Annotated in this window: 111 protein-coding genes, 3 tRNA genes and 4 pseudogenes (2 of these 118 only partly in view); 51 read left to right on the forward strand and 67 right to left on the reverse strand. The window is 55.9% G+C overall.

The features are described from left to right. A protein-coding gene (locus E4T21_RS00280) for a ferredoxin--NADP reductase (RefSeq protein ID WP_149282467.1) crosses the window boundary here: on the reverse strand, nt 1–265 show its start. Its footprint begins 512 nt before the window's first position; the window shows 265 of its 777 coding nt (coding positions 1–265); the start codon lies at nt 263–265; the stop codon falls past the left edge of the window. 185 nt (nt 266–450) lie between these two features. Here E4T21_RS00280 and E4T21_RS00285 point away from each other — a divergent pair, with 185 nt between their 5' ends. Both E4T21_RS00285 and E4T21_RS00290 read left to right on the forward strand, forming a co-directional pair. Then, nucleotides 451–1377, forward strand: a complete 927-nt coding sequence (locus E4T21_RS00285; protein WP_149282469.1) for a LysR family transcriptional regulator — start codon at nt 451–453, stop codon at nt 1375–1377. 286 nt (nt 1378–1663) lie between these two features. Then, entirely contained in the window at nt 1664–2353 is a 690-nt protein-coding gene (locus E4T21_RS00290) for a hypothetical protein (RefSeq protein WP_187775066.1), read from the forward strand. Between the two features lie 163 nt (nt 2354–2516). On the opposite strand, the gene hisC is transcribed toward E4T21_RS00290, so the two are convergent. Beyond that, the gene (gene hisC / locus E4T21_RS00295; RefSeq protein WP_149282471.1) at nt 2517–3575 is read right to left on the reverse strand and encodes a histidinol-phosphate transaminase; all 1059 of its coding nucleotides are present in this window, start codon (nt 3573–3575) and stop codon (nt 2517–2519) included. Nucleotides 3576–3756: 181 nt separating this feature from the next. On the opposite strand from hisC, the gene E4T21_RS00300 reads away from it, so the two are divergent. The 5 genes and pseudogenes from E4T21_RS00300 to mnmH all read left to right on the forward strand — a co-directional run bounded on the left by E4T21_RS00300 (nt 3757) and on the right by mnmH (nt 8871). Further along, nucleotides 3757–4653 carry an AEC family transporter gene (locus tag E4T21_RS00300; RefSeq protein ID WP_149282473.1) on the forward strand — a complete coding sequence of 299 codons (897 nt, stop codon included), beginning with the start codon at nt 3757–3759 and terminating at the stop codon, nt 4651–4653. Between the two features lie 100 nt (nt 4654–4753). Beyond that, nucleotides 4754–5206, forward strand: coding sequence for a copper resistance protein NlpE N-terminal domain-containing protein (locus E4T21_RS00305; protein WP_149282475.1), 453 nt, complete (start codon nt 4754–4756; stop codon nt 5204–5206). A 111-nt stretch (nt 5207–5317) separates the two neighbouring features. Next, nucleotides 5318–6587: pseudogene (locus tag E4T21_RS00310) on the forward strand (DNA repair protein RadA). Nucleotides 6588–6745: 158 nt separating this feature from the next. Further along, nucleotides 6746–7783, forward strand: coding sequence for a selenide, water dikinase SelD (gene selD / locus E4T21_RS00315; protein ID WP_149282477.1), 1038 nt, complete (start codon nt 6746–6748; stop codon nt 7781–7783). Next, complete coding sequence (gene mnmH, locus E4T21_RS00320) at nt 7780–8871, forward strand: tRNA 2-selenouridine(34) synthase MnmH (RefSeq protein WP_149282479.1); 1092 nt, start codon at nt 7780–7782, stop codon at nt 8869–8871. Before selD ends, mnmH begins: the two co-directional genes overlap by 4 nt. A gap of 77 nt (nt 8872–8948) precedes the next feature. Here the strand turns inward: mnmH and E4T21_RS00325 are convergent, their stop codons facing one another. After that, nucleotides 8949–9632, reverse strand: a complete 684-nt coding sequence (locus E4T21_RS00325) for a type 1 glutamine amidotransferase (RefSeq protein WP_149282481.1) — start codon at nt 9630–9632, stop codon at nt 8949–8951. A 48-nt stretch (nt 9633–9680) separates the two neighbouring features. Between E4T21_RS00325 and E4T21_RS00330 the strand changes: the two genes are divergently transcribed. Together E4T21_RS00330 and E4T21_RS00335 are read left to right on the forward strand one after the other, a co-directional pair. Then, nucleotides 9681–9974 (forward strand): MGMT family protein, encoded by a 294-nt coding sequence (locus E4T21_RS00330; RefSeq protein ID WP_149282483.1) that lies wholly within the window; start codon nt 9681–9683, stop codon nt 9972–9974. A gap of 39 nt (nt 9975–10013) precedes the next feature. Further along, a pseudogene (locus tag E4T21_RS00335) lies at nt 10014–10554 on the forward strand (YjaG family protein). A 20-nt stretch (nt 10555–10574) separates the two neighbouring features. Here the strand turns inward: E4T21_RS00335 and E4T21_RS00340 are convergent. The 5 genes from E4T21_RS00340 to hisB form a co-directional block, all read right to left on the reverse strand. Then, complete coding sequence (locus tag E4T21_RS00340; RefSeq protein ID WP_149282485.1) at nt 10575–11084, reverse strand: hypothetical protein; 510 nt, start codon at nt 11082–11084, stop codon at nt 10575–10577. Nucleotides 11085–11165: 81 nt separating this feature from the next. After that, entirely contained in the window at nt 11166–11939 is a 774-nt protein-coding gene (gene hisF / locus E4T21_RS00345) for an imidazole glycerol phosphate synthase subunit HisF (protein ID WP_149282487.1), read from the reverse strand. A 23-nt stretch (nt 11940–11962) separates the two neighbouring features. Continuing rightward, a complete protein-coding gene (hisA, locus tag E4T21_RS00350) occupies nt 11963–12703 on the reverse strand; it encodes a 1-(5-phosphoribosyl)-5-[(5-phosphoribosylamino)methylideneamino]imidazole-4-carboxamide isomerase (protein ID WP_149282489.1) in 741 nt (246 codons plus the stop codon). A gap of 91 nt (nt 12704–12794) precedes the next feature. Next, nucleotides 12795–13436 carry an imidazole glycerol phosphate synthase subunit HisH gene (hisH, locus tag E4T21_RS00355; RefSeq protein ID WP_149282491.1) on the reverse strand — a complete coding sequence of 214 codons (642 nt, stop codon included), beginning with the start codon at nt 13434–13436 and terminating at the stop codon, nt 12795–12797. Between the two features lie 15 nt (nt 13437–13451). Beyond that, nucleotides 13452–14045, reverse strand: coding sequence for an imidazoleglycerol-phosphate dehydratase HisB (gene hisB, locus E4T21_RS00360; protein WP_149282493.1), 594 nt, complete (start codon nt 14043–14045; stop codon nt 13452–13454). Between the two features lie 151 nt (nt 14046–14196). Between hisB and E4T21_RS00365 the strand changes: the two genes are divergently transcribed. The 7 genes from E4T21_RS00365 to E4T21_RS00395 all read left to right on the forward strand — a co-directional run bounded on the left by E4T21_RS00365 (nt 14197) and on the right by E4T21_RS00395 (nt 19018). Continuing rightward, complete coding sequence (locus tag E4T21_RS00365) at nt 14197–14646, forward strand: acetyl-CoA sensor PanZ family protein (protein ID WP_149282495.1); 450 nt, start codon at nt 14197–14199, stop codon at nt 14644–14646. Then, on the forward strand, nt 14643–17027 hold the full coding sequence (locus tag E4T21_RS00370; protein WP_149282497.1) for an AsmA family protein: 2385 nt from the start codon (nt 14643–14645) through the stop codon (nt 17025–17027). Before E4T21_RS00365 ends, E4T21_RS00370 begins: the two co-directional genes overlap by 4 nt. 92 nt (nt 17028–17119) lie before the next feature. Then, nucleotides 17120–18238 (forward strand): A/G-specific adenine glycosylase, encoded by a 1119-nt coding sequence (mutY, locus tag E4T21_RS00375; protein WP_149282499.1) that lies wholly within the window; start codon nt 17120–17122, stop codon nt 18236–18238. Between the two features lie 117 nt (nt 18239–18355). Next, the gene (locus E4T21_RS00380; RefSeq protein ID WP_149282501.1) at nt 18356–18628 is read left to right on the forward strand and encodes an oxidative damage protection protein; all 273 of its coding nucleotides are present in this window, start codon (nt 18356–18358) and stop codon (nt 18626–18628) included. 93 nt (nt 18629–18721) lie between these two features. Beyond that, nucleotides 18722–18797: transfer RNA gene (locus tag E4T21_RS00385), tRNA-Phe, on the forward strand. Nucleotides 18798–18804: 7 nt separating this feature from the next. Beyond that, nucleotides 18805–18879, forward strand: a tRNA-Gln gene (locus E4T21_RS00390). Nucleotides 18880–18942: 63 nt separating this feature from the next. After that, nucleotides 18943–19018: transfer RNA gene (locus tag E4T21_RS00395), tRNA-Thr, on the forward strand. Between the two features lie 410 nt (nt 19019–19428). Here the strand turns inward: E4T21_RS00395 and E4T21_RS21390 are convergent. From E4T21_RS21390 to E4T21_RS00455, 12 genes are all read right to left on the reverse strand, one after another. Then, nucleotides 19429–20595: a site-specific integrase gene (locus E4T21_RS21390; RefSeq protein ID WP_149282503.1), complete on the reverse strand. Its 1167-nt coding sequence runs from the start codon at nt 20593–20595 to the stop codon at nt 19429–19431. Further along, nucleotides 20592–20807: a DUF4224 domain-containing protein gene (locus tag E4T21_RS00405; protein ID WP_149282505.1), complete on the reverse strand. Its 216-nt coding sequence runs from the start codon at nt 20805–20807 to the stop codon at nt 20592–20594. Before E4T21_RS00405 ends, E4T21_RS21390 begins: the two co-directional genes overlap by 4 nt. Then, nucleotides 20804–21040, reverse strand: coding sequence for a hypothetical protein (locus E4T21_RS00410; protein WP_149282507.1), 237 nt, complete (start codon nt 21038–21040; stop codon nt 20804–20806). Before E4T21_RS00410 ends, E4T21_RS00405 begins: the two co-directional genes overlap by 4 nt. Further along, the gene (locus E4T21_RS21520; protein WP_149282509.1) at nt 21033–21254 is read right to left on the reverse strand and encodes a TraR/DksA C4-type zinc finger protein; all 222 of its coding nucleotides are present in this window, start codon (nt 21252–21254) and stop codon (nt 21033–21035) included. Before E4T21_RS21520 ends, E4T21_RS00410 begins: the two co-directional genes overlap by 8 nt. After that, the gene (locus tag E4T21_RS00420; RefSeq protein ID WP_149282511.1) at nt 21247–21468 is read right to left on the reverse strand and encodes a hypothetical protein; all 222 of its coding nucleotides are present in this window, start codon (nt 21466–21468) and stop codon (nt 21247–21249) included. The genes E4T21_RS21520 and E4T21_RS00420 overlap by 8 nt, the downstream gene beginning before the upstream one ends. After that, nucleotides 21461–21676: a hypothetical protein gene (locus E4T21_RS00425; RefSeq protein WP_149282513.1), complete on the reverse strand. Its 216-nt coding sequence runs from the start codon at nt 21674–21676 to the stop codon at nt 21461–21463. The genes E4T21_RS00420 and E4T21_RS00425 overlap by 8 nt, the downstream gene beginning before the upstream one ends. 23 nt (nt 21677–21699) lie before the next feature. Continuing rightward, on the reverse strand, nt 21700–23934 hold the full coding sequence (locus E4T21_RS00430; protein WP_187775067.1) for a replication endonuclease: 2235 nt from the start codon (nt 23932–23934) through the stop codon (nt 21700–21702). An 83-nt stretch (nt 23935–24017) separates the two neighbouring features. Continuing rightward, the gene (locus E4T21_RS00435; protein WP_149282517.1) at nt 24018–24440 is read right to left on the reverse strand and encodes a hypothetical protein; all 423 of its coding nucleotides are present in this window, start codon (nt 24438–24440) and stop codon (nt 24018–24020) included. 49 nt (nt 24441–24489) lie between these two features. Next, the gene (locus E4T21_RS00440; protein ID WP_149282519.1) at nt 24490–24882 is read right to left on the reverse strand and encodes a hypothetical protein; all 393 of its coding nucleotides are present in this window, start codon (nt 24880–24882) and stop codon (nt 24490–24492) included. A 23-nt stretch (nt 24883–24905) separates the two neighbouring features. Beyond that, nucleotides 24906–25145, reverse strand: a complete 240-nt coding sequence (locus E4T21_RS00445; protein ID WP_149282521.1) for an ogr/Delta-like zinc finger family protein — start codon at nt 25143–25145, stop codon at nt 24906–24908. Then, nucleotides 25142–25336 (reverse strand): hypothetical protein, encoded by a 195-nt coding sequence (locus tag E4T21_RS00450; RefSeq protein ID WP_149282523.1) that lies wholly within the window; start codon nt 25334–25336, stop codon nt 25142–25144. Before E4T21_RS00450 ends, E4T21_RS00445 begins: the two co-directional genes overlap by 4 nt. Nucleotides 25337–25372: 36 nt before the next feature. Continuing rightward, nucleotides 25373–25576, reverse strand: a complete 204-nt coding sequence (locus E4T21_RS00455) for a hypothetical protein (RefSeq protein WP_149282525.1) — start codon at nt 25574–25576, stop codon at nt 25373–25375. Between the two features lie 285 nt (nt 25577–25861). Here E4T21_RS00455 and E4T21_RS00460 point away from each other — a divergent pair, with 285 nt between their 5' ends. From E4T21_RS00460 to E4T21_RS00475, 4 genes are all read left to right on the forward strand, one after another. Beyond that, nucleotides 25862–26461, forward strand: coding sequence for a helix-turn-helix domain-containing protein (locus E4T21_RS00460; protein ID WP_240349411.1), 600 nt, complete (start codon nt 25862–25864; stop codon nt 26459–26461). Between the two features lie 86 nt (nt 26462–26547). Then, nucleotides 26548–27387 carry a hypothetical protein gene (locus tag E4T21_RS00465; protein ID WP_149282529.1) on the forward strand — a complete coding sequence of 280 codons (840 nt, stop codon included), beginning with the start codon at nt 26548–26550 and terminating at the stop codon, nt 27385–27387. A gap of 30 nt (nt 27388–27417) precedes the next feature. Continuing rightward, nucleotides 27418–27795, forward strand: a complete 378-nt coding sequence (locus E4T21_RS00470; protein ID WP_149282531.1) for a S24/S26 family peptidase — start codon at nt 27418–27420, stop codon at nt 27793–27795. A 43-nt stretch (nt 27796–27838) separates the two neighbouring features. Beyond that, entirely contained in the window at nt 27839–28384 is a 546-nt protein-coding gene (locus E4T21_RS00475; RefSeq protein ID WP_149282533.1) for a hypothetical protein, read from the forward strand. A gap of 150 nt (nt 28385–28534) precedes the next feature. Here E4T21_RS00475 and E4T21_RS00480 read toward each other — a convergent pair whose 3' ends face one another. After that, nucleotides 28535–28855 (reverse strand): PAAR domain-containing protein, encoded by a 321-nt coding sequence (locus E4T21_RS00480; RefSeq protein WP_420827718.1) that lies wholly within the window; start codon nt 28853–28855, stop codon nt 28535–28537. Between the two features lie 167 nt (nt 28856–29022). On the opposite strand from E4T21_RS00480, the gene E4T21_RS00485 reads away from it, so the two are divergent. Further along, nucleotides 29023–30246: a PAAR domain-containing protein gene (locus tag E4T21_RS00485; RefSeq protein WP_149282537.1), complete on the forward strand. Its 1224-nt coding sequence runs from the start codon at nt 29023–29025 to the stop codon at nt 30244–30246. A 375-nt stretch (nt 30247–30621) separates the two neighbouring features. On the opposite strand, the gene E4T21_RS00490 is transcribed toward E4T21_RS00485, so the two are convergent. Further along, complete coding sequence (locus tag E4T21_RS00490) at nt 30622–31872, reverse strand: Y-family DNA polymerase (protein WP_149282539.1); 1251 nt, start codon at nt 31870–31872, stop codon at nt 30622–30624. Then, complete coding sequence (locus E4T21_RS00495; RefSeq protein WP_149282541.1) at nt 31856–32290, reverse strand: LexA family protein; 435 nt, start codon at nt 32288–32290, stop codon at nt 31856–31858. The genes E4T21_RS00490 and E4T21_RS00495 overlap by 17 nt, the downstream gene beginning before the upstream one ends. A 33-nt stretch (nt 32291–32323) precedes the next feature. Between E4T21_RS00495 and E4T21_RS00500 the strand changes: the two genes are divergently transcribed. After that, nucleotides 32324–32986 (forward strand): SOS response-associated peptidase, encoded by a 663-nt coding sequence (locus tag E4T21_RS00500; protein ID WP_149282543.1) that lies wholly within the window; start codon nt 32324–32326, stop codon nt 32984–32986. A gap of 5 nt (nt 32987–32991) precedes the next feature. On the opposite strand, the gene E4T21_RS00505 is transcribed toward E4T21_RS00500, so the two are convergent. From E4T21_RS00505 to E4T21_RS00630, 27 genes are all read right to left on the reverse strand, one after another. Continuing rightward, nucleotides 32992–34005: a phage late control D family protein gene (locus tag E4T21_RS00505; RefSeq protein WP_149282545.1), complete on the reverse strand. Its 1014-nt coding sequence runs from the start codon at nt 34003–34005 to the stop codon at nt 32992–32994. Further along, entirely contained in the window at nt 34002–34445 is a 444-nt protein-coding gene (locus E4T21_RS00510; RefSeq protein ID WP_149282547.1) for a phage tail protein, read from the reverse strand. Before E4T21_RS00510 ends, E4T21_RS00505 begins: the two co-directional genes overlap by 4 nt. A 15-nt stretch (nt 34446–34460) precedes the next feature. Continuing rightward, entirely contained in the window at nt 34461–37136 is a 2676-nt protein-coding gene (locus tag E4T21_RS00515; protein WP_149282549.1) for a phage tail tape measure protein, read from the reverse strand. Nucleotides 37137–37174: 38 nt separating this feature from the next. Next, complete coding sequence (locus tag E4T21_RS00520; RefSeq protein ID WP_275898214.1) at nt 37175–37333, reverse strand: GpE family phage tail protein; 159 nt, start codon at nt 37331–37333, stop codon at nt 37175–37177. A 2-nt stretch (nt 37334–37335) separates the two neighbouring features. Next, nucleotides 37336–37656, reverse strand: a complete 321-nt coding sequence (locus E4T21_RS00525; protein WP_240349243.1) for a phage tail assembly protein — start codon at nt 37654–37656, stop codon at nt 37336–37338. A gap of 56 nt (nt 37657–37712) precedes the next feature. After that, a complete protein-coding gene (locus E4T21_RS00530) occupies nt 37713–38222 on the reverse strand; it encodes a phage major tail tube protein (RefSeq protein WP_149282553.1) in 510 nt (169 codons plus the stop codon). A gap of 18 nt (nt 38223–38240) precedes the next feature. Further along, complete coding sequence (locus E4T21_RS00535; RefSeq protein WP_149282555.1) at nt 38241–39749, reverse strand: phage tail sheath protein; 1509 nt, start codon at nt 39747–39749, stop codon at nt 38241–38243. A 170-nt stretch (nt 39750–39919) separates the two neighbouring features. Beyond that, nucleotides 39920–41113, reverse strand: a complete 1194-nt coding sequence (locus tag E4T21_RS00540; RefSeq protein ID WP_187775069.1) for an acyltransferase family protein — start codon at nt 41111–41113, stop codon at nt 39920–39922. Between the two features lie 84 nt (nt 41114–41197). After that, the gene (locus E4T21_RS00545; protein WP_149282560.1) at nt 41198–41752 is read right to left on the reverse strand and encodes a DUF4376 domain-containing protein; all 555 of its coding nucleotides are present in this window, start codon (nt 41750–41752) and stop codon (nt 41198–41200) included. Then, the gene (locus tag E4T21_RS00550; RefSeq protein WP_149282562.1) at nt 41752–43299 is read right to left on the reverse strand and encodes a phage tail-collar fiber domain-containing protein; all 1548 of its coding nucleotides are present in this window, start codon (nt 43297–43299) and stop codon (nt 41752–41754) included. Before E4T21_RS00550 ends, E4T21_RS00545 begins: the two co-directional genes overlap by 1 nt. Nucleotide 43300: 1 nt before the next feature. After that, a complete protein-coding gene (locus E4T21_RS00555; RefSeq protein WP_149282564.1) occupies nt 43301–43837 on the reverse strand; it encodes a phage tail protein I in 537 nt (178 codons plus the stop codon). Beyond that, nucleotides 43830–44720, reverse strand: coding sequence for a baseplate assembly protein (locus E4T21_RS00560; RefSeq protein WP_149282565.1), 891 nt, complete (start codon nt 44718–44720; stop codon nt 43830–43832). Before E4T21_RS00560 ends, E4T21_RS00555 begins: the two co-directional genes overlap by 8 nt. Then, a complete protein-coding gene (locus E4T21_RS00565; RefSeq protein WP_149282567.1) occupies nt 44717–45052 on the reverse strand; it encodes a GPW/gp25 family protein in 336 nt (111 codons plus the stop codon). The genes E4T21_RS00560 and E4T21_RS00565 overlap by 4 nt, the downstream gene beginning before the upstream one ends. Nucleotides 45053–45055: 3 nt before the next feature. Next, on the reverse strand, nt 45056–45346 hold the full coding sequence (locus E4T21_RS00570) for a PAAR domain-containing protein (RefSeq protein WP_149282569.1): 291 nt from the start codon (nt 45344–45346) through the stop codon (nt 45056–45058). A gap of 8 nt (nt 45347–45354) precedes the next feature. Continuing rightward, on the reverse strand, nt 45355–45846 hold the full coding sequence (locus tag E4T21_RS00575; protein WP_187775070.1) for a phage baseplate assembly protein V: 492 nt from the start codon (nt 45844–45846) through the stop codon (nt 45355–45357). Between the two features lie 61 nt (nt 45847–45907). After that, complete coding sequence (locus E4T21_RS00580) at nt 45908–46354, reverse strand: phage virion morphogenesis protein (protein WP_149282573.1); 447 nt, start codon at nt 46352–46354, stop codon at nt 45908–45910. Further along, complete coding sequence (locus tag E4T21_RS00585) at nt 46347–46835, reverse strand: phage tail protein (RefSeq protein WP_149282575.1); 489 nt, start codon at nt 46833–46835, stop codon at nt 46347–46349. Before E4T21_RS00585 ends, E4T21_RS00580 begins: the two co-directional genes overlap by 8 nt. Continuing rightward, nucleotides 46832–46993 (reverse strand): hypothetical protein, encoded by a 162-nt coding sequence (locus tag E4T21_RS21615; RefSeq protein ID WP_420827749.1) that lies wholly within the window; start codon nt 46991–46993, stop codon nt 46832–46834. Before E4T21_RS21615 ends, E4T21_RS00585 begins: the two co-directional genes overlap by 4 nt. After that, complete coding sequence (locus E4T21_RS00590; protein WP_149282577.1) at nt 46941–47312, reverse strand: hypothetical protein; 372 nt, start codon at nt 47310–47312, stop codon at nt 46941–46943. Before E4T21_RS00590 ends, E4T21_RS21615 begins: the two co-directional genes overlap by 53 nt. Beyond that, entirely contained in the window at nt 47309–48121 is an 813-nt protein-coding gene (locus E4T21_RS00595; protein WP_149282579.1) for an N-acetylmuramidase domain-containing protein, read from the reverse strand. Before E4T21_RS00595 ends, E4T21_RS00590 begins: the two co-directional genes overlap by 4 nt. Beyond that, on the reverse strand, nt 48121–48399 hold the full coding sequence (locus tag E4T21_RS00600; RefSeq protein WP_149282581.1) for a phage holin family protein: 279 nt from the start codon (nt 48397–48399) through the stop codon (nt 48121–48123). Before E4T21_RS00600 ends, E4T21_RS00595 begins: the two co-directional genes overlap by 1 nt. A gap of 8 nt (nt 48400–48407) precedes the next feature. Next, nucleotides 48408–48755, reverse strand: coding sequence for a putative holin (locus tag E4T21_RS00605; protein WP_149282583.1), 348 nt, complete (start codon nt 48753–48755; stop codon nt 48408–48410). 37 nt (nt 48756–48792) lie between these two features. After that, the gene (locus E4T21_RS00610; RefSeq protein WP_149282585.1) at nt 48793–49002 is read right to left on the reverse strand and encodes a tail protein X; all 210 of its coding nucleotides are present in this window, start codon (nt 49000–49002) and stop codon (nt 48793–48795) included. Then, nucleotides 49002–49472 carry a head completion/stabilization protein gene (locus tag E4T21_RS00615; protein ID WP_149282587.1) on the reverse strand — a complete coding sequence of 157 codons (471 nt, stop codon included), beginning with the start codon at nt 49470–49472 and terminating at the stop codon, nt 49002–49004. Before E4T21_RS00615 ends, E4T21_RS00610 begins: the two co-directional genes overlap by 1 nt. 104 nt (nt 49473–49576) lie before the next feature. Continuing rightward, complete coding sequence (gpM, locus tag E4T21_RS00620; RefSeq protein ID WP_149282589.1) at nt 49577–50293, reverse strand: phage terminase small subunit; 717 nt, start codon at nt 50291–50293, stop codon at nt 49577–49579. Between the two features lie 10 nt (nt 50294–50303). Then, nucleotides 50304–51320 (reverse strand): phage major capsid protein, P2 family, encoded by a 1017-nt coding sequence (locus E4T21_RS00625; protein WP_149282590.1) that lies wholly within the window; start codon nt 51318–51320, stop codon nt 50304–50306. Nucleotides 51321–51333: 13 nt separating this feature from the next. Beyond that, nucleotides 51334–52146, reverse strand: a complete 813-nt coding sequence (locus E4T21_RS00630; protein WP_149282592.1) for a GPO family capsid scaffolding protein — start codon at nt 52144–52146, stop codon at nt 51334–51336. Nucleotides 52147–52290: 144 nt separating this feature from the next. On the opposite strand from E4T21_RS00630, the gene E4T21_RS00635 reads away from it, so the two are divergent. From E4T21_RS00635 to E4T21_RS21400, 5 genes and pseudogenes are all read left to right on the forward strand, one after another. Then, nucleotides 52291–54069, forward strand: coding sequence for a terminase large subunit domain-containing protein (locus E4T21_RS00635; protein ID WP_149282594.1), 1779 nt, complete (start codon nt 52291–52293; stop codon nt 54067–54069). Further along, complete coding sequence (locus tag E4T21_RS00640; protein ID WP_149282596.1) at nt 54066–55136, forward strand: phage portal protein; 1071 nt, start codon at nt 54066–54068, stop codon at nt 55134–55136. Before E4T21_RS00635 ends, E4T21_RS00640 begins: the two co-directional genes overlap by 4 nt. A gap of 777 nt (nt 55137–55913) precedes the next feature. Then, nucleotides 55914–57071: a hypothetical protein gene (locus E4T21_RS00645; protein WP_149282598.1), complete on the forward strand. Its 1158-nt coding sequence runs from the start codon at nt 55914–55916 to the stop codon at nt 57069–57071. A 1475-nt stretch (nt 57072–58546) separates the two neighbouring features. Next, a complete protein-coding gene (locus tag E4T21_RS00650; protein WP_149282600.1) occupies nt 58547–59497 on the forward strand; it encodes a cupin domain-containing protein in 951 nt (316 codons plus the stop codon). Nucleotides 59498–59930: 433 nt separating this feature from the next. Then, nucleotides 59931–60055 (forward strand): annotated as a pseudogene (locus E4T21_RS21400) (IS481 family transposase); the annotation flags it as partial. A 29-nt stretch (nt 60056–60084) separates the two neighbouring features. Here E4T21_RS21400 and E4T21_RS00655 read toward each other — a convergent pair. Next, nucleotides 60085–60960 (reverse strand): LysR substrate-binding domain-containing protein, encoded by an 876-nt coding sequence (locus E4T21_RS00655; RefSeq protein WP_205423431.1) that lies wholly within the window; start codon nt 60958–60960, stop codon nt 60085–60087. 115 nt (nt 60961–61075) lie between these two features. Here E4T21_RS00655 and E4T21_RS00660 point away from each other — a divergent pair, with 115 nt between their 5' ends. The 8 genes and pseudogenes from E4T21_RS00660 to E4T21_RS21620 all read left to right on the forward strand — a co-directional run. Continuing rightward, nucleotides 61076–62320: an MFS transporter gene (locus E4T21_RS00660; protein WP_149282604.1), complete on the forward strand. Its 1245-nt coding sequence runs from the start codon at nt 61076–61078 to the stop codon at nt 62318–62320. A 128-nt stretch (nt 62321–62448) separates the two neighbouring features. After that, the gene (locus E4T21_RS00665; protein WP_187775071.1) at nt 62449–63450 is read left to right on the forward strand and encodes a Fe(II)-2OG oxygenase family protein; all 1002 of its coding nucleotides are present in this window, start codon (nt 62449–62451) and stop codon (nt 63448–63450) included. Between the two features lie 66 nt (nt 63451–63516). Then, nucleotides 63517–64692 carry a pyridoxal phosphate-dependent aminotransferase gene (locus tag E4T21_RS00670; protein WP_149282606.1) on the forward strand — a complete coding sequence of 392 codons (1176 nt, stop codon included), beginning with the start codon at nt 63517–63519 and terminating at the stop codon, nt 64690–64692. Nucleotides 64693–64749: 57 nt separating this feature from the next. Further along, nucleotides 64750–66645: an FAD/NAD(P)-binding protein gene (locus E4T21_RS00675; protein ID WP_149282608.1), complete on the forward strand. Its 1896-nt coding sequence runs from the start codon at nt 64750–64752 to the stop codon at nt 66643–66645. 10 nt (nt 66646–66655) lie between these two features. Beyond that, complete coding sequence (locus tag E4T21_RS00680; RefSeq protein WP_149282610.1) at nt 66656–67249, forward strand: cysteine hydrolase family protein; 594 nt, start codon at nt 66656–66658, stop codon at nt 67247–67249. A gap of 13 nt (nt 67250–67262) precedes the next feature. Next, nucleotides 67263–67688: a cupin domain-containing protein gene (locus tag E4T21_RS00685; RefSeq protein WP_149282612.1), complete on the forward strand. Its 426-nt coding sequence runs from the start codon at nt 67263–67265 to the stop codon at nt 67686–67688. 34 nt (nt 67689–67722) lie between these two features. Further along, nucleotides 67723–69705 carry an aconitase family protein gene (locus tag E4T21_RS00690; RefSeq protein WP_149282614.1) on the forward strand — a complete coding sequence of 661 codons (1983 nt, stop codon included), beginning with the start codon at nt 67723–67725 and terminating at the stop codon, nt 69703–69705. A gap of 85 nt (nt 69706–69790) precedes the next feature. Then, nucleotides 69791–69979 (forward strand): annotated as a pseudogene (locus tag E4T21_RS21620) (hypothetical protein); the annotation flags it as partial. Here E4T21_RS21620 and E4T21_RS00695 read toward each other — a convergent pair. Next, nucleotides 69972–70589, reverse strand: a complete 618-nt coding sequence (locus tag E4T21_RS00695; protein ID WP_205423432.1) for a glutathione S-transferase family protein — start codon at nt 70587–70589, stop codon at nt 69972–69974. The pseudogene E4T21_RS21620 and the gene E4T21_RS00695 sit on opposite strands and share 8 nt — an antisense overlap. A 467-nt stretch (nt 70590–71056) precedes the next feature. Here E4T21_RS00695 and E4T21_RS00700 point away from each other — a divergent pair, with 467 nt between their 5' ends. From E4T21_RS00700 to E4T21_RS00715, 4 genes are all read left to right on the forward strand, one after another. After that, nucleotides 71057–72205 (forward strand): iron-containing alcohol dehydrogenase, encoded by a 1149-nt coding sequence (locus E4T21_RS00700; RefSeq protein ID WP_149282620.1) that lies wholly within the window; start codon nt 71057–71059, stop codon nt 72203–72205. 211 nt (nt 72206–72416) lie between these two features. After that, the gene (locus E4T21_RS00705; RefSeq protein WP_240349244.1) at nt 72417–73868 is read left to right on the forward strand and encodes a hypothetical protein; all 1452 of its coding nucleotides are present in this window, start codon (nt 72417–72419) and stop codon (nt 73866–73868) included. Nucleotides 73869–73927: 59 nt separating this feature from the next. Continuing rightward, on the forward strand, nt 73928–75538 hold the full coding sequence (locus E4T21_RS00710; RefSeq protein ID WP_149282622.1) for a sigma 54-interacting transcriptional regulator: 1611 nt from the start codon (nt 73928–73930) through the stop codon (nt 75536–75538). 149 nt (nt 75539–75687) lie between these two features. After that, nucleotides 75688–76368, forward strand: a complete 681-nt coding sequence (locus E4T21_RS00715; RefSeq protein WP_149282624.1) for a phosphoadenosine phosphosulfate reductase domain-containing protein — start codon at nt 75688–75690, stop codon at nt 76366–76368. A 153-nt stretch (nt 76369–76521) separates the two neighbouring features. On the opposite strand, the gene E4T21_RS00720 is transcribed toward E4T21_RS00715, so the two are convergent. Beyond that, nucleotides 76522–77454: a CysB family HTH-type transcriptional regulator gene (locus tag E4T21_RS00720; protein WP_149282626.1), complete on the reverse strand. Its 933-nt coding sequence runs from the start codon at nt 77452–77454 to the stop codon at nt 76522–76524. Nucleotides 77455–77701: 247 nt separating this feature from the next. Then, nucleotides 77702–78622 carry a LysR family transcriptional regulator gene (locus tag E4T21_RS00725; RefSeq protein ID WP_205423433.1) on the reverse strand — a complete coding sequence of 307 codons (921 nt, stop codon included), beginning with the start codon at nt 78620–78622 and terminating at the stop codon, nt 77702–77704. A 115-nt stretch (nt 78623–78737) separates the two neighbouring features. On the opposite strand from E4T21_RS00725, the gene E4T21_RS00730 reads away from it, so the two are divergent. Then, on the forward strand, nt 78738–80156 hold the full coding sequence (locus E4T21_RS00730) for an MFS transporter (RefSeq protein ID WP_149282628.1): 1419 nt from the start codon (nt 78738–78740) through the stop codon (nt 80154–80156). 147 nt (nt 80157–80303) lie between these two features. Here the strand turns inward: E4T21_RS00730 and E4T21_RS00735 are convergent, their stop codons facing one another. Together E4T21_RS00735 and E4T21_RS00740 are read right to left on the reverse strand one after the other, a co-directional pair. Continuing rightward, complete coding sequence (locus E4T21_RS00735) at nt 80304–81515, reverse strand: cyanate transporter (RefSeq protein ID WP_240349245.1); 1212 nt, start codon at nt 81513–81515, stop codon at nt 80304–80306. 420 nt (nt 81516–81935) lie between these two features. Beyond that, nucleotides 81936–82718 (reverse strand): DNA-binding transcriptional regulator, encoded by a 783-nt coding sequence (locus tag E4T21_RS00740; RefSeq protein ID WP_149282630.1) that lies wholly within the window; start codon nt 82716–82718, stop codon nt 81936–81938. A 390-nt stretch (nt 82719–83108) separates the two neighbouring features. Between E4T21_RS00740 and E4T21_RS00745 the strand changes: the two genes are divergently transcribed. From E4T21_RS00745 to E4T21_RS00780, 8 genes are all read left to right on the forward strand, one after another. Further along, the gene (locus E4T21_RS00745) at nt 83109–84785 is read left to right on the forward strand and encodes a bifunctional 3-(3-hydroxy-phenyl)propionate/3-hydroxycinnamic acid hydroxylase (protein WP_149282632.1); all 1677 of its coding nucleotides are present in this window, start codon (nt 83109–83111) and stop codon (nt 84783–84785) included. A gap of 1 nt (nt 84786) precedes the next feature. Then, entirely contained in the window at nt 84787–85728 is a 942-nt protein-coding gene (locus E4T21_RS00750) for a 3-carboxyethylcatechol 2,3-dioxygenase (RefSeq protein WP_149282634.1), read from the forward strand. Nucleotides 85729–85766: 38 nt separating this feature from the next. Next, entirely contained in the window at nt 85767–86630 is an 864-nt protein-coding gene (locus E4T21_RS00755) for an alpha/beta fold hydrolase (RefSeq protein WP_149282636.1), read from the forward strand. 26 nt (nt 86631–86656) lie between these two features. Then, nucleotides 86657–87451 (forward strand): 2-keto-4-pentenoate hydratase, encoded by a 795-nt coding sequence (mhpD, locus tag E4T21_RS00760; RefSeq protein WP_149282639.1) that lies wholly within the window; start codon nt 86657–86659, stop codon nt 87449–87451. Nucleotides 87452–87480: 29 nt separating this feature from the next. Further along, nucleotides 87481–88416 carry an acetaldehyde dehydrogenase (acetylating) gene (locus E4T21_RS00765; protein ID WP_149282641.1) on the forward strand — a complete coding sequence of 312 codons (936 nt, stop codon included), beginning with the start codon at nt 87481–87483 and terminating at the stop codon, nt 88414–88416. A 12-nt stretch (nt 88417–88428) separates the two neighbouring features. After that, the gene (gene dmpG / locus E4T21_RS00770; protein ID WP_149282643.1) at nt 88429–89451 is read left to right on the forward strand and encodes a 4-hydroxy-2-oxovalerate aldolase; all 1023 of its coding nucleotides are present in this window, start codon (nt 88429–88431) and stop codon (nt 89449–89451) included. Nucleotides 89452–89498: 47 nt separating this feature from the next. Then, entirely contained in the window at nt 89499–90788 is a 1290-nt protein-coding gene (gene mhpT / locus E4T21_RS00775) for a 3-(3-hydroxy-phenyl)propionate transporter MhpT (protein ID WP_149282645.1), read from the forward strand. A 74-nt stretch (nt 90789–90862) separates the two neighbouring features. Continuing rightward, nucleotides 90863–91852 (forward strand): MBL fold metallo-hydrolase, encoded by a 990-nt coding sequence (locus E4T21_RS00780; protein ID WP_149282647.1) that lies wholly within the window; start codon nt 90863–90865, stop codon nt 91850–91852. A 231-nt stretch (nt 91853–92083) separates the two neighbouring features. Here the strand turns inward: E4T21_RS00780 and E4T21_RS00785 are convergent, their stop codons facing one another. From E4T21_RS00785 to E4T21_RS00805, 5 genes are all read right to left on the reverse strand, one after another. After that, nucleotides 92084–93724, reverse strand: coding sequence for a BCCT family transporter (locus E4T21_RS00785; protein WP_149282649.1), 1641 nt, complete (start codon nt 93722–93724; stop codon nt 92084–92086). Between the two features lie 338 nt (nt 93725–94062). After that, nucleotides 94063–94245 (reverse strand): hypothetical protein, encoded by a 183-nt coding sequence (locus tag E4T21_RS00790; RefSeq protein WP_149282651.1) that lies wholly within the window; start codon nt 94243–94245, stop codon nt 94063–94065. 229 nt (nt 94246–94474) lie between these two features. Further along, nucleotides 94475–95062, reverse strand: coding sequence for an HD domain-containing protein (locus tag E4T21_RS00795; RefSeq protein ID WP_149282653.1), 588 nt, complete (start codon nt 95060–95062; stop codon nt 94475–94477). Next, the gene (locus E4T21_RS00800; protein WP_149282655.1) at nt 95063–96196 is read right to left on the reverse strand and encodes a TauD/TfdA family dioxygenase; all 1134 of its coding nucleotides are present in this window, start codon (nt 96194–96196) and stop codon (nt 95063–95065) included. Between the two features lie 160 nt (nt 96197–96356). Continuing rightward, entirely contained in the window at nt 96357–97256 is a 900-nt protein-coding gene (locus tag E4T21_RS00805) for a LysR substrate-binding domain-containing protein (RefSeq protein WP_149282657.1), read from the reverse strand. A 362-nt stretch (nt 97257–97618) separates the two neighbouring features. On the opposite strand from E4T21_RS00805, the gene E4T21_RS00810 reads away from it, so the two are divergent. Together E4T21_RS00810 and E4T21_RS00815 are read left to right on the forward strand one after the other, a co-directional pair. Continuing rightward, nucleotides 97619–98074 (forward strand): GFA family protein, encoded by a 456-nt coding sequence (locus E4T21_RS00810; RefSeq protein WP_149282659.1) that lies wholly within the window; start codon nt 97619–97621, stop codon nt 98072–98074. A 120-nt stretch (nt 98075–98194) separates the two neighbouring features. Beyond that, nucleotides 98195–98620 (forward strand): organic hydroperoxide resistance protein, encoded by a 426-nt coding sequence (locus tag E4T21_RS00815; protein ID WP_149282661.1) that lies wholly within the window; start codon nt 98195–98197, stop codon nt 98618–98620. 114 nt (nt 98621–98734) lie between these two features. Here the strand turns inward: E4T21_RS00815 and E4T21_RS00820 are convergent, their stop codons facing one another. From E4T21_RS00820 to E4T21_RS00840, 5 genes are all read right to left on the reverse strand, one after another. Next, nucleotides 98735–102121 carry a hypothetical protein gene (locus E4T21_RS00820; RefSeq protein WP_149282663.1) on the reverse strand — a complete coding sequence of 1129 codons (3387 nt, stop codon included), beginning with the start codon at nt 102119–102121 and terminating at the stop codon, nt 98735–98737. 263 nt (nt 102122–102384) lie between these two features. Beyond that, nucleotides 102385–102576 carry a hypothetical protein gene (locus E4T21_RS00825; RefSeq protein WP_149282665.1) on the reverse strand — a complete coding sequence of 64 codons (192 nt, stop codon included), beginning with the start codon at nt 102574–102576 and terminating at the stop codon, nt 102385–102387. 296 nt (nt 102577–102872) lie between these two features. Beyond that, a complete protein-coding gene (yccS, locus tag E4T21_RS00830) occupies nt 102873–105068 on the reverse strand; it encodes a YccS family putative transporter (protein ID WP_149282667.1) in 2196 nt (731 codons plus the stop codon). A gap of 284 nt (nt 105069–105352) precedes the next feature. After that, nucleotides 105353–109702: a cytochrome P450 gene (locus E4T21_RS00835; protein ID WP_187775072.1), complete on the reverse strand. Its 4350-nt coding sequence runs from the start codon at nt 109700–109702 to the stop codon at nt 105353–105355. Nucleotides 109703–110301: 599 nt separating this feature from the next. After that, entirely contained in the window at nt 110302–112029 is a 1728-nt protein-coding gene (locus tag E4T21_RS00840; protein ID WP_149282671.1) for a formate--tetrahydrofolate ligase, read from the reverse strand. 291 nt (nt 112030–112320) lie between these two features. Between E4T21_RS00840 and E4T21_RS00845 the strand changes: the two genes are divergently transcribed. Further along, nucleotides 112321–113376 (forward strand): GlxA family transcriptional regulator, encoded by a 1056-nt coding sequence (locus E4T21_RS00845; protein ID WP_149282674.1) that lies wholly within the window; start codon nt 112321–112323, stop codon nt 113374–113376. A gap of 32 nt (nt 113377–113408) precedes the next feature. Here the strand turns inward: E4T21_RS00845 and E4T21_RS00850 are convergent, their stop codons facing one another. Beyond that, nucleotides 113409–114172 carry the 3' end of a GcvT family protein gene (locus E4T21_RS00850; protein WP_149282676.1) on the reverse strand. The gene runs 1804 nt beyond the window's last position, so 764 of the gene's 2568 nt are visible here — the last part of the coding sequence; its start codon lies off the right edge, out of view; the stop codon is at nt 113409–113411.

Raw genomic sequence — 114172 nt, forward strand, 5'->3', positions numbered from 1 at the left:
TCTGGTCGCCTACCTTGAGGTGCTGCAGGCGAGATGTCAGGGGGCCGTCCGGGACCTTGATGCTGAAGAATTCAAGGTGGTCTTCGTAGTTCGGGCTGGCGATGGAATAAGCGCGCATCAGCGGCTTGCCTGCCACTTCGAGGCCGATCATGACGAACTGACCATTCTTGAATCGCAGGCTGCGATCGCGAGTGGTGCGGAAGGTAAACAGGCTGTCGTTCCAGTGATGCACACTGAGAACTTCTTCCAGGGCAAACTTGCTCATGCCAGCTCCTTGAGAATGGTGCTCTATATATTCCAGTGAGGAATATAAGGTTGTCTATAGGCTTGCTGGTGATTCTAAGGCGTGGGGCGTTATCTGTTAAATGGATTGTATGGATATCACTTATCTATAATATGGATGATAGGTTTCCTTTCTCGACTTCATGAGCGATCCCACAAGGTGTCCTTATGCGTTATACCCTGCGTCAGCTTGAAGTCTTCGTAGCTATCGCCCAGCACGAAAACGTGTCTCAGGCAGCACGAGCGCTATCTCTTTCGCAGTCTGCTGCCAGTACTGCCCTGGCTGAGCTGGAGCGGCAGTTCGACTGCCAGTTGCTAGATCGCATTGGCAAGCGACTCAAGCTCAATGCTTTGGGGTTCCAGCTGTTGCCCAAGGCCGTGGCTCTGCTTGACCGGGCCGAGGAAGTGGAAGAGCTGCTGCGAGGCCAGCAGGGCATCGGGAATCTTGAGGTTGGAGCGACGTTGACCATAGGCAACTACCTGGCGACGTTGCTGATCAGTGATTTCATGCAGCAGCATCCAGGTAGCCGAGTACGCCTGGAAGTGCGTAACACCAGAGCCATCATCGATCGCGTTCGTCATCACCAGTTGGACCTAGGGCTAATCGAAGGCCAGTGCGAAGAAGATGACGTGATTGCGCAACCATGGGTAGAGGACGACCTGGTGGTGTTCTGCGCTCCCAATCATCCGCTGGCTGGTCAAGGACCCATCGAGCTGGACCGACTGCTGCGAGAGGCGTGGATCATGCGCGAAGAAGGGTCTGGCACACGCATGACCCTTGAGCAGGCGGCTCGCCATCGTCGAGGCCGCTTCAATACTCTGCTGGAGCTGGAGCATACAGAGGGCATCAAGCGAGCAGTGGAGTCCGGATTAGGTATTGGCTGTGTTTCACGCCTGGCACTGCGTGATGCCTTTCGGCGCGGCAGCCTGGTGCCGATTCCCACGCCAGAGCTGGATTTGTGCCGACAGTTCACCTTTATCTGGCATCGCCATAAGTACCTCACTGCCGGTATGCGTGAATTTCTGCGCCAATGTCGGCAGATGACGGAAGGCGTACGCCGGAGCGATGAAATCGACCTACCTCAGATGCCATAGGCCATGTACTTGAAAGCATGTCATGAAAACATGTCGTTGACTGGGTAGTGTTTGAAAGCACAAGAGTGGCATTAATTGCTTGAAAACAAGAAGTTTTGTTGGACATTGATAGCAATTGGCGACACCAGCGTCGCCTTCGTGGCACAGTGACGACACCTACCTCCTTTGCGGTAGCATAGCCCTTCCGTAACCGAGGATCTTAGTCATGCGCCAGTTTTTCTTTCCGCGCGCACCCTTGCCCCGTAGGGTTTTGCTGTTTTGCCATTTTTTGCTGCAGCTCAGCACGATGGCTGCAGGCCTGTACTGGCTGCTGCCGCGCACTCCCTGGATGAGCGAGATGAGCTGGGCTGATGCCTGGCCTCCGTTGGCGATAGGTGCGGGGGTGATGTTTCTTGCCATGGTGGGTATCCGCCTGGTGGCGGAGTTGTGGATGTTGCCGTACTACCTGGCTGACTCCCGCCAGGGCTTCTCGCCTGCCGACGTTGTGACCCGCTCCTATGAGCGCCGTCCTGCGGTACACAACACCGAGCAGAGTTGGACCGCGCCATCGCGCATCATCGAAGATGATGGTGCCTGTGTCAGCGATGCCCGTGTCACTCGTCCGGCCGAGTCGCTAGTCAGCCGACGTGATAAGGAGCCTGAGCTCGACCTGAACAAGGCAGCAGAAACCATCGCCGAAGATGGTCCAGGCACGCCACGTGGCCCCGATACCAATGGTGGTCCGGGCGCTAAAGGCGACCTCAATGCCAGCGGCGGCCCAGGCGCTAAAGGCGGCCCCAATGCCAGTGGCGGCCCGAGTGCTAAAGGTGGCCCCAATGCCAGCGGTGGCCCGGGTGCTAAAGGTGGCCCCAATGCCAGCGGTGTTCCAGGCGCTAAAGGCCCTAATGCCAACGCTGGTCCAGGTGCCAAAGGTGGTCCTGGCGTCAAGAGTGGTCCAGGTGCCAGGCGTGGCCCGCGTCAGGAGCCTAGCTTGTAACCATGCATGCCCAGGATATGTTATCCAGGGCATGCATCAGCAGAGCGACACTCGCCGAACAGTACTTCGTCAGCATAGCCGCACCAGCATAACCACAGAGTCGCTTCGGCGGCTCTTTTCTATGCCTGTTTCTATGCCTGTTCCTATTCTTGGTTGACTGTTATCAGCGGCACAGTTCCGACAGCACTTCGATCAGGCTATCCATTTCATCGTCAGTACCGATGGTAATGCGTAGCCAGTCGCGTAGTGTCGCCGTGTTGAAGTGGCGCACCAGGACACCACGCTCCCGTAGACCGAGAAAGAGCTGGGCGGCATCCTGTTCAGGATGCGAGGCAAGCACGAAGTTGGTCTGGGAGGGTAGGACCTTGAAGCCGAGCTTGCTCAATTGCTGGGAAGTGCGCTCGCGGGTGGTGATGACGGCCTGCTGGGTGGCTTCGAAGTGGTCGACATCTTCCAGGGCAGCGATGCCGATGGCGCTGGCCAGGGCATCTACCGGATAGGAGTTGAAGGAATCCTTCACCCGGGTCAGGCCTTCGACCAGCTCTGGTGATCCCACGGCATAACCCAGGCGCATGCCGGCCAGGCTGCGCGACTTGGAGAAGGTACCGGTGACCAGCAGGTTGGGGTACTTGTCCACCAAGGGCACTGCGCTTTCGCCACCAAAGTCCACATACGCCTCATCGACCAGCACGACTCGGTCCTGAACTTTCTGCAACAGGGCCTCGATGGCAGCACGGCCATGGCCGTGGCCGGTCGGTGCATTGGGGTTGGCGAAGATGATGCCCCCATTGTCGGAAGCTGCGAGGGCATCCAAGTCCACGCGCCATTCATCGTCCAGCGGGAAGGACTGACTTTCGATCGCGTACATGCGGCAGTACACCGGATAAAAGCTGTACGAAATATCCGGCATGGCCAATGGCTTGTCCTGGCGGAAAAAGGCCTGGAACGCGAGGGCCAGCACTTCATCCGAACCATTGCCGACGAAGACATGGGCGACGTCTGTACCAAGTGCCTTGGCCAGTGCTGCACGTAGAGCATTGGACGTCGGGTCCGGGTAGCGGCGCAGATGGTCGGCAGAAAATTCACGCAGCACCTTCTCCACGCCAGGAGCGGGAGGGTAAGGATTTTCGTTGGTATTCAGCTTGATCAACCGCTCCCGGGGCTGCTCGCCGGGTATGTAAGGCGTCAGCTCCCGCACGGCGGGGCTCCACAATTGGCTCATGGGTACTCGCTTGGCAGGAAGTTAAAGAGGGGTAAGCACGGGCCTAGGGAAATGCTGAGTAATATGCAGTGTTTCCCTAACACTTTGGTCATGGTGACCCGAGAGCCCGCACCACGCAAGAGGTATGCATGATACGCTGAACGGCACTGTTTTGTTCGCAGACTAATATCCAAGGGACTACATGACTGCCAGCATTCTCGCGACTCTGCTTCCGGTATTTCTGATATCCGGAGCAGGAACTCTGTATGGACGCTTCCGTTCGCCTGATATTCGAGTACTGAACACGCTGAACATGGAACTATTCGTTCCGATGCTGGCTTTCGTGGTGCTGGCCGACCGCCAGGCCCCCTTGGCGGAGTATACCGGCCTGGCGATTTCCGGGGTGATCGTGGTGCTGGGGTCGGGGCTTGTGGTGTGGCCGGTGGTCAAGCTGCTCAAGCTGGAACCGAAGACCTTCATTCCGCCGATGATGTTCAACAATTCCGGCAACATGGGAATTCCACTGCTGATCCTGGCGTTTGGTGATAAGGCATTGCCGGCCGCTGTGGTGCTGTTCATTGTCGAGATGCTGCTGCATTTTTCTGTGGGTTTGTACATGCTTAGCCCCCATACCCCTCTGTGGCGCTTGCTGCGTATGCCCATCGTGCTGGCCAGTATCGCGGGGCTGGTGTGCAACTTGAGTGGCGTTGAGTTGCCCAGCTGGCTACTCGAGGCCCTGCACATGCTGGGTGGGGTATGTGTGCCGTTACTGCTGTTTGCCTTGGGGGTGCGCATGCTGGAGATTGATTTCAGTGACTGGCGCAGCGGGCTGCTGGGCGCGGTGTTATGCCCGCTATCGGGCTTGGTGCTGGCCTGGCCATTGATTGTGCTGTTCGAGCTCAGTGGCTTGCAGGCTGCATCGTTATGGGTGTTTGCAGCACTGCCTCCTGCCGTTCTCAACTACCTGGTTTCGGAGCAGTATCGCCAGGAGCCACACAAGGTGGCATCTCTGGTGCTGATTGGTAATCTAGGCAGCTTGGTGGTGATGCCTATCGTTCTGGGGCTGGTCTTTACTCATGTCATGCCTCCTGCAGGATAAGCAAAGGGGGTGGGCGAGGACGTCCTGGGAGGTTATGCTGTCGACCAGGAGACCGTCATCACGACACGGTTCCATATGCTCAAAGGTTAGGAGGACTCATATGCGACTCAGGACATTGCTGGTTGGATCGGCCATGCTTGCCCTTTTGGCCGGTTGTGCCAGCAGCGGTTCCGATGACACGGAATCCAAGGACGCCATGCAGGCGCAAACAGCGACTTACCAAGGTACTCTGCCGTGCCGTAACTGCGATGGCATCGACCTGACCGTCGACCTGAAGGGTACAGAGGCGAGCGCTCCGACAGAGCGTACCTTTGACCTGACTGCCTCCTATCGCAACCATCCCCAGAATCCTGCGGATGAGACTTACAACGGTAACTGGGAAGTGCTGAGTGGCACAGCCGACGACCCCAGCGCGACCGTCTATGAACTGACCCCGAATGGCGAAGGTCAGACTTACTATTTCATGCGTGTAGATCCGCGCACGCTGGAACTGATCGACCCCGACCGTCGTCGCTTCCAGAACAACAGCATGTTGCAACTGACCCGCAAGTGATCGCGAGTCCTGTTGCCATGAGGGGCGGCCTACAAGGCCGCCCCTTGCTGTTTCTGGCAGATGTTCTGCAACTGCGTATTTCTTTTGTGATGCCGAGTGAGCACAGGGATCATGGCCAAGTCCAAGAGCGCCTTCGTTTGCACTGAATGCGGTGCTGAATATCGAAAGTGGCAGGGGCAATGCTCCAGCTGCATGGAGTGGAATACCCTCAGTGAGGTGCGCCTGTCGCCTCCTGGGCGCGGTGGCTCCAGTGCCTCTGCGACGCGTAGCGGCTACAGTGGCAATCTATCCCGTGAAGTTGTGGATCTGGCCAATGTGGATCTCTCCGAGGTGCCTCGCCTGTCATCCACTTTCGCTGAGTTCGATCGTGTGCTGGGTGGCGGCTTGGTGCCTGGATCGGCGGTGCTGCTCGGTGGCCATCCTGGCGCAGGCAAGTCGACCTTGCTGTTGCAGACTGCCTGCAAGCTGGCCCAGCAATGCAATGTGTTGTACGTGACCGGTGAGGAATCGTTGTCTCAGGTGGCCATGCGCGCTCATCGGCTGCAACTGCCGACTCAGGGGCTCAAGATGCTGGCAGAGACCAGTGTCGAGACGATTCTGGCAGTGGCAGAGCGGGAGCGTCCGGAAATCCTGGTCATTGACTCGATCCAGACGATGCATCTGGAAGATATTTCTTCTGCACCGGGAGGCGTGGCCCAGGTGCGCGAATCGGCTGCGGTCCTGACCCGCTTCGCCAAGCAGAGCAATACTGTGTTGCTGCTGGTGGTGCTGGTCAATGCTTGAGCACATGATTGATGCATCACTGTTGCTGGATCTCGCCATGCTGGAACATGGTATGAAGGAAGTGAAGAACCCCAGCGCCATCTTCCTTTCCCGTCAGCAGGAGCAGGCACCTGGCAGCGTAGTGATGGTGGTCTGGGAAGGTACGCGCCCAATCCTGGTCGAGGTCCAGGCACTGCTGGATGAATCGGCCATGGGCAATCCGCGCCGAGTGGCGGTCGGCCTGGATGGTAACCGTCTGTCCATGCTGTTGGCGGTGCTCCATCGCCATGGCGGCCTGTTTACCGGCGATCAGGATGTCTTCCTCAATGTTGTCGGCGGGGTCAAGGTACTCGAAACCAGTGCTGATCTGGCGGTGCTGGTGGCCGTGGTTTCCAGTTTACAGACCCGAGCCCTGCCGCGTGAACTGGTGGTATTTGGCGAAGTGGGGCTGTCTGGAGAAATCCGTCCGGTACCCAGCGGCCAGGAGAGAATCGTCGAGGCCGCCAAGCACGGTTTCACCAAGGCCATCGTGCCGCGTGGCAATGTGCCCAAGACCATTCCTCCTGGAATGGAGGTCGTGGCGGTGGACAAGTTGTCCGAGGCCCTGGAAGTCCTGTAGCTCCCGATCGGTTGTAGCTCCTGATCGGTGTGCCAGATAGGCAGTACCTGATAGGAGGAAGAGGAAGGTTCCCGGGGAGTGACCGTGGCACGCCCGCTCTGGTGTAGAATGGCGGCAATATTCGCTTGTCTAGCGCTTTCAGTTTTCAGGAGATTGCAATGAGCGCCATCCGCTTGACCCAGTACAGTCACGGCGCCGGCTGTGGCTGCAAGATCGCCCCCGACGTGCTTGACGGTATCCTGGCCCAGGCTGGCCCCGGTGCGGGCCATGCGCAGATGATCGTGGGTAACCAGGGGCGAGAGGACGCCGCGGTGTTCGATCTTGGTGATGGGCGCGGAATGATTGCCACCACTGACTTCTTCATGCCCATCGTCGATGATCCCTTCGATTTTGGGCGTATCGCCGCTACCAATGCCATCAGTGATGTCTACGCAATGGGTGGGACACCGGTCATGGCATTGGGCATTCTTGGCTGGCCGCTGGACAAGCTAAGTGCAGAGATTGCCGGCGATGTGATGGCGGGCGCCCAGGCGGTGTGTCGTGAACTGGGCTTGGCCCTGGCAGGGGGGCACTCCATTGATTCTCCGGAACCTATCTTTGGCCTGTCAGTGAATGGTCTGGTCGATCTTCAGCATCTCAAGCTCAACAAAGGCGCTCAGATTGGCGACCTGCTGTATCTGACCAAGCCGCTGGGTGTCGGGCTGCTGACGACGGCAGAGAAGCGCGGTCTGCTGGAGAATGGCCATCAGAACCTGGCGCGGGAAACCATGCTGAAGTCCAATCGCATAGGGGCTGAGCTGGCCCGGATCAAGGGCGTGAATGCGATGACCGATGTCACGGGATTCGGTCTGGCTGGACATCTTTCCGAGGTGTGTGCTGCCAGCGGTGTCGCGGCGAGGATTGATTTCCGTCGCCTACCGCGCCTGGCTGAAGCGGAGAGCTATCGCCGCCAGGGAGCGGTACCTGGCGGCACTGGGCGTAATCGCACAGCCCTCGGCGCGGCCTTGCCTGATATGGATGAGGCCCATTGGCAGTGGCTGTGTGATCCACAGACTTCCGGTGGTCTGCTTATCACGGTGCATCCTTCCTGGCAGGACGATGTCGAGCGTGTTGGTCGTGATCATGGCATTGAGCTTGTGCCTTTCGGTGAGATCATCAAGGCCAAGGGTGAGGCGCTGATCGAGGTGCTCGGATGAAGCTGCCGCTGGTTCCAGCTGATCTGGACCTGCTGCGTGAAGGGCGCACCTTGATTGATGTGCGTGCGCCAGTGGAATTTGCCCAGGGCAGCCTGCCTGGCGCAGTCAACCTGCCACTGATGGACAATGAGGAACGGCGTCTTGTCGGTATTGCCTACAAGGAACATGGTCAGGATGCTGCTATTGCGCTGGGGAATCAGCTGGTCGCCGGGGCCATCAAGGAAGCGCGTGTCGAGGCCTGGCGAAGCCAGCTGGAGAAGACGCCGGACGCCATCATCTACTGCTTCCGTGGCGGTCTGCGCTCTCAGATTTCTCAGCAGTGGCTGCATGAGGCCGGCATCCTGCGCCCGCGTATCGAAGGGGGCTGGAAGGCCATGCGCCAAGGCCTGCTCGAGCGGGTCGATGCCGCGGCCGGACAGCCATTGCTGGTGGTAGGTGGCTTGACTGGCTGTGCCAAGACCGCTCTGGTACAGGCACTTGACGAAGGTCTGGACCTGGAAGGTTGCGCCCGCCACAAGGGCTCTGCTTTTGGCCGCCATCCGCTGATTGCACCCTCCCAGATCGACTTCGAGCATGCCATGGGGCTGCGGCTATTGTCGCTGTCTGGCCCGCTGGTTGTGGAGGATGAATCACGCCATATCGGGACAGCCAATATTCCGCTGGAGTTCTGGCATAGCATGGAAGCTGCACCGCGGGTGCGGGTGGAAATGCCGCTGGACTGGCGCCTGCGCCAGATCCACAAGGACTATATCGATGATCTGTGGGCTATCTATCGCCAGCAGTTCGGCGAGTGGCTGGGCTGGGCGCTGATGCGCAAGCAGCTATCATCCGCCCTGGGGCGCTTGAAGAAACGGCTTGGCAGTGCTCGGCTGGCGCGTTTCCAGCGGCTACAGCAACTGGCCTTCCGTGAGCATGAACGAGGCAATCGCCAGGCCCATGAAGCCTGGCTGGCGCCATTGCTGACGGAATATTACGATCCCATGTACCGTTACCAGCTGGAGAAACATGCTGAGCAGCATTTTCTCCACGTAGGGGACTGGGACAGCTGTCTTGACGCTGCTCGGCAGTGGTGTGAGGAAAACCGCTAGGCCAACCTCAAGGCATCAGGTGGATTTTTCTCGACTGCCCCGGGAGCAGATTGAGCTCGGGGCATGCTGTGTCTGGGTCAGTGGGCATTGTCCAGCCACTGGGTCAGTACTCTATCGAGAAGGGAGGCCTGATCGTTCAGGATCCTGGTTTCGGCGAGTATCGCGCCTGGTGACTGCACCGCGCTACTGGTGTCATGCCCTTCTGGCAGGGGCGTGTTATCCAGGTACTCGCTGAGACTGCTGCCATGCAGATGCAACAGGCAGCACAGACCAACCACCCGTCCCGCATCCCAGGAGTAGCCCAGCACTGGGCTGGATTCGCTACCTCCCAGTGGCAGTGCATCATCGGGCAGGCCGAAAACCTGGCGGTGCCAGAGCAGGGTAGTGAAGTCATCAGGCAGGTCGAAGGGACTGTCATCGGCCAGGTGAATCTTGTACCAGCCCGCTTCGGCTCGGCTACCGTTACCTACTGGCGCACCCAGTGCCGCGGCGATCCGCAGAGCACCGGTGCCGAGTCCCAGCAATGGCTTTTGTCCGTCGAGCATCTGGTCGATCAGCTTGTTTTCGGCGCGTGACCACGGCTGTTCCTGGCTGTTTTCATGGTCGTCGAGAATGATCAGCGCATCGCAGTCGGCTGGCCTTGGTGGCAGCTCGCCATCGTAAAGGTGGAAGATAGTGAAACTGTGGCCCATGCTTGTCAGCCAGTCGGCAATACGTGCGGGGCCCTGGTGTGGTTGATGCTGCAGCAGATGAAAATGCATATTGGCCTCGCGTGAATAAGCAAATCAGACATCAGTGTTAATGGTCACATGAATCCTTTGGTTCGAGAACAGATTCTCACTATCATCGCTTCGATTCCTGAAGGGCGAGTTACCAGTTATGGGCGCATTGCCAAGATGACCGATGGCGCCACTGCGCGTATGGTTGCCAGGGCGTTGCGTGATCTGCCTTCGGGGCACGAGTTGCCATGGTTTCGCGTGGTGACTTCCTCACGCAAGCTGGCTGACCATAGTGGTGCCGATGAACAGCGTCGTCGCTTGATCGATGAAGGTATCGCCTTCGATGTGCGCGGACGAATCTCCGTTGAGCGTTTCTGGCCATGAGCGCTGGGAACGTACAGGTAAAAAAGGAACTGAAACTGCATGGCTAAGCTTGGTTTCCACCAGCGTCTTGTGGGGCTTTCTCTACCCCAGCAGCAGGCTTTCATGGCTGCTTTGACCGAGCGTCTGTTACCCAACTATGCGCTCTATGCCGAGACTACAGGGCATGGGGATCTCTCCGGCATACGTGCGGTTCTCGATCTGGTGTGGGAACAGCTGGCGGTGAAGAACGCCAAGATCGATTTCGATAAGCAGGCGGAGAAGCTCGCCGAGCTGGAGCCTCCAGTACAGGATGACAGCTTTGGGCGATGCAGATCGGCCATCCTTGACACGAGTGGCGAGGCTTCTGGAGGTCAAGTCCAAGGCTGGAGTACGAGCATTCATCGAGCTGACCGAAGGCGAGGAAGATGCCCAGGTGCTTTCACAGTTGCTTAAGGAGCATCCGCTAATGGAAGACGAAAACGACTTCCAGGATGCCGTCCTGGAAGAGGTTGAAGGGGCGATCGACAAAGAGGCGCTCAAATCTCTGCGTAAGCTGGGGCGTAACAATGGTGTCAGCAACCTTGGGTTATCCCTCGATTGATTCTGACCGAAATTTCATGGTTAAAAGCTCATGCCGCCGGTGAGCATCAACCCTGCTGAGCCGAACAGGATCAAGTCCGACTCTACACGACCCCACTGCACACCGATGCTGGGCAGTATCGCTGGAGCGATGCCGGAGTGGTTGAAAGGAATTTTATCGCGATACTCATCCTTGTAGCCGCGTAACAGACCGCCAGTCAGCTTGCCTCGGACCAGAGTGTTGTTGCTAGGCTGCCAGAAGGGAAACTCGCGACCGGCATACCAGTACCAGGTGGGCTGATCATAGGAGTTCTTGAACCACCCGGCCCCCGCCAGCCAGTGCTGAGGATTGTGGAGCTCGATGCTGATCAGTCTCTGGTGATTGTTGTGATCTGGATCCGGATCATAATGTTGAGTATAGAGACTAGTCTGTACCAGTACGTGATCCAGTTCCATGCGTATTGGCTGGTCTTGCTTTTGAGCCATTGCCCCGGTTGGGGCAAGCAGCAATGCCGATAGCAGGATAGCGACGATCCTTGTCGATGTTGGCATGAAGGTTCCATATATCAGAAACCGGAGGGCCCCCTCCGGTTGGGTCGAACATGCCAATAAAGTGCGAGACATCTCTCGAGCTTACAGGCGCATGGTAATGCCTTTATCGGCCATGTAGCGCTTGGCTTCAGGGATCGTGTGTTCGGCGAAATGGAAGATGCTCGCGGCCAGCACGGCATCGGCATGGCCTTCGATAACGCCTTCCACCAGATGGTCGAGGTTGCCGACACCACCCGAGGCGATCACTGGCACCGGAACCGCATCGCTGATGGCGCGGGTGACGCCAAGGTCGAAGCCGGCCTTGGTGCCGTCACGATCCATGCTGGTCAGCAGCAGTTCTCCGGCGCCGTAATCCACCATCTTGCGTGCCCATTCCACCGCATCCAGCCCCGTCGGGCGACGGCCACCGTGGGTGAAGATTTCCCAGCGTGGTGTCTCGCCTTCGGCACTGACTTTCTTGGCATCGATGGCGACAACGATGCACTGGCTGCCGAAGCGCTCGGCAGCTTCACGTACGAACTCGGGGTTGGTCACGGCAGCGGTATTGATGGATACCTTGTCGGCGCCAGCGTTGAGCATGGTACGGATATCATCGCAGGTGCGAATACCGCCACCCACGGTCAGTGGGATGAAGACCTCACCGGCGATGCGCTCGACCATTTCTACCGTTGTGGCACGGTCTTCGTGGCTTGCCGTGATGTCGAGAAAAGTGATCTCGTCGGCGCCCTGCTGGTTGTAGCGCTGGGCGATCTCCACCGGATCGCCGGCGTCACGGATGCCGACGAAGTTGACGCCCTTGACGACGCGCCCAGCGTCCACGTCCAGGCAAGGGATGATGCGTTTGGAGAGAGCCATGATCGTTGCCCTTGTATGTAACTTCAGCCGGCAGTCAGCTCATCGCACAGACGCTGGCCTTCGGCCACGTCCAGGCTGCCTTCGTAAATGGCGCGGCCGGTGATGGCGCCGAGAATACCTGGCTCGCCAGCAGCGATCAGAGCGCGCAGGTCATCCAGGTTGGTGACACCTCCGGAAGCGATGACGGGCAGACCGCCTTCGCGAGCCAACTGTGCCGTGGCTTCCACGTTGACGCCATTCATCATGCCATCACGGGAAATATCGGTGTATACGATGCTGGACACGCCATCATTGGCGAAGCGCTTGGCCAGATCCACCGCCAGAACCTCGGAGACCTCGGCCCAGCCGTCAGTGGCGACACGGCCGTCCTTGGCATCCAGGCCAACGATTACATGGCCGGGGAACAAGCGGCACATCTCGCCGACGAATTCCGGTTCCTTGACGGCCTTGGTGCCGATGATGACCTGGCTTACCCCGGCATTCAGGTAATGCTCGATGGTCTCGGCACTACGGATGCCGCCTCCAATCTGGATGGGTAGATCCGGATAGCGGCGGGCAATGGCAGTGACTGCCTCGCCATTGACCGGGCGGCCTTCGAAAGCGCCATTGAGATCGACCAGATGGAGGCGGCGAGCACCAGCGTCGACCCAGCGTGCGGCCATGGCCACAGGGTCATCGCCGTAGGTGGTGGCATCATCCATGCGGCCTTGCTTGAGACGCACACATTTGCCGTCCTTGAGATCGATGGCGGGGATTACCAGCATGTCGTGTCCTCGGAGCACCATTCGGCGGTGCTATTCAGGTGTCATTGTTTAGATGTCATTGTGTATTGGCCGCGATGCGGTGGAAATGTCGTCAAGGTTGCCACCGCACGAAATTCTCGAGCAGGCGCAGGCCCGCGCGGGCGCTTTTTTCTGGATGGAACTGCACGGCAAAGGTGGCGTCCCGGCCAATGGCGACGTGGGCACTGACATCGCCATAATCGCAGGTGCCGAATACCTGGGCGGCATGCTCGGCGACGACATAGTAGCTATGCACGAAATAGAAGTTCTCGTCCTGCTCGATGCCAGCCCACAACGGGTGGTCCAGCGGCTGATGGACCTGGTTCCAGCCCATGTGCGGCACCTTGAGGCGGTTGCCATCGACGTCATTCATGTCGGCGGGGAAGCGCTTGACCTGTCCGGGCAGAAAGCCCAGGCAATCAACGCCGCCATTCTCGTCGCTACGATCCATCAACATCTGTTGGCCGACACAGATGCCAAGCAGTGGCTTGGATTGTTCGGCAAGCAGTTCCTGCACCAGGCCTTGCAGTTCAGTACGCTCCAGCTCGCCCATGCAGTCGCGGATGGCACCCTGGCCAGGCAGCACCAGACGGGTAGCGCCATGAATCGAACGGGCATCGCGAGTCACTAGAACATTTTCATGGGTGACATGTTCCAGCGCCTTGGCAACGGAGTGCAGATTGCCCATTCCGTAGTCGATAACGGCAATGGTCATGGGATGCTCCTTATTTTACAAACTACCCTTGGTAGAGGGCATCTGACCCGCCATGCGCGGATCCTGGGCGGCGGCCATGCGCAGAGCCCGACCGAAGGCCTTGAAGATAGTTTCGGCCTGGTGGTGAGCATTAAAGCCTTTTAGGTTGTCGATATGCAGTGTAACCCGCGCATGGTTGACGAAGCCCTGGAAGAACTCCCAGAACAGCTGCGTATCCATGCAGCCGATGTTGGCGCGAGTGAATTCGACATCCATGAACAGGCCAGCGCGCCCGGAGAAATCGATCACGACGCGTGACAGGGCTTCATCCAGCGGCACATAGGCATGGCCGTAACGATAGATGCCACGCTTGTCGCCGATGGCCTTGTCGAAGGCCTGGCCCAGGGTGATGCCGAGATCCTCGACAGTATGGTGGTCATCGATATGCAGGTCGCCATTGACCTGCATATCCAGATCGATCATACCGTGTCGGGCGACCTGGTCCAGCATGTGGTCGAGAAAGGGAACCCCGCTCTCACCGCTCAACTGGCCTTTGCCGTCGAGATTGATGGTAACAGTGATCTGGGTTTCCTTGGTGTCACGGCTGACCGTGGCGATACGCTCGGACATGTCGTCTCCTGCGCCAGGGCGCATATCGAGAATGGGGTTGCTGTGCAACGCAACACAAGGCAGACATTATAGTGAATCGCTTACCCCATCCGCTACAATACGCCCACTCTTGCGGCAGTTCATGTCGCTTCCCGGCCAATGGAGACTGCTTATGCCGGTGACTCTTTATCGCGTCGATCAGCCCGTCTGGGACGCTGAAGAGCAAGTGCGCATCGACCTGACGCGCATTTATGCCGATGCTCCTGAAAATCGTATCCAGTTATCCCCAGGGGCCTATGTCACCCAGCACCTGGCCAGGGGCTTCTTCTTGGCTGCCCGCTTCAACGATCGCCTGCTGGGCGCCGTTGCCGTATATGTGGATGGCGATGCCTGGCGTCTATCCGATCTTTGCGTGCGCAAGACCACCCGTCGCCGCGGTGTGGGCTCTCGACTGATGGCATTGATCAGCGCCGAAGCTGGCGGCAAGGGAATGCGCCTGAGAGTGGATTCAGCGCAGCTGGAGGTGGCCGATCAGGTGCTGCTGCAGCGTATGGGATACCACCTTACGCGAACGGGTGACTATTTTGAGCTCGTTTTGCCCACAGGAGACAGTGGCCGATGAAACGTTTGTTGAGAACCTTGCTGGCGGTAGTCGGTGTACTCGCTCTGGTGGCGGTTGGGGCCGTGGTCTATGTCTCCACTTTCTTCGACCTCAATGATCTCAAGCCACGGCTGGTCGAACTGGTTGAAGAGCACTCCGGCCTGGAACTGGAACTGGATGGGCCGCTGAACTGGTCATTTTATCCACGCTTGGGAGTCAGTGTTTCCCAAGCTGAAGCCTGGTTGCCGCAGCAGCCTGATCAGGCTGCCCCCTTTGCGGCTATCGACCATGCATCTGTCAGTCTGGCATTTGCCCCGTTGTTGAAAGGTGTGGTCGCGGTTGATGGCCTGACTCTGGATGGCCTGAGCCTCAATCTCAAGCGCGATGAACAGGGCAATGGCAACTGGGAAACGCTGCTTGAGCGCCTGGAAGGAAAGGGCGAGGGCGCCGAAAAGGCACTGGCCCCCGCCAGCGCCGGCCCTAGCTTTTCCAGTGGCAGATTCTCGGTGGCGCTCAACATTGCCAGTGTGGATGTGTTGAACGGAACCCTGCGGCTGGCCGATGCCAAGACCGGGCGTGACTGGCTGGCCGAAGACCTCAAGGTAAATGGCACCAACGTCAATCCGACGTCGGCTTTCCCTGTCACATCATCTTTTGTGCTCAAGTCATTTGATCAGGGGGCGAAGGGGCAGCAACAAGAAGGGCAGCAGGAAGGCCAAAAGCAGGGGGAGCAAGAGAATGGCAGCCCCCTACTGGAAAGCAGTGTCAAGCTGACTGGCCAGGTTGCCCTTGGCCTGGTGGACAAGCGTTATGCGCTGACGGACTTTTCCTTGCAGACCGATACCCTTCTGGAGGGGGACAGTGCCAGCCAGAAGGCGACCCTGGTCGGCAACAAGCTGGTGCTGGATCTGAACCAGCAGCGCTTGCTGCTGCGCGGCGGTGTGCTTGATGGTTCTGTGCTCGATCCGCGCCTGGGGGAAAAGCCGGTCGATCTCTCCCTGGCCTTCCAGCTGGAGTCCGACCTTGCCGAGGACACAGCGCAATTGCGTGACATGGCGTTGACCGGCCCGGATGGCCTGTCCCTGCGAGGTAATCTCAACGTTGCCGACCTGACCGGTGAACCGAGCTACGATGGTCAGCTGCGCCTGGCTCCCATGTCGTTGCGTCCCTGGTTGACGCGGATGAATGCGCTACCTGACATGGCAAGTTCCGACGCCTTGTCGGAAGTGGCCCTGACCAGCCCTGTGAAGGGCAGCGTGGATGAGATGACTCTCAAGGGCCTGACGCTGGTTCTGGACGATCAGACGTTCAGCGGTAACCTGGCAGCGCGCTTCGATGGTGGCAGCCTGAGTGTCGACCTGGAAGGCGAGGGCCTGGACCTCGACAGCTACTTGCCTCCGGCGGATGAATCCCAGGGCGAAGCGACGGCAAGTATTCCAGGCATTTCTGCCGCCATTGCCCAGGATGAGACGAGCGCGATTCTTCCGGCTGAATGGTTGGCGAAGGTTGAAGAAGACGTGGACCTTGCGCTTGGGAAACTGATTCTCGGTGGGCAGACATACGAGGATGTCATTCTCAAGACCCAGGGCAAGGATGGAAAGCATCGCCTTACCCAGTTCGATGCGGACTTTCATGAAGGCAAGCTACAGGCGACGGGGGAGCTGGACGCCACGGACAAACCACTGAAGTGGAAGCTGGTGCCCAAGGTTCAGGGCGTCCGCCTAGCGCCGTTGCTGGTCTCGCTGGGGGAGGATCCGGCTCCCTTGGCAGGTCGGCTTGATGCCGAGGGTGAATTTACTTCGCGTGGCAATGCATCGCATGAGCTGGTGCGTCATTTGAATGGCACCCTGAAAACGCAGATCAAGGAAGGCAGCATTCCGCGGGCTAATATTTCCCGCCAGCTGTGCTCCGCAGTGGCCAGCCTGGAAGGCGAGTCCACCACTCGAGAGTGGAGTGAGAACACTCGCTTCGAGGACATCAGTGCCACCTTCGATATTCGTGACGGCGTCGCGCACAACGAAGATCTGTTGATCACACTGCCGGGCATTGAAATGAGTGGCCAGGGTCAGCTGGATCTCGGTTCCAGGGTGTTTGAGGCCACAGGCGCAGGGCACTTTGTGGATACCGCCGATGCGGCCTGCAGTGTCAATCCTCGTCTGACCAAGCTGGAGTTCCCGGTGCGCTGCGAGGGCACTCTGGGTACGGACAGCAATGAATGGTGCTCCTTCGACACCGATGCTTTCCGTCATAACCTCGGCCGCCTGGCTGGGGACGAAGCCAAGGGCGAGGCTCAGGAGAAGCTTGAAGAGCGCCTTGATAAAGAGCTGGAAAAACTCGATGAACGTATTGGCGATGATGCCAGCAAGGAACTTCGTGACGCAGTACGTGGTCTATTCAATTGAGCACCAAGCAAGCCAGTCCCTGCGCCGACAGCCATGTCGGCGCTTTTTTTCGTGCGTGCTGAACACTGCGCGAGGATAAGTGCAGGTCCCCTATGACAAATATTTCTTCCGTGAATGATGGCTCCGGTGCTGCTTTGCCGGTGCTCGACCGTGACACCTTTGCCAAGCGCCTGCTGGATTGGTTCGATGTACATGGCCGCCATGACCTGCCCTGGCAGCAGCAACGCACGCCCTACCGGGTCTGGGTATCGGAAATCATGCTGCAGCAGACCCAGGTGGCCACCGTGATTCCCTATTTCGAGCGCTTCATGGAGCGCTTCCCCGATGTGTCATCTCTGGCCCAGGCCAGCCAGGACGAAGTGCTGCACCTGTGGACCGGGCTTGGGTACTACGCGCGGGGGCGAAATCTGCACAAGGCAGCTCAGGTCGTAGTGGCCGAGCATGCGGGAAAGTTTCCTGTGGATAGCCTTGACGCCATGGCGGCACTGCCAGGCATCGGACGCTCAACGGCTGGAGCCATCATCGCTCAGAGCACCGGCCAGCGTGCGGTGATCCTGGATGGTAACGTCAAGCGCGTCTTGACTCGTCTGCACGCCCAGCAAGGCTGGCCTGGCCGACCAGCAGTGGAACGTGGGCTCTGGCAGTTGGCCGAACACTATACGCCTGCCGAACGAGTCGTGGATTTCACCCAGGCGATGATGGACCTGGGGGCAACCCTATGTCGCCGCGGCAAGCCGGACTGCGAGCGTTGTCCTTTTGCTGATGTGTGCATTGCCCATGCCCGAGGGGAAGAGAAACGCTTCCCCGGGTCCAAGCCGAAAAAAAGCATCCCGGTGCGTACTACTCGGATGCTGGTGCTGAGTGATTCCCAAGGACGCATTCTGCTTGAGCAACGCCCGGCAGAGGGACTGTGGGGAGGCTTGTGGATCCTTCCGCAATTCGACTCGGATGCCGAGATTGACACCTGGCTGGCCCAGCATGCCCCGGGAGCCCTACGCTCAGCAGCGTGGGCGTCCTTTACCCATGTGTTCAGTCATTTTCGCCTGGAGATCACCCCAGTGCCCGCGCAGGTGGAGCAACTGAACAGCGTGGCCGAGACTCGCATGTGGTACGACCCCGAAGCCCCGGCTGCCATCGGCCTGGCTGCACCGGTGAAGAAACTACTGGGTTCGCTGGCGCCTTTCACCCTGAGCCAGCCGCCTTCGGCATGAATGGCAGGGGCGTGAGCGGGAGGAAGAGAGCGTCGCTCACTGATATCCTGCTCCCCAAACTGTATATCTCCATATCACGCATTCTGAATTGCCCTGTCTATATATGAGGAGCCACCCATGAGCCAGACGGTTTTCTGCCGCAAGTACCAACAGGAGCTCGACGCCCTGCCGTTTCCACCGCTGCCCGGCAAGAAAGGCCAGGAGATACAAGCGACGGTTTCCCAGAAGGCCTGGCAGGAGTGGCAGGCACTGCAGACTCGCCTGATCAACGAGAAGCACCTCAATATGCTCGATCCTGCCGCCCGGGAATATCTGATGGAGCAGATGGAACGCTTCCTCGACAATCAGGAAACTGACCAGGCTGAGGGCTATGTACCTCGCGATCAGTAATGAAGGATGTCTTTCACCCCATCGCCATCTTTTTGAAAGGAAAGGGGTTGACGGAAAGAACCGCTTAGGGTTTAATACGCGGCGTTGGCAAGGGGCCAGATAGCTCAGTCGGTAGAGCAGGGGATTGAAAATCCCCGTGTCGGCGGTTCGATTCCGTCTCTGGCCACCAACTTTGCTGGGGTATCGCCAAGTGGTAAGGCACCGGTTTTTGGTATCGGCATTCGGAGGTTCGAATCCTCCTACCCCAGCCACGCCAACCCTATTTTAGGGTGCTGGGAAGCAGTACCATCAGCAAGTGTTAGGTGCGTTCAAGAGCCGACATAGCTCAGTTGGTAGAGCAACTGACTTGTAATCAGTAGGTCCCGGGTTCGACTCCTGGTGTCGGCACCATACTGAAAGCCCTTTAGTTTCAATCGCTTGCTGAATATCAAAAACCGCCTTCTAGGCGGTTTTTTTGTGCGTGCGTAACAGTTGTGCGTAACACTCATACCTTTTTCTGTTCTTCCTAGAGCCCTATGTCGAAGTGCTTCTACTTCGTTCAAACATCTCCAGGATCTTCACTATCCCCAAGACACTCGATGATTGTATGTCCTTGAATGTACTCCATGAGTTCCGCAAAGGCGCCGGGGCATAAGTCTCTTTCCTTTCTTCAGTCCAAAAGTCCAGGTCAATGAGCTGTATGTTGTCAGGATCGTCAGGATCGCAGAGACACACTCTCACACATGAATCAGATACATTGGACGTGTTGAGGACTATCCAAGTGTCTTCAATTTCGGAAGGGACAAAGTCGAAGGAATGAGTCAACGGTTATCACCTGGGTGCGAAACAAATGGAATGCTTAGATCGTATACGTCTAGCATAGCTGCGGAACGGTGACCGCTGGCTTCCTGTTTGTCATGTCGGGTGCCCTGGGTGTCAGTAATACCTCGGCGCTTGAGGTCGTGCAGGCCAAACCTTTCCTCTTTGCTGATTACCTCTTCCTCGATAGCCATCTTGATCAGCCGTTGCCAAGCGGTGTCGAGACTCGACTTGCGCAACTCGCCGCCATCGGCAGCAATGATTAACAGTCGACGTTCAGGTAGTGTGGGAATGGCTGTACTTCGAGCGCTCCAGATCCTTGAACGAAGGTCAGTGGCGGCCTGCCATGCAGCACGTAGGCGCGGATACCAGCGCACGATATTGTCGCGGCTACCCTTGCGCCGATTGGTCATCACGCCCTCAGTGATGGCATTGGCATCGGTCAAGGTGACAATCTCGATGCCGCGTAGTCGGCAGATGTATGCCAGTTCCATGACGATCCACAGATAGGGTGCGCAGGCACCTTTTTCGCCGCGGCTACGCTGGCCACGCTCTCGAGCAAAGGCAGTCAGCCGTTCAATGGTGTCGAGCTCCGGCAGGCGGCGTAGGCGACGCTCCTTGGCCGACTCCACGCCCTGGGCGGGGTTGCTGTCGCAATAGCCACGATTGATGCCCCACCGAAACAGTCTGCGCAGGTAGCGCAGTAAGTGGTTTGCCTTGGCTGGAGTGCCCTCGGCAGCGATCTTGTCGACGATGCGTTGGACCAGGGCCGGTTTGAAATGACGGGTGGCTAGGTCACCCAGGGGCTTGCCCAGCTTGGTCGGCATGTTCAGCGCCAGATCACGACAGTAGTCGTAGTCCTTGCGCGTCTTGACCTCGAGGTTCTTGTACTGAGCCGACTGATGGAACTGGTCCGCTAAATATCGAAGTGTCTCCCGATCGATGCCCTGTCTTTGCTCCATGATTCGATGGAGCTCCGAGAGCGTAGCCTGGGCATCGGCGATATTGCTACGACGCTGACGCCCAGCACCGTCTCGGGAAAGCGCGTACCAGCGGCCTCTCCCTCGGGGGTCAAAATAGACCCCCTTGGGTAACCGTGATTGGTCGATGTGCTTGGGAATGGTATCGCTCTGGCGGCGTCGAGTACCTTCCAGTTTCTTGCCGGTCATATGATCTGCCTTGCGTCCAGGTCATCATCATTGGCGTTCTGAATGAGTCCTCCGGCCTGGTTGATCAGGTCGATGGTGGTCCAGGGTCCGGAGCGCCCATTGAACACCCTCACGCCCTGTTCGCGCAGGCAGCGGGCGACGTCGCCGGGACGCTGGTAGCCGGTAATCTGCTTTAGGTCCTCACAGGACAGCACAGTCTGCTGGCTGATCATGTCAGTGGCCCCTTCTCCAGTTGCTTGAGTGCCTTGCGTGCAGCCGTAGCGAAGACCTTGCGGTGGCTGACCTTCTCGACGCAAGTGGCATCGAGGCGGATCAGGGCAGCTGCACAGATCTCGAGGGTGTACGCTGGGCCTTCACGCTGGAGCATCAGCGTCAGGCTGACACAGGCGTCCTGGGCACTGGTATGAACCAAGCTGCTGATACGCTCACGTTTGGCATCATGCATGTCGATACCTCCCGGCATTCTTTTCGCGGATACCCTGGCACTCAATACAAGTGGTCGCCCAGGGCGCGGCCTGGCGACGAGCGGCAGGGATCTCGCACCCGCACTCTTCACATTCATCATTTGCTGCCATGGTGTCTGGTAGGCGGCACGTGGCCATGGCACGTTCCATGCGGCGTTCCATCAGGTCGCTGGCAATGTCGGCGATATCAGCCATTGGCGAGTTCCTTCTCAGGGATAGCGGGGTGGTAAGCGATTCGATAGCCACGGCTCCACAGGGGAAACCACAGCAGCCAGGCAACTGCAGAACGCACAGGTCGGCCCGCACGACGCGAGGCAAAACGCTGCATGGCCAAGCTCTGGCTGGTGGCAGTGCTGTAGGGATCGACCCGGCCTTGCGGGTCGAACACCATGAAGAAGCGATCATTCATGGATGCGCTCCTGGATAGCCTGGCTATCCCGATAGGCACAGCGGTGCTCCTCAAGGGCAGTGCGCAGCGCTTCTTCGCTGTCGAAGGCAATGACCATGGCGTAGCGGTGACGGACCTGGCCGTTGTCCTCGGACAGGACGGCCAGCTCTCCAGCATCCTGCAGAATGCCGTGAGGAACAGATTGGTTAACGTGGTGTTGTGTATGCATGTTCTTCTCCCTGTCGTATTGGCTCAGCACAGCTCTGGCGGGAAGTACTCTTCCTGCCCAGGCATTGGGGCTGGAATGGATTGACCACGCTCAGCGAGAACTCGCCGTGCAGTCGGGTCGTTTTGAATGAGCCGCTGTGTTGCAGCCCGGACATATCGCGCTTCGATATCGGCGCTCTCTATCTCCGCGCGGGTAACTTCGCTTTCTCGCCACTCCTGGAACCGCTTGAGCTGGTCGGCGAGGATCTCTGGAGGCGGGGTTCGGGGGGTAATATCGACCCCCGTACAGTTATTGACACAAGTCCAAGCGTCGCCGGCTTCGCCGACTCCGAAACGACCCATAGCATTCTGCTTGCGTGAACGAATCTCCCAGCGAAACAGGCGTGTGAGGTACTCAGAGGCATCGCCTCTACCATCCTTCACCACCAGGCCAACGGTGGATTTGATGGCTTCGCCATAGCGGCCACGTTTTTCGATACCGGTGATGACCTCGCCAGTGGCGTGACTGAATGGATCTCGATTGGGGTCCATCCGAGTGACGACCCAAGGCTTGATCGGTTGGTCTTTCCTTGGTGTGTTGGGGCCGCCCATCAGGCGTAGAAAGAGATCCCACTGACCTGCATTGGCAGCCTTGCGGATTTCATGGAGGCACCTGGCTGCCCGGGGGATTGGACGGGTAGCTTCTTCCCACAAACGCAGTTGCTCGGACTGCTGTTCCGTCAAACGGCGGATTTCCCGCCACACTGTGACGGATGGCAGCCCTACAAATTGGAACTGGCGAATCCCCCATACAGCCGCCCAGGCTTCGATACGTGGCGCACTGGAGGCCATCTCCTGGCCGTAGTTGTCGGCCTCCATGAACTGCTGGCCGTTGATGTTCTTGCTGATGTACTTGGCCACATAGCCAGCTGCTGTTCCTCGGCTGTAATCGATCTTGACGGCCTTGAAACGGGCAGAAGACTTGTTGCCCCAACGGTCATACAGCTCTTCGGGTGACTCGGACTCGGCATACTCTCGCAGGACCTCGACCACCCGAGGCTCATCCTCTGGTTTCATCCACAGCAACAGGTGCCAATGCGGTGTTCCATCGTGATGAGGCTCCACGACTCGAATGCCATAGACAGCCAGGCCTTCACGGGCCAGCTTGGCGCGAGCCTTGGCCCATACTTTCTGCAAGTGCTGTTGAGCTTCCCGCGGGGTACTGCCGTCATACTTATTGTTGCGGCGGCAGTTCCTGGCATGTACAGGGTGGAAGCGCGATGGAGCAGTGATAGTGAAGAACATGCCAAGGTGGCCAAGTCGCTGCGCCTCGGCTTCGGTATCCCGAATGCGGAGCATCAACTCGGCACGACGATGATCAGCGTTGGCCAGGCCCAGCTCGGCGAGCTCGGCCAAAGTGTATGTCTGGCCATCCTGGTTGATGGCTTCCAGGGTCTCGAGCAAAGCACGGTTACGGATCTTCTGCTGGCTACGGCGAGCCAAAGTCATGTTGCTGCAATAGATACCCGCACGCTTATGTACGCGGTGGGCATCACGTTGCACCTGCTCAAGGCGGCGACCGCAGATTCGGCGCAACTGACGACGCCACCACAATGAACATGACAAACGAGCCAGCTGTCGTTCGCTACTCCAGCTCAGAGGGGGTGGCACGATGCTATGCAAACGAGCACGTTTTCTGGCCTGACCAAGGGCCATCTCTGTGGCCACACTCAGGCTCATAGGTGGCAGATAATTGAAGTGGAATACCGCCATCAACGGTACGCACAAGGGTGGTGGTGTCAGAGGGTTACGTGAATCGGCAACGTGTTCGCGATACTGACGTGCCCTCTCAGATAACGGCCCTGACAGTTCACAAGGCGGCACCGGTACTGGCAGCAGACCATTACGCCGCCGCCGGTTGTAGTCAGCGATATTGCCAATGATGCTGTCGCGCTCTTGCTCAATTGCCCTGGTTTGGGCTTCCGCATAGGAAACAAGCGCATCATCATCATGAGTGGCTGTGAATGAGCCCACTTTCAGGCGCTTCTCAATGTCGATCAGCCAATCGTTGGCTGCCCGAATGCCCTCGATAGAATTGTTCTCACGAGCTCGGATCGCTGCAGCACCTTTCATGAGGTCATCAGCGATGGGAGCAAAACGCTGAAAGATATGGCCTGGCTCAACCAAGTCTTTGGCATGACGACGCAGCCAATGGTTGCCTGCTGCATTACCGTGGCGACGGGCAATGTGCACAAAGCCTGAAGCAAGGTCTTCTGCCAAGCTTGGGAGCGGGGTCCAAAAATTGGCCTCACGCCACTTGTGACATTCGTGGTTTCCGAACTGAAGGGAGGTTTCCAGCGCTGTCATGCTATGCCTCTCTCGATGATAGAGAGCCAGTGCATAGCGGCCTCGGTATCACCTGCGGCAAGCGCCTCACGTGCATGGCTGGCAAGTTCACGGCTGGGATGTTGATGCTCCCCATGAAGTCGATCACGAAGCTGTGAGGAGTAACGGCTCATGCGATGAATGGACGCACGGATGGCATCACGGTCAGCCTTGCTCATGTCTTCAATGACCCGACGAGGGTCACGTTGAAGATGGTGAAAGTTGGCACTGGCCATCAAGGTGCGCCGCTCCGGATGGGAGAGGTCATGCCACAGCTCTGCCAAGTCCTTGTCGGCCTGGCGATCTCTCAACTCAGCACACAGCTTTCCCCAATCCCCGCGGTCAGCTTGTACGGCGGAACTCTGGTGAGATGTGGGCAATGGATGGACGGTTGCAGCCATGGTGATGACCTCCGGTACTCGATCGATCTGATACGGGAATAGGCAGTGGTCAGTGCTCTATGACGACCGGGCGTCGGGACTCGCGGTCCACCACTTTTGCTTCACCTCCATCACGAGCACGGTTCAGCAACCGCAGTAGCTCAGTCACTGTGAATGCCACAGGGCGTCCGCCTTCTGTGCGAAGCACTACTAGGTGGGAGGTCGTGGAATTGATGTCGACTCGAGCTACCTGGTTCAAGCTCTCGATATCGGCATACGCCTGAAGCGCCGTGATCTCGGCAACGTGTTCTGGCATGTCATGGTTGACCATCAGGTGCTCGATGCAGTTGGTCAAGGCTGATACACGGTTCGTCCCGCGCAGACGGAATAGTTCGGCAGTAGCGAGATTATGCGGGTCGAGCTGTGGAGCTCGGGTAGCAGAAAAAGGCACGACTGTGCTCATGGGATGTCTCCTGTAACGGGGATTCAGCTGGACTGAAGCTGATCGAGCAGCACTTGGCGGCTGCGAGGCTCGAGGGCAATGGCTACTTCGGGATTGGGGCATCGGCTGGGACTGGTGGTGAGTACCACTTCGACCTGCAATTTGCCGGCCCACCCACAATCCGGGTTGATGCACTGGGCATACGCTTCGATGAACACCGGGACCGGCCGACGGCTGGAGCGGGTGATAGTGCGTGACTGGCAATGTGGGCAGGTGATCCTCACCGGCTACCTCCTCGATTGTTGACGGGATACAGCGCTCTCCCTCGTCCAGTGAGGCTGCTACTTCCTCGGCGAATGCGGCGTCGAATCAGGAATTCAGCGGCTTGCTCCCGAGTTTCCAGACCACAGCGCTGGCAAACCTCGTCGAGAATGGCTGCCATCCTGTCGTCGACTGGTATGGGTTGCTCAGGCATGCGCACCTCTTTTGCACGGTGGATTCGCCCCTTCATTCAGGAAGCACGAGCCGCCATAGTTGGCTTTACGTCATCAAGGTCGATGCCCAGAACTTCCATGGCTTCCTTGATGATCATGGTTCGCATGACCTCTGCCTTGGATACGCCCATGTAGTTGGCATGAGCAGCGACGATATCGGCCTCGTACTGGTCGAGGTACACGGTGACTTTCTGTCGAACACGTTTTGGGTCCGGGTACATGACGGTGTTCCTTTGCGGATTAGGCAATTGCAGGTGTTTGGCTGTTAGCCTCTACACCCCGCAGATAGAACAGGCGGAAAGTCGCGGACATAGTGCGGCCTTCATTTTTCGCCAACTGCTCGAGCTGTTGTCTCTCGCTCTCAGTGAGCAGTGCTGTGACTGGACGGGAGCATCCACTAGGTGAACGGTTAACAGGCGCAGGAGTATTCACGGAGGTGTTCATGCGGTAATGTTCCTTTCAACTGTTATGAACAGTTGCAATCGTGCAGGATGCAACGTTTGTTCATGCTCATTTGTTCCTATGTGCTCAAAACATATTGCACGTTTGTGCATATGTCAAAACTTTTTGGGGTTCGCGTGTCATTTCATGAACGACTGAAAGCCGAGCGCCTCCGCATGCAGCTCTCGCAGGAGAAGTTCGCGCAGCTTGCAGGAGTGTCTAACCGCTCGCAGGCGAACTACGAAAGCGGTGATAGAAAGCCGCAGATCGACTACATCGAAGCCCTTGCAGATGCCGGTGTGGATACGCTTTATCTGATGACTGGGCGCAAAGAAGCAGCAGCTCCGGATGCTGCTTCATTGGGGGGCAGCGGAATGTTGGCGAGCAGGAGAACATCGAGAACCTTGTTTTCGTTTGACCGCACAAGGTCTAGACCCTGCCCATGTTCGACAGGTTGCGGCAGCAGGAATCGAGGTGATGGTCTGGGTGTTGGTGAGCAGGCCGACCAGATCGTCATCAGAGCGAGCGACGCGGGTCGCGCAGGTGGTGCCTGGATGCTTCTCAGCGACAACAGCCACTATCAGCCAGAAATGATTCCACCTGAGAAAATGTCTTCTGTGGAGCTTCTTGGTCGCTGCGTAGTAAAAATTGGCAGGATCGCATAACAGCATAATCACGAACCTGCATAACTGGTGATGTGATTATGTTCAAAAACAGGCCCCGCTAGAGGGCCAAAGTCGTAGGGAACACTATGAAAGAACTAATGTTGGTTTCGCTTTTCTTTGTGGGACTCGTCATTGCTTGGCGGTTCGTCAACAACAAGCTCAAGCACAAGGGGAGAGGCTTCCTGGTACGCCACTTTTCTGGGTCCATAGCAGGCACCATTTTCGGCTTTTTTATATTTATTATTGCCTTTGCTATTTTTGGCCCGGAACCTGACTCTAGTGAAGTGAAAACTGCATCTACGAATGATGTTGAAGTACAGGAAGCTGATCAACCAAATATAGCTTCACTTTATACTATTTTGAGCGATAAGGTTCAGCGACCATATAAAAGAACTGTCGAAGTTAAACTTCATCAAAGAGTAGATGAACCAACTCTTGAGTTAATCGGAAAGACCATTAAATCAAATGGTGATCAGGGAGTTGATCGCACTTTCATTGGTTATCGGCTTGATGGCCAAAATCCGGGATCTTCTTATTGGGGAACAACACACTATAACCCTGACTTAAATGTAAGCATCTCAGGCTTGAATCCAGATGAGTTTGATGCTCTTCAGCGCTATGATACATCTGATAAATACGAAAATATTTTAGGATCATGGGTCATTGAGAGAGGCTTCAATTATCTGGCGGTAGCTTATAAGAAGGATGGAAACTATTACATCGATGATGTTTTTCCCGGTGAAGGAGTAAATACCACCTCTTATGGTGCATCAGAACTCGATGATGGAACTCTTCGCCTCCAAAAACACGATGATGAGTTCGGTGAGTATTTCGTCATAGACAAAACTGGGAGCCTTCAATTCTGGAGTGAAAATGGAAACTATTTCACTGCAAAACCCAGAAATCCCAATGAATCGAAGTCTTGAGTAGTCAAAGATTCTGTATTGAGAAGGCTCATGTTAGTTACATATCTTGGCCCGGTAGTACCGGGCCTTACCGATCCATATGTTTTGTCGCTTGGGGTACGAGATATTCCCCTCAGTTGCTATCTGGTGGAAGTCTCAGATGAAGCTGGAGTTGAAGGAAAAATTCAGGAAAGCGACGTGCTGGTAGTAGACGAAGCACGAGCATTACAGCATGGCGATCTGGCTTTGATGGACATTGAAGGCCAGCTTCGCCTCTTCCATTGCCATCGTATCGGTGGATCTTTTCGCATGATACCTGCTGGCGGTGGTCAAGGTGTTTTCGCCAAGCAGAATGATTGTCGTGGAGTAGTGATAGGCCACCACCGCTCAACAAGAATAACTCCCTCTATCACTAATACCGTCTCCTAATGTGAGGCGGATTTTTATTCCCTGGAAGAAAGGTATTGCAAGGATGCAAAAAGAAATTTGGTTGAAACGCATTGCAGGTGCACTTCTGGTGGCTTTGACAGGATACTGGCTGATATTGTCTGTTTTGTTTGGAGCATGGTCTCTGTTTAATCTTGGAGCCACTTTTGTGGATAGGGGTATTGCAAATGCTATTGCAAAGCTTTATGAGCTTGTGCCTTTTACCCCTTTGTTTGACCCCCTGATAATCCCATTGAACCTGCATCGTATTTTTTCTGTGGATAATATTTATCCATTGGTTGTGTATTTGGCTTTTCTCTTCGGGTTACGCCTTATTGGTTTAGCTAATAATCTTGCATATAGAGCAAAAAAATCAAGGGAAAATGGAGGTCATGGAGAGCAACATATAACATGGATAAATTCTTCTTCTAGAAATGATGCCTCTAGATCTTCAGAAAACCATCGGGCCAAGAGAAGGGGCATTAAATGGGCCTATATTGTGCCAGCAGCTATTGTCATCACAGGAATGGCTTGGGATGTGATCTCAGGTGTGCTTTCAACACTGCTTTCTAACTATCTCGGCATAGGATGAAGTGATATCTTTTAAATAGGTTATTAACTATAAAAGCGGTGAGAAGACAACACAATGGGGTGGCTCAGGCCATTGTGTTGTCTTCTCGATTACTTGAGTTTCTATTGCACGTACCTTAGCTAAATGGCGTCTTGGACTGCGAGAAATATCCTATTTCTCAACAACCCGAACTATCCCACCACATGATGTCAGGCTTCCATCCACTGCCACACCAGTCCCATCAATTCCTATCTCGTTTGAGCCTGACTTGATGATTGCCCCGCAGGAGGTCTTGTCACCTATCCTTGCAATGCTATTCTTCTCGCCATTTTTCTCGACCCGCTCGACCACGTTGGTACCAGTTATGATGTGGTGTGGTCCATTAGTACAGTCACATTCAACCTTGTCGCCAACAAACGCTACACTCTTGCCATCGATTTTCATATCGCCACTCCTTGGTTGGTCTACTTGAACTGTAATCTGACCGACCAAGTCCTTGTCAACCGTAACGCAACAGCGTCCTCTCGATCTGACATCATTTGAGAAGTTTCTGATATTGCCTATTTTGCTTCAGTAGCAGGGACTCGGGAATTCTGTGGCGACAGACAAAGTGTTACTCTCAGAGATTCTTAGGGAGCAATTTTCCAAGGAGGGGGAGCATGTTTGATCCTGGAGATGGAATGATCTTTATTGGTGACGCTACTACTCATGGTGGTCGTGTCATCTCTGGTCAGCCGAACTACACCGTGAACGGTCTTGCGGCGGCAGTGGTTGGTGACATGGTAGCCTGCCCAAAAAAGGGACATGGGGTGTGTCCGATCATCGAGGGGCATCCAACTATCATCATCAATGGCAAGCAGGCGGCATTTCATGGGTGCCATACAGGTTGTGGAGCACAACTTATTGCCTCTCAGGCCTCTATGCACCACTTAGGCGGCGACGAAACTCCTACCCGTGCTCGAGCACTAACCAGTGCTCAGCAATATTCCCCACAGTCAGCTACTCCTGCGAGCTTTACACCTGAAGGGCGTTCGACAGATCAAAAAGGTATGTGGGTTCCTGTTGAAGCTGATTTTCCTGCTTTGATCTATCAAACACAGCGCAGGATGAATGATTCCTCTGCTCCTGACATGCTTTATAAGGATGAATCCAAAGAACAAATAGAGCAGTATGGGTTTGACCAACCGTTCAAACAGTCGGTTTATCACTCTTATCCCCAGGGATACACTATTCATGGTGAAGATCAGTTTTCTCTGCCTGTAGAAGAGCATTTTGATCGGATGAGAGGTTTGAAGAGTATCTTCTCCTGGAAAGGTGATACTCAAAATATATTTGGTGAGTTGGTTGATAAGTTTGAGTCTAACCAAGGTGGACACTATAAAAGTAGTTTGCTTAGTAGAGCTCTACGCCAAGACTCAACAACTAAAGAATTCCATTCATCTCTAACTAGCTTTATCAAAGACTACTTGAAAAATAATGCTTATATTCTAGATGAAACCATACTGTCTCAATCAGCACGCCATCTTTCAAGCTCTGAACATGCCGTTGGATTGCCGAAATTTAATATTTCCAACAATATGGCAAACAATTTGATAAATGGAACTGTTGTTTCAGTCCATGATATTTGGGCATTGGAAGTCTATGCTGATAGCCTTGAAAGACATACAGAAACTGGCCAAATCCGAGGTAGTCTACGATATGTAGCCCAAGACCACTTTGGCCTAGACCGGCCAGATATTGACCACCCAAGCTTTAGCTCTATTAATAAATATGAGTTGTTAGAAGGCTTCAGGTCTTGGTACTTGCTTCAACACTATGTAGGATATGGCTATAAGCCTGTCTTTACTGATATGGAATTCACCCTGGATATAGTAGAGGATTAATTGTGGCTGTATATTTCATGTTTGGTGGATTCATGGTAGCTCTGATCACTGCCATCATATATTTCGTTTTGTATATTTTTGCCAGAGCTGCGAAAATTAGTAAAGAGCATATCGAGAAAGCGTTCTTGATATATCCCCTTTTATGGTTTTTCTATACTTGGATTAACGCATTATGGGGAGTCAATATTTATTCGGGTAATTCCGAGTCAGTGCATACGGTCCTTGCCAACTTGTTTATTTTTGGCACCCCAACATATTTCCTTATTGGCTCTATCTATACATACATACGCAAGTTATGGAAATTTTTTGTTGCTTATATGGTTCTAGGGGGAGGGCTTATGTTGACTTGGTTCATAAATGCCTTTTTCTAAACACCTAAATCACAACGGGCAGGCCTCTCCAGCTCGTTGTGTACTCAGGCGAACGGAATTGCTGCCGCATGTACCATGGCTGTGTGACGCCCTGGGCGGCGAGATACACCGCCTGCTTGCCATGCCGTTTTTTGATCGCATCCAGTGCGGCCATCAACTTGTCAGATTTCAATGACTGGCCGGGTTCGAGCATATCGAACTGATGGTATCGCCGGTCCAGCACTTCGATCATCCCTACCCCGGCTTTCATGAACTGATGGCCAGGCCGATACAGTTCTGCTACTGCCTTCCGCGCGGTACTTGCGACAAGCCGCACGTCATCTGTGGGGTAAGGCAATTGTGCAACGGTGCTGGCACTGTAGAAGCCGGGTTCAAATGGTGAAGTATGCAAGAACACATGCAGTGTGGTGACCAGACCATTCTGTGCCCGTAGCTTGTCGATGGCGCGGGAAGCATACAGCGCCACTGCCTCTTGAATTGGTTCCAGGGTGTCCAAACGCTTACCGAATCCCCGGGTGCAATAGATCTGTTTCTTTGCTGGTGGTACGTCCTCCAAGGCGAGGCACGGACGCCCGTTGAGTTCCTCTATTGTGCGTTCCAGGTTGATGCTACTTGCCCGCCTGACCACCTTGGCATTCGCTGTGGCCAAATCCCATGCAGTGTAAATGTTCAGTTCTTCGAGGCGCCTGGCCAGGCGTTTTGCTATCCCCCAAATCCCCGTCACCGGGGTGCGCTTCAATAGCCATTCCCACTTGTGGGGCTCATCGAGCACACAAACGCCATTGCACTTGGGAATCTTTTTTGCCGCACGGTTAGCCAATTTCGCTAACGTCTTGCTGGGTGCAATACCTACCCCCACCGGCATTCTGACGTGCTTCCATACGCGGTCCTTGATCTCCCTGCCCAGTATCGGGAAGTCCACTTGCATGCCGGCCAGGTCGAGGAACATCTCGTCGATGCTGTAGACCTCAATTCTTGGGCTGAATGTCTGCAACGTGGTCATTACGCGGTCGGAAATATCACCGTACAGCGGATAGTTAGACGAGAAGATGGCCACGTTGTGCTGGCGTAACAGGCGCTCGATCTTGAAGAAGGGTTCAAGGTCCGGAATGCCTAACGCCTTGGCCTCCTTCGACCTGGCCACGACGAAACCATCATTGTTCGAGAGCACCACCACGGGCCTGCCGCGTAGATCGGGCCGAAAGATCTGCTCGCAACTCGCATAAAACGAGTTGCAGTCAACGAGGGCGAGCACGGAAAAGCCTAATCGAACTGATGACCGTCCCTTCTACTTCGAAACAGGCACCCTCAGAAATGACGATGGGCGGGTAATCCTGGTGGGCTGCGATCAGCCGCCGGCGCGGAATATCCAGAATCTTGCATGTCAGCTCGCCGTTCAGGCTGGCCAACACCACATCTCCGTCCCGCGCATCCTCTGCGCGGTCTACGATAAGTAAATCTCCGTCGAAGATGCCGACACCTTCCATGGACTCGCCTTGTACCCAGCAATAGAACGTCGCTTCCTTGTGGTGGATCAGGTACTCATTGAGGTCAAGACGGCGGTCCATGTAGTCGTCTGCCGGGCTGGGGAAACCAGCACGGACGCGGGCCAGAAAGCATGGGGCAGCGAAGGCGCTTTCAACCTCGCTACGTGATACGAGGGTAACGGACATTCTCTAAGCCTGGATATATATACAGGTAAAAGTATGTGTACCAATTACGTCTTGGTCAAGACAAGTGGCGCTACGCAGCTAGCTGAAAGGCTAGGTGTGAGTCATAACGATTTGATCTACGGAACAAACTTCAAACCCGGAAGTTTGATCAGCATCGTTACTGGGTCCGATGGTGGCCACGTCGTGCGGCCTGCTATCTGGTGGCTGTACTTGCAGCAGACAGCAGAGGGCTTGAAGCCCCATAAGGACTTCTTCTCGGTCAATACCAACTATCGGAAAGTGCCCAAGAAACCGGAATACCGCCAAAGCCGCTGCATCATTCCGGCCACAGCGTTCGTGGAGAGCCAGGACGGCAAGAAGCCCCACTTGCTCAAACCGGCGGACGGCAGTGCCATCGCCTTTGGCGGGCTGTACAAGGAGTGGGTCGACAAGGTAACCGGTGAACTGGTCTATTCCGCGTCAATCATCACCCTGGCGGGTATTAATCCCCTGAAGGACATTCACCGCAAGTCGATGCCGCTATGGCTGCCTGAAGATGCCTACGAGGACTGGCTGTCGCCAGCAATCATCGATACATCGAGGCTGGATTACTTGCTGGAACCCGCCTTGCGTTGCGACCTGATGGCAACCCCCATTGACCGGACATACAGCAAAGTACCGGCCGGAGAGGCATTTCTCATTCCCAGTCAGTTCTGACAAGGTCAACCCTTCACTTCCATAGTCAGCGCTGTGGTGTAGGCACTGTCATTCAGTGTGTGCACTACTTCGGTGATCAGCCAACGGGTCTCGTCGATCTGCCGTTTCCACCCCTGCAACTGCACAGGCGTCTCGGGATAGAGATCTGGCCGCCCTTCAGCTAGATCCAGGGTGAACTCAGCACCGCCACGTTGGAGCCGTTGCCACTCTGCACGGGCAGCCGCAAGCGCATCCTCCTCGCTGGCATAGGTCGGACGCAGGCTTTTCAGGTTCTCGGTCTCTCCGGCGATCACTATCTTGCGTTCGGCACCTGCAGTGTCATTCCAGAATGCCTTCACTCCGGTATACGCATCACGATCGGAGACGGTATAGCGATGCGTGTCACCCACCTGGCGATAGAGCCGAATCGGTGGGATCTCGGTTCCGCCTGCCGTAGTGGCCTGTCCAGCAGGGATAAACAGCAAGTTGCCAGCTTTGATGGTAGCCACAGCATCGTAGCGCTCGGCCAGGCGCGTCAGAAAATGCAGGTCACTCTCGTCAGTCTGGTCGATGTGCCCCACCCGGATCCCGGCTAGGTCCATCAATACTTTGGGGTCGAGGTCATGGCGCTCTGCAATCGTGGAGATGATGTCGCGCACAGTGATGTCGTCCCAGCTCTGCGTGCGCTTGCCGGGGAGATCCTGACGCATGTCAGCAGAACGTGCGCGGATAGTGAGGGTGTCTGGAGCCCCAGAGTGCTCGATCTCATCGACGATATAAGTGCCTCGATCCACCAGACCATCTCCTTTCCAGCCCAGCGCTAATCGCAGCTCTGCACCGCGAGAGGGAAGGTCGAGACGTCCATCATGGTCCTCGAGCTCGATGTCCAACTGGTCGGCCTCAAGGCCACGGCGGTCGGTCAGACGCAAAGACTGCAAGCGGGAACCGAATTCCGGGCTGATGCGCTGGCCAGCCAGGGATATATCATAACTGGGCACTCTGGCTGGGCGGCCTTGCTGCTGGAGAAACCATGCCGTCATGCCAGGGCTCCAGTCAGTGCGCGGGCCGTTACGTTGCCGAGGCGGCTGATGGCATCACCGCTATCCTCATCAATGCGCTGTAGAGTCAGGTCGAACTCAATCTTCTGAGCGCTACCATCCCGCATATGGTGGCTCTTGCTTTCGTTCATACTTTCGATGATGAACAGGCCGTAGTAGCTGCCATTGCCCTCGATCAATGGCCAAGCTGCTCCCTGGCTGGCCATCTCTCGCAAATAGTCCAGGTTCTGCTGACCACCGGTGAAATGGGGCAGCAAGGTTCCTGTGAGCGTGATGGTGTCATCTGCAGGTCCGAGGAATTGCCGAGCAGGCCGCCTGCCAATTCGGCTCTGCGGTGCATGTCGCCAGGACGTTCGGCGTTGAAGCTCTCGATAACTGGCGGTACTCAGCCCGAACACGAACAAGCCATAGGCCATCATCATAAGTGAAGCTCCTGATCAGTCGATATCGTGAAAGGCACTGCGTCGACGTGCAGATTGCTCTCGGGCAGCTCGGTCCAGGGCGCGCTGAACTTCGGCGGCAACATAGCGGGCGAGGGCTTGCTCGTCCATGCCTGGCGCGGCATAGACATTGATGTCGCCAATGCTGATGGTCACGTCGCCATTGATGCCGGCAGACAGTGGTGGCCGGTGGTCGATAGGCACGTTTGCTATCGAGGCGGTGTCCAGCACTCCGGCGGTGGCCGTCGTGATCCCCAATGCCCCAAGGACAATTCCGGCACCTGCCTGAGTCATGCGCTTGGCAAAGGCGGCAATCTCATCGAGTGGTCCGCGCTCACTGCGTTGGATGCCTTGCTGGTAGCCATCCATGGTGTGGCCACCCAGTTCAGCGAACACACGCGAGGGCGAATGGATGCCCAAGGCGCTCTTGAACCAGCCAACGACGGCATCAGCCGTATTGCCGATGGATTCTTTCAGAGACTGCCAGCGTTCCTTTATGCCGTTGACCAGACCTTCGATGAGGTTGGTACCAAACTCAGCGAATACACGGCTAGGGCTATTGATACCGAGCTTCTCTTTGAACCAGGTGATAACACTCTGCCCCATCTCGCTGATTGACTCTCCGAGAGGAGCCAACTTGGCGGTGATTCCGCCGATCAATCCATCAATGATGGCACCACCCAGCGTGCGCATGTTCTCGGGAATGTTCACCCCCAGCATCTCTAATCCTGCGCTGATGCCTCGCCACAGTAGCCCGAGGGGCGACCAATCCATGATCAGGCGTGAAACCCCTCCAATGCCCTCCTGAAAGGCAGCTTTGACTTGCTCCCACCGATCTCCGAACCACCTGGCGATAGCATCCCAATTGCGATACACCAGGTACGCTACACCTGCCAGGGCAGTGGCAGCCGCGACGATGCCCATGATGGTCAGGCTGGCAGGGTTCAATGAAAGCAAGGTAAGGGCATATCGCACCATGGCGATGGGGCCGAGAATCGAGCCGAGCATAACCATCAGGCTGCCGCCAGCCGCTACCAGGGTAGCAAGGCCTGCAGCCACCACAGCCAGCTGACCGGTGAGTCGAGGGTTTTCTTTCATCCAGTTGCCAACAGCTCGAGTAATTGCGGTGACGTTCTGGACCAGGTCACGCAATGGACCTTCGTTGGTATCAGTGATGGTGATGCCGATTTCTTCCCAGGCACTACCCAGCCCTTGCAGATCGCCTTGGATGTTGTCTGCCATGGTCTTGGCTACCCGGGCGTTCTCGCCAGCGGCATTCTCGAGTATCTCCACAAACTTCTCGATACCTGCAGACCCCTGCTGGGCGATGAGTTCCGCCATACCGGCACCGGGCTCCTCGCCAAAAATATCTTTCAGATAAGCGGCTCGGTCGGCATTACCCATGTTCTCGGTTGCCCTGGCCACGTCAGCAAGGATCTTAGGCACCTGGCGTAGATTGCCATCGGCATCCTTGGCATCAACGCCCAGTTCCCTGAGGGCACCAGCGGCACTGCTCGTTGGTGCGGCAAGGCGTGTCATCATCGCGCGCAAAGTCGTACCGGCCTGACTGCCCTGAATACCCACATTCCCCAATAGGCCTGTCATGGCGGCGGCTTCTTCTATCGAGACCCCCATCGCTCGAGCCTGTGGTGCAACGTACTTCATCGACTCACCCAGCATCTCGAGATTCACGTTGGCTCGAGTGGTGGTCGCGGTCAACACATCACCGACACGCCCCATTTGCGCGGGATCCAGCCCGAAGCCAGACAAGATGTTCGAGGAGATATCTGCGGTGCGCCCCAGGTCGGTGCCATTGGCCTTGGCCAAGTTCAGCATGTCAGGCATGGCTGCCATGATCGCCTTGGGATCGAAACCCGCCATGGCCAGGAAGCCTTGGGCATCGGCAGCTTGGGTGGCACTGAATGATGTGCTCGATCCCAGCTCACGCGCCTGACTGCGCAAGCCTTCCATCAACGGATCATCTTTGCTCAGGCGGGTGAGTGCTTGAACACGCGACATGGCCGCACCATAGTCGACGCCCGGAGCCAACATTCGAGCGCCCCCGTAGAGCGCTGCGCCGCCAGTGGCAAGTCCAGCAGCACCGGCCCCCGAAACGCGACCGGCATGCGAGATGCCCCGCTGATACCGTCGAGAAGCTTCTGCCGCCAAGCGCTGTTTGCGGGCGATTTCTCCCAAGTGGCGCTGTTGCTTCTGCATCTCCTGGTTGGCTTGTTGGATCCGGCGCTGCAACTCACGTTGCTGGTCACCGAGCTTACCCGTCACACCGTCGACCCGAGTCATGCTGCTACGTAGTTGCTGGAGCTTCCGCTGTTCATTCCCGTACTGCTGGCTGAGTCGGCGTGCCTGACGAATGGCTTCATCTCGCTTGCGCGTCAGTGCAGTGGTATCTCCCTCGGCATTCTTGATCTGCCGAGATAGGTCTCGGATCTCCTGCTGCTGATCCTTGAGGGCGCGGCTTGAGGTATCGGCCTGTCGCTTGAGGTTACGGAAACCGCGCAGATCTTTCTGGGCACGTTCAAGGTGGCGCAACTGGTCGCGGCTGGCCTTGAGAGCTTCAGCGGTTTTGCCACTGCCCTGGGTGATTTTCTTCAGGGGGCGGGTGGCCCGATCCACTGTATCCAGGATGACTTGTAGACTGAGCTTGTTGGCCATCTGGATTCCTTACCGTGGCGGAGTGGATCAGGTCGGGTTCACTTGCGGGGTTTGGGAGAGGGCTTGGGTTCGTAGCGAAGGCGGGCTCGCTCTCTCCACGCCATGAGCTCGGCAAGTTCCATGTCGTCCATTTCCATGGGACCCCAGTGGAACACCATGGCCAGGTCGGCCATGGCGTCATCCACGCTTTCGGACAATGCTACTCGTTGCCCTCGAGCATCTTCTTCGGTAGCAAAAAACCAGCAACGGTGCCTCCCAGTTGCACGAGGTCGGCAGGATCCAGCCCCCGGATATCGGCTTCGGTCAGGGCGGGCTCGGTGATACGTGGTAGTACCTTGGTCAACGCGCTGACGTCCATCTGCAGGATGTCCGTCAGAGCTACACCACGCAGCGCACCAGACTTCGGTTTGCGCACCTGGATTTCGCGGATGGTGGTTTTGCCACGGGCAATCGGCTCGTCCAACTCGACGGTCTCGAAGGTCGCTTTGGGCTTCTGTTCGGTTGTGGTGTTGTCTTCCACAGTCATTCTCCTGATGGCTCAGCTTTCCCCTGGTGGGGACTAATCGGGGTAGTGAATCAGAGGCCCAGTGCCTGGCGGCGCTCGGCGAGGCGGTCGGTACCGTCGACGATGAACACATAGCCGGGTTTGTCGATCTCGATCTTTACCTGGCCATTGATCGTCAGCTTGTAGTAGCTGCAGGTGGTCGTGACGGACTGGGTATTGGCATCACCCTTCGAGGCTTCACCCATGCCAATGGTCTTGTGGCGGCCGCGCACGACGATCTCGACAGGCACCACCTCGCCGTCCTCGTCGCTCTCGTAGCTACCGACAAAACGCAACATGGCGGTGTCGTGGATGGGGCTGCCGTAACTACCAAAGATCTCGGGCAGCAACCCCCCCGGAGACCATTCGAACTCAATGTTTTCCTGGCCGAGATCAATCTCGACAGGGCCATCCATGCCGCCGCCTTCGTACTCGACCATACGGCGAGTGAGCTCGGGCAAGGTGAGTGTCGGGATCAGGCCCTGCCAGTTGTGGCCGTCACCGAACAGGTTGTAATCCTTGAGGATGCGCGGAAGTGCCATAGTTCAGTCTCCTAGGGATCAGGCGGCGGCAACGCGGTCGGCGAAGTCCAGCAGGTAACGATCGGTGATGCGCTGCTGGAGCATCAGGTTTTCGAGAGGTGGCACCGGGGTGTAGTCGTAATCGATGTATAACTTGCCAGCCTTCAACACCTCGGGGCTGTTGAGCTCGGGATCGAACCAGGCGACACCGCCGAGGATGTAACCTTGACGGGTGAGCTCGCGAAACTTTGCGTTGATACCCTCGACAATGTCTTTGACCAGGGACGGATGCATCGGCAGATCGACTGCCCAGAGGTGCGCTTCGGCAATGGTGTCAGCCAGCACCTGCGCTGTGCGGGTGTAGTTCTCAAAGGCAAACAGCGGATCGATAGTGCAGGTGCGGGAGCCCCAGAACCGGAAGCCGCCGCGATTGATCAAGGTGGTAACTTCGTGGCTATTCAGGTAACCCGCATCGGTGGCTGGATCCTGCAGATCCCAGAACACATCGGCAGAGATGCCGGTGACGCCATTGACTGGTTGGTTGGACAAGGTCTTGTGCCAGCCAATCTCGTTGTCGAGCTTCGCACGCATGCCGAGTGCGCGAGCCACGGCAGACAGGTTGCGCGTGGTGCTGGTAGCAGTGTCCCAGCCGGTGAAGTCCGGCCAGATCACCATCACTTCGCGAGCCCCGAAGTTTTCGCGATACATGGCCGCTTCTTCTTTGGTCGCGCTACCACCAGCACTGGCATAGACAAAAGCACGCAGCTTCTGAGCAATCCCGATCAGTTCGCTGACCACATCGGCATCATCCAGCTCAGGAACGCCGAGGATGCGAGGTTTGACCCCGAATCGCTGCTCAGCCGCGAGCAATGCTTGCATGCCGGTTTTCTTGCCATTGGCACTGGTGCCGCCGATGACATTGGTCTTGGTTTCATCGTCGGTATCACCTTCAGCGACGCGCACCACAACCACCATGGCTTTCGTCTGGTCGGCGATGGCATCCAGTGCACGGGCCAGTGTGCCCTCGATACCAGCTTTTCCAGCAGCACCACGTGGGTCTGTGATGAGTACCGGAGTATCAAGTGGGAAAACCTCGTCCAGGCCACCAGACAGGTACTGATATTCCACTGCGGACAGGATGCCTGTTCCGACACCATCAACGACGGCATTGACCAAAGCAGAGGCGTTCTGATCTCCATTTGTGGCGGTAACGACATCTTCTGCAGTGCTGGTGATGTTTCCGTCAACATCGGTTTCCAGGCTGATGGTGATATCTGTTCCGGTTGTGCTTACGGTTAGAGCAGATGAGGCAGTACCTGGGTCGACATATCGTACTCGAATGGCATTGCCATCCGTTCCAGGTGTCGTTGCGGTGAAGTTGATACTGGTATTGGCAGCGGCAAAGCCGATGTTCAATGAGGCGATAACACCGGAAACGGCACCAGGAGCAGTTGCCACTAGACCGATGACTGACGTGGAGATGGTGCGAATCGGTCGAGTGCCTTCGTTGATTTCTACGACGCGGACGCCGTGATGGTAATCGCTCATGAAATGGGCTCCTGCAGGGCGTGTAACTAGCGATAGCATGCGTGAGGACATGCTTGCCTATTCGACGACAGGGGCGCGAGCAGTGGCGGTTGTAGATTGGCGTTTTACAACATGCGGCAACGCCAACAACGAGGCAGCCCGCCGAGTGGCGGGCTGGAGGGGCAGGGATATTACAATGTGGCGGATGATCGCCGAGCGTACCAGGTAACTGGCTGCTTTTTACCTATTTGAATGAAAGGTCGTTCTACATACAAATAAAGAGCTGTGCTGAAACCGATAACTGCCAATAGAGCTGATGCAGATGGAATTAAATAACCAGAGTTCTTGACAATAAAACCATTGATTACCGTCAGTACCAGTCCATGACATAGATATATGCTGTAGCTGATAATTCCAAGGAATCGCATCGCCATAGATGAAAAGATGGCTTTCATGGCACCGCATTCTACAACTGCAAAGAAAAACAGAAATGTAACAACTTCGGCTTTTAATTTATATACATCGCCAAATCTTACCAAAGAGTAAGTGAACGCAAGAATAGCAACAGTAGTTGCAGCTAACCGAGGGATCTGGCTCACTGCCCTAGAATTATAAACACTTAGGTGTGCAGCCAAAGCACCTAGTACAAAGCATGAAGCTATCGCCAGCTTATTATGTTCCATTAGGCCAAGTTTGTGTAGTGCAACCATCCCAGCTGCGGCCACAAAAAGAGAGACGCCAGATGATGCTTTTGACTTGGCGAACAGAGCCAGAAAAGGTAGTGTTAGATAGAACTTCCATTCAATAGCCAAGGTCCAGAAAACCCCAGCGACAATAGACCAGGATGCCGGATAGTTATTCACTGACGGCAAAGGTAAAAAACCAAACCCGAGCCACGCGATAAAGGATGAAGCGAATTTTGAATCTCCGCTTCCCTTGTAGACTACATGAAATATCGCGAAAACCATACATACTATAACTACGTATAGCGGTACTATTCTGAATATTCTGTTTCTATAAAACCCGGACCAGTCCATATTTTCTCTTTTCATAAGCACCATACGCCAAAATAGATAAGCGGTAATCATAAAAAACAATGAAACGCTAAAGCTTCCAAGGTGCCAGAGGTATTTTTCCAGCACTGTACCTGCTACCTCGGTAGAAGGTCCCCATGCTTGGTAGGTGTAAAGGTTGTAAGAGTAGACTGAGTGATGGAGAAACACACTTATGGCAGCAAATCCACGAACCCCATCCATTGATGAGTTTCGGCTCTTGTCTGAAAGCTCCTCTAGAAATACTGGCTTGAAGACTCTAGCCAGACCATACGACCAGGTGATGCATACGGCATATATCAGCATCATGCTGAGAATTAGGTTGTCTTCCATTATTTTCCCTAGCGTATTTTGTTCTGCGCGAGCGGAATCTACCCTCTGGTGATCCTTCATGCAATCCAATCACTGGACCCGGTGTCACCAGTTGATAGCTTTCGCCGCTTCGCGGTCATTTATCTCTTCGGCAGCTCTCAGCGCATCTTTCAGGTGCCACGACCTTTCCAGCAGATCTTGCTTGAATTGCTTGGCGGTATCAGTCAGGTCAATCATCTCATCCGGAGTCAGCTCATAGAGTCGATTCGACTTTGCTCGCAGCATGAAAGCGTGGCTGAGGTCTCCCACAGCTTTCAAGTCTCGTGCCTCAATGGCCAACCCCAATAAATTGCCTTCGTCTTCTGGGCGGGTCTGGACGATGTCTTCCGTTCCGTCTGGCATGGTGTAGGGCATACCCTCTGCCAAGGCTTCGGCTAGCTTCGTCTCAATTTCTCTATATTTCGCCTTTACGACATCATCGAAAGGTTCTTCATGTGGAGCGATTGGGTTGTCTGAATCAATGATGGCCTGGTAAATCGCAACACAGTGCTCGTGAGCATCATTAGGGCTTGCTGTGAATGGAATCCATCCAAATGAGGGGTGATGGATCTCACAGTCGATGGTGCCCGACTCGTTGTAGCGTGGATTTCTATACTCCATTAGCTAATCCTCAACCAAAGTGTTGCATCTCCACTGGAACCGTCATTAGCAGCAATCCCCATGCAGCGCCATGTTCCTGCAGGACTTCCCCCTAGAGTCATTCCAGTGACCTTCTCCCGAATGCCTGCCCATTGCAGGTTGGAACCGCTCAGCGTGTCTCCTGGAGAACTTGTCCCACCATTTCGACGACTGAGAAACCCATATGTCCCTACCCAGCCGATACCACCTCGGTTAGCAATTCTTTCACGTACCCAATCACCTTCTGGTGAGCCCTGCGATAAATGCTGGGCATAGACATTATTGTCACTGATGTGACGAGCAATAATTGCGCCGCTATTGATGGCTCTCCCCTGAATACCATTGGCCGCCATCTGCTCATGGGTCAGCGACCAAGGCTCTACTTTGCTGGGGGTTACTGCACCATCCTTGATCGCCCGAGATTCGATGGCATCAGCCGACATCTTCTGATTTGTGATCATCCAGTTCTGGAGTTTGTCCAGGCTCACCGAATAATCGGCGAGCATGTATGTCTGGACACCACTTCCAGGGATGGAAAGCGTTCTGTTACTGCTGAGGTTGCCCCCGCCAGTAAGCCCTGCTCCAGTAGAAATTGATCGTGTCTCGTCGACGATCTTTTTGCCGCCGATCGTCCAGCCAGTAGAGTCACCATTAAGTTCAGGTGCATCATGACTGACCGAAAAGCGGACTGCCTGGCCTACAGAACGAGCCTGCAATATGGGTGCATCAGTCTCTGATGACTTCTGTCTGAAGATGATGGTGTTCGTGGCCAGATCAAACTCGATGGCAATGATGCCGTTATCCAGCATCACGTACCGACCATCGTGATCTCCGCTGTTGCGATGGTCATTCATCGCCTTGGCCTGCAAGAGCGTGGTGGTGCTCGGTGATGTCCGGCTGTCGGTGCTTCCTTGCGTAGATGCTTCACTCAATCCCAGGTTTTCTCGAGCCTGGGTCTTGTTATCGAGATCAGACAGGTTGGCACTTTTTTCTAATCGGACTGCGGCAGCGTCGTATGCCTTCTTTGCGGCGAGTGCGGTGGCGGCAACACTCTCATCGGGATTGGTGACCGAACTGCTCAGCTTCACCACTCCTGCGACAGTCTTGCTCGCAGGTGGGTTGCTGAAGGTAACATCTCCAAAGGATAAGCTGGCGGCATCGAGGTCAGCTAGGACCACATCAATGGTTAGAAGGAGTGTCGATGGCGTTGCCTTCTCTATGATGGGGGCGATCTGTGAGTAGACCGCAAATAGAGTCCCATGCTCGGTGATCAGTCCGAACTCTCGGACAGTATAGTCATCATTGCTCTCATCCTTCGCGGTCACGCTGATGGTGTTAGCTGCCACGACTTCACCCGCGATGCTGGAGACGCGTTTTACTTCGCTATGCAAAGCGACCTGTGCTGGATCTGGGGGGTAGCCTGCGTCGCCCAGAGCAATGTGGGTGATGGTAACGGGAGCGGTTCCGGTGTTCTCGGCATTCGTGATCTCAGCACGGCCGGCATCGGTGATAGTGATCTTCAGTGCCATGTCATTCCTCGGTCTGAATACGGCGATAGATGACGGGGCGGGCTGCACCGTAGAGGCCGATGCCTCCCTCGGCGGAAACGCCAGCGATCAAGGTGAAGTGGCTGCGAACTGGCTTTACTCGAGTGACTTCCTGGACGATGTCTTCCTGCAGCTCAGCGCTGTTGGTCTCACTTCGCACGGTGAGCACCAATTCAAAGGTGTGCGGTATGCCGCGAGGAGTGGTTTGCCACCATTCCCGGATGGCCACCCCTGCACCGAACGACTCGACCACCCGGCGAACGGACTGGGCTGTGCCTCGGCGACGATGGATCTCTGCAGCCTGCCGGATGCGTTCGCGCTTGATGGCTTCGCTCCAGTATGGCTTCCATGCATCCAGTCCCATGGTCCATGCCAACCAGGGGAGCAGCTCCACCGGGCAGGTGTCAGGATTCCACAGATGACGCAGTGGGGTGGGAACATCCGAGATACGCGCCATGGCGTCGGCCATTGCACGTTCATGACCAGTGGCATTTGGCGGCAGCAGGCTAGGATCACTCATCGACACCTCCGTTGGTCAACGTGATGGCGGTGCAGTGGCTGGCCTGTTGGTCATTCGCGACGATGGTGCTGGTGGGGCTTGCCAGTTCGACCCGCTGAACGCCGCTGCGATGCAAAGCGGCATAGATGCCCGAGAGGGTGACATCGCGTCCCAGCCGGTGTTGCTCGGTTACATACGCCTCAGCGACTTTCTCCGCCTCTTCCATCACCACTTGGCTATCAGGCCCAGGCTGAAAGTAAATGGTGGCATTGATGGTATAGGGAAGGATCTCTGCGGGCTGCACGGTGACATGATCCGTCAGTGGACGGACCTCCTCGGCATTCACGGCGGCCTCGACAGCATCCAGCAATGCCTGGTCTGCTGTGCCATCCCCCTCTCTGGCAAGGACGGTCACAACGACGTCACCAGGCGTGGGGCTGGTAGCACTGGCATCGAGTACGCCACCATCGGCAGATAGTGCATGGTATCGGTAGGCACCTTCTGGACCGGCAGTGCTCAACCCCTGCAGCGACAACAGGATGCGTCGGCGGAAGTCGGGGTCATCTTCGAATTTCGGTAGCTCCGGCGGGACTGCCTCTGGATCACCGGATGAGATCTGCAACCGATCGACATTGAACAGAGCACCGAGGTTGTCTAAGTCTGCCTTTTCGGCATAGGCGAGCATCACCGCTCGCGCTGCTTCATTGACTCGCTGTCGGACGAGCATCTCCCGATAGGCGCTGACCTCCAGGATCTTATATGCCGGGTCTGACTCAGCAGGAACATCGAATTCAGGGAAGCGCACCTCGAGGTCGTCCAACAATTGCGAGAGGATGACTTCATAATCGATCTGCTCTACTACGTCCGGAGAGGGCAGTTGTGACAGGTCAATTGGGCTGGTCATAGTGGAATCTCCAGCGTCACCGGATCACCATCCACGGTCTGTCCTTCGATCTCCAGCGTGGCGGCACCATGTAGGTCAGTACTGACATGGCGGCGCACGGCAGTGACGCGAATCCGCGGCTCCCAACGAATCAAGGCCATGATGGTGGCTGAGTAGGCCTGCAGCAGGGTGGTGTCATTGAGAGGAGCATCAATCAACTCAGGCAGGAGTGAGCCGTAGTCGCGACGCATGACACGCGAGCCAATGGGTGTCATGAGAATGTCCCCCACACTTTGCCGAATGTGCTCGACCCCATCCAGTGACGTCCCGGTGGTGGCGTTCATTCCGGCCATGTATCAGCCCCCTGCATGGACATTGCTGCTGCCGGTTGCGACGGAAGATCCGCAATCGACGGGATCTCCGATTCGACCGAGCTGTTTGCCGTTGACGAAAACACTGCCTGATCCGGATGCCAGAGCACCGCCGTGGCAGGTTGGTTGGTTGTTGCAATGAGTGGCCCAGCCATCACCCTGCCGGTGAGCGGCAATGCCGTTGACGTAGACATTGCCACTGCCACCAGTGCTGTTGCGTGGCGGGAAACTGCCATGTCCAGTACATGTGTCGCCCTTGCGTGTGATTGCTGGCATGGGTGTCCTCAGTTCAGGTCGATGCGTGAGCCATTCAGTCGAATGCCGGCGGCGTCCATCTCCAGGGTGCTGCCGTTGGTAGAAAGCAGAATTCTGGAGCGGTCCATGGTGATGCTGCTCGGCCCGGTGACGGCATGCAGTCGATGTGCCGCGTGGTTGTATTCGAAGCTGGCACCATCCGGCATGACGGCATGGAAAAGGTCGGGACTGTTGCAGGGTGCAGGGTGCTGTGTTCTGAAAAATCCGGGCAACACTGCCGCACCGGCGAGGTCTCCACCTGGAGCCAATACAAGGACCTGCTCCCCCACCGTAGGCGGGCACCAGGTTCGTGTTGTCCCTGCTCGGGCTTCCTGCCATACCAGCCAGGTTGTGAGCAGTTCGCCGATCTTTACTCGCACACAAGGCAAGCGTTTGCCGGGCTCACCATGGTCCACCTCGGCGATGGTGCCAAAGCGGATCAGGTTGTTGATCAGGCGGAGAAGTTCGGCGGTGTTGTTCATGCAAGGATGTTCCCCCGCCATTCGCTGAGCACTCCAGCGATGGATGTTGTAAATGGCCGATCTACAACGTGAGGTGGTCGATGACCATGTCCCGGATGAAGCGCTGGTCTTCCTCGCTATAACCGAGTAGTTCGCGCTGGGGGTAGTCGTAGGATGGCCCACCAGGTTGAACACGAGCCCTCAGTCCCATCTGGTGTATGCGTGCGATGCGTGCCACCCGACCCATGAAGTTGACCTCAGCGCTATGCGGGTCTGACTGGGTTTTCATGTATTTGGCTTGACGGATCTTCATGAACATCGGTTGACGACGAACGAAACCGGCCTGGTCCTTTTTCGGCTTGCGTGGTTCAAACTCGCTGCCATCAGGATTCCGTTGGTGTGCGATTCGCTCACGTTGGCGGCGGCGCAGTGCCGTGGCGATAGTGCGGGCCAGCTTGCGGCGCTCTTTCGGCGTCAACTTGGCCAGCAGTGGTGAAACCCACTCTTCCAGACTCTGCAGGTCATCCATTCGGGGAGTCCCACTCGCTTGCCAGTTGGTGGTCGGTATCGCTTGGTGACTTCACATAGAGCATCCAATGTTTGGCCGGGCAAGTATCGATCGGGAATTCCGGCATGCGATGCTCGCTTTCGATTTTGCCTTCGTCGCAGTTGACCTTGGCCACCACACGCTCGGTGAGCGTGACCTCGATGGCGAGATCCCATCGGTCATTGGCCAGTAGCTCCGCATCAAAGCGCACGGCCTCATTAGCATCGAGGTCTGGCTGGTAGTGAGAGAGCCACTGCAGTAACGGAATCATCACGACGTCAGTGGATCCTCCCAGGTCAGTGATCACGATGCGTGCCGGCACGCGGTACTGGTGAGACAAGTGCTGGCCACGAGCAAATTGGATAGCACCGCGCTCGATGAACGTCAGCAGGCGGTCGGGGTCCTTTCGTAAGGCCGGAATGCTGGCGAGTAGGTGCTTTCGTAGAGACTGCAGTTTGATCACTGGCGGTCCTCCAGCGCCTCGATGAGGCCATTATGTCGTGTGGCACAGCTGTGATATTGGCTGGCCCAGGCGGTCATGGTCAGCGCCACATCCCCACCGGTGCCGTCAGTCAGAGGTGGCAGTGCTGAAGGGCAAGGAGTCAGCAGAGTCTGCTGAATCGGGGACGGTGCCGGCGGCGGCGTGGTTGAGCAGGCGGATAGCGTTAGGCTCAAGACACACGCGGCGGTAAACAGGTTTCTCGACCTCACGGATGATTCCTCGATCAATGACACGTTCGCTGGCCTGCAACTGGGCCAGCCGGTCTTCCACACGACGGGCGATATCTGACTCCCGCACCATGGCCGCTTCTATGGCGGCATCCACGGCTTGCATGGCCGTGAGGCGTTGGCTGTCCTCGAGCCAGCCCCGTGAATACCAGCCTGCCGCGACACTGGCGGACAGCAGGCCAGCTCCTATCACCAGCTGCAGACGAATCACGCTGCCACCTCGAGTTGTCGATCATGTCGTCGGTAGGCGGCAGCAAGGCGAGTGTCGTAGTCGTTGCGCTCGAAGGCGGGGCCGTTGTAACGTCTGGCGAAATCTCGCCAGTCCTGGCGCTTCAGCGCACGGTGCAAGCCCGCATCCACCTCAATGAAACGCACGAAGGCCTCGAGTTGAGTGGCTTCGCTCTCTTCCATGGCCCCGACGAACTCGCCCACGTTGGCGTATTCCAGTACCGACCAGTGGTAGCCCATGATCTGGAAGGCACCCCAGGAGGCAGATTCGAGCGCGGATGTCACATGCAGGTTGGCGGCACGCTCGAGACGACCGTGCTCTCGGTATCCACCGATATAGCCCCCAGGCTTGTCGTTGACCAAGTCGGGATGCTTCTGTTGTAGCGGTACCGGATTGATCTCGTGATGAATCAGCCTGCGACGCATGATGTGTCGCTCGAACAAAATGATTGGCTGCCCATGACGAGGCCCACCCACGTAGAAGCCGCGCCCACGCGACTCGACCTCGTTGATGGCCATGATGGCGGCCAGTTCGACATCCAGGCGATTGGCGGCGTTGACTAGGTCGATTTGTTTCAGCGCATTGGGTTCAGCGTGTCGTTGCAGTGCTTGGCGAGTCTTAGGGCCCACAATGCCATCCATGACGAGACCATGTTCACGCTGCACTGCCCGAACGGCTGCCTCAGTGATATCCCCATACCAGCCATCAGCGGCAATGTCATGACCGACACGCTGCAGATCACGCTGCAACGATTCGACTTGGTAACCGGTATCTCCATGTTTCAGCAGCATCAGTGTCTCCGGGTAAGGTGCAGGGAGCGCAGCAGGTGGGCAAGGTTGCCGCCATGGCGTAGCAGCAGGATGGCGAAGGCCACCTGCCAGATAGCCAGCAGCGTGGTCACTGGTTCAGGTGGCGGCATGCCGGGCAATTTGACGATCAGGGTGAAGTTCGCGCAGGTCACCAGCCACGCGACGAAGGAGATCCCTCGACGATAGCGACTGCCCCGGCGCTGAAATGTGAGGATGCGCCCCACGATGACGAGGGCGGCCATCACGGCGATGTCGATCATGAAGACATTCACTTTTTCCCTCCCAGCCAGGCTTTCAAGTCAACGGTACGCACCACATCAATGAACCTTTGCCCAGCAGTGACCGTGACGGCGGCACCGATGAAAGCCGACACCGCAGACGCCTCCAGATAGTCCCCGAGCACAGAAGGTCCACCCAGGTAGCCGATGACGAACGAGATCGGCAGATAGGTGATCCGGACCCACAGGGCGAACTCCTGCTTCGAACTGATGAAGAACAGGACGGCACCACACAAAGCGCCAATCACGGCATTGGCGTCGACACCGGGCATCATCCCGAACAGCGTGGCGCCAACGGTGGCAATGCCGGCGAAGGTAGTGGAGCTGGGTTCGGCCATGGAGTCCTCTGCGTCTTCTCGCCTCTTCGGGGCGATATCAATCCCACAGCTGCACGGTGCTCGTGCGCTGCGGTTGGGGTGAGGTATCGGGTAACTGCACGGGGGTGCCTTGGGGCAGTGATGGTCCTAACTCCGCAATACCCGGGTTGAGGTCGAGCACCTGCTCGGTGATCCCTGCCGTCACACCAAAGGTGCGATAGCAGATCTGGTCGAGGGTCTCGCCCTGGTGGGCGCGTACGGTACGCACTAGATCAACTCCACAACGGTATGGTTGTGGTCCTGGATTTCAGCAACGGCCCAGCGAGCGTCTCGCCGGTAATCATCGGCGGCCAGATCCTTTGCCTCGCCACGTTCGTCACCCTCACGGGTTGCTGATATCTCACGGTAGCGCTCGAGCAGAGAGGCATGTGCCGTGGCGTAGACCGCGCGGCGATACAGCAATGGATAGATACCTGGCGACTGCCAGTTGGGTGGCGTGACATCATCAATGGTGGCAGCACCCTGTCCTTGTTGCTCGGCTTGCCATGTCCGGAGCTGGCGGTTGATGTCCGCCATGGCCACGCGCAAGGCATACTCGATACGCTCGTTGGGTACCGTATTGATCAGGCGTTCCGCCTTTCGAAAGTCGTCCGGCTCTATCTGAGGCCAGAAGCCGTTGTTGTCGAGCGGTGGTGACGGTGATGGTACTGGGTTATATCCCGCATCAATGAGTGACATGGCGACCTCGATAGGAAGGGGGTGGGCCGGGATCTAAGATGTGGGACCGTAGTCCGATCTTTCCCGGCGCCCCCTTGGCGTCGGCGTGCGACTCGGTTGGATGATCAGGTGTTAGCCTGACCACCGGCGTTTTGTTGCTTGGCCTGGCGCTCCAGCTGCTCGATGTCCTTCTTCACACCGACCTTGTCGTTGAGCTCAAGAGCACGACGTAGATGCTTGAGGGCTTCATCGATGCTGTTGCCCTTGTCGCGATAGGCATAGCCGAGGGCCTTGTGCAGCTTGGCGCGCACCTGGTCGTGCATATCGGCGTCGCGTGTCAGTGCTTCGGCAGTTACCAGGTGCATGACGAGATGGGCAGCAGCTTCACTGTTATCGCTGTCGTCACCTTCCCCCCTGGTGGTTTGCAGTTGCTTGAGAGCTTCCTCGGCGACCTGTTCTGCCACCAACGAGGCGGTGTCGCGCTCGAAGCGGTCAGGAGTGTCGAGGCCATGCTTGATGGCGTATTCAGCGATGGCCAGAGCACCGGCGATATCCCCAACATCCAGACGCCAGAGCATGACCGTGACCAGCACGTCGTCCTGGGCACCAGTACCAGCCGACAGCACACCATCGACATAGGGGGCAAACTGAGGCAGCAATTCACGTTTGCGGGCAATCTTGGCCTCGACGGACTTGATACCCTTGAGCGCCTGTCGGGCTTCCCAAAGTGCAGCCGCGTGCAGTTCGTACTGCTCGCCAGTCTGTGACTGGCCAGGTGCGGCGTCCCCCGCCGCTTTCGCGGCGGTGACGCGCTGATAGTGCTTTCGTGCAGGGCTATGCATGATTGGCTCCTTAGACTGACCAGTCGCCGAAAACGATGTTCTCGACGAGGCAGCCAGCCCCGAAATCCTCGACGACGTACGCGTCATTGGAGCTTTCGAAGTTCTCTACGCGCTTACGCTCGGGCTTGTCCTTCAGGTAACGACGACGGCTACCACGTTGCCAGTAGATGGAGAGGTTTTCCGGCGGGGTGATTAGCAGGGTACCGTCGGGCATGTAAGGCACCCGGGCTGCCTGCTGGCCGCCCATACGCTTCTGGCTGACGATCATGTCGAGAGCGCGCTGCTCTGTGGGCTGCTGGTACTCGCTGATCAATGGGAAGTACTTATCGGCGAGGATCTTGCGGCCACAGATTGCGCGTAGGTCAGTGGACTCGCGGTGCCAGGGATCAATCAGTTCATTGACCACGTCGTAGACCAGGGCGTCGAGGTTGGCATAGTCGCCCCCTGGGCCGACACGCACCTCTCCAACATTTGCGCCCTCACTGAACACTCGGGCGGGTGCCTGGGCGCGGTAGTGCTGCAACCAGCCGATGTTGACGTCCTGCAGTAGCGGGTTGGCGACGCGATCGGTCTCGCCTGCAGCACTGGTACCGTTGAGTCCGATCATGATGCGGTCGAGTGCCTGCTGGCGGATGATCATGTTGCGTACCCGGACCTGGAAATCTGCGAACTTGGCCCAGGCGTCCAGCTTGCTCCAAGGCAGATAGGTGTCGAACTCTGTGGAGCGGCATTCGTAACCCTGATCATCCAGTGAGCTCAGGTCGCGTGGGGTGCGGTCATTGGTCGTTACGTTGGTCCGACCGGCGATGGGGCCGGTCAGCCCCAGACCAAGCTTCTCACCCTTGAGTTCGTCGACCCCGACGATGTTGATCTGACCCAGGAACTCACTGGACTCCTGGATCTTGGTTTCCAGGGTCTGTTGAACGCTGGGTTCGACTGCGAAGGACTCGGTCGCGCTGGGCACCCCCGACAACTGGGCGATGCGCTGGGCGAAGCGGTTGAATTCTTGACGAGTATCGTTGCGCATGGGGTGGGGGTCCTCAGCAATCAGTGGTTACAGAATCGCCACCGCCAGTGGCGGCTCCGCGATTCGGAGTGTCAGGGGTGTTGTCGAGCTTGCTGTAGAGCTTGTCGAAGCGACTCTTCAACTCGTCGTGGGCCGTCTTCAGCTCTGCGAAAGTCTCAGCGGTAGGGCGCTTGCCCAACTCATCAGTCAGCTCGCCGTGCTTTTGCACGAACAATTCGAGGGTCTTTTCAAGCTCAGCGCGGAAGGCAGAGAATCCCTCCTTTGTCTTGGCATCTTGCTTGCGAAACAGTGCCTTGACCCGTTCAGCCAATGTGGGGCCTTGCTCTTCCGGCTCCTCGGTAAAGTCGAATTCAACCTCGACCGCCTCAGAGAAGACGTTGCCTGGATGTTGTTTACGTGCGGCGAGTGGAGAGGCATTTCCAGCCTCGCGAGAGAATTTCAGCATCTCGGTACCGAGACTGGCCGGAGAGTCGGTGACGGCGAGACCTTCGAGGTAGGCCTCGCCGGTATCAGCGAAGCTGGGATTGACTTCAATGGAGGTGTAGACCTTCTGGCGTTTGCCATTGATTTCTTTTAGTTGATCGGTGGGATCGATATCAGCAAACAGGCCAAGTTTGCCATCCTCGACCTCTTCGGCCTTGACGGCAGTGACATCGCCCAAAGCCGGGAAAGCACCGTCGGCAAACAGGCTGCGCATATGTTCCATCCATACACGGGCGCCGTATTTCTTCGGATCGTAGTTGGCTGCCATTTGATCGATCCACTCGCGTGAGATCTCTCGGCCGTCTGTTGTTGCGCCTTCGGTGGCGACTCGGAACCAGGGCATGTGATTTCCTCGACTGGGTACGGGGCAAACGTTGCCGTCAGGTTCCGCGTGCCTGTCGAATGACTCAACAAACTGGCGTTGTAAATCCGCGATCTACAACAACAGCCTGATTGGTTGGAAAGGAGTCGAGGGTAGGCTGGCGGCATGACTACGATGCCCCCAGACCTCACCGAATCGCCGCGCCTGACGGCTCGCCACCTGTACTGGCAGGGCTGGCGAGTGGCGCGTATTGCCGAGTTCATCGGCGAAAAGCCCGCCACGGTGCATAGTTGGAAAGCCCGTGACGCTTGGGAAGCCGCCGCGCCCATCGAGCGTGTCGAGCAAACGCTCGAGGCGCGGATGGTTCAGCTGATCGCCAAGCCTGACAAGGAGGGTAAGGACTACAAGGAAATCGACCTGCTCGGCCGACAGCTCGAGCGATTGGCTCGGGTGCGGAAGTACAGCGAGACCGGACGCGAGTCGGATCTCAATCCGAACATTGATGCGCGGAACGAAGCTCCTCGTAAACGAAAAGCACGGCGCAACTACCTCGACGAAGAACAGGTAGAGGCACTGAAGGCAGCGTTTCTGGATTCGCTTTTCGATTACCAGGTCGAGTGGCATGAAGCGGGTCAGAAGCACCGGATTCGCAATATCCTCAAGAGCCGACAGATCGGCGCGACCTGGTATTTTGCCCGCGAAGCTATCGTCGATGCTTTCGAGTCCGGGCGAAACAAGATCTTCTTATCGGCCAGTAAGGCTCAGGCTCACATCTTCAAGAACTACATCATCCAGTTCGTGAAGGAAGTCACAGACATTGAGCTCAAGGGCGATCCTCTGGTCCTCGACAACGGCGCCGAGCTGCATTTCCTCGGCACCAACAGCAAGACGGCCCAGGGCTATCACGGTGACGTCTACCTTGACGAGTACTTCTGGATCCATCGCTTTGCCGAGTTCCGCAAGGTCACTTCCGGCATGGCGATGCACAAGAAGTGGCGCCAGACGTACTTCAGCACGCCATCCAGCTTGGGGCATGAAGCCTATCCGTTCTGGTCGGGCGAGATGTTCAACAAGCGCCGGGCGAAGAAGGACCGAGCTGAATTTGACGTCTCTCACACAGCACTGGCGAGAGGTCTGATTTGTCCGGATGGTCAGTGGCGGCAGATCGTCACCGTCGAGGACGCCATCGCCGGTGGCTGCGACCTGTTCGACCTCGAGCAGCTGCGCCTTGAGTACAGCGACGAGGAATTCGCCAATCTGCTCATGTGCCAGTTCGTCGATGACAGCCAATCGGCGTTCCCCCTGACAATGGTGCATCCCTGCATGGTCGACAGCTGGGAAGTGTGGAGTGACTACCGGCCATTTGCACCACGCCCTGCTGGCGATGCTGGTGTCTGGATCGGTTACGACCCCACAGGCACCGGAGAGGATGGCGATGGTGCCGGGCTTGTCGTGGTGCTTCCGGCGCGTACTGCTGACGATAAGCACCGAATCCTCGAACGCCACCGCCTCAAGGGCGAGGACTACGAGGCACAGGCTGACTTCATCAAGGGCTTCCAAGCCAAGTATCGCATCGAACACATCGGCATTGACGTGACCGGCCTGGGCGAAGCGGTCGCTGAGCACGTCGAAAAGTGGTTCCCGACCTTGACCCGCTTCCGATACGACCCGGCGGTCAAGGGCCGTCTGGTCATGCAGGCTCAGCAGATCATGCGCAAAGGCCGCCTCGAGTTCGATGCCGGTTGGAGGGATCTCCTCCAGAGTTTCATGTCCATCAAGAAAGAGCTCACCGCCAGCGGCCGCCAGTACACCTATACCTCGGGCCGCAGTAAGGCGACCGGCCACGCCGACCTTGCCTGGGCCACCATGCACGCCCTCAGTCACGAACCTATCGACGGTCCCGCCCAGGGCACCGGCCAATCCGTAGTGGAGTTTTCCGAATGAGCGAGACAGCCGCCAAACCCCGTATCCGCGTACCATCCGGGTACCGCCATCAGCCGGCACCGAGTATGCCAAAGGCTGAAGCTTTCACCTTCGGCGATGCCGAGCCGGTGACCTCTATGCGTGACATCTTCTATGAAGGGCTGCTCCTCACTCCGGATGAGTGGTACGAGCCACCTATCCCGTTGGAGATCCTCGCCAAGAGCTATCGGGCGACGGCACACCATGGGTCAGCTCTCCAGGTGAAGCGCAATATCCTCCTGCGCACCTTCAAACCGCACCCACTGCTGGGTCGCCAGGCATTCAGTGGTTTGGCGCTGGATTACCTGGTATTCGGTAACGGTTATCTCGAGGAGGTGCGCGGCAGGTTGGGCAAGTTGCTGCCATTCCGTCACCTGCGAGCCAAGTACATGCGCCGTGGTGGCACCAATGCCGACCGGTACTGGTGGGTGCCGAACTACATCGACCGCACCGAGTTGCCCAGAGGGAGGGTGGTTCACCTGCTCGAGCCCGACGTCGACCAGGCCATCTATGGCGTACCCGACTACATCGGCAGTCTGCAGAGTGCCTGGCTCAACGAGAATGCCACCCTGTTTCGTCGCCGCTACTTCCTCAACGGCAGTCATGCAGGGTTCGTGATGTATGTGAGCGACCCGGCCAGCAACCAAGATGACATTGATGCCATGCGCAAGGCTCTGAAGGAGTCGAAGGGGGTCGGTAACTTCCGCAACCTGTTCTTCTACAGCCCAGGAGGGAAAAAGGATGGAGTGCAGATCATTCCCATCAGCGAGGTAGCGGCAAAGGATGACTTCTGGAACATCAAGAACATCACTCGCGATGACCAACTTGCTGGCCATCGAATTCCACCGCAGCTGATGGGCATCATTCCCAGCAACACTGGGGGCTTTGGTGATGTGGAGAAGGCTGCCAGGGTCTTCGTGGCCAATGAGCTCGAGCCGTTGCAGGCTGCTCTCCAAGAGGTGAATGAGCTCGTGGGCGAGGAGATCATCAGGTTCCAGCCATACTCACTGGGTGACCCAGAGCTCATGCCACTCGACCCAACTCGATGAACCAACTAAGGCTGAGGCACTGCCCATGTCAGGGCAGTGCCTTCTTTCATTCTGCCTCCTTGCCACACTGTATGGTCATAGATCTATTTACGACGGGAGTGGCATACAAGCCGTACTGGTTCCCCGTCACCATCGTGGACTGGTCGCCACTTTGAGTGAGCACGGTATAGCCTTGAGCGCCACACAGATCACCGGCTTTCTCGTAACACATCCCCCAATTCAAGGCACTGCCTGAGCAGTTGACGGAGTACCCTTGTTCGCCAGATGGCGTATACACCTGCTTCGATGACGCACAGCCAGCCAAGACTGATAGCGTGAGTAACGCAATCACAAGCCTCATGATCCCCTCCCTGCATTCGATAGTTCTAATGGTTCTAGTTGTTTTCGGTGGCATACCTGCCATTAGAAACAACTAGCACGCTTCGAACCACCAAGCCATGAACGGATCCAGTGACCAGGTCTCTCGCGCTATCGTCACCCCGCCCCGCCCGCGCTCTAAATAGGTCGGTTTTTATGCACTCATGCGATAAGGGGTGAGGCCGCGCCGTTACTGGGCTTCGATAAGGTTTTAAGCGGAGGGAAATTTACGCACTTTCATGCGCATTTCTACATTTTTTATCCTTGTTGGAATATGCTTGAAAGTCTGATTGAAGCAAACGATCAGAACCTTCATTAAAATGATTAACTCCAGCAGCATGAATAAAAGAGTGATAAGGTGCCTGCTGATTCCATTACCGACGAAGTTCTTAGATTAAAGTTTCAGTTGGAGAATTCAGGTTGAGTTACGAGTTTTTTTTAGAATTAATAGACAAACTTCCTCCTGTTAGCTTGAAGGATATAGGGGGATTTATTCGGGATATAGTTGTTGCTTCTACAGCTATATGGGCAGCATGGGCAGCAAATAAAGGATTGAATAAATATCTTTTAGATGAAGATATAAAAGAAAGGACAAAAAAGATTAGAAATGCAAATGACGTTGCCCATGAGGTCGCTCACTCTATAATTAATGAAATAGAGTCCATAGGCATTCGTAACCGAGTTGCTAGCGAAGGCGATCTGACCCAGGCTCGTGATTGGGCAGAAAAACTCTGTACAGCTACTCGTGGTGCGAGTTCACCTTTACAGACATTAGCATATTTGTTGAAGCAGTTGATGTTAAGCACAAAACACATCTATGAATATAGTGAGAGTTTTGAAAAAATACCATCTACGGATATATTAAATATTGTCTACGTGGTTGCTAGAAAAATTCAAGATGATTCTACTCATATTATTGATTTGCCAAAATACCCTAAAAAAACAGATAGTAGCAGAAGAAGATTTGAAGCTGGTGATTTTTTGCTTAAGGAGTCTATTGTAAGGTATTCTAGTGGACGCTTTGGAATTGATCTTCGTCCTCACTCGAATACAGCTTTTGAATTTTATTCAATTGTTATTAGTGTTACCAATAGTAAAATGCTTAAGCTGGAAAGCCTTCGAGTTCTTCGTTCGAATATCCCTGCTATTCTTAAACTATTTGACAAAAAGATTTATGTTCCTCCTATATTGGCCGTAGATGAAGAATCCGGGGCCGAACCATTACGACTCATGGGAAGAGAAACTTTTTTCTTATACGATATTAGAAGAATTGTGTATTACGGAGAAAAACAAGGTGTCGAATGGAAGATTGCCTACGGCACTCTTGATGGTGGACATAAATATAGTAATGGTCAAGCTCTTGTCAGGGATATTATAGAAAATTATCATGATATAATATTAGAGTCTAAAGAGTTTGTTAAAGAGATTGATGAATATGAATATAAATATAGTTTTTTCTTAGGTGAGTTATTGGAAATAACCGTACCTGATAAAAATATGAAAAAGCTTACAGGTATAAGAAAATGGAAGCTTGAACAGTGGCTTAAACGGCAGGGGGTCCGTAAGGGTAAAAAATGATGTTCCAACTCACTATAAAAAATTACGTGGCAGAATGCCCACAGCTGACTTCGAAAGCTGCGTAGCTATGCTCCATAACTGATTGATTTTGTTGGATGATGTAGGTGAATTTACGTAGCTGAATTTTCTGTAACCATATGATTTTATGGAATAACTTGCTTTACTTGTAATCAGTAGGTCCCGGGTTCGACTCCTGGTGTCGGCACAATACTGAAAGCCCTCAAGTTTCAAGCGCTTGTTGAATATCAAAAACCGCCTTCTAGGCGGTTTTTTTGTGCGTGCATAGACTGGCCACATAGTTCAGTCGGTGTTTCAACTACTAGGTAGGCAGATTCTTCTCAGTGCAGGGTTCTTACCGAATGGGTGATGAACTGCAAGGTACAGTTTCTCTGACTCACTCAGCTGGTCTCTTATTTCTTGATTGTCGGCTGCCCCGAGCCAGATGCTTCCCACCGTCAATATTGCCGGAAGATCCCCGTTAATACCTGGTGCAAGAATTCTTGCTGAATACACTGAAGACCACTTAAAGCGCTTTGCAATTCTACGCCCAATGCCCAATCACGGAGGCGACCACGCGGTGTTTCTATCCCTGTGAAGACGGGCTACCACGATCCACGAACTGATGGCCAAGTTGACACTCTGTCTTCATATACTTCATGAAGACTTGTCGCCAAAGGCTCATTTACCAAGTGAGTCAATACAGGAAAATTGAATGAAGTGCTGAGGGACCTTAGGGCTGGAATTTTTCAAGAACTACAAGAAGTATTATTCTGAACTCACTCAATCTTAGTGAACGACCGGAGTTTGAGAGAAATTCTGGAAGAGTTTGGCCATATCTCTGGCGCTACCTAAATTTTGATCTATCCTTGATTTTTCTGAAGAGGAGAAATGCGATGCATGGAATCTCAAGATTAATTATTCTTATCGGTCTGGCCTGCTTTACGATAATTTTTCTCTGAATCTCTTCAGCAGTTATTCCGACAGCAATCCCAACAACACGCCGTTGCTTTCCATTAACTGGTGGGCACGTTGGTTCCCGCTCTATGCCTCAGTGGTTGTTCTGCTCTTTATTAGCCTGGTATTGCGTTTGATCCGTGGAATCCATTAAGGAATGATGAGCTCATCATCGCCGGGTGTTTTTCGGTGTAATGCCCACTTGATTTCTGCTCGCCCAGTATTAGCCACGTCAGGTGCGCAGAAACTGGAGAGTCACTTCTTGACCCACTTCACACCACACTTGATTACTAAAAGTACAAATATAAAACATAAAAAACATTTGTTTTCAATGGATTGTTGACAAGGTCTCCGCAGGCATACAAGCTTCACAAAGAAGACAAACAAGGGATAGTTCCAAAAGCAGCTCCATCTCCCTGTTGTTATCTATTCGGCAATTCTCAGGAAGCCATCAATACTAACAATAACAATAAAACGAGGTTTCAATACACAGCCTAACCCTAATCCATGGCGGGGAAAGAATGACAAACTCCAACCACCTAGAAGAAGACCGTAACCAGGATGGATGTGAAACAGAATATCCATTTCATATCACGAAGGAACAAGATCGAGACCTTCGCCAGAAGGCAGCGAGAGCTATCCCTTCACCGATAATCAGTCAAGCCTCATTCTTCGACGAATACGTCCAGCAATTAATGATTCCTCCCGTGGTCATGGACATGGCACGCAAAGCTGAAAACATGCGTCTGTCGTCTTGGGAGGTTGCGGCAATTCGCAAACACCTCTCTCCCTCCAAGCATCCCGACGGAAAAGTTGGCTTGCTACGTAGGATTTTACGCCTGAAAGCCGAAGCTGACCCGAGTCATCCACCTTATATACGCGTAGCCTGCACTGGGAAAAGTCAGTACGACTACCTCGCCGAGGCTGACGGCCATATACGAGAACCTTTGCATGAGGATAAGGGCGACATCGGTTCTCCCGTAGTTCTTGAGATCTGGCCAGCCCAGCATTACTCACCTATCCACTCTCACGGGGAAACGACCGGCATCGTTTTCTGCCTTGCTGGGCAACTAGATGTCATGCTGTACAAGTCTTTGGACTGGAATGCCGAAAAACTCGGCCTTACCACCCTTAGTCCTGGCCAATGTGCTTGGCTATCGAAGGACACCTACCCTGTTCACCGGGTTTATTGCCCGCTAAACGGGGGAGAGGGTAAAACTGGACCTGGATTCATTAATTCTACAGAAGAGTTTGGCGCCAGCTTCCATGTTTACCTCGATGAAGACGAGGTGCCGATGATGCCCCATGATTATGAAGTGCATCATAACGATATTGAGAAACACCCCTCCCACTCTCGAGAGACCTTCAACTTCATCAGTGAAGACAAAAGGGAAGAAGACAAATTCGAGACTCATTCCGACCTATCGTGGGCTGTCTTGCGGCGTGTATTGGCAGAAACCGAAATTTCCTAAAAACGGAGTTATCAGCTCTCAGGCATAGGTAGCACGCGTCACTACCGCATGCATTTTTGGGAGCTACCTCCCATTATTTATCGACTGACAAGCATGCTCTCGCCCCCGAATCTATCAAAGGGGCATCACCCGATGCCGACTCCAAGGGAAGGATTAGGAGAAGGGGGGCGTGAAAGGAGCCCATCCTTGGCTTAGAGAAGCTTGGATGGTGATGCGACTTGCCATCTTTGGCGGCGGCGCCCATCCCGGGCGCCGCATCCTGTGGACATCACACCTCAAGTACAACCCTCCTAATGCTGGCTGCTGTGCGGCATCCTCATGTTGCCTGCATTCATAGGATAACTTTGAGTCCCGGATGGTCAGATCAATTTGAGAAGATATTCTTTGTTAGCCACCAGGGAGCTTTTGCAGCACCTCATCCGGGAACAGACGCATGGACATCAAACTCCATAGCCAAGCAACAACCACGCCGAAGATTCGTGCTGACATTCAGGCAGCATCCATCAACGTCACAGATGGCGGTATCGTGATGATGTCTATGACCGCTCCCATGCCCGTCGCGCTCCGTTGGTGCTCAATAAATGTTTCTAGTAAGCGATTTCACTGCGAATGGCCTGGGTAACGATACTCGATAGTCGCTCGGTCAACAGATTAGGGCTGGCCTCTCGTCGGTGTAACGTCAGAGGGATGCTGGGCAATGGTGGCAGCCCTCGCTCTTCGGCATCCAGAAGCGTCGTGCCTGGCTGCATCCCTAAGGGTGTCCTGATGGTGTAACCCAGCCCTGCCTCGGTGGCCGCCGACAGGCCGTTGAGGCTAGAGCTGGTGAACGACAACATCCACGAGATGCCTTTGCGGGTCAGCGCTTCGGTAGCCATCGAATGGAAGGGACACGGCGCGTCGAAGGCAATGATCGGCAATGGCTCACCCGAGTTGCTGTTCCAGTCAAGGTACCCGTGGGCGGACCCGATCCATTGCATTGGCAAGTCTGCGATGCGTTCCTGATACCCGCCATTGCGCCGATCGCCCCACACCACAGCCAGGTCGAGCGACCCATTGTCGATCCGACTCAGCAAATCGGCATTTCGTGCAATCCGGGCCTCCACGCGGACGTCTGGATGGGCTCTGGCGAACCGTCCCAACACCGTGGGCAAGAAGCTGCCCAGGTCCTCCTGAAGGCCCAGTCGCACCCAGCCCTTTAGCCTGAGCTCGGAAACGGCGGTGACGGCTTCATCGTTGAGGCTCAAAAGACGTCGTGAGTAATTGAGCAGCACCTCCCCCGTATCCGTTAAAGCAAGTCTCCGGCCGGACTTGGTGAAGAGCGGTGAACCTGCTTGGGCTTCGAGTTTTTTCAGTTGAGCACTGATCGCTGAAGTTGAGCGAGAGAGCTTTTGTGCCGCCTTGGCATAGCTACCCAATTCAACGCCTGTGACGAAACTGCGCATGACATCCAAATCAAAATTCACCGGTCTCATAACCATCCTGTTTTTCGGGATTAATGCGCAAAATTATTTGATATTCAGCACGATGAGTGCATGGGAAACTTTTGCCAACAGATATTCAACTTTTTTTGGGGAGCTTATGCCAGTCGAAAATAGTCACCGTTGGAAAGTGCTAGGTGTCGGTGTCGCTGCCAACGCCAGTTTTTCCAGTGTTGTTGGTGGGCTGCCGGCAACTGCCATATACATGCGTGCTACTTATCAGCTCGACAATACCGAGCTGGGCTTGGTGCTAGGAGTATTGGGGCTTGGCATTGCCATCAGCGAAATTCCCTGGGGCCTGTTGACTGACCGTTGGGGCGATCGATCGGTATTGCTCACCGGGCTTCTGAGTTCAGGGATTGCCCTGCTGGTCTTGGCTATGTTGGCGCTGTACGCACCCACCCTGGTATTGCTGGCCATTGGGCTGTTTGTCGTGGGGCTGCTGGGTAGTAGTGTCAATGGTGCCAGCGGGCGGGCCATCATGGCATGGTTCAAGGAAGGAGAGCGGGGGCTGGCCATGAGCATCCGGCAAACGGCGGTACCGGGCGGCTATGCCCTGGGGGCGGTGATACTGCCTTTCCTGGCCCATCGGTACGGCTTTGTCCAAGTGTTCGGTGCCAGTGCGCTGTTCTGCCTGGTGGCAGGCCTGTTTGCCTGGCTTTGGCTCTATGAGCCGGACTTCTCCGGTGCAGTGGCTAAACAGCAGAACGCTGCATCCAGCAGCAGTCCGTTGAAAGATTCGCGGATCTGGCGAATCGTGTTGGCCATAGGACTGCTCTGCGCACCACAGTTTGCAATACTCACCTACGCGGCCGTGTTCTTTCACGATTTCAGCAACCTCAATATAACCCTGGTATCCGCGACCTTGGCCGTCATACAGGTCGGCGCTATCGTCAGCAGGATATGGAGTGGGCACTGGACCGATAAAAACAAGAACCGCCGCAGTTACCTCAAGGCCTGCGCCTGGTTAAGTGCCGTAACGTTCCTGCTGCTGGGTACCACCGTGTCGGTTGCCAGCTCTTATGGCATGAACGAAACACCCTTGGCTAGCGCTTTGATCATCGGCGTAATGGTCGTCGCCGGGATTAGCGTGTCAGCGTGGCACGGTGTGGCTTACACCGAACTGGCCACACTGGCGGGCACCAATCGCGCCGGCACCGCCCTGGCAATGGGTAATACCTGCGTTTTTGTCGTGTTGTTCGCCACGCCGATCGCAGCCTCAGCCCTCATGACACATTTCTCCTGGAGCACGGTGTGGTTTTCAGCAGCCTTCTGTGCGCTGTTGACAGTACCGCTGTTCCCCCGTGTGGAAAAAAATTACGCACTGGAGTTGGGTTCAGGCTGAGCCCCGTCAACGTCAATGTTTCACGACCTCAACTAAAGCGGAGCAATATTCTCTACAGCAACATAAATATGGGCTGATGGATCAGCTTGTATTCATCTGGACTTGCACTTATTTCATTGGAGGAAACCATGATCCCTAAATTCATCTTTACGCCTGATGAAAAGGCACAACTATTCAGCTTTCTAGAACAATCGTACCTCTCTCCCTATAAGAACTATCCAGGTTTTTCGCAGGAAATAAGAAATCTGCATCACCTGGTCCCTTCTCGCTTCGTCGAAGTATGTCAGGACATCAGCCAGGAACGAGCCAGCCACCAGCAAAAGATCCACGTCATTCGCAACTGCCCTCTGGATCCGGTTATTCCTGAGTTGGACCCTGAGGATCCGGTCAGCGATAAATACCTTAAGAAAAACCGATTTATCAGCGAAGCATTCCTTGAGTTATTCGCCCAACTGACCGCCACACCCCTGCTATCCTACGAGACACGTAACCAGGGAGATTTTTTCACCGACGTCATTGCCATCAAGAAATACAGCGGTCAACTGACAGGCTTCAGCGACAGTGAACTGGTTTTCCATAATGATCGTACAGCCCATAAAGTTAGGGCGGACTACATCACACTGCTGGGAATGCGCTGCCCGGATGATGACTTGATCTACACGGGTTATGTCGATGGCGCAGATATCATCAGAAACCTGGATCCTATCCATATCGACTACTTGCGTCAGGCGCATTTCTTCACCGTATTCGATGTTTTCTCCCGAGATATGAATAAACAGCTCAGCACATCGGAAAAGCATCCTATCTTGAGCAATACACACACCATTCGTTACCTGGACACCATGACCTGTGTCGCGCCAGAAGCACCCGTTGAAGCACGTGATGCGTTCATTGCCTTTAAAAGTGCAATAACCCGCTCCCAGTGCAAACGTCACCGAATTCTTACTGGGGATTTATTGACATTCGCCAATCAGGATGGCCTGCATAATCGGGAAAAAATCGACATTATTAACCCTGAAAGTGCCACTTCTCGTTGGTTGTTGAAGACCTACGCATTCAAAGACCCAGAAACTGCAGAAAGTTTCAAGCCTTACTGGTCCAACAACAGGGCCGGCTGCGTCATTGATTAATCGCAATTCCGTAGATATTTCCACTTAAAACATAATTGTATAAAACATTAAATCAGGGTGATTTGGATGTATTTGCGCACGGTCTCCAAACGGGTTGAACGCCTGAAACTTTCGGAAACTTATGCAATTTTAGACAGAGTGCGTAAATTGCGGGAGCAGGGTGAAGATGTCATTGATCTTGGCGGCGGTGAACCTAGTTTCAGGACACCTGACCATATAACTCATGCTGCCATAGATGCACTCAGCGACGGCGAAACCCATTACACCGCCAGTCGTGGAACAAAGGCGTTACTAGAGGCCGTCACACAGAAATATAAGCGCGAACACGATCTTGAGCTGGATGCCGACAAAAATATCATTATTACACCTTCGGCTAAACACGCCCTGTTTATCGCACTGATGACGTTACTAGATGACGGCGATGAGCTTATCGTCCCAACCCCCAGTTGGGTGAGCTACAAGGCAATGGCCGCAATGGCGGGTGCAACCGTTAAAGCCGTGCCATTAGACGGTAAAACCGGCTTCATGCTTGACCCTGATGCACTGGAACAGGCGGTCACGCCACGTACCAAAGCCATTCTGATCAATAACCCCAACAACCCTACTGGTCGCGTATTGACCCGCGAAGAAGTACTCGGAGTAGTCCAGGTGGCGTTGAAACATGGCTTGTACATCGTCAGCGATGAAATCTACGAAAAGGTTATCTATGACCGATCGCGTCATATCAGCATCGCCAGCATCGAAGGGGCGGCGCCGATCACCGTGACGATCAGCGGTTTCTCTAAAGCCTACGCGATGACCGGTTGGCGATTGGGTTATGTCGTCAGCTCCGAGGAGATCTCCCACCAGATGCTCAAGGTTCAACAGCATACGGTGGGCTGCGCTGGCTCGTTTATTCAATTTGGCGGCGTCGCTGCACTTGCAGGTTGCCAGCAACGGATCGCCGAGATGGTGGTGTCTTATCAGCAGCGTCGCGACAGACTCGTGAGCGGGCTTGAAAAAATAAATGGCATTACCTGTGTGGCGCCCGAGGGTGCTCTGTATGTATTTGCATCGATATCCGCTCTGGGGTTCGAAAACTCAATGGCGTTTACACGCTGGCTGCTTGAAACGGTAAAGGTTGCTGTCACCCCCGGTACGGCGTTTGGTGAGGGCGGAGAAGGTTATATACGCCTGTCCTTTGCTGGCAGTGATGAAGACATCGACGAGGCCGTCAGCCGACTTCATTACGCCTTCCAGTAACTGCCCCGATGGTTTTTTACCACTTCACACATACTGGCTGGCGTGAGTTTACCCTTTATGAATAATGCATCTTTTCTATCCGCGCACCGAATCGCAATCATCGGTAGTGGCCCCCGTGGCTTGTCAGTCCTCGAGCGCCTTGCCGCCCTCATGCTGACCCAGCCTCCGGCGCGGCGGGTGATGGTTTATCTGATAGACAGCGCACCGATAGGCACTGGCCGGATCTGGAGAACCGACCAGCCTCATCATTACGTGATGAATACGGTGGCCGAAGAAGTTTCTTCCTTTTCCGGGCCCCTGGATGATGGCCCCGCGCGCCCCGGTGCTGGTCCTTCGCTGGCACAATGGTGGAGTGCCGTAGACCCGGCCTATCCTGGGCCGAACTCGTACGCGCCGCGTGCAATGCATGGCGAGTACATGCAATTCGTCTTGTCGACTATTGAGGCCAGCTTTACACCGCAGATCTCATTGCATCGGATTGATGGTCAGGTCGTGGATTTGGTTAACACCGACCACACCCGCACCCTGACACTGGATAACGGCCAAGTGCTTGAAGTGGATAAGGTCGTCATCGCAACCGGGCATCCGACCCCGGAGTTGACCGGCTGGAATAAGGATCTGCAGCAGTTTGCCAACCAAGTACAAGGATTGACCTTCATCCGGGGTGACTCCGCTGCGGACATGCCATTGTCGCTCATCGAGCCACACCAGCATGTGGGTATCATCGGTCTGGGCTTGGCCTTCCATGATATCGTCGCCGACTTGACGGTCGGCAGGGGCGGAAGATTCAATGTAGTCAACGGCGTTACTACATATATTCCGTCCAATCTGGAGCCGAAGTTGTACGCCGGTTCGCGCAGTGGGATGCTGATCCCTGCCCGGGGGCGAAACCAGAAAGGCCCCAACTTTCAGTACCAGCCCCTGTACATCACATGGGAAAAGATCGAGGCGCTGCAAAAGCGCGGTGACATCGACTTCTCTACCGAAGTGCTGCCGCTGCTATTGGTCGAAATCAACATCGTTTACTTTGCGACTGCCATCCGAATCCAGAAAGGTGCGGCAGCAGAACTGCAGTTCAAGTCCCGCGTGGTACAGCAGCAATTGTTCTCGTTGCCAGCACTTGCGGACGAGGCAACACGATTCGGCGTGAACGAACTGGCGGCGCTGGACCTGAATCGACTCGCCCGCCCCTTCCAGTCGCAACACTTCGACAGCCCTGCCGATTTCGCCCAGGCTCTTGATCGAGCGTTGCTGGATGATCTGCACAACGCCCGCGAAGGCAACATCGACAATCCGCTCAAGGCCGCCCTAGATACCATCAGGGATACGCGTGCTCTGATCAGGAGTGTGGTGGACTTTGGAAGACTCAGGCCGCGTTCCCATCGCGTAGATTTTCTGCAGGATTACGCCCCTATCAGCTTTTTCCTGACTTCCGGGCCGCCCCTGTATCGTACGGAACAGATTCGCGCGCTGATCGCGGCTGGCGTATTGACCCTGGTAGGTCCCGAAACTATCTACGGCACTGATATCGAACAACAAAAGCTGACCATCGAATCCCCCCGGGTCAAGCATTCCCGGCAGTTACTCGATGTGGTCATCGACGCGCGCATTCCCACCCCTGACTTGCTCCGGGACCCGGCGACCCTGACCCGCAACCTGGTGCGACGCGGGTATTGGAACAACTTTGTCAATCAGGATGCAGATGAGGCGTTTGTCACCGGTGGCGTCAGTGTTACACCTGGCCCCTATCACCCGATTGACCAGCATGGCTGCCCGCTGCAGGACCTCTATGTCCTAGGCTTGCCTTCGGAACACACCCGCTGGTTCATGCAGGCTGGCAGCAGTCGCCCTGGCTTCTGGACCGACTTTGCCCAGGATGCACATCATGTAGCCGCACACGCGCTGCAGCCAGCCTGGGTGAATGTACCCGACCGGCTTGCTGAAACAGTCTAATCAGGGATGAATGATGTCTGGAAAAAAAGCATTACTGGTCATGGACTTCATCAACGAAATTGTCCATCCCGAAGGTGTCTATGCATGTGAGGGTTACTACCAGCAAACCCAGGAACGCGGCGTATTGAAGAATGTGGCTTCGGCCCTCAAGCATGCGCGCGAACAACAATTGCTCATCATCTTTATCGTTGTAGGGTTCAACGAGCACTATGAGGAGTTTCCCCCTCACTCCAGAGTGTTCGCACCTGCTCGGGCTCACTCCGTGCTGAAGCTGGACACCTGGTCGACCCAGGTACATGAGGACCTCAAGCCACTCGACGATGAAATCATCATCGCTAAGAGTAGGGTCAGTCCGTTTTATCAGACCAACCTTGAGTTGGTTCTGCGGACCCAAGGCATAGAGGAATTGATCTTGACTGGGGTATCGACCGAGCACGTCGTCCTCGCCACGACGCTCGAAGGGCATGACCGCGACTTCATTGTCACGGTGCTGGAAGACGCATGCTCGGCGGTGACACAAGAGCGTCATTTGGCCGCCATGGAAAGAATTTCGCTCACGGCCAATATCCGCTCGACCGCCCACTTCGTCACCTCATCTCTGTAACAGGCTCTCGACCATGACTCCTACCGTTCTCAACCTGTTGGGTGTTTCCCAGGAACCTGACTTGATCAATTGGTCGGCGCACGCGCAGTTGGGCCGTAACGGCGCCCGTATCCATACCCTGTTCGAGTGCGCCGAAAGTGCCCAGCGCATTGCGTTGATCCGTTGCGACGCGGGTGCCAGTGCGGCGGCTCATCTTCACGATGGCCATGAAACTTTCCTGATTCTGGACGGTGATTTTGAAGATGAAAATGGGGTTTACCTCAAAGGGGACCTGGTCATTTACCCTCCGGGCAGTACCCACGCCTGGAAGTCATCCACCGGGGCGCTGATCTATGCGACCTGGGGTGGCAAGGTGAGCCCGGTGCCAAGCACACCGGTCATTGCCACCAACTTGGAAGAGTACGACTACAGCATCTACGATGGCCAGCACTCGGTATGAATCTGGCACTGACTTGTTTTCGAGGTGAAAGATCATGCCTTTGAGCCGTAATCCAAAACTGCTGTTTCTGAGCAACGATCCGTTAAAAATGTCGCGGCAACTGGGGGCGCAAGCGTTGACCCTGGAACAAGCCGCACCATTGCGTGATGATATTTCTACCGATGAAATAACGCCGATTCCCGTATTGGCATATTTTGACAATCGCTTGGCTTCATACCCCTATGTCGGCTTGAAGACCGGCGCTGTACTGCCAATCGGAAAGGACGATGTGGTTTCCCGGGGCTACGAAGTAACTGTCGCGGGCAAACGCTACGGCAAGGGCTCGTCACGTGAACATAGCCCTCTGGCGGAAAAAAAGGCCGGGATACGCTTGGTAATTGCCGAAAGCTTCGAGCGTATCTACCGACAAAATGCCGACAATATTGGCTTGCTGACCTCCACCGACCTGTCATTGGTGCCTCGGCTGCTGGCAGGCGAAGACATACCGCTCAGTGAATTGATCGGTAGCAGAGACACACTGTCGACTGCCATTCTCAAAAGCGGGGGGCTGCTGAACTACGGCCGTGACCACCTGAGCAACGAGACCGACTTACCCGCCGAGTGCTCCCTGGATTTACCCGCCGGGCCCCTGACTTTTGCCGAAAAAATCATCCATCGACATTTGATCAAGGCCCGTGGAGCTGAACACGTCGACTATGGCTCGGGCATTCTGATGCGGGCCGACTGGCGCTTTATCCATGAGTACTACACCGGACTCTGTGCTCATCTGCTTCACGATTGCTTCGGCGAAACGTTCGAACTTCATAAACCGCAATCGATTCTGGCGTTTGAGGACCATCTGTCCTACAAGCGCCGAAGCCCGGCGCACCTGGGACAGAATCTGGTGGGTGAGCTTGATGGATTGTCTCGTGCTCATCGTGACTTTGTGCAACGGCACGGTATCAAGGCCCACGGCTATCTGCCCGCCGAAGGCAGCGAGGGCATATCCCATGCCATGATGGCCGAGACCTATGCGTTGCCCGGACAGGTCGTCGTCGGCACTGACTCTCATACTCCCCACAGCGGCGCATTGGGCTGTTTGGCATTCGGAGTGGGCACCACCGATATGGCTAATGCCTTCATGACAGGATCGGTAAGAGCCGTTTACCCACAGAGCTTGCGTATCTTACTCCAGGGTCGGTTAGCGGCCGGGGTGACGGCCAAGGATCTGGTACTGGCGCTGTTGTCTGACAGTCGCATCAAAGCAGGGTTGGGTGTCGGTAAGATTTTCGAGTTCAGCGGTCCTGCCGTGGCGTATCTCTCCACCGATGAACGCACCACGCTGACCAACATGACTGCCGAGCTGGGAGGGTTCACCGGCATCGTCGTACCCGACCAGGAAACGGTGCGTTTTCTGAAGGAACGACGAGACATCGACTTTGAGCTTGAGTCCTGGATGAGCAGCGATCCGGGTGCTGTCTATGCCGATACGATAGAGCTCGACTGCGGTGAAGTGCTGCCGATGATTGCCTCTCCCGGAGACCCTGGTAACGGCTGCAGTCTTACCGACATGACGGAACGGGTCAGGGTCGATATTGCGTATGGTGGTTCATGTACCGCAGGCAAGCGCGACGACTTCGATCACTATTTTGACGTGATCAACTGGGCGCTCGAACAGGGACTGACTTGTCATCCGGACGTGAAGTTGTTCTTGCAGTTCGGCACGGTCGATGTACGTGAATACTGTGAACAGAAGAACTACTTGTCGGCTTTCCGGAGATTTGGTGCAGAACTGCTCCAGCCAGCCTGCGGAGCCTGTGCGAACTGTGGGCCAGGGTCATCGGTGGACAAAGATCAGGTGACCGTCAGCGCCATCAATCGCAATTTTCCTGGGCGCTCCGGGCCTGGCCAAGTGTGGTTGGCCAGCCCACCCACCGTGGTCGCCAGCGCAGTAGCGGGGTACATCACCTCATTTAGCGCGCTGCGTACCCGTCACGAAACCCGCGACATGGGCATCGCTGAAGTCTGTCACGGGTGATCCGGCGAACGGAAGGCGCATACCCTTGCGCCTTTTGTCACTCTTTGACAAAACGAATATCTGCTTCGAGAAACCTTTGCGCAAATCATTCGATGTGATGCGGGCGCGGATGCTCTATACCACCAAGCACAAGAAGAAAGCGCCGCAGACCAAGGGGCTCCGAACAGGTAATCCCATCTCGACCCGACCAGCCGCCCAAGGGCGGCTTTTTCTCGCTCGGGCGGGAATGTGTATCACCCAGGATAATTCGAGGAACATTCCTGTGATCAGGTAAGCGGAAGCATCACATGCTGTTGGTAGCCAGGGCGCTCGCACAAGCGTTCATACCAAGCTGTCAGGTGCGGTAGCTCAGGACGTTCGATATCCATGCCGAACCAAGCATAGACGTAACATCCCAGAGGAATATCGGCCAGGCCAAAAGGCTCACCCGACAGCCAAGGGTGTTCGGCGAGCACACCATCGACCAAGGTCAAGTGACGGGAAAGATCTTCCAGGCCCCGCGCCATGGCCGCCTCGTCACGGTTGTCGTCGGTAGCCCGTACCTTGTTCCAGTACACGTCACGGAAGGGGGCGGCCAGCGTCGACAGCACCCAGTCCATCCACATGTCGCAGCGGGCTCGACTCGCAGGGCTGTCACTGGAGAGACGCCCCTCACCATACTCTGCGACGAGATAGCGAACGATAGTATTGGATTCCCAAAGGATCAGCTCGCCATCCTCCAAACAGGGAATCAGGCCATTGGGGTTCTTCTCCCGGAAGCCGGAGGTATCCAGGCCGCCGAAGGACCCTCCCATGTCTATGCGCTCAAGTGGCAGGCCAAGCTCGGCCGCACACCACATGACCTTTTTGACATTGGTCGAATTGCTACGCCCCAACAATCGCATCAGCGGTGTTCCTTTAGTTGAGTATCCAGAATAGTTGTCGTGCTAACGAAACTATATTGCCTCTAGCATGCATCTGAAGCAAAGCACTCAATCAACTGTTCTTGAAACCGATTTTATACTCTCGTTGCAATGATCTCGGGCGTCCCTGTCCATGCTCTAAATAGGTCGGTTTTTATGCACTTTGCAGAGTGGGGTGAAGCGGCTCTGGAGGGCACTTCAGTCACAGGACTAGCGTTCATGGAAGCCGATGATCTTCCTGATTTGATGAAATTCATCATCATATAGCCGCTATATCGATGAAAAATATCATCATCAGAGTCGACCTTTGAGTCGGTCATCAAGAAAACAATCTAAAAAACAAATAATTACGAAAATAAAAAAACTGGCACGACCCTTGCTATCAGTTAATCCGGAACGGGGGCCATGAATCGCGCTCCCTCTCACGATAACAAGCACAGGTCCTGCCCATGACAGTCAGCAATTTCAAGAGCGCTCATCGCCTGATCACTGGTTACCAGGCTTCGAGTGAACTTTGGCCTCAGGTTCAACGCCTTGGTATGCAAAGGCCTCTGGTCATCACCGATCGTGGTGTACTGCAATCGGGCACTCTGAAGCTCATCACCGATCAGCTCAATGCTGTCGACTACGCCATTTATGACGGTGTGACACCGGAGCCCGAAGTCGCCATCGTCGAGGCTTGCACAGACACTTTCCGTACCGGGGAGCACGATGGGCTAATTGCCGTAGGTGGCGGTAGTGCCATGGACATCGCCAAATGTGTGGCCGTCTATGCTCAACACGATGGCCCCCTGCACGAACTGTTCGGTGAAGGTCAGGTGCGCCAACGCAACATTCCCCTGATCGCCATCCCTACTACTGCGGGAACCGGTTCGGAAGTCACCAACATCAGCATCCTGTCCGATGCCGAACAGCAGATGAAGAAAGGCATTGTCAGCGATCATCTGCTGCCGGATGTTGCCATTGTGGCGCCGGAAATGTCGCAGAGCTGCCCTCGCTCGGTGACTGCGGCCAGCGGTGTCGACGCTCTCGTTCATGCTATCGAAGCCTATCTGTCGAACTTCGCCACCCCGATCACTGATGCTCTGGCCACCAAGGCCATGGAGCTGATCATTCGGGCACTCCCCAAGGCCTTTGCCAATCCCGAAAACATCCAGGCTCGCGAGGACATGGCGACCGGCAGCCTGATGGCAGGTCTCGCGTTCGGCAATGCCGGCGTCGGAGCCGTTCATGCTCTGGCCTATCCACTGGGCGGCCGTTATCACCTGGCTCACGGGGTTTCCAACGCTTTGCTGCTGCCCCATGTCATGGAGTGGAACAAGCTCGCCTGCGTCGAGCGCTTCCGCGGTATAGCGGTGGCCTTCGGTGAGCCGATCGACAACCTCACTGACGACGAGGCCGCCGAGCGAGTCATCCGACGCCTGCACCGTTTATGCGCGGATGTCGAGATTCCTGCAGGCCTCCGTTCCTTCGATATCCCGGAATCGGCACTGCCCGAACTGGCAGCCGAAGCCATCAAGGTTGATCGGCTCCTGCGCAACAACCCGAGGAAGTTGGTGCTGGCTGATATTGAAGCTATCTACCGAGCCGCTTACTAAGGCTCTGTACGAAAAGTGCCTGCGCTTGCTCATGCTGTGTTGGAACTGATCTCAAAATGCTCATTTACACCCTGTAAACTCCGCTTTTTCGATCAATTCCTCCTTGCCTGATCATCGCTCGCCGACTTTTCACACAAAGCCTAGGTCACCCAGCGCACTACAAAGAAGCACCAAAACAACACAACAACACAAAATAGCCTGGAGACACGCCATGAGTACCTGGAAACACCGCATCGATGGGGAGGAGTCCCCCTATATTCCCTTGGGGCCTTTCAAGCTGCGCCTGCCTTTCCTGCATTATCGCTTCGAGCTGCCCGACTACCTGCAGGGCTTGCTCATGTGTGCGGTGGATCTCGCCGCGATTCCCCTGATGATGCAGCTACTGGGCATGCCTTTCGAAGCTGCCCTGGCCATCGTCATGCTCAACGGCCTGCTATACCTGCTACACCATCTGCTTGGAGACCCGGTGATCCCCGGCTGGATCACCCCGGCCATTCCTCTGCTCATGGCCTATGTCGCCACTTTCCCGGAAGGGGTAGACAGGGTGCATGCTCTGATAACGTTCCAGATGATGCTCGGGATTCTGGCGATCGTCCTCGGTCAGACCGGCATGGCCAGTAAGGTGGTGCGTCTGATTCCTTCCGCCATCAAGGCGGGAGTGATCATGGGGGCGGGCCTTGCTGCCATTGTCGTGGTATTTGATGAAGGCGGCCGTTTCGACCAGTACCCCCTCACCATTACCATTGCCATCGGCCTGGCCTTCTATCTTCTCTTCTCACACCATTTCAGCCAGTTGAAAACGCGAGGGGGATTCTGGGGCGCCATTGGCAAGCTCGGCATCTTCCCGATTATTGTGCTCGCCATCATCATCGCGCCACTGTTCGGTGAGGCCCCTTGGCCGAATGTAGAGTGGGGATTCAGTCAACCCGATTTCGCCCTGATGTTTCGCGAATACACCGTCTTTGGCGTCGGCTTGCCGCCGCTGATGATGTTCATCACCGCGATACCCACCGTGCTGGCCGCCTACATCGTGTTATTCGGCGATGTACTGCAGAGCAAGGCGCTGCTGGACGAGGCAGATGAAAAGCGCCGTGACGAAAAGATCGACTATAGCCCCAACCGGGCTCACATGATCTTCGGCGCCCGCAACTTCAGCATGAGTATTCTCGGTCCTGATGTCGTGATGTGCGGCCCGCTATGGTCTGCCATGCAGGTAGTGACGGTAGAGCGCTACAAGCAGGGCAAGGCGGCCATGAACTCGATCTTCGGTGGTTCAGGATCCTTCCGTTGGGGTACCAATACGGGGCTGCTGTTGCTACCGATCGTCAGCCTGGTGCAGCCAATTCTGGGTATCGCCCTGGCATTGACCTTGTTGATCCAGGGGTATGTCAGTGTGCGTATCGGAATCCTGGAGGCACGCAGCCAACGTGATCTGGGCATCGCGGGGATCATCGCCGCGGTTCTAGTGATCAAGGGGGCCACCTGGGCTTTCGCCGTCGGCGTACTGCTCTGTGTCCTGATCTACGGCAAGCGCTTCTTTTCTGGTGAGAACGACGGGACTTTTGCCAAGGATTTGGAGTCCGATCCACTGCCAGCCACTGACACCGGCCCTGCCGAGGTCAAGAAAGAACGGGATTCAGGCCCACGAGTTGGCATAAATTGACTGACCTGACCACCGCCTGCCGACAACCTCGGCAGGCCTTCTGGAAAGAGGTCCAGTCAATGCAACGGATCGAAGAGAGCCTGACAATAGAAGAGGCTTACCCTCTGTTCCGGGAACAGGGAGCCGACGCAGTAGAGGTATTCGATGATGCAGGCCAAACCATCGGTGTGCTGACCGCGACGGATATCGAGATGGCCATGCGCGAAGCTGATCTTGGCCGCCTTGTCGGAGAGTGCATTCGCTACCGGGTGACGGGCACACCCCCTACGTCAGGCCAGGCCAATATCTCGCAGAATGGTTTCAACACGGAACCACTGCGTTCAGTGCTCAACGCCCTCCACGATGGTGTCTACATTACCGATGCGCAAGGCGTCACCGTGACCATCAACAAGGCCTATGAACGCATCACCGGGATTCGCCGGGAGGATGTGGTGGGCTTCCACATGGCTGACCTGGTCAAGGCAGGTTACATCTCGAAGTCCGTCTCACTTGAAGTCATCCGTGAACGCCGCCCGATCACCCTGGTACAAACCATTCGCGACAGTCGCAAGATCGTGGTCAGTGGCATGCCAATGTTCGACCACGATGGTGAACTGCAGTATGTGGTCACAAATGTCCGCGATGTGACTGAGCTCCTGCGTGCCAAGCACGCCCAGGACCAGCTGGAACAACTCCAACGCATACGCAAGACATACGGGGTAGCGACGGACGACGAAGGGGCGCAGTGCCTGATTACCAGTCACCAGACAATAGCCTGCTACGACTTGGCGCAACGCATTGCCCCAACACAGGTAAAGGTGCTGATTCAGGGAGAAACCGGGGTCGGAAAAACCCAACTGGCCCGATATATCCACCGCCACAGCCAACGTGCCGATGGTCCCTTTCTGGAACTCAACTGTACCGCCTTCCCGGAGAGTCTGCTGGAAGCGGAACTGTTTGGGTATGCCCCCGGTGCCTTTACCGGAGCTTCCTCACGAGGCAAGCAGGGCCTGCTGCAAGTTGCGCATGGTGGCACCCTTTTTCTCGACGAAATTGGTGACCTCCCCTTATCACTGCAGGTCAAGCTGCTCAAGGTCGTCGAGGAGGGGAGGTTTCTTCCTGTTGGCGGCACCGAGTTTCGTCATGCCGATGTCCGCTTGATCACTGCGTCTCATCAGGATCTTCATCAGCGTGTACGCGAAGGCGGTTTCCGCGAGGATCTCTACTACCGTATTGGAGTCGTGCCGCTGACACTGCCGCCTCTGCGTGAACGTCGCGAGGAGATCATTCCGCTACTCCACCATTATCTCGACTATTTCAACCAGCAATATTCTCGCCATATCCAGTGGACCCCCGAGGCTCTGGAGCTACTGGTGGCCCTCGATTGGCCTGGTAACATCCGAGAACTGATCAACTTGACCGAGCGGCTCGTGGTCACCGCCACCGAGGACTTGATTACATCGGACAACCTTCCTGTAGACAGTAGGCCAGTCCCGGCACGAGGCGTGACTTCCTCGGGAAGAACACTACGTGAGCAAGTCGCTGCCCTTGAGAAGCAGTTGATAGAATCGGCCCTTGCTGCCCATGGCAATACTCGTGCCGCCGCCGCAGCGTTAGGCATCGATCAGTCAACACTGGTCAAGAAAGTTCAGCGATGGCGAGCGACTTCGCCCCCGACAACCCCCGATTGAAGTGCCCTCGGTTACAGCATTCTCCCGTTCGTTTCGCGATGCAGGATTTATAGCCAAATCTTTAGTTATAAGATTTTCTTATTTCTTTTAGGTCTAGAGAAACGGTAGCATGCTCTCTATTCATTTATCTAAGAGAAGCTATAGGGACCATGGGACCGAACGCCAATACTCAGAGTATCGTCGCTCCAGAACGCGCCTTTCATCATGGCGCTGACCTGGAAGCACTCAACGACCGTTTCAAGGGTGCACTGCCGAGCGAAATCATGCGCTATACGCTCGAGAGAGCAGAGAATCCGGTCGTCTTCACCAACTTCCGTCCACTGGCGGTGGCCTTTCTGCATCTCGTCACCCGTATCAAGCCGGACATTCCGGTGGTCTGGGTCGACCACGGTTACAACACGCCAGAAACCTACCGGCATATTGATCGAGTGATCAAAGAGCTTGATCTCAACCTGGTGACTTACGCACCGAAAATGTCGGCTGCGCACTACGATGCGGTTTACAACGGTATTCCTGCGTTTGACACTCCAGAGCACGATTTCTTCTCACGCACCGTGAAACTGGAGCCGTTCAATCGCGCCATGCAGGAGCTGAAGCCTGATGTCTGGTTGAATGGTATTCGCCACGACCAGAACACGCATCGCGGAAACCTGGATGTATTCACCCAGGGCAGTCACGGCACTGTGCGGGTGGCGCCAATGTTCCACCTGAGGAAAGTCGATGTCGAGAAATATGTCCATGAGAATGGCCTGCCGGACAACGACATCTACTTCGACCCAACCAAGGGCGAAGAGCACCGGGAATGCGGGATATTTCTGCAGAAGAAATAGTTCTCTCAGTGTCCTGAGTGGGAAAAGCCTGGCCTCTTCCGCGCTGCACCTTGTCGATAAGTCATGTGCCGTGCCGATGAGGCCTTGTTGTTTGATCAGGTTCGTGAGCGGTACAGGAACGCCTGAAAACCGGTGACGTGCTCTTGTCGTGAATTAACCTTGATTGCCAGCCAACACCTGTTGGACGGTGGCGGCGTCCAGGTCGCTGTGGCAGAGCTCCAGGAAGTGATAGGCAAAGCTGCGCAGGAAACGCCCTCTACGCAGGGCCAGATAAGTGATATTGCGGGGCAGTAGGTCGCTGGCATCAAGCAGCTTTAGTCCCCGATCGCGATCTTCATGGTAGGCCATCGAAGCGACCACGCCGACGCCCAGCCCCAGTTCTACATAGGATTTGATGACATCGGCATCCAGCGCCGTCAGCACGATATCCGGCACTAACTCCGCCGAGATGAAGGTCTGATCGATACGAGCGCGTCCTTTGACACCTTCGTGGTAGGTGACGATGGGGTGTTCAGCGATACGGGCCAGGGTCAGTGGCTTTCCATCGTCCAGGGGGTGCCCTTCGGGCACGATGACACCGTGATACCAGTGGTAGAAGGGAAAGCAGGCAAAAAGCTGTTCCTCCTTGTGAAGCGCCTCGGTGCCGATACCGATGTCCACCTTGCCGGCCTTGAGTAGAGACACGATCTCGTCGGGTCCGCACTGGTGAAGCTCCAGATGCACCTTGGGAAAGGCCTGCTTGAAGCGGGCAATGATCGGCGGCAACGCATAGCGGGCAGGGGTATGAGTCGTGGCAATGGCCAGGATGCCCTGATCTTCATGGGTCAACTGATGAGCCGAGCGCTTGAGATTCTCCGCGTCCAGCAAGATGCGCTCGATGATCTCCAGCAACCTGGTGCCGGCTTGAGTCAGCCCCAGAATGCGCTTTCCTCGACGCTCGAAGAGCTCGACCCCCAGCTCCTCTTCCAGGTCACGAATATGCTTGCTGGCCCCCGACTGGGAGGTGAAGAGCGCGTTGGATGCATCGGTGAGGTTGAAGTTGTGACGTACGGTTTCTCTCACGATACGTAGCTGTTGAAAGTTCATATAGAACAAATCTGTCAGAAGTGTCTTTGGAATATAAATGACTTTTTTTATTCTTAGAAGACATTTACGGAGACATTAGCGGAGTAAGGTGGATATCAGCACTCAACCGAGGGCGATGTCGTGATCCTGGAAAATCGCTCGGCCCAGAGTGAGGCCAAGGATATTTTCATAGTCCATGAAAAGTTCGAGCTGGGCGCAGGAAAGCGCAATGATGCGACATTTCTATGCTCTGTCATCACCGATGTGATCACCCTGATGAACCCTGTTGTGTGAGATGATCCAGAAGCAGCCGCAGTGGCACCATGTCTCGGTATTCGCGCGGGAAATAAAGGAAGATGCCCTGGGTTTCAGGCATATGGCGCTCAAGTACTGGAAGCAGTGTCCCTGTCGCAAACTCTTCGGCAACATAGTCGTGGAATGTGTAGATCAGGCCAGCTCCTTGTGTTGCCAGATCGACCAAAACAGGAAGCGAGTCGGCGATGAGATGCCCTCGCACATCCACACTGATCTCGCCATCTCTAGTATGGAAGCTCCAAGGCGCGATGTGGCCTGAGGGCTGGTAACGATAGCGGATGCAGCTGTGGTCCAACAGGTCTTCCGGGGTCTTCGGGTGGCCAACTGCTGACAGATAATAGGGACTGGCCGCTACGGTCAGAGCAAGAGGGGGTGTCATGCGTACTGCCACCATATCTTGTGCAATTCGGTCCCCCAGTCGGAAACCGGCATGTAGCTCATCGTCCAGGATATCGGTAAGTGCGTCAGTCAGAGAAAGCTCGACCTCGATCTCCGGATAGGTCGCACAGAAGGATGCCAGGGCTGGGCCGACAACGAGGCGATAGGCGAATTCCGGAATCGTAAGCTTCAATGTGCCCCGTGCTGCATGGCCGCTGGTGCGGGCGCTCTCGACGGCCCCGGCTAACTGCTCGAAGGCGGGCCCCGCACCGCGAATCAGGGCCCGCCCAGCTTCAGTCAGGCTGATAGACCTGGTGGTGCGGATGAACAGGGGGGCGCCCAACTGGTCTTCAAGCGATTTCAGTTGATGACTGACCGTCGAGGGCTTGATCCCCAGGGCGTTAGCGGCGGCGCGCAGGCTGCCATGGCGGGCAATTGCAGCGAAGACTTCGAGCGCGGTAAGCGGCAGGCGCATTTTGGCTTCTCGGTAGTTCATTGTTCGATTTCATGCATGAAACAAGTGTAAATCTAGGGGATTATCGTAAAAAGAGGTAGGGCTTATATTCGCTTCATCAGCAAGATTCAGTGGAACTCCCTGAAGAGGTACACACATGAAGCTCCTTGTTTCCTCGAAAACCAGCTCTCCTCAACTGACCCTCGTCGCCGCCAGCCTTGGCTTTGCTGTCATCTCCCTTGATGTTTCCGTCGTCAATGTCGCGCTCGAACGCATTCGCGAGGCCCTGCAGACGGATGTCACCGGACTGCAATGGGTCTTGAACGCCTATACACTCGTTTTCGCAAGCCTGCTCTTGTCGGCAGGCGCACTGGGTGATCGGCTCGGGCCGCGCCCGGTCTATGCCGCGGGGCTGGGGCTCTTCACTCTTGCCTCGGTTGGATGCGCGTTTTCCGGATCGATCGAAAGCTTGATTGCTGCCCGTATTGCCCAGGGCCTGGCAGCGGCGCTTTGTGTGCCAGCCTCCTTTGCGCTCATCACCATGAGCTTTTCCGAAACGACTTCCCGTGCAAGAGCCATCGGAACTTGGGCCGGAATTGCCAGTTCGGCCCTTGGGGCCGGCCCGTTGGTCGGCGGCGTCTTGATCAACACTTTTGGTTGGCAGAGCATCTTCTTGATCAACCTTCCCCTTGGCCTGGTTGGGGTCTGGCTTACTCTCACGAATGCTCCGCATGGCACTCGCCCCACCACTCGCAGCCTGGATCCCATAGGGCAGATGTTTGCCATCCTGGCTCTGGGCGGCCTGACTATCGGCTGTGTCGAGATTGGCCGCTTTGGTTGGGAGGCGCCCTTGGTGCTGGCGGGATTTGGAGCCTTTGTCATCTGTGGTATGGGGTTCGTTTTCTACGAGTCGAATCATCCGGATCCGATGTTGCCGCTCGGAGTGATGCGCACTGCTGCGGTGGCGGCGCCATCCTTTATCGGCATGGCGATCAATTTTGCCTTCTATGGTTTGATGTTTGCCGTCAGCCTGTTCTTTCAGACGGTCAAAGGCTACTCCCCTCTGCAGACTGGCTTGGCATTCCTGCCGATGACAGGTGTCATCACCCTGACCAACTTTGGTGCCGGCTGGCTTTCTGCTCGCTTCGGGCCGAAGTTGCTGATTCTTGCCGGGCTTGTGATGGCGACCATCGGCTATCTGTGGCTTTCCGAAATCTCTGCCTCGACACCGTTTGGGTCCATCATTCCTCGACTGTTCCTGATTGGCATCGGCGCCGCACTGGTTGTCCCCCCGATCAACGCGGTGCTGTTGTCTGGAGTCGATCATGGGCGGGTTGGCATTGCGTCGGGGGCGCTGAACGCAGCTCGTCAGATCGGCGGGGTTATCGGCGTTGGTGTCTTCGGGTCGCTCGTTGCCGGCAGTGCTGCAAGCATTACGGCAGGCCTTCAGTCAGCACTACTCCTGTCCGCTCTTGCCATGATTCTGGCGTTTGTCGTAGCGACCAGAATCCCACGCGAGCGACATGTCGCTGTCCCCTCATCGGGTGAGGCTGATCCACGGTTCCCTAAGGCGTGAACCTGATTCTGTTGCTCTTGAGATGGTGCGTATCAAATACATCTCAACTAATTATGCAGGGTGGCGCGAGCTCTTCTTCCCGTTGGTTGTCACGACTTGCCGTATGGTTTCCACAACCTTGGAGAAGTGCTGATGATGGGTGAAAGCTCAGTCACGAATCACTCGCTCATAGTGGCGTGGATCGAAACGCATCCCGATGATCACCATCAGCAGACTGGTGACGGTTAGCCCGGCCCAGGCCCAGGCGAAGCTGCCGAACTGGTCGCGTACGGCACCGGCCAGCCAGGGTGACAGAGCTCCGATGCTGTAGCCGGCACCCTGGGCAATAGCCGTAATGGAGCCGGCACGATGAGGGTCGGCATGGTGGTCAAGGCTGATGATCAGGCTCAGCGGGAACAGACCGCCGAGGCCGATGCCCAGTAAAGTGGCGATGGCTAGAGGCGCAACTGCCGGGGCCTGCCACAACCACAGGAAGCCAGCCAGGGCACAACCCAGCGGAAGCATCAGTACAGGGCGCCGGTCCGAGCGGCGCTGGGCCAGGGAGGGCAGGATCAGACCTGCGACCACCTCGATGGCGGTGAGATAGCCGAGCAACAAGCCGGCAGCGGATTCCGTCCAGCCGAGCGCAATGTAATAGGGTGGCAACCAGGCCAGTACACAGGCATAGCCCGCGGCACTGAGGCCGAAGAACACGGTCAGGGTCCAGACACGTGGCTGGCGATACAACGTAGCCCGGAGATCTGGCCCTTCGGCCGTGCTGTCGGTGGCCGGCAATAGCAGCCCGCGGCAGTTCCAGACCAGCAAGGCAGCCAGGGCCACCAGTGCCCAGACTGCTAGGGCGGCTTGCCAGCTGCCGGTCAGTTCGGCAAGCATCGGGGCCGAAGTAGCGGCTATCGCTGCACCTCCCATGATGGAGGCAACATACCAGCCCATGACCAGCGGTGTGCGTTGCCCTGCCTGATGCTTGATCAGTGACGGTAGCAGGGCCTGGATGCTGGCAATGCCAATGCCGGCGATCAGGGCGGTGATCAACAACGTCGCGCTGCCATGCCCGACCAGGCGCAGACCGTCGGCCAAGGCGATGAGCAGCAGGGAGCTTCCGATCAGGCGATTCTGTCCCAGATGACGGGCCAGTGTCATGGCGAGGAAGCAGCCCGCTCCCATCGCCAGCACCGGAAGAGTGGTGAGCAGGGAGAGTTGAGAATAACTGATGGGAATATCGGCCTGGATACGCTCGACCAGCGGGCCTATGGCCGCCATCGACGGCCGAAGATTCAGCCCGATCAGCATCGTCAGCAGGATCATGCGGCGCAGGGGGAGTCCTTGCTGCCGTGAAGAGGATGTCAGGGTGCTGTGCATGGATTCCTTCCTTGAAAGCATCTGATGGTCCGACGCTTATGCTGGACCATGGGCTGATGCAGCCTAATTCCTCAACTTAGGTTGAGGTCAAGGAAGGAGAAAGGACATGTGGGACATGTAAGCAGGAGCCTTACCATGACCGATTGGGCTGCCTGAACTTGTGGCACGTCATGGGAGAGAAGCCCCTTCAGGGGCCGCAGGAGGGGGCTGTTGTTAGAATTTCAGCTGTTGAAAGTTCATAGAGAATAAGTCTGTGCAGAAGTGTTTTTGGAATAGATAATGCTTTTCTATTCTGCTTGGCCAAGCACGATTGTGCGAATGTAGTTCGGTTGGCGTTATCCTTGAGCACGTAGAGTAAGGCCATATGCCCTATTAAGGATCCCAGCCAACGCCAAACATATACAATGGAGACATGGTGATTCAGCTCTCTATATTAACTAGGATCTTGGCAATAGTTCTCTTCATCTCATCAAGGTAGCGATAGGCAGCTGCCTCGGGAGATAAGGTTGAGCGGAGAAATACCAGGTTAAGGCACCCATAGAGTTTTTCTTCGCTTTTGATGGGAAGTGCGATGGCGCCAAAATTCTTTTCTGGGCTCCATTCTCCGTGATTGGAGCCATATCCCTGCTGTCGAGTGGTATTAACCAACCTTTCAACGAACTCTTTGTCCCGTGCCCTTTCACCCTCTGCATCCTCTTTCTGTGCCAGCAGCGAAATCAGCGCTTCTCTTTCCGCTGAATCTGAGTAGGCGATATAGGCTTTACCAGAAGCAGAGAAGAGTAACGGTATGCGCCTGCCCACCATCGCACGATGAAAGGAAACGGGACTGAAGCGGTGCGTGGTCTCGCGAACAATCATGGCATCCACGTCCAGGGTAGTGAGGTCGGTTGGCCAGCGTACTTGCTGCTGCAGCTCACTGAGGAGGGGAGCCACCACTGACGATATCCAGTGTTCATCGCGATATCCATCGCTGAGATCGCGAACTCTTCGCTCTAGCCAATAGCTCTTGTCTGATTCGCTTAATCGTACGAGGCCCTCTGACTGCAGGGTCTCGAGCAGACGTCGAGTGGTAGTGCGGTGCAGTCCAGTGCGCTCGCTCAGTTCCGCGATGCTGCCACCACCATTGAGGCGGTTGAGCTCATAGAGAAGTCTCAACCCTCTGACAAGGCCTTGAACTGTCTTGTATTTCCTTTCATCTGACACTCAGGTGCTCCTCTTTTTTTCTTGTGCACTATGTGCACATGCTCTCAAACTTTATGCATAACATATATGTTTTTCATTGCTGCGGTGAAATTTGTTCCCTAGACTTCAAAAATATTTTAAATAACTTCGATCACTCATGTGATTAATCGCCTGCAACTTATTGGTAATGATATAAGTTGTTTGGAGATGTTTGCCTTAATTTAGTATGTGAGATTTTTCAGGTGGTAAATGGTAGCTAATATTTAATCAAGATTTGAATATTTCAGTTAAAACATACCCTCCAGATGTTAAATAACATGCTGGAAAGGAGAGGTGTTTTCCTGAAATAAGAGACATCGGCTTCAGGTTGCTTGTGGAGGCAAAACAAATATGAATTCAAGTGCTCAAAATATGAAAAACCGCACCGGCGCTCCTAACCATGAGGTAGAAATTGTGATTGTTGGGGCGGGACCGGTTGGCCTGACGTTAGCGAACTATCTCGGAATGCGTGGCGTCAAGGTCATGGTTATCGAGAAACTTGACCAGCTGATCGACTATCCACGCGCCATTGGTATCGACGATGAATCTCTGAGAACCATCCAGGCCATCGGCCTGATTGATGACGTCCTACCCCACACCACGCCCTACCATTCGATGCGTTTCCTTACGCCGAAAGGCCGTTGCTTCGCCGATATTCAGCCGATGACCGATGAGTTTGGCTGGTCACGGCGCAATGCCTTCATTCAGCCCCAGGTAGATGCAGTACTACATAGTGGCCTGAGTCGCTACTCGGACGTCGAGGTGTTGTTTTCCCGCAGCGTGAACGGCATCGAACAGGATGAGGACGGTGTCGTTGTCAGCGTAGAAAACGAGCAGAAGCCGGGAGAAACCGAGAGCGTTCGAGCCAAGTACCTGGTGGCTTGCGACGGCGGCAATAGCTATGTGCGTCGGAGTCTGGATATTGGCTTTTATGGCAAGACAGCGCCGAACCAATGGATTGTCGTGGATATTGCCAAGGATCCCTTGGCGATCCCCAACGTTTATCTTTGCGCGGACCCTGTCAGGCCCTACGTCTCCGCCGCTCTTCCCCACGCTACCCGCCGCTTCGAGTTCATGGTGATGCCGGGCGAAACTCAGGAGCAACTGAGTCAGCCGGAAAATATGAAGCGGCTGCTGAGTAGCGTACTTCCCAATCCCGACAATGTGGAACTGATCCGAAGTCGTGTCTACACCCACAACGCGCGCCTGGCGGAGAGGTTTCGGGACAAACGCATTCTGCTGGCGGGTGATGCCGCCCATATCATGCCGGTATGGCAGGGTCAGGGCTACAACAGCGGCATGCGAGATGCTTCCAACCTGGCCTGGAAGCTGGCGCTGGTCGTCAAGGGAAAGGCATCCCCCCATCTGCTTGATACCTACGAAGACGAACGCCGTGATCACGCCAAGGCAATGATCGACCTATCGGTCATGGCGGGTCATGTCCTGGCTCCGCCGAGGCGCTGGCAGGGTACCTTGCGGGACGGCATTTCCTGGTTGCTGAACTATGTACCGCCGGTGAAACGCTACTTCCTGGAGATGCGCTTCAAGCCGATGCCGAAGTACGAAAGAGGAGCTCAGGTGGAGGTGTCCCCGAAACCGAAGGGGCCGACACCGGTGGGCAAAATGTTCATCCAGCCTCGAGTGGATACAGAGCATGGTGAGGAAATGCTGCTCGATGATGTGATCGGATGCAATTTCGCCTTTATCGCCTGGGGGGCTGATCCCACTTGGGGGCTGAACGAGGAGCAAGTGCGCTCATGGCGAGAGCTCGGCACCACATTCATTCAGGTGGTACCGAGCTTTCAGTTGAAAGCGCCAAGTGATGTGAGCGATGGGGTTATTCGTATAGGCGACAGCCAGGGACGCTTGAAAGAGTGGTTCGGGCGTTTCCCAGCGTCCATTGCCGTGTTGCGTCCGGACCGCTTCGTTGGCGCCGTTGCCATCCCCCAAACGATCGGAGAGGTCTCCGATCGCTATCTCTCGGTCCTGGGTGTTGAGGCCGGTGATGCCATCCCTTCACGCGAGAATATCAACCTGGAGGTGGCTTGATATGACGGCTTTGCTTCAGTGCCTTTCTCATACGCCGCTCATCGGCCACCTGGACCCAAGCCGAGAAGTACTTGACGAAGTGAACGACGTCATCGATTCGGCGGCCAGAAAAATCGCCGAATTCGATCCTGAACTGGTGATACTTTTCGCGCCGGATCACTACAACGGCTTCTTCTACGACATCATGCCGGCGTTCTGTGTCGGTACCCATGCCCATGCCATCGGGGATTTCGGCTCCGCAAAGGGTGATATTTACGTTCCTGAAGGACTGGCCGAAGGGCTCGCTATCCAGGCACTGGCCGACGGTGTGGATATTGCTGTTTCCCACAAGATGCAGGTGGATCATGGCTTTGCCCAACCACTGCAGTTTCTGTTGGGAGGTCTGGATAAAACGCCGACCATCCCCGTTTTCATCAACTCGGTTGCTGTACCACTACCAGGATTCAAGCGTGCCCGTATTCTTGGTGAATCCGTAGGGCGATACGCCAAGTCACTGGGAAAGCGCACCCTCTTCATCGGTTCCGGTGGTCTGTCCCATCAGCCTCCCGTTCCAGAGCTCTCGACGGCCAGCAGCAACCTTCGTGATCGCTTGCTGGGAAGCGGGCGCGATCTGCCATTGGATGAGCGCGAAGCTCGTACTCAACGTGTGATTGACGCCGCACGCAGGTTCGTTGACGACCAGAACTCGCTGCATCCGCTCAATCCTGAGTGGGACCAGAAGTTTCTTGAGCTGGTAGCGTCCGGCTGCATTGCCGACCTCGATGGAATGAGCAACGAAGCGCTTTCCGAGATGGCCGGAAAGTCTACCCACGAAGTGAAGACATGGGTCGCCGCCGGGGCGGCGCTATCGGCCTTTGGTCCCAGTCATGAAATGGATCGCTACTACCGCCCGATTCCTGAGTGGATTGCGGGCTTTGGTGCTCTCACTGTCAGAGCCGCGTGACTTCATTGGTTACTCGATCAATTAGTTGGAGGTGCAGGATGACGACACAAAAATGGACCGAAGAAGGGACCAGTCATTTCGTAAAGGTCCAAGAAGGTGAGCTGGAACTCAATATTCACTACAACGATGTGGGAGAGGGTGAAGAAACCATCGTCATGCTCCACGGCTCTGGGCCCGGTGCCAGCGGCTGGGCCAATTTCAACCGTAATATCGAACCGTTTACCGATGCCGGCTACCGTGTCCTCCTCTTGGACTGCCCAGGATGGAGCAAGAGCGACTCCATTGTTTCCACGGGATCACGTTCGGACTTGAATGCCCGCGTGCTGAAGTCTGCCCTCGATGCCCTGGATATTCGCAAGGTTCACATCCTGGGCAATTCCATGGGTGGTCACAGCGCCGTGGCGTTCGCTCTGAGCTATCCCGATCGGGTGAGCAAACTCGTGCTGATGGGCGGAGGAACCGGTGGTGGAAGTATGTTCACACCGATGCCTGCCGAGGGGATCAAGCGGCTGCAAAAACTTTATCGCGAGCCGACCCTCGATAATCTCAAAGAGATGATGGACATCTTCGTCTACGACACCAGCAGCCTCACCGAGGAGCTTTTCAAGACTCGCCTGGACAACATCCTGGCTCGCGAGGATCACCTGGTGAACTTCGTCAAGAGCAGCCAGGCCAATCCCAAACCCTTCCCGGATTTCGGCCCGCGCCTTGGCGAGATCGCCCATGAGAGCTTGATTATCTGGGGCCGGGATGACCGCTTTGTGCCCATGGATACGGGCTTAAGGCTTCTCAATGGACTTCAGCGAGCGGAGCTTCATATCTTCAACCGCTGCGGTCACTGGGCTCAATTCGAGCATGCGGACAAGTTCAATCGGTTGGTTCTGGACTTTCTTACGAACTGAGTTGACTGAGCCCAAGGGAGAATCCGATGAGTGATATCTCGAAGTCATTGGCGGAGCTGGCGCAAGCGCTACGCCAAGCGGAACAAGATGGCGACCCGATTGCGCCACTGCGCAAATCGATCGGCGAGGACAACGAACAGGATGCCTACGCGATCCAGCGGATCAATGTCGAGTACGCCCGAAAGAACGGTCGCCGCGTGGTCGGACGCAAGATCGGACTGACCAATGCCAAGGTCCAGGCCCAGCTTGGTGTGGATCAGCCGGATTTCGGCACCCTCTTTGCTGACATGGCCTACGGCGACAACGAAATTGTCCCGATCAAGCGCGTGACTCAGCCGAAGATTGAAGCCGAGATTGCCCTGATACTCGCGGAAGATCTACCCCATGCCGATACCAGCTTGGCGGACCTGGTCAGTGCGGTGGGGTGGGTCCTTCCGGCCCTGGAGATCGTGGGTAGCCGCATACGGGAGTGGGACATCAGGTTCGTGGATACCGTTGCCGACAATGCATCGAGCGGCAGCTTTGTCCTGGGCGGTCCGGCCCGACACTTGGCTGATACCGACCTGCGCAACAGCCAGATGCGTCTTCTCAAGAATGGGGAAGAAGTCTCGGTAGGCAGCGGCGCCGAGTGTCTTGGCAACCCCTTGAATGCGGCTGTGTGGCTGGCACGGAAAATGGCGAGTCTCGGTTCTCATCTGAAAAAGGGCGACCTCATCTTGACCGGCGCGCTAGGCCCCATGGTGCCGGTAGCTGCTGGCGATCATTTTGACGCGGTCATCGAAGGGATTGGACAAGTTGGCATCGCCTTCAGCGAGCAATGATCTCACGCCGAATAACTGAGGTAACAACGATGAGCACATCCCCCAAAGCTGCCATTATCGGATCCGGCAACATCGGCACCGACCTGATGATCAAAATTCTGCGTACCAGCGATGTGCTGGAAATGGGTGTCGTTGTCGGGATTGATCCTGACTCCGATGGCCTGGCCCGCGCCCGGAAGATGGGAGTGGCCACCACCCACGAAGGTGTAGAAGGCCTCGTCAAGATGCCCGAATTCACCGATATCGAGGTCGTGTTCGATGCCACTTCAGCTGGCGCTCATTCATACAATGAACGTGTATTGCGTGAGCACAAGCCTGATATCCAGTTGATTGATCTGACTCCCGCAGCACTCGGTCCCTATTGCGTGCCTGTAGTGAATCTCGAGCAGAACCTCAATCAGCGCAACGTGAACATGGTCACTTGTGGCGGCCAGGCCACCATTCCTGTCGTCGCGGCAGTGTCTCAGGTTGCCAAGGTCCACTATGCCGAGATTGTTGCGTCCATCTCTAGCCGGTCAGCGGGCCCTGGTACCCGGGCGAACATCGATGAATTCACCGAAACCACCTCGAAAGCCATCGAGTCAGTAGGCGGAGCACAGAAAGGCAAGGCCATTATTGTTCTGAATCCCGCTGAGCCACCTCTTCTGATGCGCGATACCGTCTACGTGCTATCCGAGCTCGCCGACAGGGAAAAGGTCGCCGCCTCTATTGAAGAAATGGTGCAGGCGGTGGGCCGTTACGTGCCTGGCTATCGCCTCAAGCAGGAAGTTCAGTTCGAACAGATTCCCGATGACGCCCCGATCAATGTGCCCGGTGTAGGCAAGGTGAGTGGGCTCAAGACTTCGGTGTACATCGAAGTGGAAGGCGCTGCTCACTACCTGCCTGCCTACGCAGGCAACCTCGACATCATGACTTCCGCTGCCCTGGCAACGGCGGAGCGCCTGGTTGCAGGTCAAGGGAACTAAGGAGACAGCGACATGAATTTCATCCCTGAAAAGAAACTCTACATCTCCGATGTCACCCTGCGAGATGGCAGCCATGCCGTCCGCCACCAGTACTCTGTGGACGATGTGCAAAGGATCGCTCGCGCGCTGGATCTGGCCAAGGTTGATTCCATCGAGGTGGCACATGGCGATGGCCTCCAAGGGGCTAGCTTCAACTACGGCTTTGGTGCCCACACCGATCTGGAGTGGATCGAGGCGGTGGCCGATGTGGTGAAACATGCCACTATCGCCACGCTGCTGCTCCCGGGCATCGGCACTATCGAAAACCTCAAGGATGCCTACCAGGCCGGTGCCCGTACTGTGCGCATCGCTACGCACTGCACTGAAGCTGATGTGTCCCGTCAGCATATCGAGTCTGCGCGCAAGCTTGGCATGGACACCGTTGGCTTTCTGATGATGAGCCATATGCAGACGCCCACTGGCCTTGCCGAGCAAGCCAAGCTGATGGAGGGCTACGGCGCGAACTGCATCTATGTGGTGGATTCGGGCGGTGCCATGACCATGGCGGATGTCCGCGAACGCTTTCGCGCTGTCAAGGACGCCTTGGATCCTGCCACCGAAACCGGCATTCATGCCCACCACAACCTCAGCCTTGGGGTAGCCAATTCCATCGTCGCCGTGGAAGAAGGCTGTGATCGGATCGATGCGTCGCTGGCGGGCCAAGGCGCGGGTGCCGGCAATGCGCCTCTGGAGGCCTGCATTGCCGTGTTCGATAAGCTGGGCTGGGAGCACGGTACCGACCTTTACACCTTGCTGGATGCCGCTGACGACATTGTTCGCCCCCTCCAGGACCGTCCCGTTCGGGTGGACAGGGAAACCTTGGCCCTTGGATATGCAGGTGTCTATTCGAGCTTCCTGCGCCACGCCGAGATGGCCGCCGAGCGATACGGGCTCAAGACCGTCGATATCCTCGTCGAACTTGGCAAGCGTCGGATGGTGGGTGGCCAAGAAGACATGATCGTCGATGTAGCGCTCGATCTACTCAAGTCGCAGTGAGGACGACCTAGTCCCCCACCTTCATCAAAGAAAACGGTACCTAAACAATGCCAACAAAAAATATTACTGGCACCACACAACAGGCATCGGCCACGCCGGCGCGTACTTGGGTAACGATCGCCCTGTGTTTCATGGTGGCCTTGCTCGAAGGCTGGGATCTCCAGGCACCGGGTATCGCAGCTCAAGGAATGACAGCTGTCTTCGGGCTCGACCAGATGGCCATTGGCTGGGTTTTCAGTATTGGCATCTTCGGGCTGCTTCCGGGCGCCTTGATGGGTGGCCGGCTCGCTGACAAGTTTGGCCGCAAGATATTGCTGATCATGGCGGTGGCCATCTTCGGGCTATTTTCGGTGGCTACAGTCTACGCCTGGAACCTCAGCACGTTGCTCATTGCCCGCCTTCTCACAGGCATTGGTTTGGGGATGGCCTTGCCGAACTTGATTGCGCTCACATCCGAAGCGGTGGGAGAGCGGATGCGCGGTTTTGCCGTCAGCTTGATGTACTGTGGTGTACCGCTGGGCGCGGCCTTGGCCGCCACCGTTGGTATCGCCGGCTTCGAGGAGACGTGGAAGATCGTCTTCATTGTGGGAGGAATCACTCCGCTGATGATCATCCCGATGCTGGCTTTCTACTTACCTGAATCGGCTGCCTTTCAGTCCCAGCGTAATCAGAGCGGCCAGTCCGAGGCATCTGCCACTGCCTGGCGCAATCTATTCAGCGATGGGATGGCGGCTCCTACTCTAATGCTCTGGAGCTCCTACTTCTTCACCCTTTTCGTCGTGTACATGTTGATTAATTGGCTCCCCAGTCTTCTGGTCGAACAGGGCATGACATCAGCGGACGCCAGCTGGGTCATGTTCTCCTTCCAAATAGGTGCAGTGGTCGGCACCTTGGCGCTGGGCGCGCTGATCGGGCGGTTACCCGCCATGGCGCTGGCTGTGCTTATCTACCTCGGTATCTTCAGCGCCCTGATTGCACTGGCCCTGGCAGGCCAGCTCACCAGCATGATGACAGCGGGCTTTATGGTCGGTCTCTTTGCCACCGGCGGGCAATGTGTTCTCTATGCTCTGGCGCCCATGTTCTATCACACACGCTTGCGTGCTACTGGGGTCGGCACTGCGGTGGCCGTAGGTCGACTCGGTGCGATGGGAGGCCCTCTGGTTGCCGGACAAATGCTGGCAGTGGGCGCAGGGACAGTTGGTGTGATGGTGGCGACAGGGCCCGGCATTCTTATCGCCGGCTGTGCAGTTTTCAAATTGCTGAAGGGAATAAGCCCTACCGGTACCGAGGGTAACCAGGAGGCGTTTTCAACAATAAGCGCAAATGGAAAAGGGTGAACCTATAAAGCGGTGGCCTGAATTGTCATGAACCAAATTGATTTGAAGAAAAATAAACAAGGGATTTAAGTAGAATGAAATATAAAAATGTTGTTTCCACATTGTTCGCGTTATCAGCATTGCTCCCCGGTATCGTATATGCACAAGAGGAAAACCTCGAGTCCCAAGCGACAGATACCAACACTCGGGTAATCATGCTTGGTACAGGGTCACCAAACTTTCGAGCGGATCGTGCAGGCCAAGCTATTCTCGTGGTAGTCGACAAGAACCTTTATCTCTTCGATGCGGGCCCTGGTTACATGAAGAACCTCAATGCCTTTTCGGGAGAGGACTTCATGCCACCGGATATAAACTACGATAGCGGTTCAGATTATTCCAACAGCACTGTATATGGAGCGATGAACAAGCTCTTCATTACCCATTTGGATTCCGACCACGTGCTCGGTGTGGATGAAATGCTCTTTCGTCCCTGGGTAATGGGGCGTGATCAGCCTGTAGCTATCGTGGGGCCCCATGGTACTCAGAAACTGGTTGATGGATTGCTCGAATCCTACCAAGCGGATATCCACCATAGAATTGAAGGGAGTCAGCCAGCGAATACGACGGGTTACAAGGCACAAGTTACCGAAATTGATGATTTGCAGGTTGTCCATGAGGATGAACTTGTCACTGTGACGGCCTTTCCTGTTCTCCATGGTAGCTGGCAGCATGGAGAGGCATTTGGCTATCGTATCGAGACGCCGGATAAGGTTGTAGTGATAAGTGGCGATACGCGTCAGTCTGAGTCGCTCTACGATTACTATCGTGGGGCCGATATACTCATTCATGAAGTGATGAGTGATGTCGGGTTGTCGAGGTTAAGCCAGGATTGGCAAGACTATATGTATCATGCGCACACCAGCACCCGGCAGTTGGCAGAAATTGCCGAAGCCGTCAATCCTGGACTGCTTGTCATGACGCATCCGCTGTATTTTGGGCAGTCGGATGAACAAATCAGGGAAGAGATGACTGGCTTCTATGATGGTGATTTTGTGCTTGCCGAAGATCTTGATGTTTATGAATAGCTATCGGAATCCTTGCTCAGAAAAAAGCACCACTACATAACTGCTGGCAGCTAAATCATCCATGCCGTTTGGAAGAAGGTGGGTATTCAGCCTTGAAGGTAGCCAGCGTAGTGGTTCACTGGCTCTGGACAAGAATTTCGCATCAAACAAGCACGAAAGCTGCCGATGAACGTGCCACCAGGGCTTGACCGCCCTGTGTGGCACATAGGAACTACCTGATGACGTCACGCTTCAGGCGCGCATACGCCGCAGTTCGCCATTCAGCGCTTTGATGATGGAGTAACACATCAACAGCATCACGATGGAGAAGGGAATCGCGGTTGCCGTTACGCCGGCCTGAAGTGCCGACAGGCCACCGCCGAGCAGCAGCACGATGGCGACCAAGCCTTCCACTGTCGCCCAGAACATTCGCTGAGGCCTGGGGGCATCTATCTTGCCGCCTGCTGTGATGGTATCGATGACCAGAGAGCCGGAATCCGAAGAGGTAACAAAGAAGATCAGCGCCAGAATGATGCCAAGGGTGGACATCAGGCCAGTCATCGGCAGCTTGTCCAGCATTCCGAAAAGCGCCAATTCGGGTCTGTAGTTATCGATAACGTATTCCTTTACCAGGCTGCTGGAAGGATCTGCATAGAGCTGATCCAGCGCGATGCCGCCGAAGACGCCCATCCATACAAAAATGAACAGGCTGGGAATCAGCAATACACAGATCACGAACTCGCGAATGGTGCGGCCGCGTGACACCCTGGCAATGAACATGCCGACAAACGGTGCCCAACTGACCCACCAGGCCCAGTAGAAGACGGTCCACGCCTGACGGTAGCTGGCATCATCGCGGCCGAAGGGAGCAGATAGCGGGATGAAGTCCTTCACGTAGGTCTCCAGGCCTGTCCAGAACCCGCTCAACCCCACCAGGGTCGGGCCGGCGAACAGCACGAAGAAGAAGAACAGTACCGCGAGAACCATGTTGATCTCGGACAGCTTTTTCACACCGCCTTCAAGTCCTCGCCAGACCGACACCAGGGCCACTGCCGTCACCAGCATAATCACGATGACCTGGGTGGTGGTGGTGACGTCCAGGCCAAAGATGAAATTCATTCCCGCATTGGCCTGCTTGGCGCCGAGGCCGAGTGCAGTAGCCAGCCCGAACAGGGTGGAAAACACGGCGAGGATGTCGATCACATGTCCCCACCAGCCCCAGACACGCTCTCCCAGGATAGGGAAGAAGGCTGAACGGATGGAGAAGGGAAGCCCCTTGTTATAGGAGAAAATGGCCAGCGCCAATGCCATGACTACATAGACGGCCCAACCATGTATGCCCCAATGGAGAAACGTGCCGGCAAGGCCCAGGGCACTGGCCTCGGGAATGGCCTCCGGATTCAAGCTTCCATCCGCTCCGAAAGGAGATGTCACGCCCAGTGGCAGGGACACGTTGGCGTGATATACCGGCTCCAGTACGCTGAAGAACAGTAGCCCGATACCGATGCCGGCAGTGAACAGCATGGCGAACCAGGACAGGTAACTGTGTTCTGGCCGGGCGTCAGGTCCTCCCAATCTGATCGATCCATAGGGAAGGACGACAAGCGCAACACAGAACAGGATGAAGAAGTCCACGATACTCATGAAGTACCAGTCCAGCGTGCCCGTCGCGAAGCTGACAATGGACTGGAAGATGCTGCCTGCCTGTTCCGGGAACAGCAGGGTGAGCACGATGAAAACGAGTGAAGCAAGCGCCGATATAACGAAGACACGATTGTGGATATCGAAACCGACGGGGCCTAGCTGCCCCACAATGTTGTCCTGGCCGACAGTGTAATCCGTATGCATGTCACTGATCATAGGAGGCGACTTGGGGTCGCTCGACGTCGTCATGAGGTATGTCCCGTTGTTGTAATAGTCTGAATGTTAAAGATTTTCATGCTGGTAGTCTAAAGGTGTCGTGTCATGGAATCACTGTTCATTTCTTGATGCCCTTGTGGAGTAGGAGGGTGCCACTCAGGTCGATGAAATTGATGTCAGCTGCCAGCAACTCCATGTTGGGGTGATTGAAAGGGTTGTGTGCTTGAAAGGGTTGTGTGCTTGAAAGGTTAGGGTGCCTGAAAGGTCGGGGGGCTTGAAAGGTTTGGGGTGATCGAAAGGTTTGGGGTAAACGAAAGATTCGCGCCACCGGCTGACTGATACACAGGCACCGGAAGGCAATCGGCCTGCCATCAAGATAAAGCGGGAGGGCGCGCATGGCGGCTATTGCAATAGGCTGAGCCGGTGACCATGTCCCCGTTCGCCAACTGCGGCAGGTAGGGCGTCTTGACGACAGGGAGACCGTGGCAGGGAAGCACAGAAACAGCCGTCTGGTCGGCCATCAAGAACGGAACACAGGGCTTTCGAGTGGTCATGTCGAGAGTTCCTGAAGCGGTAAAGTGATAATAGCTTCCCTAGTCTCGTCATGAATCCATAGGCCTGTAAAGTCCCTGTTTTTTAATGTTTCACATTAGCTCTACTAATGTTTTTGGGTAAGTGGATGAAGTAGCGCAATAATGATCTGTGATCCTGGTCGAGTCGATCAATGTACGCCCGCACCCTCGCCGCTGATGTCCCATTCCTCGGCAGGGTGACGCAGTGACATCATGGCTCCAGCGAATGTTCTTCACCGATTACCTCAGGATCGAAGGGAGCGCGGGAGAACACCCTCCGCAACATGGGTTCAAAGTGCGCCAGTGATGGTGTGGGATAATCCGGATCAAACGCCGCCTGGTCGTAGCGCTCGCAGAAATCCACACAACTCTGGTACCAAGGGTGGTCTCTGTAGCGGTCGCGCTCGTTCGGGTCGTCGCCGAAATGATGGGCGTAATAGAACTTCTGGAACAGGCCATGGTGATGTACCACCCAAGTGACCTCGCCGCGTACGTAAGGGCGGATGATGGCGGCGGCCAGCTGCGAGTGGTTGTAGGGCGCCAACTCGTCACCGAGGTCGTGCAGCAGGGCGCCGATGATCATGTCTTCATCGGCACCGTCCGCTTCGGCTCGTGAGGCCGACTGCAATGAATGCTCCAGGCGTGTCACCTGGTAACCGCTCAGGCTGTGCTCAAGGTTGCGAAGTGCCTGCAGTAGGCGATCTGCAAGGCCCTGGTTGAACTTGTCCTCCAGGTGCTCAAGAAAGACATACTCTTCTCGGGTGCCCTCTTTCATCTGCCGAAATGCAACCTGTTCCATTCAGGCAACCTCCTCGATCGAATCACGATGCTTCATGAGACTGGCGAAACGCTCACGCGGGCCGTCGGTATCAAGGTAGCAACCCTGCAGATGACGCAGCCCTTCGTTGGTCTCGTAGCTGGTACGCCCATGTAGCACACGGCTGTTGTCGAACAGCATCAGTTCGCCAGCGTGGAGGGCGAAACGCACCTCGTAGGCCGGGTCCGAGAACAGCTGGCCGAGTCGCTGACGGGCGCGATGAAACAGACGGACCTGGTCATCGGGAAGCAAGGGCAGGGCATCCAGGCGTGGACTGTAGTGAACGCCCGTGGGATGACCTTCATCGTCGGTCTGGATCATGGTGCGGTGGGAGATGAGCTCGGTTCCGGCATCGACAAAGCGAAAGCGTACCGGAATGGTCTTGAGCAGGGCGTAGCCCTCTGGAGTTTCGTGGCGCAGCTGCTCAAGCACTTTTAGGCTATCGACCAGTGTCGACAGGCCACCGGTGGTTTCGTTGACCAGGCAATGGAGTAGCTGGATGCCCGGTACCGGGTTGCGATACGGATTGTCGGTATGTGGGCCGAGGGCAACGCTGCGATAGGCCAGGTCATTACCGCTTGGTCGTGAGTAGACTTCGAAGTAGCGCCCGAAGTTGGTTTCCTTGACATAGCCGTAGTATCCGCCGACCTGAAGAATATGCTCAGGGTCTGTCGGTACACGGTAGAGGACGATGTAACCGTAGCGCAGATAGGCGTCCAGCGAGGCCCGGAAGTAGGCCTGATCTTCCTGTATCCGTTGCCAGTCGAAGCGTACCTGGTCCTGATTCAGGCTGGCATCCCAGGGTTCGGGGGAAGGGAACGTCGCATTGTCATTCAGCTCACTGGCCAGCAAGCGAAGGTCATAGGTCTCACGATGCCCATCACTGAATGCCAGGGCCGCGTGACTCTCGTCAATCCATGTCGCGCTCTCTAGCGTCAGTGCCACGTCGATAGCGTGGGAGTCGAACAGGCGCTGCTGGGTCATGGGCTCCAGCTGGTCGGGGGCCTGAGTTCGTTCACGCAGCCATAATGGGCTGATTTTCCGTGACTGCTCTCCGTCATCGAGCATGATGGATGGCGGCTGCTCGTGAATGACGAATGCATGATGGGCGGGCATGTCGGATATCCTCTTTTGGCTTCTGTCATCACGCAGGTGGTCACTGGCATGGTGACGAGAGAACTGCCGCCCGAGTAGAGTCGGTAGCTTATCCTGGGGTATGCAGATTCCTTATGCCTGGCCAAGGTGGATGAATGCGCCGCAGCGCGTTCCTTATCCCTTACCGCCGGACGGCGTTGATTAGCCAGTCACTGATCGGCTCGATGACCGTGCTGCGATGATGCTTGACGCTGAGCCAGTAGCCATAGTCCTCACGAGTTACCTGCGGGCCTAATGCAACCAGTTGTCCGCTTGCCAGATAGTCCTCCACGAGTATCGACCAGCCCAATGCCACCCCCTGGTGGGCAAGTGCGGCATTCAGCAGCAACGCGTAGTTGCGGTAGGCGAAGACGTCATCTCCGGGTGTCAGGCCAAGCCCAGCATGCCGACACCACTGGGCCCAGTCGAGCCAGCGAGGATCCTTGATATCCTGATGGAGCAAGGAGAGGTGGGGGAGGTCCGACGCTGTCAGCACGGCGCTCAGGCCGCGCTCCTTCGCATAGTCGGGGCTACAGATGGGAAAGACCGCTTCGCTGGCTACCAGCCGCCCCTTGTCCTGCGGTACGTAAGGGCCAAAGCGAATCGCGATATCGGCTGCTTGCATTTCTGGATCATCAACTCGGTCGATGGGCGCCAGCTTGAAGGTGAAATCAGGAAAGGCCCTTTTGAGAGCGGGAAGGCGAGGCAGGAGCCAGAGGTGTGTGAAGCCTGAGCCGGCAGCGATCACTATCGATGGTGATGGTCGATTACCATGGTGGGTCAGTTGCTCGCAGGCTTCACGAATCCCTTTGAGGTTGGGCGCTATCTCACGATAGAAGCGCTCTCCTTGGGTAGTAAGGTTCAAGCGACTACCCTGGCGATCAAAAAGCGGCAATCCTAGAAGTTCTTCCAAGGCCCGAATACGTTGCGAGATGGCTGGCTGGGTGGTGCGTTCCTCTTCAGCCGCCGCGGTCATCGACCCCAGGCGTGCGGTGGCTTCGAAAGCAATCAGCGATTGCATGGAAGGAGGTTTATCACTCACAGGTAGGGCCTTGACTGCATGGAAACGAGTGCACCAGAGGTGAGGGAGACAATATCCCCCCGATCAATCACCTGACAAGGACAACTTTCGTGTATCTGATACGAGTCTGAGTGTCCTAAGAGCTGCCCCTCTATCTCATGGGCCTCGTGGGTTGCCTATTCCATCTGCTCTTCAGACGCCAGGCGCTGTACGCTCCGTTCCTTTAATGCACAAGCCAGATCATGCACTACCATGGTGGAGACACTGTGTATGGCGGGCAGGGTGGCCTGCCTTGAGCTGTCGGAGGCTCTGGCAATGCATTGGGGCTTCAAAGATGACACAGTGCCCAATGTCACACGGACCATGCAAACAGGAGCTTTACCATGATCGACTGGACCTCTCGAACGGGTGGCTGCCGCTGTGGACGGCTGCGTTTTCGCATCACAGCACCTCCGATCATGACGATGGCTTGCCATTGCAAAGGATGTCAGCGCATGACGGCCAGTGCCTTTTCGCTCAGCCTTACCGTAGCGAACGACGGCTTCAGCATTGAACAAGGACAGCCTGTGCGTGGTGGGGCTCAGGAAATAGAAGGGCTCGAACATTCCTTCTGTGATGACTGTAAAAGCTGGGTCTTCACACGCTTCCCCGAGGTGATGGGGGACTTCGTCAACGTGCGCAGCGCCATGCTGGATGAGACGGCCGGTATCGAGCCCTTCATCGAAACCTGCACCGCCGAAGCACTCCCCTGGGCCAAGATCCCAGCCACTCACAGTTTCGAAGGCTTCCCGCCGGCCGATGCCTTTGTTTCACTAATGAGAGAATATGCAGCACGCTGATACATGTGCTGCTTTTACTTTTCTGCTCGATAAGTGCTGCATCGTGCGCTTCTCGGCATACACTTACTCTTGTCCTGCGCAGCCCTGCTGCGAAAACGCATCAAGACCAAGGAGAGCATCATGTCGATTGAACAAGTGCTGTATAGAGCCGAGGCCACTGCCGTTGGAGGCCGTGAGGGAAATGCCGAATCCTCGGACGGTGTCTTGAAGGTTCAGCTATCCACACCGAAGGAGTTGGGTGGTGCAGGAGGACCGGGTACCAATCCCGAGCAGCTGTTTGCCGCTGGCTATTCCGCTTGTTTCCTCGGTGCGCTGAAATTTGTCGCGGCCAACGAAAAGGTAACGTTGCCAAACGATACCAGCATTACAGGCAAGGTCGGGATCGGTGCCATTCCCACTGGCTTCGGTATCGAGGTCGATCTACACATCAGCCTGCCAGGGCTGCCTCCTGAGCAGGCACAGGCGTTGATCGACAAGGCTCATGTCGTCTGCCCGTATTCCAACGCCACGCGCAACAACATCGATGTGCGCCTGCATCTCGCCTGAATGTCTGCCCTGTTGCACGATGGGGCTTTCCCATCATAGGTAGAAAGCGAGAATGATCGCGGCAGTGCTTGTCGCGATCATTTCAGGCTTGGCACCGCCAGAACTCGCGGAACGTTATGACAGCTCCCCCTGGCCTTTGGCTTTTTCCAACCAAAGGGCGATGTCCTCGTCGCTGAACATATCGTCTCTGGTTCTTTCTCCGTAGCGCATGGTGTCCAGCAAGTCCATGAAGCGTGGATGATCGAGCATGAACTGAGCCGCTTCCTGCTCTTGAGGACTCCAGTTACCTTCTTCACCCTTGGCGATCTTTTTCAGGTCATCAATACTGACGATCATATCTCCGCCAAATTGCTGCCCCCACGCTTCCCAGTTTCCATCAATGACATCGATGATATCGCGATTTTCTTCATAGAAAGATGCTCCAAATACGCTAAGGGCATTGTTATGAAGCGCTTCATTGAGGCGGTTGCTCGATGAACCATTTTCCGATGGCGTCGAGGTAAAGTTTTCCCACTCGCTTTGCTGATATTTGAAAATACTTTCGTCCATAGGTGCATCGCGACCACCATAGTGATGAAAGGAGTAGCGTGCATATTCGACCTTGTCACCCCAGTCTGACTGCAGCAGGCCGATATTGGCCAGATCCTTGAACCACTGGCCTTCCTTGTCGGTGGCTTGCTGTTTTTTATCATGCTCGACAAAGAAGCTGATGATGCTGCCAATCACCCCCAATACGGCAGTAAGGAGAAACAGCGGACCTGTAAGCGCGGCCCCGAGCGTACTCCCCATGAAGCCTGCTACACCGCTTGCACCTGCAATGAGACCGATGCCACCGGTAGCCACATCTATACCGCCCTGGGCCTTGGTGAGCTCGTGCCCCGACTGAATGCCATTGTTGATGGTAAAGGCCCCGAGGACGATGCCGGCGATGCCCCCTGCAATATCGGTAGCAGGTCCAATAACCTTCAGGGCAGAAGCGGCCAGCTTGGACGCAATGCCTGGTGCCACCTTGGTGCCGCCCTTGGCTTCAATGGATTCAGATATCAGGCTTTCGAGCTTATCTCCATTGGGGAAGTCCGAGTACACGGCTTCCTTCATGGAAGAATAATTAGTTGAAAGCTTTTCATAGATGGCTTTTTTAATATCTTCTGATATCGGTGTTCCTGCAGCATTTTTAAACTTTCCAAGATCGATGCTCTTGTCCTTTCCCCATATTTCAGGGACGGATTTATCCAGACCAAGGAAATCTATCAGATTACCTTTTCCAAGGGTTTCTGCTACGGCACTACCGAGTTTGACGAAGTGTTCTGAACCACCGGCAAAGCTGAGGAAATCTCTTGCAATTCCGAGGCGCTCCAAGGGCTCGTCACCAAGCTGTCCACCCTTGCCAACCAACTGATAAATACCTGAGAAAAGGGAGACACCACTGCTGAGTGAGCCAAGAAGTCCCTTCTGGTTGAGAAAATCAAGAATCTTACCGATATTTCCACGCTCAGCCACAGAGAGATATGTCCCGGAGGCGAGGGCCGTATTGATATCCGCCTGGCTGATCTTGCCGTGCCACTCAAACTTTTCTCCCAGCTCCTTGAGCGCCTTATCCACATCCCCTGCGGTCTTGTTGTTGCCAAGCGTCTCGTTGATGAATTTTTCATAGGTGGATTGAAGTCGGCGGGGCATATCAATCCCACCCTTGATCAATCCCTTGATGAGCAAGAACAGGTCCTTGGTGGCTAGGGCCTGATTCTCTTCTGTCACCTTGCTTGCGTCACCCATGATGGCATTAAGGTCGACGATCAATGCATCACGCTGGATCTTTTGTGCTGCACGAGTTGCGGCATCTTCATCGAATACCGCGAGGGAGCTGAGCACGTTGTTCAAGTCTTGCATTGCTGCTTCATCAAGCCCCTGGTTTTTCAGGGACTCAAGGTATTTTATATACTCTGGATTTTCGACGAGATCTCTCAGCTGGCTTTCAATCTGTTCCTTGTTATCAAGCTTGGTCAGGGCGCTGTTGATCTTTTCCTTGTAATCACTATGAATGGTTTCATTGCTGAACAAGGATGTCAGCTCTTCTACAAGCTTGGGGCCGTCGATGATGTCGTGCATGTCGGCGGCAGTCAGTTGGGTGGGGTCATCGTCGAACTTTCTGGTTGTTCCAACGACAAGGTCGCCAAATATCTTGTCAACCTTTTCTTCATAGCCGGTGATGGAGTGGCCATTCTGGTAGGCAGCTTGTGCTTCTATCGCAATGACCAATTTAGCGCGTGGATCATCCTTGTTGACCTTTCCGTCTTCAAGAAGCTGGCGATAGTCGTCGAGCAAGGACTTTGTGGCTAACTCACCAACGCTCATGGTGGGAGAGCCATTGTCGTTTTCGTCGACATGGACGCCAGTATCCATATTCATGACGTCTATGTCGCTTGGCTTGGGAAGGCTAAAGGTCTCACGGCCCGTGTCACGGGTGCTATCTATATTGAACCAACTATTCGACGTTTCGCTGACCTTGTCATAGAGCTGTGGGCTGATTTCTTTGGAAACAATGAATTTTCCTTCGCTTGTTTCATAGCGAATCAAGCCATTACCCAGTTCTTCTACACTGCCAACAACCGTAATATCACCCTGCTCAAGGTAGTCATTGGGACCAGAAAGCTGGTAGCCATCCCTTATGCTGTCATTGATGATATCGTGAGTTTCTTTGGCTTGCTCTACCTTGCCGAATAGTTCAGGAGTCAGGTCCTTTGACACAACTACCTTGTCACCACTCTCGGTCTGATAGGTGATTATATCGGCGCCGATTTCGAGCTGCTTGTACTGAGTAGGTCCTGGTGCCGTGTCATCATGACCTGCAAGCGTTGCCCCATTTCTCTCGGCCTGCTCAATTGCACCACGCTTGTCAGGGTTGGTGAGTATTTCATGCATGCCGCTGAGGTAGGTGTATAGGTCGGGGTTGCTGTCATACGACACGACCACCTTGTCATCGCCATTCTGGTAGCGTATCAGACCCGGTCCCATTTCCCCTTCAGGTCCCACAGTAGTGCCCGCGACAGGAGGCCAGGAGGCTTCCTGGTCACCCAGCCGATAGCCTTGCTCTTCGCTTATATTGATTCCCTTCAATTGCGCGTAGTCATGACTGACCTTGGCATACAGCTCAGGGTTGTCGCTATCGCTGATAACGAATTTCTCACCTTTCTGATTTTCGTAGCGAATCAGTCCTGGTGCGACTTCATCAGGTGGGCCGATGTACAAGTAATCGATTAGCGCCTGTTCACCTTCAGCATCGGTTTCTGCATGCTGATAGCCTTCATTTTCGCTTTTTGAAATACCCTCTCGCAGCTTTTCATCGCTATCTGTCTCCTTCTCATGCGAGGCAGGATCAGGATCTTTCGCCGTCTTGTTTTTCAGACTCAAGTCATCAAGCGTCTTTTTCCATAGCGTCTGGTTGTCCGTATTATGCGGGCCTATTGGTGACTGGCTTGAGACTGAGTGATTTGGTGTTGTCATGGTGCATTCCTGCCAGGCTGATGGAGGCCAAACAAGTACCGGATCTTGTACTTTTATATATGCGATTTATGCTATCCACTTCAGCCAGGTTCAGAGTATATTCTCACTAGAGAATATTCCGTGGTTAAAAGGGAAGTCATTATATGAGAAGAAAACTCTATCGGTGTTTCTATTGGTGTTATAGGGACTTCCGCCAACCATCCAGATGGTGGCGGAAATCACAGGCCAGGGGTATGGCCACTACCCACCAGATATTGATGGCATCAGTTATTGGGTCGAGATGACCTCGCAGTATCGACCTCTGTATTGCCTTCAGTCTTGGCCTTGCTCACTTCCATGGATTTTTTTGCAGCTTCTTCGAATACCTGCTTTAGCTGGTTGACATCGATACCTCCGCCACTACCAGCCCCTTCTATGGCAGCTTCTTTTCTTGATGTTAATTCGAAAAAGGACATGGGGATCTCCATTGCTTTTATTCAAGTTTCATCCTGTGCAAGAGGCAGTAAAGATATGGCATCTGAATATCTTTTAAATAAAAGATATAGATATACGGTCGTATCTGGACTGCACTTTATAAAGGCTAGAAGAAGGCGTTGCTTTTCACCATGACAAAACCACGGTTTTTTAAAGGCAGAAAACAAGATTAAGTAATTGATTTATCAATGTATCATGTGTCTTCCTGACGCCAATTTAACAAAATCACCGATAGCCGCCTTGGAGGATCACCCGCCACGGTATGGCTTCTGCGACACTATGGACCAGCGCCAGCAACCAGCTTTCCAGAAGTCTTGCTCAAGGGGCCAAGCTGGCGGCAGATCAAGGCCAGCTGTATCTGCAGCAGGCGTTTGGCATCTTCCGGCGCTTCTTCTGCAAGCGTGTCCTGCGTATTGGCCTCAACCTCCCATTGGCTGTCATCCAGCTCAATGGGGTGGCGTTCCGTCAATTGTGCAGCCAAGGTCTCCAGTGCAGCAGCAACGCTCTCCACGCATTCCAGCAACTGCTTGTCCTGCGTCTGGTCCAGGCGTGTTTCCCCACGATGGGCGCCCAGTGCCGAGAGGTAATTCAGCAGCGTATGAGAGTGCACCAGGAAACGCAGCCCAATATCGACATCGCGCCGGAAATGCCCCGGTTCCTGCAGGATATTGCCCAGTAGGGCTGCGAGCGCAGCATCTGCATTATGTGCATTGCGCCGTGCCAGGCGGTACGCCAGGTCATCGCGTTTCCCCTGGGCGTATTGGGCAACAATTTCCCGCAGGTAAGCGGCGCTGTTCGTTAATGTGAAAGCAGCCTGTTGGTGCAGGTTACGCCCCTGCCAGTCGGGTAGCACCAGCATCACGGCCAGGCCAGCAATGGCAGCGCCAATCAGCGTATCGAACAGGCGCGGCCAGATCAGGCCAAAGCCATCGCCGACTTGGTTGAAACAGCACAGCACCATCAGGGTGATGAATGCGGTTGCCAGTGTGTAGCGGCGTGCTCGGGTGGCGAAGAAGGCAACGCCCGCAACAACGGCAATCAGTGCCTGCATGGACTCTGCCGGAAATAGCGTAATCAGTGCCCAGCCAGCTACCAGCCCCAGGATAGTCCCTTGAATGCGCTGGCGCAGAAAGCGCTGTGTCGCACCAAAGTTGGGGCGGCACACAAACACGCTGGTCAGCAGTATCCAGTAGCCTTGTGTCGGGTGAATCCAGTGCAGTACACCGTATCCCACAGTCAGCGTCACACTGAGCCGCAATGCATGGCGAAAGATCGGTGAAGACAGCGTCAGGTGCTGGTGGATTCTCTCTGCGATATCCCGCCAGCCGTTGGGGGAACGATCATAGAGGCTGTTGTCTTCGTCTTCCGCCAGTGCGTCCGGGTTATAGGCACTGGCCAGACGTGCTTCCAGCGTCGCCAGATTATCGGCCAATGCGTTGAGCGAGCGTAACAACCCAAGCCACTCACTGCGCTGTTGTGCTCGCAGATGATCCAGCGAAGCGTGCAGGTCCTCCAGCGCTTGGGCGCTCTGGCTATGGTCAAAAGGGCGGTTCAGCAACAGTGCCTTGCTTAATGCCTTGCAAGCCTGCCCCTGTTGATTCAGCAGACGCTGGACACGAAACAGGATGTCATGGTGAAAGAAGGTTTCTGCCAGTTCGCCATAGGGGGTATGGGACGAGCTGGCGCGTTCATGAATATCCTGGGCAATGAAATAGAGGCGCAGGTAACGGTTCAGCTTGGCTCTGCCATTCTGGTGTTCCAGGCGTCGAAAGATCATCTCCTTGGCTTGGTTGAGCGCCTCGACCACGCGCCGGTTCTGCTGTGCCAACGCCAAGCGCTGGCCTTCTACATCCATGCCCCGCAGCGGCTCGAACAGCGTTGCCTTCAGCTGCAGGTAAACGCCGAGTTCACGAAATACTTTTGCAATGCTCAGCTTGATAGGGTGGCGAGAAAAAAACACACACCAGACCACGGAAATGACACCGTACCAGGCGGCTCCCAGTACCAGCAGCAACGGCTCGTGCCAGAGCTCTCCCATGGAGACACCGCCCCGCTGCTCTATGCTGATCATGGTATAGATTGCCAGGATCAGGGTTGCAGTGGCGATGGTGGCATAGCGCTGATTCACAGCGCCCAGCATGGTCATGCCAAAGGTAGAGACAGCCAGTCCCACGACAAACCACCACGGATGGGAAAAGGTCAGCTCCACGGCCAGTGCGGCCACGGTGAAGCAAATCAGGGTGACCAGTAACGCCTGCAGTCGCCCCTTCCAGCTATCGTCGGTTTCTGCCAGCGCACTGGCGATGATGCCAAGAAACAACGGCGTCAATTTGCTCATGTCGCCTAGCTGCCAGCACAGCGCCATCACGCTGCCCAGCGCAAGGAAGACGCGCAGGCTGTAGGTAAAGGAAGAGAGCGTCCATAAGCGACGCAGGGTTTGATCAAGAGAAGCGGGCAATCGTGTTGAGGTCATGAGGCATTATTATTGGAGCAGTCATTTAGACTAAAGTATAACTTCGCTAAGCCTGTCTCCGATAGTGCCATTGGCGCATTCATGAGCTGTGTCGATCATAACGCCCATCATTCCAGTCGAGCGTATCAGGCTGCTTTCCTCCATCGTTGTGATTTGGTCGATACTCCTGTCTGGCAGGACGGTATCGCCAGCCGCTATTGTCCTCTTGTCTTGGAAGGTGGTCGTTACCCTTCCTGTTATCTCGGCCGATATGCGGCTGGCGCTCCAGCGTGATGTGTCTTCCGCTACAGGAAATTGATCCGCAGTTGTTCCATACCCCGAAAGACCATGCTGTCTCTCCACTGCACGCCCTCGGGGGCAAGGGCGAAATCGTGACGAATCAATGCCGGCAAGACACGGCGCAGCTCAAGGCGCGCCAGATAAGCCCCCAGGCAGTAGTGTGCGCCGTGAGCAAAAGCCACGTGCTTGCCAGCGTTACGTCCGATATCCAGACGCTCAGGATTAGGGAACGCTTGCGGGTCCCGGTTCGCTGCCGAAAAAGAGAAGACTACGGTATCGCCGCGTTGAATCTGCTGGCCACCGAGTTCCACATCGTCGAGGGCATAACGCATCGAACAGCGCACTGCGCCGTCATAGCGCAGGAGTTCCTCTACCGCGTTCTCGGTGAGTTCGGGGTGTCTACGCCACCGTTCGAGCTGATCCGGGTTGCGCAGCAAGGCCAAGGTGCTGTTGCCGATCATGTCGGTGGTGGTTTCAAAGCCGACAGCAAAGATTATGGCATATTGCGCTATCAGCTCTTCGAGGCTTAGCCCCTGATCCAGCGCTGCGCAAGGGCTGAGAGTGTACTCATTGGCGACAGCAGAGGTTCGACGAAGGGTTTCCAGGTGTTCACGCAGGTAGCGGGTAAAATCTGCTGCACTTTGATCAATGCGGCGAGTGATCTCGTCGGACAGCAGAGGATCGAAGCTCCGGATCAGATCCTGTGCCCAGGGCAGCAGCAAGGGAATATCTTCCTGTGGGAGACCGAGCATGCCCGAGATCACGGCCACCGGAAGAGGGAGAGCGAGGTCTCTGACAAGGTCAGGGGCAGGGTGCGCTTTCAGATTGCCAATGAGCTCCTCTGCACGTGCGTCGATGAAATGGGCCCAATGCTGCACGGCCTCTGGGGTGAACAGTGGTGTGAAGACACGCCTCAAGTACTGGTGTCGCGGCGGATCGAGAAATAGCATGAAGTTGTTGAGCAGCGAGTTGAAGGCCTTGTCCTGCTGCTGCCGACTTGAGGCACTGAGCATAGGAAGAGAGATATTGCTGTTCTTGGCGAAGGTGTGCTCGATACCTTGCAGGCTGCGAGGGTCGACGCTGAAGCGCTTGTCACGCATGCCGGCTGAAACATCCGCATGACGGGTAATCCACCATCTCGACATGATGTCCCTGATGGCGGGGGTCTGTGTCCGGACCTGACGGAGGATGGGATAAGGGTCTTCGATATGGACAGGGTGGTATGGGTCAAGCGTCAGCGCCTGCGCGGAAATGTCCAGGGGGCGCCCCTCGCGATGAGGGATGTGAGCCGCTGCCAGACGCTCCAGGCCGAGATGCATGCGAGGGCGATCACTGATGGCTTCCTGCATGGCAGTGACGAGTTCCGTGGCGTGGGATGGCAGCACCATGGTGAAGTGGTCGCCAGGCACCTTGACGACCTTGAGTGATGGACAGAACGGCTCCCAACCGAGCGTCTTATTGCCACACCAGAGCATCAACTTGCGGGCAGGGTGCAGCACTTGTTCGGGGAAGCTGGACCGAGCACGAAATAGCGTCACAGGCCCGGCATACGGCCGTGGCCGATAGCTTTCCATGGCCGCGTAGCTGGCCTTATAGATCGCCGCCAGCCGGGTGGCCACCGTTGTGCTTTCCACACCCAGTTCGCGAGCGAGGATTTCGCGCTGCTGCTCCAGGGACAGCGTGTCGAGTTTCTCAAGCCCCGGTACTGGGCTTGCATCCCCGGTGAAACGCCGGTTCACGTGGCAGAGCTCGAACAGCGCCATCACCTCATCGCTGGCATCTGAGGTTTCGTCGTTCTCCGAGGGCGTGAGTGTATCCAGCAACAAGACATGCACGGACGCCCCCTGTTCACTGAGTCGCTGCGCCATTTCGTAGGCGACCAGGCCACCGAAGGAGTGCCCTGCGAGCGTGTAGGGCCCTTCGGGCTGAATGGCCTTCATCTCATCGATATAGCGCGACGCCAGCTCCTCGACCGACCCCAGCGGGTGCTCCAGACCATCGGCACCTGGCGCCTGAAAGGCGACGAGTGGACGGGATGTCCCAAACGCAGGAGCCAGCGACGACAAATAGGCTGGCATGCCCGTCAGCCCGGGGACACAAAACAGAGGTGCGTCCACTTTCCAGTCACTCAAGGCCACCGCGCATCCGCCAGGGAGTGTCGCTACGCAGGTAGCGTCTGAGGCCGCATGTAGCGGTGCCGTGGCGTCATCCTGCCACTGCCAGCCCTTGTTCTTCTTATTCCCATGTATGCCCGTCTGCTCCACGCGGGCGATCAGATCGCCAAGCGTTGTTGAACTGAGCAGTGCCATGAGTGGCAGGGACACGCCAAATTGCTGCTCGATATGTACAGCAAGGTCCATGCCGGCCAGGGAATCCAGACCAACCTGGCTGAGGCGGGCATCAGGCGCAAGGAGTGCATGATCGCCATTCCCTGTCAGTCGTGAGATGGCCTGGGTGATGTCATCGCGCAGGAGCTGCCGCCGTGCGTCGGCATCCAGTGTGTGCCAGCCGGTGTGGTGGCTCTCGCTTGCAGGTGCGGTCGTTGAGGTGGCAGTGGAAATTGACGCGGAAGCTGTTTCCGTGGGCGTTACCAAGGTGGCACCAAGGTTCCAGGTGAACAGCGTCTCGAGCTTATCCTTGAGATAGCGTCGCTTGCAGGCCTGGCGGGCGAGTTTGCCACTGGATGTCTTGTCGATGCTGCCGGCTTTGATCAGCACAATGTCGTGGACGAGCAGCGCATGTTGTTCGCTCAAGGCGCCACGAATGGCCTCGGCCATCGCAGCGAAGACCAGCTGATCCTGCTTCTGGGGTAGATGGGAGGCGATTTCGGCGATGATGACCAGGCGCTGCTCTGCGTCCTCCTGCTCGCAGGTGAAGGCGATCACGGCCCCGGGGCGGATGCCGGAATGGCTGCGTTCAGCACTGAGTTCAAGATCCTGCGGATAGTGATTCTTGCCGCGAAGGATGATCAGGTCCTTGATACGCCCGGTGATGTAGAGGTGGCCAGACTCGAGGCAACCCAGGTCGCCGGTGCGTAGCCAGGGAACGGCCTCATGCTGGTCCAGACAGGCCTTGAAGGTGGCTTCGGTGTCATCGTCACGCTGCCAGTAGCCGTGCGCGACGTTCGAACCGCGGACCCACACTTCCCCCACTTCACCGGGGGCGACGAGCTGGCACGTCTGGGGATCGACGATCTCCACCTGGACACTGGGCAAGGGCCTTCCGGAGGATACCAGCGGCACGGCCTCGTGATCCGAGGGGGGTACCATCATAATGCGATTGTCGGCCAGCGCCTGCTTGTCCACGAACAGGCTGCGCGGGGTTTCACCCTCCGGTCCACCACTCACCGCGACCACGGTCTCTGCCAGGCCGTAGCCGGGAACCATGCTTGAGGATGCCAGCCCTTGTGGCTCGAAGGCCTCGATGAAGCGCTCGATGGATTCGTGGCGCACGGGTTCCGCGCCAACAATGCAGTACTTGAGGCAGGAGAGGTCGAGCGCTTCACGCTCGCAGCCCACGATCTTGCGCACGGCGATATCAAGGGCAAAATTGGGAACAAAGGTGTTGGTGGCCCGATAGCGCGATATTGTTTCCAGCCATGAAGCCGGGCGACGCAGGAAGTCCAGCGGTGACATCAGCACTGAACTGCCACCGACGAGAGCTGGAAGGAAGACGCCTCCCATGAGGCCAAGGTCGTGATAGGTGGGCAGCCAGGAAACGAAGACGCTATCAGCGCCCTGGCACGCTCTGGACTCAATCATCTCCATATTGGCCAGAATGTTGTGATGGCTGACCATGACCCCCTTGGGTATCGAGGTCGACCCTGATGTGTATTGAATCAAGGCCAGATCCTGAGGCGTGAGTTCAGGATCCCGATAGGCAGGAATGACTGGGTTCTGGCATAGCTCATCCACTGCCAGCCATGGCAGCTGAGCAAGGTCCGGCGCGAAGACCAGCAGGGGCTCCGCCATACCCTTGAGCATGCTGTTGGTGAGAACGATGGCAGGTGCTGCATCGGTCGCGATGGCCTTGAGCCGCGCAAGTGTTCGCTCGACCCGGGAAGGCTCTGGAGGATAGGCGGGGACAGCGATGGCTCCAGCATAGAGACAACCATGGAGGGCGACGGTGAAGTCGAGGCCGGGCCAGAACAGCAGCAGTACCCGTGGCTGCTCCTGGCCTCCTGCGTGCGTTCGGATCTCTTCTGCAATGAGGCGAGCGCGACTGTCGAGCTGCGCATAGCTGAGATGCTCACTCCTCTGGCCAGCATCATCAAGAAAGGTATAGGCCGTCTTGTCCGGGCTTTGTTCTGCATGTGTGCGTACACAAAGATTCAAGGTCGGATAGCGCGTGTCCATGTGCATTCCTTAACGTTCTCCGCGACAGGCCTTTAGCCGCCATGCATGTGGCGTGTCCAGAAAAGGCGCTATGCAGCGTTGACAGGAAAATGAGAAGTGTCAGTCCTGTTGCTGTCAGTTGAAGCAGGTCGGGTAAACATATGCCGGCCTGACGATGATGCAGGAAATAACAGTAGTTGATTTTTCATGATGCCAGGCAGGCTAGGCGGAAGGTGTTAAAGGCACGATATAGCCGTGTTAGTACTGTCATGGCGATAAATGGTGTCAATATCTCAAGGCGGTGTAAGTGATATCTTACATATGCTCAGCATAATGGTTTGTCAGTCAGGCAGTTTGTTTTTGTATGAAGCGTTTTAGTTTGCTTGTTGATGCATTATTTATTTTTTGTAATTTATATTATTTTCTTTGATCAAGTGGAGAAAATGCCTGGCCCAGACCTCTGTATTGAAGATAAAGACATAGATATAGACAAGGATAAAGATAAAGACAGGACAGCCAGCCTTATGCCGTGAACAAGGCTGGAAAGTTAAACCTGCGTTATGAGCTCATCGAGATATGAGCGGCGTGGCAGAGCAAGCGTCTTAGGTGATGCAGTATTCCTAGTTCAGATTGACCGTTTCGCCATTCTCGTCGATATCGATGCGGGTGGCGGCAGGTGATGCGCTGAACCCGGGCAGCGTGAGGATATCGCCGGCAAGGGCGTAGACGAAACCTGCTCCGGCGGAGAGACGCACTTCGCGCACCGGCAGGCGCCATCCCTTGGGGGCACCGAGTCGCTTCGGATCGGCGGAGAGCGACTGGTGCGTCTTGGCGATGCATACCGGCAGGTTGCCGTACCCTTCGTGCTGCCAGGCATCGAGCCGTTCCTGGGCCTGGGGGGAGAAGTCGACGCCATCGGCACCGTAGAGGCGGGTCGCGATGCGCTCTATCTTGTCTGCCAATGGCAGCTCGGCAGGGTAGAGGAAGTGAAAGTCGCTATTGTCCTCGGCGGCTTCCGCTATCGCTTCGGCAAGTGCCAGGGCCCCTTCACCGCCATCACGCACATGCGTGGAGACCACTGCGCGCACGCCCGCCGAGGCTGCCAGTTCATGAATCGCCGCGTACTCACTGGGATGGTCGCTGGGAAATGCGTTGATGGCCACCACTGGAGTGAGACCGTGGGCGCGTACATTATCGATCTGCTTGAGCAGATTGGCGCCGCCCTCGAGAACCTCTTCCGGGTGTTCCGCCAGCAGCGAGGCTGGCAGGGGTTTGCCAGTCACTACCTGATGGCGACCGCTGTGATACTTCAGGGCACGTACCGTGACCACCAGGACGGCGGCATCGGGTACCAGGCCGGAAGTGCGGCATTTGATGTTGAAGAAGCGCTCGGCCCCCATATCGGCACCAAAGCCTGCCTCGGTGACCAGGAAGTCACTGGTGTGCAGGCCGATGTGGTCGGCGATGATCGAGGAGTTGCCATGGGCAATATTGCCGAAGGGGCCTGCGTGGATCAGTGCTGGAGCGTGTTCCAGGGTCTGCAGCAGGTTGGGCTTGAGTGCCTCCTTGAGTAATACGGTCATGGCACCGGCAGCGCCGATCTGTTCGGCAGTGACTGCCTGCCCTTCACGATCCAGTCCCACTATAAGACGACCCAGCCGCCAGCGCAGATCGGCAAGCGAATCCGCCAGCGCCAGTACGGCCATGACCTCGGAAGCTGCGGTGATCTCGAAGCTGCCCTGGCGAGGCATGCCGTTTCCGCGCCCACCCAGGCCCAGCACGATGTTCCTTAATGCGCGGTCGTTGAGGTCGATGACCCTCTGCCAGAGGATCTCGCGAGGGTCCAGCTCGGGTGTCAAGCGATGATGCAGGTGATTGTCCACCATGGCTGCCAGCAGATTGTGGGCTGCTCCCACTGCATGCAGGTCACCCGTCAGGTGCAGGTTGATGCGCTCCATCGGCAGCACCTGGCTGTAGCCACCACCGGTCGCCCCGCCCTTGAGCCCGAGGGTGGGGCCCATGGAGGGCTGGCGCAAGGCCACGGTGGCGGTGTATCCCAGGCGTTGCAGCCCTTGCACCAGGCCGATGGCGGTCGTCGTCTTGCCCTCGCCGGGTGGGGTCGGGGTCATCGAGGTGACCACCACGTAACGCCCCCGTGGACGCTGGCTCAGGATTGACATGGCTGACAGGTCAATCTTGGCGATACCCCGTCCGTAAGGCTCTACGGCCTCGCCCGGCAGGTCCAGGTGGTGAGCGATTTCCTCGATTGGCCAGAGCCTTGCGGCCCGGGCAATGCTTAAATTGTCGTTGGCCCCTGCCGGGACCTGTTCGCTTGCCTGGATGGCCATCGGCATGTCTCCCCAGCGCTGTATGCAACCTTCGACCTTCAACTCTCCTTCGACCTTCAGCTATGTCGTACAACTCCAGTTCTTTAGTACAGCCTTAAGCTCAGTATCGCGCGCCATGTGGCATGGGGTTGCCTGGTGGCGTCAATGGCCTTGGGCACAGCGACATATGCGGTGAACAATGAGCGTGGCGTTGGTCAAAGGAATAGGCTATGCCTAGTGGGATGGTTTGCGGAGATGGTTCTGTGGAGAGGGTTCTGTCGCCGTCTGCACCCGAGAGTGGAAGGAGGTGCGATGTCAACCTCCATACCGGCCAAGGGACACTATGATATCGGCTTCCTGCTGCTGCCGGGTTTTTCCCAGCTTGCCTTTACCTCGGCGCTGGAGCCGTTGCGCATGGCCAATCATCTGGCCGATCGCATCCTCTACACTTGGCATCTCGTGAGTCGTGATGGTGCCGCCGTGACGGCCAGCAATAATGTGGCCACCGCGGTGGATCAGGCGCTGGAACCCATGCCGGCACTGGATCTGTTGCTGGTATGTGGTGGTCTCGAGGTCCAGCGTTACGATGATCGCTCGACCCTGTCATGGCTCCGGCGACTGGCTGAACGGCGCATTCCCCTGGGCGCGGTGTGTACCGGCGGCTACGTGCTGGCCCGGGCGGGGCTGCTCGATGGCTATCGCTGCACGCTGCATTGGGAACACATATCCAGCCTTCATGAGGCACAACGCTTCCCCAACGTGACCTTCACTTCCCAGCTGTTTGTCATGGACCGCGATCGCTACACCTGTTCGGGTGGCATCGCTCCCCTGGACATGATGCTCAACCTGATTGGTCGCCAGCAGGGGCTGGCGCTGGCGGAGTCGATTGCCGAGGAGTTCATCCACGAACGTATTCGCGGGGTGACCGATCGCCAGCGCACGCCGCTGAGGCTTCGGCTGGGCCACAGCCATCCCAAGCTGGAGGAGGTGGCCAATCTGATGGATGCCAACCTGCAGGAACTGCTGGGGCTCGATGAGCTGGCCTGCTATGCCGGACTATCGCGGCGCCAACTGGAGCGATTGTTTCAGCGCTATGTGGGCTGTCCACCGCTCAGGTTCTACCTGGAGCTGCGGCTGGCGCGGGCTCGCCTGCTGTTGTTGCAGACCCATATGCCGATTACCGAGGTGGCCCTGGCTTGTGGCTTCGTGTCGCCGACGCACTTCACCAAGTGCTATCACGACCATTTCGGTCACTCTCCGAGCAGTGAGCGCAAGCGCCGCCACGAGCGCCAGGCCGACCTTATCGAGCCGCTGGTAGTCGATGAACCGCCGATCGACGAGGCCGGGGAAAATGAACGGCTTCCCTAGGCTTTCTGTAGGGTCAACTGCGTACTGTAGGGTCAACTGCGTGGGCGAATATTCTCCGCATCATAAAGCGCCCGATAACCCACCGCTTCCACCCGCATCGGATAATGCTCGCCGAAGTATTCCAGCAACAGGGAGCGACCTTCCACGGCATGACTCGCTGGCAGGTAGCCCAGGGCAATGTTGCGGCCTAACGAAGGACCGTAGGCGATGCTGGTGGTATAGGAGCGTCGCCCCAGGGCATCCACCGGGACTTCACCATTCTCCGGGTCGAGCAATGGCGATTGGCCGACCGGATAACGTGCCTGGCCAGTGCCATCAAGGTGTGACTCCATCACCAGCGTACACAGATAGGCCGGCTGACGCTCACGCTCGCGCTGCTCCAGATGGGCGGCCTTGCCATGGAAGTCCGGGTTCTTGACCTTGGGCCTGGCCAGGCCGGTTTCCAGCAGGTTGTAGTCGGTGAGCAGGTCGACATTCTGCAGGCGCAGGCTCTTCTCCAGGCGGCGGCTGTTGGCGTAGGTCTCGATGCCCACCGGGGGCACTCCGGCCTCGAACAGCAGGTCCCATAGCGCCAGGCCATAGCTGAAGGGGACATAGAGTTCCCAGCCCTGCTCGCCGACATAGGAAATATGGAATGCCCACACCGGAAGGCCGCGCACCTGGATTTTCCGCGCACTGGCGAAGGGGAAACGCTCGCTGGTCAATTCCTCGGGGGTGTCGGCCAGTGTCTGCAGGATACGCCGGGCATTGGGTCCCCACAGGCCCAGTGTGGCCAGGCTGTCGCTGCGATCTTCCA

Origin of the sequence: Halomonas binhaiensis, from assembly GCF_008329985.2 — a bacterium.
GTDB lineage: Bacteria > Pseudomonadota > Gammaproteobacteria > Pseudomonadales > Halomonadaceae > Halomonas > Halomonas binhaiensis.

Excerpts from the sequence above, each read along its gene's own strand:
- E4T21_RS00285 (WP_149282469.1), top strand. The coding sequence starts at position 451 with ATGCGTTATACCCTGCGTCAGCTTGAAGTCTTCGTAGCTATCGCCCAG.
- E4T21_RS00290 (WP_187775066.1), top strand. The coding sequence starts at position 1,664 with ATGGCTGCAGGCCTGTACTGGCTGCTGCCGCGCACTCCCTGGATGAGC.
- hisC (WP_149282471.1), bottom strand. The coding sequence starts at position 3,575 with ATGAGCCAATTGTGGAGCCCCGCCGTGCGGGAGCTGACGCCTTACATA.
- E4T21_RS00300 (WP_149282473.1), top strand. The coding sequence starts at position 3,757 with ATGACTGCCAGCATTCTCGCGACTCTGCTTCCGGTATTTCTGATATCC.
- E4T21_RS00305 (WP_149282475.1), top strand. The coding sequence starts at position 4,754 with ATGCGACTCAGGACATTGCTGGTTGGATCGGCCATGCTTGCCCTTTTG.
- selD (WP_149282477.1), top strand. The coding sequence starts at position 6,746 with ATGAGCGCCATCCGCTTGACCCAGTACAGTCACGGCGCCGGCTGTGGC.
- mnmH (WP_149282479.1), top strand. The coding sequence starts at position 7,780 with ATGAAGCTGCCGCTGGTTCCAGCTGATCTGGACCTGCTGCGTGAAGGG.
- E4T21_RS00325 (WP_149282481.1), bottom strand. The coding sequence starts at position 9,632 with ATGCATTTTCATCTGCTGCAGCATCAACCACACCAGGGCCCCGCACGT.
- E4T21_RS00330 (WP_149282483.1), top strand. The coding sequence starts at position 9,681 with ATGAATCCTTTGGTTCGAGAACAGATTCTCACTATCATCGCTTCGATT.
- E4T21_RS00340 (WP_149282485.1), bottom strand. The coding sequence starts at position 11,084 with ATGCCAACATCGACAAGGATCGTCGCTATCCTGCTATCGGCATTGCTG.
- hisF (WP_149282487.1), bottom strand. The coding sequence starts at position 11,939 with ATGGCTCTCTCCAAACGCATCATCCCTTGCCTGGACGTGGACGCTGGG.
- hisA (WP_149282489.1), bottom strand. The coding sequence starts at position 12,703 with ATGCTGGTAATCCCCGCCATCGATCTCAAGGACGGCAAATGTGTGCGT.
- hisH (WP_149282491.1), bottom strand. The coding sequence starts at position 13,436 with ATGACCATTGCCGTTATCGACTACGGAATGGGCAATCTGCACTCCGTT.
- hisB (WP_149282493.1), bottom strand. The coding sequence starts at position 14,045 with ATGTCCGAGCGTATCGCCACGGTCAGCCGTGACACCAAGGAAACCCAG.
- E4T21_RS00365 (WP_149282495.1), top strand. The coding sequence starts at position 14,197 with ATGCCGGTGACTCTTTATCGCGTCGATCAGCCCGTCTGGGACGCTGAA.
- E4T21_RS00370 (WP_149282497.1), top strand. The coding sequence starts at position 14,643 with ATGAAACGTTTGTTGAGAACCTTGCTGGCGGTAGTCGGTGTACTCGCT.
- mutY (WP_149282499.1), top strand. The coding sequence starts at position 17,120 with ATGACAAATATTTCTTCCGTGAATGATGGCTCCGGTGCTGCTTTGCCG.
- E4T21_RS00380 (WP_149282501.1), top strand. The coding sequence starts at position 18,356 with ATGAGCCAGACGGTTTTCTGCCGCAAGTACCAACAGGAGCTCGACGCC.
- E4T21_RS21390 (WP_149282503.1), bottom strand. The coding sequence starts at position 20,595 with ATGACCGGCAAGAAACTGGAAGGTACTCGACGCCGCCAGAGCGATACC.
- E4T21_RS00405 (WP_149282505.1), bottom strand. The coding sequence starts at position 20,807 with ATGATCAGCCAGCAGACTGTGCTGTCCTGTGAGGACCTAAAGCAGATT.
- E4T21_RS00410 (WP_149282507.1), bottom strand. The coding sequence starts at position 21,040 with ATGCATGATGCCAAACGTGAGCGTATCAGCAGCTTGGTTCATACCAGT.
- E4T21_RS21520 (WP_149282509.1), bottom strand. The coding sequence starts at position 21,254 with ATGGCTGATATCGCCGACATTGCCAGCGACCTGATGGAACGCCGCATG.
- E4T21_RS00420 (WP_149282511.1), bottom strand. The coding sequence starts at position 21,468 with ATGAATGATCGCTTCTTCATGGTGTTCGACCCGCAAGGCCGGGTCGAT.
- E4T21_RS00425 (WP_149282513.1), bottom strand. The coding sequence starts at position 21,676 with ATGCATACACAACACCACGTTAACCAATCTGTTCCTCACGGCATTCTG.
- E4T21_RS00435 (WP_149282517.1), bottom strand. The coding sequence starts at position 24,440 with ATGGCTGCAACCGTCCATCCATTGCCCACATCTCACCAGAGTTCCGCC.
- E4T21_RS00440 (WP_149282519.1), bottom strand. The coding sequence starts at position 24,882 with ATGAGCACAGTCGTGCCTTTTTCTGCTACCCGAGCTCCACAGCTCGAC.
- E4T21_RS00450 (WP_149282523.1), bottom strand. The coding sequence starts at position 25,336 with ATGCCTGAGCAACCCATACCAGTCGACGACAGGATGGCAGCCATTCTC.
- E4T21_RS00455 (WP_149282525.1), bottom strand. The coding sequence starts at position 25,576 with ATGTACCCGGACCCAAAACGTGTTCGACAGAAAGTCACCGTGTACCTC.
- E4T21_RS00460 (WP_240349411.1), top strand. The coding sequence starts at position 25,862 with ATGCTCATTTGTTCCTATGTGCTCAAAACATATTGCACGTTTGTGCAT.
- E4T21_RS00465 (WP_149282529.1), top strand. The coding sequence starts at position 26,548 with ATGAAAGAACTAATGTTGGTTTCGCTTTTCTTTGTGGGACTCGTCATT.
- E4T21_RS00470 (WP_149282531.1), top strand. The coding sequence starts at position 27,418 with ATGTTAGTTACATATCTTGGCCCGGTAGTACCGGGCCTTACCGATCCA.
- E4T21_RS00475 (WP_149282533.1), top strand. The coding sequence starts at position 27,839 with ATGCAAAAAGAAATTTGGTTGAAACGCATTGCAGGTGCACTTCTGGTG.
- E4T21_RS00485 (WP_149282537.1), top strand. The coding sequence starts at position 29,023 with ATGTTTGATCCTGGAGATGGAATGATCTTTATTGGTGACGCTACTACT.
- E4T21_RS00495 (WP_149282541.1), bottom strand. The coding sequence starts at position 32,290 with ATGTCCGTTACCCTCGTATCACGTAGCGAGGTTGAAAGCGCCTTCGCT.
- E4T21_RS00500 (WP_149282543.1), top strand. The coding sequence starts at position 32,324 with ATGTGTACCAATTACGTCTTGGTCAAGACAAGTGGCGCTACGCAGCTA.
- E4T21_RS00505 (WP_149282545.1), bottom strand. The coding sequence starts at position 34,005 with ATGACGGCATGGTTTCTCCAGCAGCAAGGCCGCCCAGCCAGAGTGCCC.
- E4T21_RS00510 (WP_149282547.1), bottom strand. The coding sequence starts at position 34,445 with ATGATGATGGCCTATGGCTTGTTCGTGTTCGGGCTGAGTACCGCCAGT.
- E4T21_RS00515 (WP_149282549.1), bottom strand. The coding sequence starts at position 37,136 with ATGGCCAACAAGCTCAGTCTACAAGTCATCCTGGATACAGTGGATCGG.
- E4T21_RS00530 (WP_149282553.1), bottom strand. The coding sequence starts at position 38,222 with ATGGCACTTCCGCGCATCCTCAAGGATTACAACCTGTTCGGTGACGGC.
- E4T21_RS00535 (WP_149282555.1), bottom strand. The coding sequence starts at position 39,749 with ATGAGCGATTACCATCACGGCGTCCGCGTCGTAGAAATCAACGAAGGC.
- E4T21_RS00540 (WP_187775069.1), bottom strand. The coding sequence starts at position 41,113 with ATGGAAGACAACCTAATTCTCAGCATGATGCTGATATATGCCGTATGC.
- E4T21_RS00545 (WP_149282560.1), bottom strand. The coding sequence starts at position 41,752 with ATGGAGTATAGAAATCCACGCTACAACGAGTCGGGCACCATCGACTGT.
- E4T21_RS00550 (WP_149282562.1), bottom strand. The coding sequence starts at position 43,299 with ATGGCACTGAAGATCACTATCACCGATGCCGGCCGTGCTGAGATCACG.
- E4T21_RS00555 (WP_149282564.1), bottom strand. The coding sequence starts at position 43,837 with ATGAGTGATCCTAGCCTGCTGCCGCCAAATGCCACTGGTCATGAACGT.
- E4T21_RS00560 (WP_149282565.1), bottom strand. The coding sequence starts at position 44,720 with ATGACCAGCCCAATTGACCTGTCACAACTGCCCTCTCCGGACGTAGTA.
- E4T21_RS00565 (WP_149282567.1), bottom strand. The coding sequence starts at position 45,052 with ATGGCCGGAATGAACGCCACCACCGGGACGTCACTGGATGGGGTCGAG.
- E4T21_RS00570 (WP_149282569.1), bottom strand. The coding sequence starts at position 45,346 with ATGCCAGCAATCACACGCAAGGGCGACACATGTACTGGACATGGCAGT.
- E4T21_RS00575 (WP_187775070.1), bottom strand. The coding sequence starts at position 45,846 with ATGAACAACACCGCCGAACTTCTCCGCCTGATCAACAACCTGATCCGC.
- E4T21_RS00580 (WP_149282573.1), bottom strand. The coding sequence starts at position 46,354 with ATGGATGACCTGCAGAGTCTGGAAGAGTGGGTTTCACCACTGCTGGCC.
- E4T21_RS00595 (WP_149282579.1), bottom strand. The coding sequence starts at position 48,121 with ATGCTGCTGAAACATGGAGATACCGGTTACCAAGTCGAATCGTTGCAG.
- E4T21_RS00600 (WP_149282581.1), bottom strand. The coding sequence starts at position 48,399 with ATGATCGACATCGCCGTGATGGCCGCCCTCGTCATCGTGGGGCGCATC.
- E4T21_RS00605 (WP_149282583.1), bottom strand. The coding sequence starts at position 48,755 with ATGGCCGAACCCAGCTCCACTACCTTCGCCGGCATTGCCACCGTTGGC.
- E4T21_RS00615 (WP_149282587.1), bottom strand. The coding sequence starts at position 49,472 with ATGTCACTCATTGATGCGGGATATAACCCAGTACCATCACCGTCACCA.
- gpM (WP_149282589.1), bottom strand. The coding sequence starts at position 50,293 with ATGCATAGCCCTGCACGAAAGCACTATCAGCGCGTCACCGCCGCGAAA.
- E4T21_RS00625 (WP_149282590.1), bottom strand. The coding sequence starts at position 51,320 with ATGCGCAACGATACTCGTCAAGAATTCAACCGCTTCGCCCAGCGCATC.
- E4T21_RS00630 (WP_149282592.1), bottom strand. The coding sequence starts at position 52,146 with ATGCCCTGGTTCCGAGTCGCCACCGAAGGCGCAACAACAGACGGCCGA.
- E4T21_RS00635 (WP_149282594.1), top strand. The coding sequence starts at position 52,291 with ATGACTACGATGCCCCCAGACCTCACCGAATCGCCGCGCCTGACGGCT.
- E4T21_RS00640 (WP_149282596.1), top strand. The coding sequence starts at position 54,066 with ATGAGCGAGACAGCCGCCAAACCCCGTATCCGCGTACCATCCGGGTAC.
- E4T21_RS00650 (WP_149282600.1), top strand. The coding sequence starts at position 58,547 with ATGACAAACTCCAACCACCTAGAAGAAGACCGTAACCAGGATGGATGT.
- E4T21_RS00660 (WP_149282604.1), top strand. The coding sequence starts at position 61,076 with ATGCCAGTCGAAAATAGTCACCGTTGGAAAGTGCTAGGTGTCGGTGTC.
- E4T21_RS00665 (WP_187775071.1), top strand. The coding sequence starts at position 62,449 with ATGATCCCTAAATTCATCTTTACGCCTGATGAAAAGGCACAACTATTC.
- E4T21_RS00670 (WP_149282606.1), top strand. The coding sequence starts at position 63,517 with ATGTATTTGCGCACGGTCTCCAAACGGGTTGAACGCCTGAAACTTTCG.
- E4T21_RS00675 (WP_149282608.1), top strand. The coding sequence starts at position 64,750 with ATGAATAATGCATCTTTTCTATCCGCGCACCGAATCGCAATCATCGGT.
- E4T21_RS00680 (WP_149282610.1), top strand. The coding sequence starts at position 66,656 with ATGATGTCTGGAAAAAAAGCATTACTGGTCATGGACTTCATCAACGAA.
- E4T21_RS00685 (WP_149282612.1), top strand. The coding sequence starts at position 67,263 with ATGACTCCTACCGTTCTCAACCTGTTGGGTGTTTCCCAGGAACCTGAC.
- E4T21_RS00690 (WP_149282614.1), top strand. The coding sequence starts at position 67,723 with ATGCCTTTGAGCCGTAATCCAAAACTGCTGTTTCTGAGCAACGATCCG.
- E4T21_RS00695 (WP_205423432.1), bottom strand. The coding sequence starts at position 70,589 with ATGCGATTGTTGGGGCGTAGCAATTCGACCAATGTCAAAAAGGTCATG.
- E4T21_RS00700 (WP_149282620.1), top strand. The coding sequence starts at position 71,057 with ATGACAGTCAGCAATTTCAAGAGCGCTCATCGCCTGATCACTGGTTAC.
- E4T21_RS00705 (WP_240349244.1), top strand. The coding sequence starts at position 72,417 with ATGAGTACCTGGAAACACCGCATCGATGGGGAGGAGTCCCCCTATATT.
- E4T21_RS00710 (WP_149282622.1), top strand. The coding sequence starts at position 73,928 with ATGCAACGGATCGAAGAGAGCCTGACAATAGAAGAGGCTTACCCTCTG.
- E4T21_RS00715 (WP_149282624.1), top strand. The coding sequence starts at position 75,688 with ATGGGACCGAACGCCAATACTCAGAGTATCGTCGCTCCAGAACGCGCC.
- E4T21_RS00720 (WP_149282626.1), bottom strand. The coding sequence starts at position 77,454 with ATGAACTTTCAACAGCTACGTATCGTGAGAGAAACCGTACGTCACAAC.
- E4T21_RS00725 (WP_205423433.1), bottom strand. The coding sequence starts at position 78,622 with ATGAACTACCGAGAAGCCAAAATGCGCCTGCCGCTTACCGCGCTCGAA.
- E4T21_RS00730 (WP_149282628.1), top strand. The coding sequence starts at position 78,738 with ATGAAGCTCCTTGTTTCCTCGAAAACCAGCTCTCCTCAACTGACCCTC.
- E4T21_RS00735 (WP_240349245.1), bottom strand. The coding sequence starts at position 81,515 with ATGCACAGCACCCTGACATCCTCTTCACGGCAGCAAGGACTCCCCCTG.
- E4T21_RS00745 (WP_149282632.1), top strand. The coding sequence starts at position 83,109 with ATGAAAAACCGCACCGGCGCTCCTAACCATGAGGTAGAAATTGTGATT.
- E4T21_RS00750 (WP_149282634.1), top strand. The coding sequence starts at position 84,787 with ATGACGGCTTTGCTTCAGTGCCTTTCTCATACGCCGCTCATCGGCCAC.
- E4T21_RS00755 (WP_149282636.1), top strand. The coding sequence starts at position 85,767 with ATGACGACACAAAAATGGACCGAAGAAGGGACCAGTCATTTCGTAAAG.
- mhpD (WP_149282639.1), top strand. The coding sequence starts at position 86,657 with ATGAGTGATATCTCGAAGTCATTGGCGGAGCTGGCGCAAGCGCTACGC.
- E4T21_RS00765 (WP_149282641.1), top strand. The coding sequence starts at position 87,481 with ATGAGCACATCCCCCAAAGCTGCCATTATCGGATCCGGCAACATCGGC.
- dmpG (WP_149282643.1), top strand. The coding sequence starts at position 88,429 with ATGAATTTCATCCCTGAAAAGAAACTCTACATCTCCGATGTCACCCTG.
- mhpT (WP_149282645.1), top strand. The coding sequence starts at position 89,499 with ATGCCAACAAAAAATATTACTGGCACCACACAACAGGCATCGGCCACG.
- E4T21_RS00780 (WP_149282647.1), top strand. The coding sequence starts at position 90,863 with ATGAAATATAAAAATGTTGTTTCCACATTGTTCGCGTTATCAGCATTG.
- E4T21_RS00785 (WP_149282649.1), bottom strand. The coding sequence starts at position 93,724 with ATGACGACGTCGAGCGACCCCAAGTCGCCTCCTATGATCAGTGACATG.
- E4T21_RS00790 (WP_149282651.1), bottom strand. The coding sequence starts at position 94,245 with ATGACCACTCGAAAGCCCTGTGTTCCGTTCTTGATGGCCGACCAGACG.
- E4T21_RS00795 (WP_149282653.1), bottom strand. The coding sequence starts at position 95,062 with ATGGAACAGGTTGCATTTCGGCAGATGAAAGAGGGCACCCGAGAAGAG.
- E4T21_RS00800 (WP_149282655.1), bottom strand. The coding sequence starts at position 96,196 with ATGCCCGCCCATCATGCATTCGTCATTCACGAGCAGCCGCCATCCATC.
- E4T21_RS00810 (WP_149282659.1), top strand. The coding sequence starts at position 97,619 with ATGATCGACTGGACCTCTCGAACGGGTGGCTGCCGCTGTGGACGGCTG.
- E4T21_RS00815 (WP_149282661.1), top strand. The coding sequence starts at position 98,195 with ATGTCGATTGAACAAGTGCTGTATAGAGCCGAGGCCACTGCCGTTGGA.
- E4T21_RS00820 (WP_149282663.1), bottom strand. The coding sequence starts at position 102,121 with ATGACAACACCAAATCACTCAGTCTCAAGCCAGTCACCAATAGGCCCG.
- E4T21_RS00825 (WP_149282665.1), bottom strand. The coding sequence starts at position 102,576 with ATGTCCTTTTTCGAATTAACATCAAGAAAAGAAGCTGCCATAGAAGGG.
- yccS (WP_149282667.1), bottom strand. The coding sequence starts at position 105,068 with ATGACCTCAACACGATTGCCCGCTTCTCTTGATCAAACCCTGCGTCGC.
- E4T21_RS00835 (WP_187775072.1), bottom strand. The coding sequence starts at position 109,702 with ATGGACACGCGCTATCCGACCTTGAATCTTTGTGTACGCACACATGCA.
- E4T21_RS00840 (WP_149282671.1), bottom strand. The coding sequence starts at position 112,029 with ATGGCCATCCAGGCAAGCGAACAGGTCCCGGCAGGGGCCAACGACAAT.
- E4T21_RS00845 (WP_149282674.1), top strand. The coding sequence starts at position 112,321 with ATGTCAACCTCCATACCGGCCAAGGGACACTATGATATCGGCTTCCTG.